The sequence below is a fragment of the Flavobacterium commune genome, from assembly GCF_001857965.1.
Lineage (GTDB): Bacteria > Bacteroidota > Bacteroidia > Flavobacteriales > Flavobacteriaceae > Flavobacterium > Flavobacterium commune.
This window is the reverse complement of record NZ_CP017774.1, coordinates 2,191,517-2,306,859: the sequence shown is the minus strand read 5'-3', so window position 1 is coordinate 2,306,859 and position 115,343 is coordinate 2,191,517. Positions and strand designations below refer to the sequence as shown.

The window sequence follows — 115,343 nt, the reverse complement described above, 5'->3', positions numbered from 1 at the left end:
TAGAATGTTACACTTAAACCTGCCGAAATACTTTTAGATGCAGGATAAATTCCCGTATCTGTTCCCGGAGAAATAGAACTTCCGTTAGTTACTTCCGGATCAAATCCGCTGTAGTTTGTAAATGTGATTAGGTTCTCTCCTACCAATCTTAACTTTACAGCAGTCAATTTAAATTGCTCTATTAGTGTTTTAGGTAAATTATAGCTCAATGTGATGTTTTTGAATCGAACGAACGAACCATCTTCTACAAATCGATTTGAGAATACGGGTGCCGGATCTAACTTAGCACGAGGAGTCGTTGTACTTGGATTAGCTGGTGTCCAGGCATCTAAAGCAGATGTTGACGCATTTTGCTGTCCGTTGAACAATTCTAAGGCTTGTGAATTCCCGTTCAGGATATCATTACCAACAGATCCTTGTATTATAATACCCAATTCAAAACCTTTATAAATAAAGTTATTTGAGAATCCAAATGTGAAATCAGGTTGCGCATTCCCTATAGTAGTTCTATCAGCAGCAGTTGTAAATGCACCATCGCCATTGATGTCTTTGTACAAACGATCCCCAGCTTTAGGTGTAGCATTTCCTGTAAAAATGCCTTTAGTTGCTATATCAGCCGTTTGCAAAATCCCATCAGTTACTGCTCCGTAAAATGAACCTAAAGGGTCTCCCACTTTTAAAATGTAATTTCCAAAAGTGTAGAATTCAGCATCATTACCTAAAGCCAAAACTTTATTTTTATTGAAAGCAATATTAAAATTAGAGGTCCATGATAAATTGCCATTGCTTAAAGAAGTATTAATTCCTAACTCAATTCCTTGATTTTGTACCGAACCAAAATTTTGCAATGAAGATGTAAATCCGCTAGTGTATGGGATTTGAACATCTAACAATAAATTCTTAGTCGTTTTGCGATAAGCATCAAGAGTAAGAAACACTTTATTATTAAAAATCCCTAAATCAATTCCTGCATCAAACTGATTGGTTAATTCCCATCCTAAATCGTCATTTGCAATTCTTGTTGGTGTAAATCCAGTATAAATTTGGTCACCAAAAAGATATTTCACACTGCTCAATGTAGATAACGATTGGTATTCTCCTATTTCCTGATTTCCTGTAGATCCGTAACTTGTTCTAAATTTCAAGCTATTAATTACATTAGAAACCGGACTAAAAAAGTTTTCTCTATCAATTTGCCAAGCTGCCGCTACAGAAGGAAAATAACCCCATTTATTGTTTTTTCCAAATCGGGAAGAACCATCGGCTCTAATACTTGCAGTCAAATAATATTTGGAATCATAATTATAATTTAACCTTGACAAATACGAATTCAATGCCCATCTACTTTCACCGGAAGTAGGAATCAATGCTAAATTTCCACTTTGCAAACTATTAGAGCCCGTTACATCATTTACAAACTGTTGTGATCCTGTAGTAACAAAATCTCTGGTTGAACTTTGCTGTGTATAACCCGCCAAAAGATTAAAACTATGTACATCTGAAAATACTTTAGTATAAGTCAAGGTATTCTCGTTCAACCATGTTTTGTTATTAGCATTTCCTATTTTAGCCTCACCATTAGTAATCAAACCTTCATATATAGTAGAAGGAATATAAGTAGTTTCTTGATTAGCCAGAAGATCAGCTCCAAAAGAAACTTTCAATACTAAATTTTCCAATACATCATATTCGCCAAAAACAGTTCCTAGAACTCTTGTATTTACAGCTTTATTTTTACGTTCGTTTAAAGTAGCAATTGGATTTGAAAAGATGTTTTCAAAAGGATTTCTTAATGTGTAAGTACCATCCCTTTCATAAATGGTAGCCGTAGGCGGCATACTTAATAAAGCCGTTATCAACCCTGATGGCGCCACTTTAGACTTGGTTTCAGCTACCGAAAGATTCACTCCAAATCTTGATTTATCACTTAATTTTGAATTCAAATTAATTCGCCCACTCAAACGTTCAAAACCGGTGTTTTTTATAATTCCTTCCTGATTGTAATAGTTCCCGGAAATAGCATATTTGGTTTGGTTGTTCCCACCAGAAACACTCAACTGATGATTTTGAGTTTGGGCAGTTCTAAAAGCGGCATCCTGCCAATCCACCCCTTTTCCTAATTGAGCTATTTGAACATCTGATAAGTATTGGTTAGTCCCTCCCGCCGGATTAGTATCATATAAAGCTGCATTTCTAAGTCTTGAAAACCCCGCAGCGTCTAATACTGATACTTTTTTACGAACTTCTTGTTGCCCTAAAGAGTAATCGTAATTTACGGCCATGATATTCGATTTTCCTTTCTTAGTAGTAACAATTACTACTCCGTTTGCCCCTCTGGAACCATAAATAGCTGTAGAAGAAGCGTCTTTTAAAACTGTAATCGACTCAATATCTGCAGGATTAATTGCCGAAAGTGGATTAGTCGGACTACCGCTCAAAACACCTGAGGTTACATCTGAGTTGTAAATTGGAAAACCATCAATAACATAAAGCGGCTCGTTTCCTCCTTGTATCGAACTTCCTCCACGAACTCTAATACTCAATCCTGCTCCAGGCTGACCCGATGTTTGAGTCACATTGACCCCCGCAACCGAGCCTTGGAGTGCGCTCTCTAAACTACGCTGAGTAGATCGCAACGCCTGAGTAGAAACGGTTTCGGCTGCTCCTGTATAGTCTTTTTTGGAAGTAGTTCCATAACCAATAACAACCACTTCATTCAGCTCCTTTACATCCTCTTTTAATGCAATTTGTATGAACTTGTCATTAACAACTTGTTCTTTGCTAATGTAACCTATAGAGGTAATAACCAATGTGTAAGGAAAACTTTGTCCTGTTTGAAAACTAAATTTCCCGTCTAAATCAGTAATAACACTATGTGTAATTCCTTTAATTTGAACATTAACCCCTGGGATGGGTTGTTTTGTAATTTGATCTATAACTACACCATCAAGGGTAGAATTTATAGTGGGTTTTGTGCTTTGTGCGCTAATTCCTAGTGAAACTAGAAAAACAGCGAACCATAAAATTATATTTAATTTTTTTTTCATTACTTTGTTTTAGTTTAAATAATAAGGAGCCTGAAAGCTGATTTTATCAACTTTCTTTTTCCTTTTCTGAGATGAACATTTCTTTTTTAAACTTCGCCATTTCTGTTGCCGCAGAAATGGCTTTTTTTTATTTACAACACATTAACTTCATTTCTTTTATTTTTAATTAGTACTATTTTGATTTTTTATCAGATTTAAAAAAATATAATTTCTGTTTTACTATAAGAAATGTACTTTGCTCTCTCAGGAACATTTCTCATCTATTTTTTTCCAATAATTTTTTTGTGTAATTCTTCTTTTAAGAATTGGTATGTTTTTGATTTTGTGAAACAAATAATTCTTAAATTTTACAACAAAGAGTAACTGTACTTTATACAAACTCAACTAAACTCAAACTCATAAAAACTCTAACAGCAACAACACATTCGTCCGGGATTGGCGAATACTTGACTTAATTGCGTGATCAAAAATGAGGTGTTTTTGATAGTTTTCAAAGCGTTGTTTTTTTATTGATAAATAGCTATTTTAAACTCTACTAATTCTATAGACAAAATTAAGTTAAAAATTAAACTGACCAAAAGAAAACTTAATTATTTTAAAACAAATTACAAATTACATCTAAAAAAAGGAACAAAACAAAAATCAAATAACTCATATACAGTAAATTAAATACAAATCTGACTTTACATTAAAAAAATAAATTGTATTACAAAAACCATCAGACCGTCATTATATTTAGTAAAAAACTTACTCTTTCATAATATCTATAAAAAAGAAATAGGAAATAAAAAAGGGATAATCCCTCATAAAGAGATTATCCCAATAATAACACGACAATATTTTAAAAATCTTTGTTCTAATTTCAAACCATCATAAACTTCTTTATTTCCTTATCCGAAATCTTAGGATTAGCTCCTTCCTGCCCTGCAACCAATGCTCCTATGGCACAGGCATAGTTCAACGATTTCTGCGGCGATTTTCCTTTTAGCAATCTTACTATCAAGGTAGCTAAAAAAGAATCTCCTGCCCCAACAGTATCTACCACTTTTACAAAATAACCACTGTTATAATAAAATTTCTCATTATAATACAAAACGGCCCCAAAGGCACCTTTGGTCACACAAATTTGCTTAGTATTTGTTTTTTCGGCAATGAATTTAATATTCTGTTCAAAAGAATTATAGGGAGATTCTAACTTCTGACTTATCTCATACAACTCTTCATCATTAAGCTTTATAAAATCGGCCTTGAACATCAATTCGATAAGTACTTCGGTAGTATAATATGGTGCTCTCAAATTGGCATCCAAAACTTTATACTTTGCCTTTTTTAAAAGAGAAAACAAACTTGCCCTTGAAATTTCGTCCCGACAAATTAAACTACCAAAAACAAAAGCATCGGCTTCACTGACTTGCTTTTCAACTGCTGAATTGACAACAATTTTGTCCCATGCTGAGGGATAGTGAATATCATAAGAAGCATTCCCTTTTTCATTAATCATTACGTGAACTACTCCACTCATATAATCAGAATCTACTTGTATCAAACTGGAACTCATATTGTGATCTTCGATATATTTGATTATATCTTTCCCATTTTCATCATTTCCAATTTTACTAATTATAGTCGAAGCAACTCCTATAGAATTCATTCTCAATGCCACATTCAAAGGTGCTCCGCCAATTTTTTTATGCGTTGGAAAAACATCCCATAAAACTTCTCCAAAGCAAACAACATTTAATGCTTGTTTCTTTTTCATATTTTAAATCTTTAAATTGTAATTATTTCACCTCATTTACTTCCAGCACTACGCTTGTTCTTTTCAACGTAACATTAGGATTAAAGCCTGCTTTCATTAAAAAATCTCCTGTAAATACTTTATCGGAAGAAAATGTCGAACTTACGCCAGGATAAAGGTTGATTTCTTTTACCGTGTAACGTTTATTAGCATCCAGACCGTTAAAAACGACCGGCCGTTTAGTAGCCGTAATGCTGAATCTATTGTTCACCAAATAATTAAATACAATTGCTTTGCTTTTATCCTTACTCACATACATTAATGCTGAAATATCATTTTCATGCGGATTAACCAAACGAAACATATCGCCATGCCATACAATATCTTTGAATGAATTGTAATTATTAATAGCTTCTTTGCAAAATATTTTATCATTAGTATCTAATTCACCTGCTACAATATCAAATCCCAGCTTACCCATACTGGCCACATCTACCCTAAATTTCAGCGGTTGTTTTCCCCAATCGGTAACATGATTATCGGTTGTGATTGATGGAAAGAAATACGAATAATCCCATTGTAAAAATATACGTTCTATAGGCTCGGTATCATCACTAGGCCAAAATTCGGTGAAATATTTTAAAAACTCATAATCAGCACGGCCACCACCACCGGAACACAGCATCATAGGTACTTTTGGATATTTGGCACGAATACGTTGCAGCACTTTATACAATCCTTTGACATAATCGACATACAGATTAGATTGAGGAACTCCTTTTTTATTGAGATAAGCCGAATAGGCATTATAAATAACCGCATTACAATCCCATTTAATGAACGCCAATTCGGGATTTTTCACAAACAAATCATCCACTATTCCAAAGACAAAATCCTGGACCTCGGGATTCGACAAATCCAACACCATCTGATTTCTATAATAAATCTCAGGTCTTTCGGGCTGCCGTATTACCCAATCCAAATGTTTTTCATACAATTCACTCCTTGGATTTACCATTTCAGGTTCAATCCAAATACCAAATTTCACTCCTTCTTTTTTAGCTTCTCTTACTAAATATCCCAATCCGTTTGGCAACTTCTTTTTATTTTCCTGCCAGTCACCCAATCCTGCATCATCATTATTTCGTGGGTATTTATTCCCAAACCAGCCATCGTCCAATAAAAACATATCGACACCCAAATCTTTGGCATCTTCAAACAAAGCTTTGATTTTATTTTCATCAAAATCAAAATAAGTCGCCTCCCAGTTATTCAACAAAGTCAAACGTTCGCCCTGACCGTCCAATACCCGATATTTCCTTGCCCAATCATGTAAATTTCTACTCGCTTCTCCGGTTCCGTTATTCGATAAAGCATAAATTAACGAAGGAGTTTTAAAAGTTTCGTTTGGAACCAACGAATATTCGGAAGCAAATGGATTGATTCCTGCAATGAAACGGAGATTTTTATGCGAATCAATTTCAAAATCCAATTTAAAATTACTGCTCCATGCCAGTTGTCCCAACATAACCGTCCCTTCATTTTCGGAAGCCGATTTACCAAATGACAAGATAAAATTAGGCGTTTGTAACAACATTGCTCTGGTTCCCAGTTTAGAATCCACCGTTCTTATTCCCTGTGAAAGTTTAGTTTCAACAGGCTGCATTTCTTTTAAATATTCTCCCTGAAAACTCGTGAGATAAAAATCTTTATTGGCAAAATATAAATTAGCCGAGGCATATTTTTGCAATACAACCGGCTTTTTCTCCTTGTGTTTTATTTCGGTCCATTGCTCGATTACATTCTCTTTTTCCCAAACTTTATAAAACAAAGTCACTTCAAACGGATAAACAGGATCTTTGAGAAGAATACTGGTAACAGCTACATTAGCATCTATTTGTTCTTTTTTATGACTTATATACTTTAATTCCAACGACGTATTTCCATCGGCATGTTTGACCTGAATAGCAGGTTCAGACAGATTCCAGGTTCCCGCAGGCGTATAAGCCGAATTATAAATTCCGGCATTGGATTCATCATAATTATAATTTGCCGCGACGGCTTTGTACTCGCTTTCGTTGGCAAGTGGCTTTCCAAAATAAATGATTCGCAATCTATTGCTATTGTCTGTTTGCATCAACAACAAATTATTTTTGGTAGCAACAGGAATGACTGTTTGTGCTGTTAAATTGCAAACACAAATAATCAAACTAAAAAGAAATCCTATTTGGTTCCTTTTATAAGTTTGTCTTTTCTCTCTCATAATTCCGGTTTAAAATATTTTAAGACAATGTGAAAAAAGCTAAAGGCAAATAAAGATTTGCCTTTAGCTAAATAAAAAACACTAATTTAAACAACCATTATTAACCTTATTTTTAATACCCTGGATTTTGAGTATATAATCCTCCTGTAAAATCAATTTCTCTTTGAGGTATTGGATAATATTCATCTCTACCCGCTGTAAAATGTGCACTTGAAAGGAAGCCTTTTTTTACTTTCTCAACAGCAAGGTAAGCGTTTAAAACCGGTTCGGCGATTCCCCATCTTACCAAATCGAAGAATCTAGGGCCTTCCATACCAAATTCCAATCTTCTTTCAAACATCAATGCTTTCATAGCATAATCTTTTGAAGGAAAAGAAAGATACGGTTCTACTTTATACACATTTGAAGCTCCTGCGGCTAGAGGCATTGCTGTACTTGCAGCGGCTCTGGCTCTTATTAAATTAATAATAGGTAAAGCTTCATCCTTTCTGTTTAACTGAATTAAAGCTTCTGCTTTAAACAACAACACATCAGCATATCTAATAAAATCCACGTTTTTAGAAGTTCCTACGAAGGGTCCGTTTTTAACGTAACAAGAACAGTCTGGTGATTGTTGTTCTTTCATATTCCCAAAGTAGCCGTAAACCCCCGGATCTCTAGCCCAGCTAAAATTATAAACCATATCCCCAGCCGTTTTCAAAGTATTTTTATACTTGAATGGTCTTCCTGGAACCCCTACCGTATGATCAATTCTTGGATCTAGTGTTACTCCTGCAGTTAGCGATGATTTCCCTGTACCATCAACTGTATTATAAATATCTGCATTGTTAAAAGTATCTAACAATGGTAATCCCGTAACAGCATCGGTTTTGAATGCGTTTACCATGTTCTGACTGGCCATATGGAAACCGCAACATCCGTAAAGAGGGTTACCATGAGGAGAGTTTAATCCTGTTACAAAACTTACTCTACCCACATTTGTTCCGTCATTGATTGAAAACTGAACAGCCCAAATCGATTCCGGACCATTATCACGACCATCTAAGAAATTATAACCAAAATCTGTTTCTAAACTTCCGGTTACTTCATTAGCATAATCAATAACTTCCTGTAATCGGGCTGCATTGATGTTTACTACCTGATGATCATCATTTTGTTCGTATGCCTGATACAATCTTAATTTTGCCAAATAAGCCGATGCTGCGTTTTTATCCGCTCTACCTACCTGTTCCTGTGAAGGAGGTAAATTATCATGAGCAAAAATAAAATCATCTGCAATTTTATTCCATAAGGCATCTGAAGACAAATCATTTGAGGTTGCCAAAATTTGTTCTTTAGTAAGGTCTTCTGTAATGAAAGGCACTTTATTAAACAACAACTTCAACATAAAATAAGAGTGTGCTCTTAGAAAACGCAATTCAGCCTGTCTGATTTTCTTTAACGGATAATCGGCTTCATCAATATTATTAACTACAGACAAAGCAAAGTTAGCTCGGGAAATTGCCTTAAAGTGATTTGTCCATGTTCTAGGCAACATCCAGTCGCCATAATCAGGAATGGTCAAATTATATTGTTCGTATCTGTCCACAACATCTACGTCACCACGACCTCCACCACCTTTGTAGGCATCATCAGATCGAACACTTCCATAAACCCACTGACTGGTAATTGGTCCAATCATTTCGTCATTTCCAATTGCCGCATAAGCAGCAACAACAAGCGCATCCGCATTGGCTATTGTAGCAACCTGATCCGGTTTTAGCGCCCCTTTAGGTTCATAATCTAAAAAATCGGAGCTACATGATGCCAACAATATAGCTGACATGAAGCTGATAACTATTTTATTATATTTTTTCATGAGAATTAATTAAAAGTTTAAGTTTACACCTAATGAGAATGTTGTAGGTACTGGTATTGAATTTATATTAGTACGTTCCGGATCAGAACCGATATATCCTTTTGGAGTAAACCAAAATAAGTTCTCTCCCTGAGCATATATTCTACAACGAGTAATAAAACCGGTTTTTTCAGTTATACTCTCCGGCAATGAATACCCAATTTGGATATTTCTAACTTTGAAATAAGAATTGTTTCTTAATAAATAATCGGACATATTAGCGTAATCCGTATTATTTGTTGTTAGTGAAGGTATCGTACTACTTGTATTTGTTGGGGACCAGGCATTCAAAGTTCCAGGCCCTGCATTTTCTCTACCCTGAACAAAATTATTCCAATAAATATAAGGATCGACCCCTTTTCTTCCGCTAACTCCAGAACCAAAAACAGACATATCGATATTTTTATAAGCCAAACTAATATTGATACCGTATTCTAATTTAGGCTGTGTTGAACCAATAAAAGTTCTATCATTTGAATTGATAACACCATCATTATTAATATCCACAAATTTAATTCCTCCTAATCTGGATGCTACTTGTGTAGCATGAGAATCTATATCAGCTTGTGATTGAAATAATCCATCGGTTTTGTATCCAAAAATTTCAAACTGAGAATGACCAACGATAGAATTAGCTGCTGTTCCAGGATAAGCTGTTCTTACCTCCTCAGGCAAAGCGGTTATTTTGTTTTTAGTAGCACCAAAGTTAGTAGTAACATTAAAATTCAATCCATTCTCTAATGTATCTGAGTATCCTAAAACCAATTCCCAACCTTTGTTAGAAGTAGAAGCTCCATTCACAAAACGCTGTTGCCCTTCTCCTAAAACCGAAGCAACGGGTGGTTTAATTAAAATTCCATCAGTTTTTCTGGCAAAATAATCAAAGGAACCTGATAATTTGTTATCCAAAAAAGCAAAATCCACCCCTAAGTTTATCTCTTTAGTCGATTCCCATTTCAATCCTGAATTAGCCGCTTGGATAGCCACAAAACCAGATGGTAAATTTCCTGTATTCACTCCACCCAAATCATAGGCAGTACCTACATTGTAATAAATATTGAAAAAATCAGGTATAAAAACATTTTGATTAACCCCATATCTGGCTTCAAACAAACCTAAACTGGCAAAATCTCCAATGGATTGATTTCCTACCTCACCATAACCGGCACGAAGTTTTAATGACGAAAGTGCTTTAACATTTTTCAGAAAATCTTCATTACTGATTTTCCAACCTACTGTAGCTGCCGGGAAAACTCCGTATCTGTTGTCTTCACCAAATCGGGAAGAACCATCTCTCCTTATAGTAAATGTTGCCAAATATTTATCAGAAAAGGCATAGTTAACTTTTCCAAACTGAGAAAGCAATCGGCTTCCTGTTGTTAATCCATTTGAGGTTCTGGCTCCTGAAGCAGCTGATAATACAAAATAATCTTCTGATTCTACAGCAAAATTCTCTCCACGAGCTAATAAACTATGAAAATCTGTTTTAACTGATTCTACCCCAACCAAAACACCAATTTTATGATCGGAAAGCTTTACATTATAATTCAAAGTATTCGAAATGGTTAAACTCGAATATTTATTAGTATTATGAGTCAAGCTATTATTGTCTCTGTTAACCGATCCATTACGTACTATAGGTTCAATATCTTTTCTGTTGAAATCATTAAAATCCATACCAATACTATTTCTGTAGGTAAGGTTTTTTACTAAATCTATTTCGGTAAAAACATTTCCATACAACGAAATTCTTCTGGTATTATCCCATCTGTTTAAATATTGCATTAACAAAGGGTTATTTCTATCAGAATAACCAGAGCCTAAAGGTCCTCCGTATCCACCGGAATTAGTATAAACCGGAATTGTTGGTGCTAATGAAATAGCCAAGGCAGGAACCGGAGAATTCCCAACGTCATTAGCCGCTAATCTTTCATTAGATTGGGTAAACTGTGAATTAATACCAAATCGTACCTTGTCGTTAAACAACTTGAAATTAGCATTCAATCTTGCGGTATATCTTTCGAAATTAGTATATTTCAACATTCCTGTATTATCCAAATAGCCTAAATTCAACATGGCATTGGATTTATCAGTACCTCCTGATACGGACAAATCATTATTGATAACAAATCCTGTTTTATACACTACATCCTGCCAATCTGTATTTCCTGCCGGCATATTAGTATCCCCACCTACATAAGGCTGAACGGAAACGCTATTCAATACCGGATTATTCAGGTCATTATTCCAGTCAAAATTATAGATTGCTCCGTAAGCATCTGTCGGATTAGCTCCATCATTAACTGATGCCTGCCACAAAACCTTTCCTCTATCTACTGAATTCAGCATTTTATACCTTTGTTTTTTCTCTGACATTGCTGAAATACTGGTATTGTAAGAGACATTCATTCTTTCTCCTTTAAAAGCATTTTTGGTTGTTACAACAATAACACCATTAGCCGCTCTGGAACCATAAATAGACGAAGCAGAAGCATCTTTCAATACCTGAACCGATTCTATTGCACTTGGATTTAAACTGGCAAAAACCTCTGGTCTTACTGTAGGCACACCATCAATTACATACAATGGATCGGTATTACCCAGAGTGCTCACCCCTCTAATCAAAATCTTACTACTCGTACCACTTGGATCTCCTGATTTTTCAATAGACAAACCTGCAACCCTACCTTGTAGCGCCTGCATGGCATTACCAGAACTCATACTTTGCCCTTCGATGGGTTTCATCTCAACAACAACTACAGCTCCTGTCACATCGACTTTTCGTTCTTTAGAATATCCCGTTACCACAACCTCTGTTAATTGCTGCGATTCTGATTTTAAAATAACATTAATTGTTTCCTGACCGTTTACTTCTAGTGTTTGATTTGTAAATCCCACATAACTAAAAGTCAAAGTTGCTTTTGGATCTACATTTCTAAGTTCATATTTACCGTCCATATCAGTAATAGTCCCCTTATTAGACCCTGATACTACAACAGATACCCCCGGGAGCGACATACCGTCTTCAGAAGAGGTTACAACTCCTTTTATTCCGATGTTTTGGGCCGAAAGTGAAAAAAATGACCCCATTAGAATTAAATAAAAAATGATTTTTCGTTTCATAGTTTAGATAGTTTAGTTAAAATTTAATTGGTTAATAGTTAAGTTTTCGATGGTGAAATCGAATTTTTCTTTCGTTACAGAAAATGTTTCCATTGGTTTTTCCGGAAAAAATATTTCGGTCATTACTGTTTTGCCGTTATCGTAAAACACTTCGATTGAAGTTTTATCGACTATTACTCTTACGTCTATTTTATCAAAATCTTCAGTAAAAGGGGCTTTCGAAATTTGTTTTGCAAAAGCATCCGAGAAAGACAAATCCCCTGATTTTTTTCGGTCGATAAAAAAGTATTTGTCCTTTTTATTAATACCAAAACTGATATTGTTATCAGAACTGTTACACAGTGAAAAAGTATAGATGTCTTTTTTAAGATTTCTTAAGGTAAATTGAATGTCTAACCTTGTTAAGTCAATTGATGATTTATCAATTAAAACCGTTTTTTTATCGGTAATTTTAAGCGCTTCCTTCTTGATTGTATTGGCTACATAATTTTGTAATTCTCTTACCGGAACTGAAGAAAGCCTGTAATGATTATTTTCCTTAATCAATTTTAATTCTCTGGCTACAGTCATGCTGCTTCTCCATTTTTGAGTTGGAACTTTTTGGGCATAGTCCCAATTGGACATCCAACCCATAAACAGTTTTCTGCCATCGGTCTCTGAAATATTAGACCAGGTTACACCTGCATAATTATCTCTTCCGTAATCAATCCATAGCCCTTTTTGCCCATTTATATCTTTAGAAAAAGATTCATCCAGCTTAAATATCTTACCATCAAAATCACCTACAAAATATTGCGTAGCCGAACCGCCGTTAGGTCCTCCAGGATTGATACTCAACAAAAGCACCCATTTATATTCGTCCGAACCTTCTACCATCATCGGAAAAAAATCAGGACATTCCCAAACACCGCCGTGTGCTCCGATATTTTTTCCAAAATCAGAAAGCATTGTCCAGTCTTTTAGGTTTTTAGAACTGTAAAAAATAGTTTTATCACCTGCGGCTAAAACCATTAACCATTGTTTGTGAATGTTATCCCAGGTCATCTTTGGATCTCTGAAATCTTTAATCGAAGGAAATTCTACTACCGGATTTTTTTCATATTTTTTCCAAGTCAATCCTTCGTCTAATGAATAGGCTATCCCTTGTGACTGAATTCCAGGCTCTTTCGTTTTTTCTTTTGTTGGATCATGATAGGTAAACATGGCTACGATAGGAGGATTTTTCAAACTCCCAAATCCGGAAGTGTTTTGTAAATCCACCACAGCACTTCCTGAAAAGATATATCCTTTTTCATCCGGGTAAATGGCAATTGGTTTTTCTGTCCAGGTGACCATATCAGTACTTATTGCATGTCCCCAGTGCATAGGTCCCCAAACAGTTGAATCCGGATAATGCTGAAAATAAAGATGATAATACCCATTATAATAAAACATGCCGTTAGGGTCATTCATCCAGGCTTTTTTAGGCGTGAAATGAAAATTAGGTCGGTACAATTCTTCTTCCGTATATGCTTTTTTATCTGATACTGAAGACTCTTTACAATTAAACAAAGTCAGTAAACCTATGGTACACAACAATAATTTAGCGTGTTTTTTAATAGCAATTTTAGTCATGATTTATTCTTTTATTAATTTTTTACTTAATTCTTCTAAAGAAATTCCTTAAGTTTCCGGCATTAAAAAAGCCACAAACAAAAGTTGAAAAACCATCATTACGGCAAAGAATAAAAACACCACACCCGCTCCGATTGAAGAAAACAAAAATGGTATTAGTGATGGAATTATTGCTGCCAAAACCCAATGCGTAGTACTCCCAAAAGCTTGTCCTGAAGCTCTAAGGTGATTTGGAAAAATCTCTGAAATAAAAACCCAGATAACAGCACCCTGACCAATGGCATGAGCTGCAATAAACAAGAACAGAAAAATCGGAACTGCCATTCCCTGCCATTTTAAAAAGAAAGCGATAGCTACAAGACTCAGCGAAATAATATAACCTACCGAGCCTATGTACATCAGTACTTTTCTACCCAACTTATCAATTAATGAAACCCCTAATAAAGTAAAAACTAAATTGACAACACCGATACCAATACTGCTAAGTAACGCAGTACTCTCTCCCAAACCAGCCTCCTGAAAAATTCGGGGAGAATAATACAGAAAAGCGTTAATCCCTGATAACTGATTAAACAAGGCTATTAAAAAAGCCAGAATTAATGGAGTGCGGTATTTTTTCAAAAAGATAGTATCATTTGTCAAAGCGGCATTGTTATTATCCAGCTCAATCTCCTTTTTCATTTCTTCATACTCTGCTTCCTGTCCCATTAATATCAATATTTTTTTAGCCTCTTCATTTCTGGATTTAGACAACAACCATCTTGGGCTCTTAGGAATACCAAAAACGAACAGCGTATAAATAAAGGAAGGAAAGGCTTGTACTCCCATCATCCATCTCCATGAATTCTCTCCTGTATTTCTCAACAAATAATTAGACAGAAAGGCCATCAAAATCCCTAAGACAATATTAAATTGATAAAAAGCAACTAATTTCCCTCGGTCTTTTGCCGGTGCTATTTCAGAAATATAAGCCGGAGCAGCAATTGTAGATGCTCCTACACCCAAACCTCCAATAAATCTAAAAGCAGCAAAAACATAAGGATCATTTGCTAAAGCTGATCCAATGGCCGAAAAGAAAAATAAAATCCCTATCCATAATAAAGTATTCTTTCTTCCTATTTTATTAGTAGGTATTCCACCAAAAATGGCTCCGAAAACGGTACCCCATAAAGCCATTCCCATAACTACAGTTCCATGAAAAGCATCAGATGAATTCCAAAGCTCTTGCAATTTTTTATCAGCTCCCGAAATGACTACTGTGTCAAAACCAAACAGAAATCCTGCAAGCGAAGCAATAACAGACCAAACGACTATTTTTTTCATTATCAAAAAATTATTAAATTAAATCACTACGATATTCTTTAAAAAAGGCTTGTTTTTTAATCCTATAAAAACCAACCCTCAGAAGCAAAAAGAGATAGAAATGTGAAAACTTTTCTTCCTCTATTATGTGTATTATATTTTTTTCAGTCGAAACATTTTTGTTTCATGGCGCTGTACCATTCCACTCCATTTTTTCCCTTTACCAATTACTTTGTGTGCCCATAAATCCTTGATTTCGTAGGTTTCATTTAATCCCAGTTCAGCAAAATTGATTTTTGATTTTTGAGTGGTTTCAGAACGGTTTACAATTGCAATTGCATAATCCCCATTTGCCAATGGTTTTACAAATACACTCCAAGTATCATTCTTGATTTTACAAACTGCCTGTTTACCCAAAGCATCCTGATTGATAGCAATTACCTCATCATTTAATAAAATGCGTTTGGTTTCGGCATTCATATTACGAACATCATTAGATGCTGCCAATGGAGAATTCATAATAGACCAAAGACTCATCTGACTTTGGTATTCGGCATCAGTACATCCAACTCCACCAAAATCACCCGAAGGTCCTTTTTTACCATAAAGCCCAACCACAAGCATATCCATATCATTCCAATGTCCTGGTCCGGCATAGGATGCGTAATCTTGAGAAAAATCTACAATATCTAATATTCCGGCTCCTTCAGTATCTAAATCTTTAAGTGTTTTAACTGGTTTAATACTTCTCCATTTATCCCTTACATCACCGGTTGTACGCCATAACTGACCACCAACCTGTCCTCCCCAAAGCCAAGGTTTACGTCCACCCCATTCGCAAATACCCAACACAATATCACGCCCGCTATTGCGTAAAGCATCCGCCATTTTTTTGTAGCGTGTTTTGGCTATTTCCATATCATCGGGAGCTCCACAATAATCGTATTTCAAATAGTCAATTCCCCAGGAAGCAAAAGTTTTCGCATCCTGTTCTTCAAAATTCAAACTGGCAGTATAGCCCCCGCAGGTTAACGGAGCCGCATCCGAATAAATTCCTAATTTCAATCCTTTGCTATGCACATAATCGGCAAGTGCTTTTATACCCGATGGAAATTTTTTAGGATCAGGAATAATATTGTTTCTGTTATCTCTTCCGCCCTGCCATCCATCGTCTATAAACAGATAATTATAGCCCGCTTTAACCATACCGCTACTTACCATGGCATCTGCCATTTCACGTATATCTGTCTCATTAAATTTATCTGCAAAATAATTCCAGGTCATCCAACCCATAGGTGGAGTTGGTGCCAATAAAGAACCATCAGCCAATTTGGTTTGCGCTTCTACACTTCCAGAACTCAAGCAAAGCACCATTAGGATAAGACTAAAAATTTGTTTTTTCATTTTATATAAATTTGTTGCGTTTAGTTTTTTATTGATTAGAATGAAGCCGAAATCAGTACCGGAGAAATTCCTATGCTTTACAATTTTTATCAGCTGCTTAAAAAACTATTGCATCAGAATAAAATGGAACACCACTAGCGAAGCAATAACAGAACAAACAACTATTTTTTTTCATTATCAAAAATTATTAAACTGAATTGCTAAGGTATATGCAAAAAAAAGCTTGATATTTTAAATATGTAACAATTACATACAACACTACCAAAACCCCACCACCACACCCTCAAAACACTTGATTTCAGTGAATTAAAACTAAAATCAAACTAAAAACTATTTCGTTATAGTTACAATCATGTTACAGGAAATACAACTATGTTACTTCCAGTTTTAGAAAATGATACCCCGTTTACGTATTTTCAACCTTGATTAATCGCTTTTTATACTTTTTTAAGAAAATGGCAGATTTATTTATGAAAATTTTAAGTGGACTTGATTTTCAAAACAACTAATCAATCAACCGGATTTATTTTTGAATTGGGTAAAAATGAAAATTTAGCAGTCCAATTTTCAAAACAGCTTATAACAAAAAAAAGCCTGTCAAAATACTCTTGACAGGCTTGATGGTAACACTAAAATTTAGCACACTTTTTAAAACGTGCTTATCATAAATGAGTTTTGACTTATTTAAAAATTTTCAAAATCGAAAAATAACTTCACCTTTATCATTTAATCTTATACTCTTTTGGCGAGATACCAAATTTATTTTTGAATGAAGTTGAAAAATAATTCGGTGTAGAAAAACCTACTGCATAAGCAATCTCTGAAATTGTTAGATCTGATTTTTTCAAAAATTCTTTAGACTTTTCTAATCTTATATTATTAATATGATCACTGATGCTAATTCCCAATATTGCTTTGACTTTACGATACAATTGCACACGGGAAATAGCCAGGTTTTTAGCTAAATCTTCCACGGTATAAGCCGAATTATCTAAATTTTTCTCAATCAGTTCGTTAAGCTTTTTAAGAAAATCCTGTTCGGTAACACCAAAAGTTCCTTCTTCGATATTGATTATATTATTGGTATAATAATACCTTAATTTCTCTCTGTTAAAAAGTAAGGCTTTGATGGACTGCGCCAATACTTTTAAATTAAATGGCTTTGTCAGGAAAACATCTGCCCCGCTATCTAAAGCCTGTAAATAAGAATCCTGATCATCTGAAGAGGTTAATATAATCGTTGGAATATGAGAAGTTCTCAAATCTTTTTTGAGTTTTTCACAAATTTGAAATCCATTAAGTTCGGGCAAATTCAAATCGCAAATAATAATATCCGGAATTAACTCTAAAGCATATTCCACAGCATTAGTTCCATCTGAAGTAAAAAAAGTATATTCGGTTGAAAACTTATTCGATACAAAATCCAAAAGATCTTTATTATCCTCTATATAAAGAATCGAATACCTATCCTCATTATGCTGAGGTTCTTTCTTTTGAATAACTTCAGAATCTAAATAATCGGATTGATGTACATAATCTAATGCAGCTTCTTTAACTATCGATTTTTCATCTAAATGCTCTTTTCCAAGCGGTAATGTAATGATAAATTCTGCTCCGTTTTTTGAAACAACTTCAATACTTCCTTTATGTAAATCAATAAAACTCTTTGATAAATGAAGCCCAATTCCTGAACTGTTTCTATAATTATTAGACCCCTGATAAAAAGCGTTAAATACCTGATCAATTTCTTTTTCTGGTATGCCAATTCCCGAATCCTTAAAGTGAATATGAACAACATTATTCTCCCTATCTTCTTTTATCGAAATACTGATTTTACCGTTTTCAGGTGTAAACTTAAAGGCGTTTGACAACAGATTAAAATAGACTTTATCCATTAAATTTCTATCAATATAAACCTCTAAATTTTCATTGTTAGTACTCAATGAAAAATCAATATTCTTTTTCTTTGCTTCGCGGTCAAAATCACTTACAATACCTTTTGAAAAATCCAATAAATTGGTTTGCGATGCTCTCAAAGTAAATTTTTGATCCTCAGTTTTTCTATAATCCAATAATTGATTGATTAAACGCAGTAATCTTCTGGAATTGTTATACATCAAATTAATTTCTTTGTTGATAGCAATTCCTTTATTCTTAAATTCACTTTCCAGGGATTCAACCGAACTCAAAATCAAGGTTAAAGGTGTTTTGAATTCGTGTGACAAGCCCGTAAAAAAGTTCAATCTGGCCTCATTACTTTGTTTTAATTCATTAGAAAACTTTTTAATTTCATTTCTTTGGTGTTTGATTTTTTTATTGGTTTCTTCTAATTCCTGTTTCTTTCGACTAATCATAATTCTCGAGTAAATACTGTAAATAGCCAGACCTAAAACTATTACCAATAAAAAAGTCAACAATTTCAAAAGATTATTCTGGCTTACATATTTTTTCTCCTGACTTTTGATAACCTTTTGCTGTTGCTCAATATCCGATTGCTGAATCGTTATTCTATCAAACTGATTACTCATAATATTTGCATTAAGAGAATCTATCAAAATAGTATTTAGTTTATTGTTTTTAGGAACGATTTCTTTATTCGCTATTTTTAAAGCCAACTTTATTGCTTCGGCAGCTCCTGTAGGATATAAAACAGTGGCTTCTAAAATCCCTTCCTGAACCAACTGAAGTCCACCATTAGGCCCATTAAGACCATCTACTCCTATAATTTTTATGCTTTTCTCTAAGCCTCTCTTTTTAAGAACCATCCAGGTCTGATAAGCAATTTCGTCATTGTAAGCATAGATATAATTAATATTGGGAAAATTATTCAGTATTTTTAAAAAATCATCTAAGACTAATTCATCTCTTTTAGCCTCCATAGTAACCACTTTGACACCTGGATATTTATCTAAAATTTGCCTGAAACCTAAATTTCTTTCAAAACCGGGCGAGGTAGATGAATTGCCTTTTATTTCAACAACATTAGCTTTTCCTTTAGACAATGAAACAATATGCTTAGCTGCAATTCTTCCTACCTCAATATTATCTGCACCTATGTGTGCCGTGTAATTTGAAGTATTTACTTTTCTATCCACAACAATTACAGGAATTCCTTTAAGAACCGCCTTTTCTATTACAGGAACAATCGAATCCGATTCAAAAGGAGAAACTATTATAATATCTTTTTTATCCTGAATCATCTTTTCAATGTCCTGGATTTGCTTTTTTACTTTACGGTTAGCATTATAAATAGTCAGCTTAACTCTTGGATGAAGAGAAGCTTCTACTGTCATTTCATGGTTCATCGACATTCTCCAAATATCCTGATTAATACATTGCGAAAATCCTATTGAAACCGGATCTACTTCGGTTGATGACTTACATGAATTAAAAAAAATGATAACACCAAAAATTATTATGAAAGAGTATTTTCTTAGCATAAATTATATAAATTAAATAACAACTGTGAATTACATTCTCAATATACTTTGGTTAGCATATTGCTTAAAATTTTATTTCAAAATAGATTAAAACTTCTTTTTGATTCAGAAAAAATATCGAATAGAAAATGGGAAAGTGAAGAAATAATTTATTTTATATGATAGTAAATAACATTCTAATTTTAAGATTTTCTTTAGAAAAACTGTAAACAAATATATAAAAACACATCTATATAAGCTTGTAATAGAGCTAAAAGAATCCTATTATTTCTATAATTTTAGCTCTAAGTATTAGTTAATCGATTACTCAAAATAAATAACTTACAAAAAAATCACCAACAACTCTAAAAAGAATCTTCAACTAAATACTCTTTAAAATTAAGCATATTGTTAACAATGACAAACAACTCCGGATGTTCCTTTCTAAATTGCTTCGGAGTTTCAAAAAAATGCTCCAAAATTACTGCTAGAAATTCGAATTGATTTTGATAAGCATACAATCTGAAATAGCCTTTAGAACGCAATTCGGCATTTAATTCCGCATCAGTGTAATACCTTGTCACTTTATTAAATTCATCAAAAAAAACGGCTGCGCTGGAATCATTACTTTTCATACAATGAAAATGCAAGGCATGAGCAAATTCATGAAGACCTAAATTAATATTATCATTGGTAGTCTGATGACCTAAAATATAATCTTCCCAGGAAAAAACAATCGACTTCATTCTGGGATTGAACTCGCCTTTATGGTAAGCATCGTTTGAAGACGAATAATAACTTGACGGATAAATAATAATTCTCGTAAATAAAGTAATTAGGTATTTCCGCAGACCAAAAGTCAGCATCACATAAGTTCCCGCTATGAGTATTTGCATCGTTTCGGTAATCACTATATCCTTACCTATAAACTCATATTTACGCACAAACTCTTTAACACGATGCTCAAAATAGCGCTTTTTTTTTGGAGTAAGCCGATTATAAAAAAGGAAATTCGTTTTTAAAATTTCTTTTTGCTCATTATTCAGCTTTTTAGAAAAAGGGTAAATATGTAAAAACAAAGGTTTCTTAAAGAAGAAAACATAAATAGGTTCAATAATTCGAAACACGATCAAGAGAAGAGCTAATATCCCAAAAACAAGAATGATAAAAAATTGAAATACCATAGTTAGCTCCATCAAAAAGATTTTAAATTCAATACAATTTAAAATAAAAAGCTTCAAAAACAATCAAATTATCCTGATTATTTTTGAAGCTATAAAAAAAGTGACCGCGGCAGGGTTCCCTGCCCGACCGGCAGGCGGGGAACCTGCAACCCTCAGAGCCGAAATCTGATATTCACTGCCTATAGGCAGACAGGTATTCAGTTGACTAACAAAACTAAATCCAACTGGTCATTTCTTTTGTAATTTCTCTTTCAAAAAAGCCCTTCCACTTCCTGTCTTAAAATATTTTTCACGCTCTAATACTTCTTCTCTTGTTTCATAAACCTCAAAATAAACTAATCTCCAAGGTTTATATCCTTTTGTAGATTTTGTTTTTCCTAAATTATGTTCTTTTATACGTTTATCAATATCAGATGTCTGACCTTTATATAACCTCCCATGAATTTCACTTTCCAAAACATATACATAATATTTCATAGTTTACTGAAAATTGATTTTTACTATAGATTGACTTTTTCTATTTTAAAACAAAAAGCTTCAAAAACAATCAAATTATCCTGATTATTTTTGAAGCTACAAAAAAAGTGACCGCGGCAGGGTTCGAACCTGCAACCCTCAGAGCCGAAATCTGATATTCTATCCAGTTGAACTACGCAGCCAAATTTATTTTAGATTTATGATTTTAGACTAATAATTTTTTTACTATAGTAGAAATCGTTTTGCCTTCGGCAGTCCCTCCTAATTGAGCAGAAGCTAATCCCATTACTTTACCCATAGATGCAATTCCAGATGCTCCAGTTTCAGCAATAATTTTAGCAATTACAGCCTCAATTTCAGCTTCACTCAATTGAGCCGGTAAAAACTTTTCGATTACAGCTACCTGAGCTAATTCAGGTTCAGCCAAATCAGCACGATTTTGTTCAGTAAAAATTCTTGCGCTTTCTTTACGGGTTTTCACCAAACGTTGCAATAATTTAATTTCTTCTTCTTCTGAAATTTCTTCTTTAGAACCAGAAGCCGTTTGAGCTAAAAGCAATTCTGATTTTATTGCTCTTAATGATTCTAAAGCTACTGTATCTTTAGCTTTCATGGCGGTTTTCATCTCATCCATGATTTTTACTGATAAACTCATTTGTCTATTTTATTAATAAGCAATACTGCTAGTTTGATATTTAATTGAAATCGAATTTGATAAGATAAAACAGCTTTAAGAAGCATTCTCTTTGACCCAAACTCCGTGCGAAGGTAAAAAAAATAACCCGAAAATTAAATGCAATTTTCGGGTTATTATCTATTAAATTAAGTTCACTAATCTACATTATCATGCAAATAAGAATTATTAGAACGCAATTGTAAATCGTTATTACTATCTGTTCCAACAGAGATTCTTGAGTTAGCATTATTCATTTGATTATTCGAAATATCGATACCTAATCTTTTGTAAGCTGGTTCTTTTTCGTACTCATCAATCTTAGAAACGTTATTATGAAACTTATAATTAAACTCTTTTAATTTCTTTCTTCTTTCGTCAGCTCTTAAACGTAAAGTTTCTTCAATTGTCATTTCGATAGGAGAAATATCTTCTGCATTAGAAAAATCTTCCGGAGCTAATTCTACTTTTTTCATTGTAATATTCAACTCCTCAGGAATTACTTCTTCCACCACTTTTGCAACTGGTTTAGCTAATTCGTTCTCAGCTTCCATGTACTCTTCCAAAGAATATTTGATAACCCCGTTATCAGACAATTCTGTTACAGATACAAATTGAACCGCTTGGTTTACTTTGATTTCTTTAGTTTCATTTGTCAATTCGAATAAGATTTTTTCTTCTTTTTCCTGAACTGGCTCGGCTTTAAAAAGAGGCAAATCAAATGAAATAGAAGTTTGTTCTTGCTTTTCGATTGCTTTTGGTTGTTCAACAATTGGCTGAACTGCTTGTCTTACTTCTTCTACTTTTGGTGCAGAAAATGTAAACTCTTCTTCTTTTATAGGAGAAACAATTTCGAAAGTAACATCTATATTTTTAATAAATTCAGATATCGCCATCAATTCTTCGTTTCCCTCAACCGGAACAACAGGAGCTGGAGCAACAACAGCAACTACTTCTTCTTCCTCTTCGTCAACTAAATCGAAAACTACACGCTCTTCAGCTGTATTAGTTACCGGTTTATCAGTACTTAAATCAAAACTAGCAACAGGAGTACTACTTAAATTGTGAACAATTTTTTGCTCATCCTCTAAACTGTGAATGATTTTTTTAGGCTCTGTATTTACAATTCCGTTTTGTTGTTCAATATCAAATCCAGTAGCAATGATCGTTACAGCAACTGCATCACCTAATGATTCATCTTCACCAACTCCCATGATGATATTAGCATTATAACCCGCTTCACTTTGAATGTGGTCATTGATTTCACCAATTTCATCTAAGGTAATTTCATTAGATCCAGAAACGATGAGCAACAATACGTTTTTGGCTCCTGTAATTTTATTATCATTTAATAATGGAGAATCTAAAGCAGCAATAATAGCTTCTTTAGCTCTGTTTTCTCCTGAAGCAACAGACGAACCCATGATAGCCGTTCCACTATTAGCTAATACGGTTTTAGCATCACGTAAATCGATATTTTGAGTATAGTGATGTGTAATTACTTCGGCAATTCCTCTTGAGGCTGTTGCCAAAACTTCATCGGCTTTTGAGAATCCTGCTTTGAAACCAAGATTTCCATACACTTCTCTTAATTTGTTATTATTGATAACAATTAAAGAATCAACTTGTTTACGTAATTTTTCAATTCCAATAAGTGCTTGTTCCTGACGCACCTTTCCTTCAAAAGTAAACGGCAAGGTTACAATACCCACGGTAAGAATCTCTCTTTCTTTAGCCAGTTGAGCAATTACAGGCGCAGCACCAGTTCCGGTACCTCCACCCATTCCGGCTGTGATAAAAACCATCTTAGTTCCGCGATCCAACATCTTTTCGATATCGGCAATACTTTCTATAGCCGATTGTTGTCCTACGTCTGGATTAGCTCCGGCACCAAGACCTTCAGTCAGGTTCACACCCAATTGAATTTTATTAGGAACACCACTATTTTGCAGTGCTTGTGAATCAGTGTTACACACAATGAAATCAACTCCTTTGATTCCTTGCTTGAACATGTGGTTGATAGCATTACTTCCGCCTCCACCTACACCTATTACTTTGATTACATTTGATTGATTTTTTGGTAAATCAAATGAAATACTTCCAAATTCTGAGTTGCTCGTCATAATATTTGGTTTTTGATATTTATATATTTTTTGTGCTTTATTCTCTTCTATCTTACTACTCTGCGTTATCTAAAAAGTCTTTAATCTTATCAACATAACGATCAAAGAAAGATCGCTTAATCTTTTCTCCTGTTGACTCTTCATTTTTAGAATAAACCGGTACTTGCGTTTGTACCTCTTCTACTTCCGGTTCAAATCGCTCTACCGTTTCCACAACCGGCTCACGATAATAAACAGTTCTTTGAGGAACTACTTCTTCTTTTCTTATCGCACTCTGCGTATTATTACAAATACTATTCATTACTAATCCAACTGCAGTTGCATACAATGGACTAGAAAACTCTTCGTCTGAATTACCTGCTAAATGCTCATTAGGATATCCAATTCTGGTGTCCATTCCTGTAATGTATTCTACTAATTGTTTGATGTGTTTCAATTGAGCACCACCACCAGTAAGTACAATTCCAGCAATTAGTTTTTTTCTTGGATCTTCGTGACCATAAGCTTTTACTTCTGTAAAAACCTGCTCAATTATTTCCACCACACGGGCGTGAATAATCTTGGACAAGTTTTTCAACGAAATCTCTTTTGGCTCTCTTCCTCTTAATCCCGGAATAGAAACAATCTCGTTGTCTTTATTTTCTCCTGGCCAAGCTGAACCAAATTTAACTTTCAACAATTCAGCCTGTTTTTCTATAATAGAACAGCCTTCTTTGATATCATCAGTAATTACATTTCCTCCAAAAGGAATTACTGCGGTATGACGAATAATTCCATCTTTAAAAATGGCCAAATCAGTTGTTCCTCCACCGATGTCAATTAAGGCAACTCCAGCTTCTTTTTCTTCTTGGCTCAAAACCGCATCAGATGAAGCTAATGGCTCTAAAGTCAACCCTGACAATTCGATACCAGAACTTTGAATACAACGCCCTACGTTACGTATAGACGAAGCCTGACCTACTACAACATGGAAACTGGATTCTAGCCTTCCACCATACATCCCAATTGGTTCTTTTATTTCAGATTGTCCATCTATTTTAAATTCCTGAGGTAAAACGTGAATAATTTCTTCCCCTGGCAACATGGCCAATTTATTAACCTGATCAATTAGTAATTGAATGTCATTTCCACCAATTACTTCTTCCGGATTACTTCTGCTGATGTAATCGGTATGCTGAATACTACGGATGTGTTGTCCTGCAATCCCTACAACAACATCTTTAATTTTATAACCTGAATTTGTTTCCGCATCATTTATTGCTTGCTGAATAGATTGAATGGTTTGTGTAATATTATTAACCACTCCTCTAGCCACACCTAGACTTTTGGATTTTCCAACTCCCAAAATTTCTAACTTACCATACTCATTTTTCTTGCCTATCATGGCAACGATTTTGGTTGTCCCTATATCTAGACCTACTGCAATATTCTCTTTTTCCATTTTCTATTATTTAGTGCAAACTACTTGTTTTGTAAACCTGAGGTCAATCTTTTTATATTTATATAACGTACTATCTAAAACTGCTTTTTGAAAAAAGGCTTTATAATTTTTAAATTTCGTTTCAAAATTCATCATACTACCAAAATCAATCTGGTAATCGTAATTCCTATTGAACATTTTTAAGCTAGCATTAGGCATAATCTCTATAGCAATGATGTTTTTTTTCAAAAAATCATCCTCATAAATCACACGAAACAAACGAGCCAATTTTTCGTTACCCCCTCTATTTATATCCCCCGAAACAAGTGGAACTCTAGCTGTGAAATTATCCGATAGCGGCATCTTACCACCTTTATAATCAACATAAAAAGATTCTGAACCATTAATCACTCTAGCCACAGGAGTCTTTTGCTTTACAACCGCTTTCAGAACACCATCAATACTTACAAAAACATCTGATTCGTCAATCATCGCATTTGAATTCAGCTTTCCTTCCAGCTTATTCAAATCTAATTTATCTTTTTCAATAGCTAATGGGTCGCCCATATTTTCTATTAACAATTTATTAACCGTTTCTTCCTTGATAAAAAGATTGTTTTCTCCTACAAAAACAACAGCTATTTTTGCTAATTTTCGCTTTTCATTTCGCTTTGAAGTAAACGAAAAAAGAAAAACAACCAATCCTAACATTAGGATTAATCTGATGTTTGTCCAATTAAATATTTTTTTCATTTAAAGCGTTTTTAATTGCTCCCACCATTTCACCAATATCACCAGCTCCAATTGTAACCATAACCGGAGCATCACTTTTCAACATAGTTGCTATCAAATCTTCTTTTGAAACTAATTTTTTATTCTGATTTTCTATCAGAGACAACAACCAGTCCGAAGTTACTCCCTCCATAGGCAACTCACGTGCCGGATAAATATCCATCAATAACACTTCGTCAAACTGAGAAAGACTTTTTGCAAAATCATCTGCAAAATCTTTGGTTCTGCTAAAAAGATGCGGCTGAAAAACTGCCAATACTTTTTTGTTAGGATACAATTCCCTAACCGCCTGATGTACCGCATTTATCTCAGTAGGATGATGTGCATAATCATCAATATAAACCAGGTTTTCAGTTCTAATTTGATACGAAAAACGTCTTCTTATTCCTTGGAATGAAGCTAAGGCTTTTGCAATGGCATCGGTTGGGGTGCCGAAATTTACTGCCATTGCAAAAGCCATTAAAGCATTCATCAAATTATGTCTTCCTGGTAGTCCAAAACGAAAATCTTTTAAAACTCCAGCAGGTGTTTTAACATCAAAAACATAGTTTCCGTCTTCTATTCTAATATTAAAAGCATTGTAAACCGCTTCTTCCTCATTTACTCCAACAGTAATTCCTGAAAGTGGCAAATCAGTCGTAATAAACAATTTAGATTTATCCTCTACTTTATCTGCAAACTCAGTAAACGATTCTTTTATAGCATCGCTAGTTCCGTAAATATCCAAATGATCGGCATCCATTGAAGTCACACAGGCAATATTGGGATGCAAATGCAAAAACGAACGGTCAAATTCATCAGCTTCAACAACGGTTACGGTTTTCCCGCTTCCTATTAAATTCGAATTGTAATTCTCTACAATTCCGCCAATAAAAGCCGTAACATCTGCACCACTTTCATGTAAAATATGTCCCAAAATACTAGATGTAGTGGTTTTTCCGTGGGTTCCAGCCACTGCAAAACAAAAAGTATCCTTAGTAATAATTCCTAAAACTTCGGCTCTTTTTTTAACCTGATAATCACGCTCTAAAAAATAATTCCACTCGGAGTGGGTTCTTGGAACTGCTGGCGTAATTATCACCAAGGTATTTTCGACAAAATAATCCTTAGGTATTAAATTGATATCATCATCAAAATGAATAGCAATACCACTTTCGATTAGCTCATTAGTTAAAATCGTTGGTGTTTTGTCATAACCGGAAACCTGTTTCCCGATATACTTAAAATAGCGCGCCAAAGCACTCATACCAATACCACCGATACCGATAAAATAAACGTTATGTATTTGATTTAGATTCATTTTCAATGTCAATTTCAATAATGTTTCAATGTTAATTTCAATAACAATATCAATTGTCAAAAAATCAAAACTGAGTTACTATTGTGTTATTATTTTTATTTCTATTTTGCTATTGCCATTATTATTGACAATTATCATTGCTATTGTATCAATTTCACAATTTCGTCGGCAATTTGCTTTGTTGCTTCTGGCAACGCGAGTTCTTTTATATTCTCACTCAACTGCTTTTGTTTTTCCGGATCTTTCAACAAAGCTTCAAAAACCAAACTAAACTCGGTATCTAATTCAGATTCTTTGATTAAAAGCGCTCCTTTTTTATCGACAATGGCTTTTGCATTTTTTGTCTGATGATCTTCAGCTACATTAGGCGATGGAATAAAAATGACTGGTTTCCCCACAATACACAATTCCGATACCGAAGAAGCTCCAGCACGCGAAATAATAATATCGGCGGCAGCATAAACAAAATCCATTTTTTCAATAAAAGCAACCACCTGAACATTCTCCGAATTGTATTTTTTATAATCCTCGAAATACAACTTCCCACATTGCCAGATAATCTGAACGTCTTGAGCCTGTATATTTTTCAGTTCTTTTTCAATTAACTGATTGACTCTTCTGGCACCTAAACTTCCACCAAGAACTAAAAGCGTTTTTTTATTGGTATCCAATCTAAAATATTCAATTGCTGCTGCTCTTTTGCTTTCAATAGCAATCAAATCCTGACGAACAGGATTCCCTGTCAGAATCATTTTCTCTTTTGGAAAAAATCGTTCCAGATTTTCATAAGCCACACAAATAGCATTGGCTTTTTTACTCAACAATTTATTGGTAATTCCCGGAAATGAATTTTGCTCCTGAATCAATGTTGGAATACCAAGCATATTTGCCATTTGCAACAAAGGACCGCTTGCAAAACCACCTGTTCCTATAACCGCATCGGGCTTAAACTGTTTTATTATTTTTCTGGATTTCCACAAACTGCTAATTAATTTCAATGGAAACATAGCATTCTGTAGAGTCAATTTTCTTTGCAATCCGGCAATCCACAAACCTTTGATAGCATATCCTGCTTGCGGTACTTTTTGCATTTCCATCTTATCCTGAGCTCCTACAAATAGAAACTCCGCATCCGGAAATCGCGATTTTAATTCATTGGCAATTGCAATTGCAGGATAAATATGTCCCCCGGTTCCTCCGCCACTTAATATGAATTTATACTGTTTCATTGCTATCAATCTATTTATTTAAAACGGCATTCATTGGATTAGTCATTTTATCTTCTATCGAATAAGACTCTTTCTGTTGTTGCTCTTCGGCAGCTAATTCAGCATCAATCAGTCTTTGAAGCGCTTCTTCTCTTCTGGCAGCATCTTTTTGTTCTTGTTCTATTTCTTCTTCTTTTTTGGTTACACCAATGATGATTCCCAATGCGATACAAGTCATCCAGATAGAAGTTCCTCCACTACTTATTAACGGAAGCGTTTGTCCTGTAACAGGTAATAATTCTACAGCAACTGCCATATTAATCATCGCCTGAAAAATCATTGGAAAACCGAGCCCAATGACGACTAATTTTCCAAAAAGCGTATTGGCCTTATGCGAAGCAATTACAAATCGAAAAAGCAACAACAAATACAAACACAAAACCCCTAAACCACCAATCAATCCATATTCTTCAACGATAATGGCATAAATAAAATCGGAAGAAGATTGTGGTAAAAAGTTTTTCTGAACACTTTTCCCCGGACCTAATCCATATATTTTTCCAGATGCAATGGCAATTTTGGCTTTCTCTATTTGGTAATCATCTTCATCAGGCTTATTGGTACTAAAATTTTCAATTCGGCTTTCCCATGTTCTAACCCTGCTAAACAATTTAGCATCTGGAAAAGCTTTAGACAATACCCAGAAAAAACTAAGAAAAACTATTCCTGAACCTACAATAATTCCGATATATTTTATTGGATACCTCCCTATGAATACTAACATTACAACCATTGAAAAAATCAAAGCTGTGGTTGAAAAATTCGAAGGCAGGATTAACATTAGCGTAATAAAAACAGGCAACCAAAGTTCCTTTAAAGACTCTAAAAAGTCTATCGGCTCTGTTCTTGTTTTTGATAAATAACGTGCTACAAACACAAACAAAACCAAAGCTGCAAAGGCAGAAGGCTGAAATGACAAACCTACAAACGGAATTTGGAGCCATCTACTTGCATTGGCTCCGCCTATCACTGTTCCTTTTATCATTGTAATCCCTAAAACCACCCAAACTACAGGTAGTAACAATTTAGAAATAGACCGGAAATAATGATACGGAACATTGTGTACCGCATAAATAATTGCAAAACCACAACAAATATGTATCAGATGTTTTAATAAATACCCTAAGGTATTTCCTGTTCCATGACCCAAATAAGCCAGGTTACTACTGGCACTAAAAACAGGCATAAAGGAAAACAGGGCCAATAAGGCCACAAATGACCAAATCCCTTTGTCCCCTTTTAAACTGCTAATTAGTTGTTTCATCGTTTTTAAGTTATGGGTTGTGAGTTATAAGTTATGGTGCATGGGTTCTGAATTTTGAAACATATACACTTCCAGCTTCCATCTCCTAACTTCTAGCTTTTTTTACAAATTATGCACCGCATCTTTAAATTGTCTTCCTCTGTCTTCGTAGTTTTCAAACAAGTCAAAACTAGCGCAGGCTGGCGACAATAAAACAGTATCTCCTTTTTCTGAAATGTGTTGTGCCATTCTTACGGCTTCGGTCATCGTGCCTACTTCAACCATTACATCCACCACATTACCAAAAGCATCAATAATTTTTCTATTCTCAACTCCCAAACAAATAATAGCTTTTACTTTCTCGCGAACCAATGCCATCAATTCGTTATAATCATTTCCTTTATCAACACCTCCAACGATCCATACTGTTGGTGTATTCATACTGTCTAAAGCAAAAAAAGTAGCGTTTACGTTAGTTGCTTTCGAATCGTTGATGTATTGCACATTTTGGATTTTCAATACTTTCTCAAGACGGTGTTCTACACCCTGAAAATTTGATAAACTTTCGCGAATTGTTGCTTTTCTAATTTGCATCAATTTAGCTACAGAAGTTGCTGCCATGGCGTTTTTAAAATTATGTTTTCCCTCCAAGGCAATTGCTGCTGTTTCCATTTGAAATTCCTCTTGATTGATTATTGCTTCCATTTTGTTATTTTTTATAAAGACTCCTTCTTCAAATGTTTTTGTCAATGAGAAAGGAATTAATTTTGCTCTTGTTTTGTTCTTTTGTAACCATTCTGAAATTGCTTCGTCATCTGCATCATAAATGAGATAATCCTCTTCGGTCTGGTTCATTGTTATTCTAAATTTCGAATCAATATAATTCTCATATTTATAATCGTATCGGTCTAAATGATCCGGACTAATATTGGTTATAATGGCTATATGCGGCTTATAATTTATGATTCCGTCCAACTGAAAACTACTCAACTCCAGCACGTAACTATCGTACTTATCTTCGGCAACCTGTTCAGCAAAGCTTTTCCCGATATTCCCTGCCAGTCCTACATTCAATCCCGCTGATTTTAGCAAATGATAGGTTAACATCGTAGTAGTTGTCTTCCCGTTACTTCCTGTTATTCCTATCGTAATTGCTTTAGTAAAAGGAGCAGCAAATTCGATTTCAGAAATTACTGGTATTCCTTTTTCGACCAGCTTTTTTACTATGGGTGCTTTCTCAGGAATCCCCGGGCTTTTCATCACCACATCGGCATTCAGAATAAGGGATTCTGTATGTTTTTCATCTTCCCAATCAATACCATTTTTTATAAGAACTTCTTTGTAATTTTCTTTTATCTTTCCAAAATCAGACACAAAAACATCGTATCCTTTTTCTTTTCCAAGGATTGCTGTTCCAACCCCGCTTTCGCCTCCGCCTAATACTACTAATCTCATCTTATCTTAGTTTTAAGGTAACAATGGAAAGTATCGCCAGCATGATGGCCACAATCCAAAATCGGGTAACAATCTTACTTTCGTGATAACCTTTCTTTTGATAATGATGATGCAATGGCGACATCAGAAAAATTCTTCGGCCTTCGCCAAAACGTTTCTTGGTATATTTAAAATAACTCACCTGTAAAACCACTGAGAAATTTTCTACAAGGAATATTCCGCATAATAATGGAATCAATAATTCTTTTCGAACAGCAATTGCTAATACCGCGATAATTCCTCCTATAGTTAAACTTCCTGTATCTCCCATAAAAACCGAAGCCGGATAGGAATTGTACCATAAAAATCCGATGAGTGCCCCAACAAAAGCAGCAATAAAAACCGTCATTTCTCCCGAATTAGGGATATACATAATGTTGAGATAATTAGAGAAAATAATATTTCCCGAAACGAATGTAAAAATGGCGAGTGCCAGTACCGAAATAGCGGAAGTCCCTGCCGCTAGTCCGTCGATACCGTCAGTTAAATTAGCACCGTTAGAAACCGCCGTGATAATAAAAATTACTACCGGAATAAAAACCAACCAAGCCCATTTTTCATAACCTTCGCCTGTCCATGCCAAAACTTCAGCATAATCAAACTCATTATTTTTGAAAAAAGGAATTGTTGTTGCTGTAGATTTTTCCTCAATACCGGCTGGCACTATAACGGCTGCAGTTGTTTGCTTAAAAACATCGGTTTTTCCGGTATCAGTTCGAACGGTTACTTGTGGATTAAAATACAACACACTTCCCACAATCAAACCTAATCCAACCTGACCAAAAACCTTAAAAATTCCTTTTAATCCTTGTTTGTCTTTTTTGAAAATCTTGATATAATCGTCTACAAAACCAATTGTTCCCATCCATAAGGTAGTCACAATCAACAAAACGATATATATATTATGCAATTTGGCAAACAACAAAACAGGAATTAAGGTTGCAAAAATGATAATCAATCCTCCCATAGTAGGAGTTCCTGCTTTCTCATTCTGCCCTTGCAAACCGAGTTCTCTAATAGTCTCGCCTACTTGCTGTTTTTGTAAAAAGCGAATGACTCTTTTTCCATAAATTGTTGACAACAACAACGAAAGAATAAAAGCTAATGCCGATCTAAAAGTGATGTATTGAAAAACTCCTGTTCCAGAAATATTCAATGTTTTGTTGAAATAATCAAATAAATAATACAGCATAATTTCACTATTTATGTAGTTCTTCTAAAATTCCCTTAACAATCTCCATATCATCAAAATGAGTACGAATACCCTTGATTTCCTGATAGGTTTCATGTCCTTTTCCTGCAATTAAAATAATATCATTGGGCTGAGCCAATTGGCAAGCAATTTTTATAGCTTGTTTTCGATCGGTTACAGCAAAAACTTTTTTATGATTTTGTGGTGGGACTCCCGCTTCCATTTCTCCAATAATCACTTCCGGGTCTTCGTCCCTTGGATTATCAGATGTTAAAATGGTTTTGTTACTCAATTCAGATGCAATTTCAGCCATAATTGGTCGCTTCGCCTTGTCTCTGTTTCCTCCACAACCTACAATAGTTATCAGTTGTTCGTTCTTAGTACGCACTTCATTGATGGTTTTCAACACGTTTTCTAAAGCATCAGGAGTATGTGCATAATCCACAATAGCAGTAACATTAGAATCAGAAACAATGTATTGGAATCTTCCGGAAACACTTTCCAATTCGGACAACAAACGAAGTGTTTCCAAGTTATCCAAACCTAATTCGATAGCAGTTGCATAAATTGCCAACAAATTATAAGCATTAAAAACACCTATCAGTTTTACCCAAACTTCGTTGCCATCAATTTTAAGCAACAAACCTGACAATAAATTCTCTAAAATTTGAGCCTTATAATCAGCATAGGATTTCAGTGCATAAGTACGTTTTTTAGCTAGCGTATTTTGCATCATCACCGCTCCATTCTTATCGTCAATGTTCGAAATAGCAAAAGCAGTTTTTGGTAAATTGTCAAAAAACGATTTTTTAACATCTCTATATTCTGCAAAAGTCGGATGATAATCTAAATGGTCATGTGATAAATTAGTAAAAACACCTCCTGTAAAATGTAATGCCTCGGTGCGTTTTTGGTGAATTCCATGGGAGCTCACTTCCATAAAACAATACTCAATACCGGCGTTGACCATTTCATTCAAAAAATGATTGATCGTAATAGAATCAGGTGTGGTGTGCGTAGCTTTAAATTCCACATCATCGACCAATATTTTTACTGTAGAAAGCAAGCCCACTTTGAATCCTGCTTTTTTAAATAATTGATATAATAAAGAAGCAATAGTTGTCTTGCCATTAGTTCCCGTAATTCCAACTAATTTTAATTTTTCGGATGGATTTCCAAAATAATTAGCAGCCATAAAAGCTAATGCCTTATTGGTATCGTTTACCTGAACATAAGTAACCTCACTAGCAAATTGCTCCGGAAAAGCATCACATATAATTGCTTTAGCTCCTAAATCGATTGCTTTTTGAATATAATCATGACCATCGGAAATAGAACCACGAATAGCAACAAACACATCATTGGCTCCGATTTTTCTGGAATCAAAATCCAATTTCCCGATAACAACATCTGTCGATCCGTGAACCGCTTCGATTGCTACTTTATATAATATGTCTTTTAATAATTTACTCATATCTTTCATTTTTCACTCTCTTTGATGAAGAGCTTAGTTGAGGCTACAATAATTCTAAAGTTATGGTAGTGTTTTTTATAATATTTTGTCCTGCCTGTAACGATTGCTTTTTAACCTTTCCCATTCCACTGGTTCTCACTTTCATTCCTAAATTTTCCAGCAAAGCAATGGCATCCATTCCCGGCATCCCTTTAACATTAGGAATTAATTGCTGATTCTTTTGGAGTTTAGCATAATATTCGTTGTAATTTTTCTCCTGTTTTGGAATCTTTCTATCCAGTTTTTTGATTTCATTTGTCGAAGGTACTTCGGTGAAAATCTTTTGGGCTATTCGTTTAAAAACAGGACCTGCCACATCGGCACCATAATAATTATTATTGGATGTATTAGGCTTATGAACCACTACAATACAAGAATATTTAGGATGATCCGCTGGAAAATACCCCACAAAAGAAGAGGCATAATACAAGCCTGAACCGTCACGTTTTCCGTAATTTACCTGAGCTGTTCCGGTTTTTCCTGCCATAGAAAAATCCTTAGAATATAATTTTGAACCTGTTCCTCGTTTAACTACATTTTTCAAAACAGCTCTTACTTTTAAAAGTGTTTCTCGCGAACAAATTTTAGGATTAATAACCTCCGGCTCCATTTTTTTGATGGTTCTGTTCCATTCTTTAATTTCAGAAACAAATTGTGGTTTTACCATCACTCCATTATTAGCCACCGCATTATAATAAGCTAAGGTTTGCATTGGCGTAACCGAAACCCCGTATCCAAAAGCCATCCAAGGCAATGAAATATTAGACCAATTTTTATCCGTAGGTTGTGGGATAAACGGACGTCCTTCTCCTTTAAAATCCATATTCAATCGTTTATTCAATCCATAAGAATTCACTCGATTGACAAACTTGGACGGATTGTTTTTATAATTATCATATACTGCCTGAACCAAAACGGTGTTTGAAGATAATTCGAAACCTCTTCCTAAAGAAATTTTCCCATAACCTCCTTTATGAGAATCCCTCACTGCCTTACCCGAGTACCTTATTTCTCCTCCTTTGGTATCATAAACCGTACTGGTATCGGCAACTTTATCTTCCAGAATAGTCATTAAATCAACTAATTTAAAAGTAGAACCCGGTTCATGCGATTCGGCTACTGCGTAATTAGTTGTTTCATAATAGGTTCCATCGCTAGCTCTTCCTAAATTAGAAATAGCTTTTACCTGCCCCGTATGCGATTCCATCACCACCACGCAACCATGATCGGCCTGATAATCTTCTAATTGTTTCAATAAAGCGTGGTGTGCAATATCCTGAATGTAAACATCTATTGTAGAAATCACATCGTAGCCATCCTGAGGGTCAACCTCATTCAAATCTCTGATAGGTTTCCATTGTCCTTTAGCAATTTTTTGCTTCAGAATTTTTCCATCTTTACCATTCAAATAATCTCTGTAAGCCCATTCAATTCCTTTTCCATCCGAATGTCCTACCTGGTATTTTCTTTCGTACCCAATGGTTCTTTCGGCAATTTTACCAATAGGATGCTCGCGTACTGTTTTTTGTTCGATTATAATTCCGCCTTTATAAGCCCCTAATTCAAATAAAGGAAAACTCTTTATTTTCATATAATCGGTATAACTTAGATCCCTGGCAACTAAATAATAACGATTATTATTAGCTCTTGCTTTTCTGAGTTCATTTTGATAAAAACCTGCTGATTTCCCTAAAACAGTAGCTAATGAATCGGCCAAAGCATTCACATTTTGCTCGAAAGCTTCTTTTTTTGGAGCCAAAGCATCAAAGCGGATAATGTATTTTGGGATTGAAGTAGCCAACAAACTTCCATCGGCAGAATAAATATTTCCTTTATTAGCAGGAATAACAAAATTTCGAACCGTTCTTTCCTTTGCTAATTCTCTATAATACTCTCCTTCGACCCATTGAATATTAGTCAACTTAACAGCAATTCCTATTGCCATCAAAAAGATAGCACAAGCAACCAGATAGATTCGGTACGATATGTGTTTATCATCTACTGCCATAATTTCTTAAGGAAACTTTTTTCTTCTTCTTTCTTCACTTTTATCTTTACCGGAGGTACTGTAGATGGGAAAATTTCTTTTTCTACCATCTTTTCAGAAACGGTTGACTCCATTCGTAACTTCATTAATTCCGAACGTCTGTCAACAAATTCTGAGCGCAATTCTTTTACTTCTGAAGTTAATTCAGCTATTTTAAATACTTTTTGTTCGTATCGCTGTGTATTTGCAATCATAATTATTGCCAGAACAATCAAAAAAACAATAAAACGCCAATTTTTTATCGCATCATCATCGATTAAAAACCTTGCTTTTAACAGATTATAAATACTCGTTTTCATATTTTCCTCTCCCCAACCCTCTCCAAAGAAGAGGGAGACTGGGTGTTAATTTGTTATCTTTATTTTTTTTCGGCAATTCTTAACTTGGCACTTCTTGCTCTGTTATTCACTTTAATCTCTTCGTTTTCAGGAACAATTAATTTTCCAATAGTTTTAAACGGAACCGAAAAATTGCCAAAAAAATCACGTTCAGGTTCTCCTTCAAACATGCCGTTTTTTATAAATCTTTTCACCAAACGGTCTTCTAAAGAATGATACGAAATCACACTTAATCGTCCTCCCGGATTCAAAATTTCTAATGATTGTTCTAAAAATTCTTTTAAAACATCCATCTCCTGATTCACCTCAATTCGAATCGCCTGATAAATTTGAGCCAATACTTTATTTCGAACTCTTTCAGGTAAATATTTCGCCAAAACTTCTTTTAATTCATCAGTAGTTTTTATTGGTCTGTGCACTCTGGCTTCAATAATGGTTCTTGATAAAGCAGGTGCATTTTTCAATTCACCATAATCATAAAAAACCCTTCTTAAATTAGCATCATCATACTCATTAACTACTTTATAAGCATTAAGATCGTTTTTTTGACTCATTCTCATATCCAAACCTGCATCAAATCGGGTTGAAAATCCTCTTTCCGGCACATCAAACTGATGAGAAGAAACTCCTAAATCACCTAAAATCCCATCAACATTTCTCACACCATGAAAACGAAGGAATCGTTTTATATGTCTAAAATTTTCATTAATCAATACAAATCGCTCATCAGGTAGTGCATTAGCAAGTGCATCTTCATCCTGATCGAAGGCAAATAATTTCCCGTTAGGCCCTAATCGTCTTAATATCTCTTTCGAATGACCACCTCCACCAAAAGTCACATCTACATACACTCCGTCTGGCTTAATATTTAAACCATCTACTGTTTCTTTTAGCAAAACCGGATTATGATATTCCATCGTTGTTGTCATTTATATTACCCATTACCTCTTCAGCCAAATCTGCAAAATCAACTCCATCATCTATTGACTGCTCATACAAATCCTTATCCCAAATTTCCACAATATTCACCGCAGACGAAAAAACAACATCCTTAGTTATACTGGCAAAATTCACCAAATCCTTAGGCACTAATAAACGCCCCAAAGCATCAATCTCAACTACCTTGACACCAGCAGTAAACTTGCGGATAAAGTCGTTGTTCTTCTTAACAAATCGATTAAGCTTATTGATTTTTTGCATCATCAAATTCCATTCTTCCATTGGATACAACTCCAGACAAGGCTGAAACAAAGAACGCTTCAAAACAAAACCGTCCTGAAGAGAGGTCGCCAATTGCTTTTTCAAAGGAGCAGGTAACAAAACCCTCCCTTTAGCATCAACTTTACACTCATATGTTCCAACAATTGTATTCAAAAGAATAGCTTTAAATGATATAGAGCAAAAATATAAAAAATTTTACCACCTTTTACCACTTTCTACCACTTTGTTGATAAGTTTACCCACTTCAAACCAAAACCCTTTAATTTTTAGACAATCAGAACATTAGCCAAAAGAGCATTTCTTAACAAGAGCATAATTCAATTCGAAAAACCACTCTTAAAAACAATTTATTTCTTAAAGCATAAAAGCATTATAATCCCATAAAAAAACCATAGACATTCAACAACATAAACACAAAAACACACCTTCAACACTATAAAGACTTATAGATTATACTCAAAAAATGTTTTCAAAAATTCTTTTTAACTGATTATATCCTATATTTGTCGAAATTGAAATTCGCATCCAAAAGCATGGAAAAAAACTATAAAAAAGAAGGCAGATACAGCTATTATGAAGCAGGAGAAGGAACCCCAATTGTCATTTTACATGGCTTAATGGGAGGCCTAAGCAACTTTGATGGCGTAGCTCGTTACTTCTCTGACAAAGGATACAAAATTGTTATTCCGGACTTACCCATATACACTCAAAGCTTACTAAAAACTAACGTAAAAGCTTTTGCAAAATACGTAAAAGACTTTATTACCTTCAAAGGCTTTGACCGTGTAATACTTTTAGGAAATTCATTAGGAGGACACATCGCTTTGTACCACACTAAAATGTATCCTGAAAAAGTAGCCGGACTAGTAATAACAGGAAGCTCAGGACTTTATGAAAGCGCAATGGGCGATAGCTACCCAAAACGCGGTGACTATGAATACATCAAGAAAAAAGCGGAAGACGTATTTTATGACCCAAAAATTGCCACTCCGGAGTTAATTGACGAGGTTTACGCAACAGTAAACGACAGAATAAAATTAATCAAAACCTTAACCATTGCTAAAAGTGCCATTCGTCACAATATGGCTAAGGATTTACCTAAAATGCACGTTCAGACTTGTATCATTTGGGGAAAAAATGACAAAGTTACCCCTCCTGATGTAGCCCAAGAATTCAACAAATTATTACCTAATTCAACCTTGTACTGGATTGACCAATGCGGTCACGCAGCCATGATGGAACATCCTGATGAATTCAATAAATTACTTGAAGAATGGCTGACAAAAACTAATTTAAAAGCAGCTTCGGCATAAAACAGCTTTTTTTATATTAAAAAAACATGAAAATCAATACCGCCGAATTCGTAATTAGCAACTCAGACGTAAGCAAATGCCCTAAGGACTTTTTGCCCGAATATGCTTTTATAGGCAGGTCTAATGTAGGCAAGTCTTCATTAATAAATATGTTGACCAACCGACAAAAATTAGCCAAAACATCAGGAAGACCAGGAAAAACACAATTAATTAATCACTTTTTAATTAACAACAATTGGTTTCTGGTTGATTTACCCGGCTATGGTTATGCTAAGGTTTCAAAGAAAACCAAATCTGTTTTTCAACAATTCATTACTGATTATTTTGAAAAAAGACAGCAATTAGCCTGCGCATTTGTATTGATTGATATTCGCCATGAAGCACAAGCTATCGACATTGAATTTATGAATTATATGGGCGAAAGCGAAATTCCTTTCTGCATCATTTTCACCAAAGCCGATAAAATCAGTAAGGTAAAAATTGACTCTCATGTTGCAGCCTACAAAAAACAAATGTTTGCTAACCATTGGGCTGAAATGCCTCCTTATTTTGTAACCTCATCAACTGAAGGCACCGGCAAAGAAGAAGTCCTAAATTACATAGACGAAGTCAATCAGGAAATTTTCAAAAACAACAGTGGTGGATTTTAAATTCCAATCCCGATAGGTATCAGGATACAAATCCAAATTCCAAACGTTTAAAATAAAAAACCCCAAACTCCAAGATATTAAAATTGGAATTTGGGATTTTTCTATTAGAGTTTTTCAAAAATTATTTGGTAGTGTCTCACTAACTGTGTAAGTTGAAAAGTTATTCTGAAAAATATTTGAGCTCCTTTAAAAAGCTCAAAAATATTTTTCGGAAATAACTTTTTGTTATTTTTAACCTTACATAATTATGATTGACAAAGACGACTTATTAAACAACAAGGATTTCTATAAATCCTTCAAGAATGCAGAAGATTTAACCTCATTCTTTCAAACGATGCACAAACGAGCTGTTGAACATATGCTCGAAGCCGAACTTGATGCTCATTTAGACAATGAAAAACACGATAAAACCACTAAGGGTAATTATCGCAACGGACACGGAACTAAAAAAATAAAGACCTCTTTTGGTCAACAAGAAATCAAAGTTCCTCGTGACAGAGATTCTTCCTTTAATCCCCTGCTTGTTCCTAAAAGAGAAAATATAGCCCAAGGTATTGAAAATGTCATCATCTCACTTTATGCTAAAGGCATGAGTGTTAGTGATATTGAAGAACAGATCAAGGAGGTATATGATTTTGAAGTGTCTTCTTCGACTATATCACGTATTACCAACACAATTACAAATGAAGTAGTTACTTGGCAAAACAGGCCACTAGAAGAGCTTTATTTAATTGTTTGGATGGATGGTATTGTTTTTAAGGTTAGAGAAGGTTCGAAAGTTATCAATAAAACTATTTATTTAGCTGTAGGGCTTAACAGAGATGGTAAAAAAGATGTTTTAGGAATGTGGCTTGGTAAGAATGAAAGCAGTAGCTTTTGGATGAGTGTTTTGACTGATTTAAAAGCCCGTGGCGTTGAAGATATACTTATTACAGCTACCGATAATTTAAATGGATTTACTCAAACAATCCGAAGTGTTTTCCCTGAATCTCAAACACAAATCTGCGTGGTTCATCAAATTAGAAATGCTTGTAAATATGTCGTTTGGAAGGATCGAAAACAATTTACTGCCGATATGAAACATATTTATAACGCTCCAACAAAACAAGCAGCAGAGTTGGCTTTAAACGATTTTGCAGACAAATGGGAATCCAAATATTCTTATGCAATTAAATCCTGGCGAGATAACTGGGATGAATTGACCGTATTTTTTGATTTTCCAATTGAAATTAGAAAAATCATTTATACAACAAATTTAATCGAGAACTTAAACGGAAAAATTAGAAAATACACTAAAAATAAAATGTCGTTCCCAACAGATGATGCTGTATTAAAATCGGTATTTTTGGCTTTAAGAGAAGCGACCAAAAAATGGTCAATGCCTATTCAAAATTGGGGAATTGTTTTAAACCAATTTACCCTTATATTTGAAAAAAGGCTCCGATTATAAAAACGAAGCCTTAACTTTTCAACTTACACACTTTTTGGGATAGTGTCAATTATTTTGTCAACTCTAATTTCTCTGCAAAATACTCGCAGAAATCTTTCATCGTTGCTGACATTTTTTCATCACCGGTTGCACGGTGAAAAGTATCCGACATTGCCACTAAAGTCTGGTGAAAGAAAATTTTCATCTCATCTACAGGCATATCTTTAGTCCATAAATCAATACGCATACTTTCTTTAGCCTTACTATCCCAAACTGACAACATAATTGCTTTCGACTCTTCTAATTCAATTCCACCATCTTTTGCCGTCCAATATAATTTTTCCGGAACACGGTTTTCATCTAATTCTACCAGGAAATTTATTTCTGATTTATTTGTATTTGACATTATTTCTTAGGTTTATAATTTGATTTTTCAAAAATTTCTTTTGCACTCATCTGCATTAATTGCGGCAAAGATACTTCATTATTTTTCATATACGAACGCACAATTTGCCAACCAATCCAGGCTCCTACCTTACCCGGAGACTCATTATCAATTTCTAAATAAAATTTAGAAAAAGGCGCTGGACTAATAAACCTAGGAATCAACTTAGGATCATCATTATACAGCAATTGATCTTCAATAAAATAACGCCACATATAACTCTCGTTTTCCTGACACCACAACAATTGCTCAGCTGTGTAACCTATTTTATCCGCATCAGTATAATCTTCTGACAACAATTTATCTTTTAAATACAATTGCTTTCCGGAATAAATCATAGCCGCCAAAAAGTTTTTTTCTATGCTTGGCGGGATTTGTCTTCTTGCAAAACTTTCTACAACATCAGGCATCATTTGTCTGGGTTCGAAATTTTGTTTTAAATAATTCGGAAACTGATAAAATTTATGTTCCTTCCCCAGATACATTTCAAGCGAAATAATCAATAAGCTATCAGCATAAATCACCTTATTATTATAATCCATTTCAGCTACAATAGTATATACTTTAGGCGTAACTGTTTTAGGAAAATTGTATTTTATATGCTTAAAAACCCCTTCTAATTCTGCTTTATACAAATCAAAATTGGAAAACTTTTTTTGAACTTCACTATACAATTCACGCCAAAGAGGATTTTGCATTTTTTCTAACCAAACAGCAGCATCATTTCCGGTCGGAAAGAAAAAAGGAAATTCTTTTTTAATCTTTGGCAGATCCTCAGGAGCGGTTTCGAAAAATATTTTATCAAATCGTACCACTTTTAAATCAACCGAAATAGCCTCTACTGCTTTTTCTGTCTTATTTTTAGTCTCACATGACAAAAAAAAGAACAATAGAACTAAGGAAAATACACAAGTTTTCATTTTATTTTAATTAAATTTGCAGCATTATAACAGGAACAACCAGTATGTTAACGAAAATTTGATGCAAAGATACGTTCCTGATGCTTAAAATTTGAACTATTTATGACTAAAAAAAGCACTCTAAAAGTTGATCAGGTAAACACTCAGATTGTCAATTGGTTAAAATCTTATGCAACAACCACAAAAGTTAATGGTTTTGTAGTAGGAATTTCAGGCGGTGTAGATTCGGCTGTAACCTCTACTTTATGCGCTCAAACCGGACTTCAGGTTTTATGTGTTGAAATGCCAATCCACCAACATGTCAGTCATGTAAGCCGCGCTAAAGAGCATATTGAACAACTTAAGAAGCGTTTTTCTAATGTGAGTAGTGTACACACTGACTTAACAGCTGTATTTGAAACTTTTAAAAAAGAAGTTCCTGCCAACTTTGAAGAAAACAAACTTAATCTAACCTTAGCCAACACCCGCGCACGATTAAGAATGACTACCTTATATTATTATGCAGGAGTTCATGGACTATTAGTTGCAGGAACCGGTAATAAAGTAGAAGACTTTGGCGTAGGTTTCTACACTAAATACGGTGATGGCGGTGTCGATTTAAGTCCGATTGCCGATTTAATGAAATCAGATGTTTTTGCTTTAGCCGAATATTTACAAGTCCCTAATTCTATCTTAACAGCTCAACCTTCAGATGGTTTATTTGGAGATGAAAAAACCGATGAGCAACAATTAGGTGCCACTTATGACGAATTAGAATGGGCAATGCTCGAAGATGAGAATAAAAACCCCCAAAACAATTACTCTGAAAGAGAAAAAAAGGTGTTTGAAATCTACAAAAAACTCAACACAATCAACCAACACAAGATGAATCCAATACCAGTTTGTGTAATTAATCGGATTTAATACTATTTTATCTATAAAAAATAGTATTATTGCTTTTTTTTACTTAAATTTATATATATAATTCACACAAAAAAACAACCCTAAAAAAAAAAAAATCATGATTAAAGTTTGTCTAGCCGATAATTTTCCGGTAGTGCATTTTGGAGTAAAGTCGTACTTCAAAGACCATTCAGACATATCAATTACTGCCAATGTTGGTAGTTTTTTGATGATAAGAGATATACTCTTAACAAAAGAAATTGACGTTCTTGTCTTAGACTTAGAACTTGAAGGTCTTTCGAGTATTTTTGAAGTAAAAGCGCTTTTAAAGAATTTCCCTAAAACTAAAATTATTATTTTTAGTGGACTTTCTGAACAAATTTATGCTCCTAATGCCATCAAAGCTGGAGTTTCCGGATATGTTCATAAAAAAGAGAAATTAGAGACTCTGGGACAATCTATAATCAAAGTTCATCAAGGTAAAATTATCATGAATGAAACGGTTAAGAAAAACCTGGCTTTAATTGCCAAACAAAGTAAAAGCGAGCGTTTGTACCGTAAACTTTCTAACCGTGAAGTAGAAGTTTTACGTTATTTAAGTGGTGGAAAGAAAAACCACGAGATTGCAGAAATCTTAGGTTTGAACGAAAAAACCATTAGTACTTATAAATTACGTTTATTAACGAAACTAAATGTTACTAACTTAGTTGATTTAGTAAACAAAGCTAAAAGTTTAGAGATCGTTTAATCTAAAAACGAGACATAACCCTACCCAGTTTTTTTGAAAAAGCTCGAGTGAGTTCATTATAATCTCTAATCATCATTAAAGACTCCATATTATCCTGATCAGGAGATATGGAGTTTTTTAATTCATCAATAATTCTACCGACTAAATACCATCTTAAGGTTAAAATAGTCTCAGAAACATTTTGGCTTATAGTATCCTGTTTTGTTTTAGGAAAAATATTTTGACCTTCCCAATCATGCAAAACTAATCGCTCATCTTCCATCAAAATATCAGTCACTTCCTGGGCATATTCTGCTGGCAAATGCATCAAATACTGTTCTAAACTAAAAGAATCATTTTGAAGATAATGGTTAATCAAATCAGTAAATATTCCACGAAACAAAGGGTTAGCTAATTCAACTTCATCTTCTTGTAAACTTAAATAGATACGTTGAAAAACTTTATAGGACTTCATTTCAGAGACATTCACGATTTCGCCATCTTCATTTGACTTCATCAAAACATCTTCAAATTGTTCTGTTTTATTTCCATAAAGCAATAAAATTTCAATAACTTTTCGTTCTAAACGATAAAGAACATCTACTTTTTCTGTAGGCTCGCTTTGATATCCCGGTTCTCCAGGATAATTCTCTGGCGGCCCAAATCTGGGATCTTCCGGATCTCCTCCTGAATACCCTGTATTTTTCGGGTTTTGGTTTCTATGAACTTCAAAAGGTTTTTGCTCCTGCTTTTGCTTTTTAGCAACTTCAGCAACATCTTTTTGAATCAACTGAGCTAAAGTACTAATAAGGACTTGCTCCGAAATATCCATAATTCGAGAACATTCCTGGATGTAAACTTCGCGCTGAATACGATCTGGAATTTTAGAAATACTTTGCACCATATCCCGAATCAAATCGGCTTTCTTGATAGGATCATTCTTGGCTTCATCCATTAACAACGAAGCTTTGAACTGAATAAAATCCTTAGCATTATTTTCTAAATAAGCAACCAAATCGTCATGCGATGTTTTTTTAGCAAAACTATCCGGATCTTCTCCATCAGGAAAAGTACAAACTTTCACATTCATTCCTTCCTCTAGAATCAAATCGATTCCACGAACAGAAGCCCGAAGTCCGGCAGCATCACCATCAAAAAGAACGGTAATATTTTTGGTCAATCGGTTGATTAATCTGATTTGATCCGGAGTCAAAGCAGTTCCCGAAGAAGCCACCACATTCTCAATTCCCGCTTGATTAAACTGAATTACATCAGTATAACCCTCAACTAAAAAACAATTGTTTAATTTAGCTATAGATTGCTTAGCCTGAAAAATACCATATAAAACTTTACTCTTATGGTAGATTTCACTTTCAGGTGAATTCAGGTATTTAGCCGCTTTTTTATCATTGGTCAGAATCCTTCCTCCGAACCCTAAAACACGTCCTGACATACTTTGTATCGGGAACATCACACGACCCTTGAATCGGTCAAAAGGACGATCTTCCCTGGGGATAGTCAAACCTGTGCTTTCCAGAAATTCTAATTTATAACCTTTCCCCAAGGCTTCTTTAGTAAAAGCATCCCAGGTTTCAGGCGAATATCCTAAACTAAACTTTTTTATAGTTTCAGCAGTAAACCCTCTTTCTTTAAAATACGAAAGTCCGATTGCTTTACCTTCTTCTGTATTTAAAAGTGTATTATGAAAATAATCTTTTGCAAATTCCGAAACCAGATACATACTTTCCCGGGCATCCATATTTGCCTTTTCAGCATCAGTCTGTTCGGTTTCCTCAATTTCGATATTGTATTTTTTAGCCAGATAACGAATGGCTTCCGGATAGGTAAAATGGGAGTGCTCCATCAGGAAAGCCACAGAGTTCCCTCCTTTTCCGGAGCTAAAATCTTTCCAAATTCCTTTAGCCGGCGATACCATAAACGATGGAGAACGTTCGTCAGAAAACGGACTCAATCCTTTAAAATTACTTCCTGCTCGTTTTAATTGTACAAAATCGCCAATAACCTCCTCAACTCGAGCAGTTTCGAAAACAGTATCTATGGTGGCTTTTGAAATCAATTTTTAAGGTATAAAGTTGGAAAGCATCAAAGATACAAAGTAACAATATCAATGACAATGACAATATCAAAAATCAATACAGCTTTTGAATTTCTTTACTGTCATTGCCATTGTATTCACAAATTAGTTAAAATCAAATCGCAATCCTAAAGAAACATTGTTTTGCTTGACTGCATTATCTTTAAACAAAGGATTTAAATCATATTTTAAATACAAGCTAGTTGCCTTGTAACCTACATAAGTACTCAAACCATAGATAAAATCATTCATATTAAAATTCCCTTTAGTCACTTCTCTTGAAGCATATTCATCAATATCATATTTAAGAATTTGTTTAGATTTTAGATTAACTCCAAAATAACCACCTAAACCTAATCTAAAACCGTCATGAGATTTAAAATAAGTCTTATCGTTTATAACGGTCGGTTTTGTAAAATCAAATTCCAAATGCAAAGGCACTACCAAATTAACATTTCGAAAACGAGAATCTTTTAAAACAACTGGATTAATTACAAGATCAGTCTGATTGCCATTCACTTGAAAATTACGATTATCTGTTGGTCGCAAATTATTATACATTAATGACAAACCGTATTTAGCATGCAATAAATTATCGTTTTTTAATATTCTGGTATTATAGGTCAATCCCCATTCATAAAAATGCGATCTCGCGTATTTAAAGTCAGAATTTCCAACCGCCCCATCAGTAATTAAATTATTGGCTCCTATAGCAAAAACAATCTGACTTGTTGTTCGTTTTATATGACGATTCAACTTGTCATCATGACCATTATAAACCTTCATTGAAGCAAGATTAATCTCTCTACCGTTATCAAAAGAATCATTATTACTTCCTAAAATTAACGTACCACCTTTCTTTTTCGGATTAGCTTCTTCACCTATCTTTCCATCAACTTTATCCTGAACCAATTGATTTAGTTTTTCTTGCTCAACAGCAACTCTTTTTTCAATATTAGCGGCGTGTTCTTGTGCTTTTTTCAATTTAAGTTCTGCTACTTTTTCTTTAGAAATTATTCCTTCTCCAATTTCTTTATCTATTGAACTTACTTCAGCTTTTAGAGCATTTTTCTCCTCATCTGTTATTCTTTTAATTTCATTACCAATTGCTTTGGCTTTGGCTTCAAATGACAATACTTTATTTTCTCTTCCTTTATTTATCCCTGTTTCAGGAACAGTATCATCAACAATTTCGAACTTTACATCCTTAAACCAAACTTGACCAGTTCCAGCTAATAAAACGCCATAAGAAATAGATGTTGCTTCAACAGGAACAAATAAAACAATTTCATATTTTCCCCAATCAGATGTTCCTTTTATAGGTCTTTTCTCCATATTATCAAAAGCAAGAACATTACTATCATAATAATCAACACGCATCCAAAGCCCAGCCCAAGATTTTACATCTTCATTTTTAACATAAGCAGTCATTTTAACTGTTTTTCCTAGATACAAATCAGGTTTAGTCGTTTTCATAAGCGTTCCAAAACCATTAATTTTACTTTTAACTGATTTAATAGTTAAGATGTTTTCATTATTGAATTCAACGTTTTTTTCAAGACTCATCTCGTATTCTGGCTGTTCAGCTTGCCAATATCCCCAATCTAAAACTTTTTTATAACTTCCCTTTTTTTGGGCATTCAGATTCGTTGCAAAAGCAAACGATATTATTAGTATAAATAAAATATATTTTTGCATGATTTCTTTTTTGATTGTTTATTAATTCTTACTCGTCTTTGTAATTTCTATTCACCAAAACTGTTCTTATAGTCTTAAAATTTTTATTCAATCTGTCTAATGCAGATTCTTTAAAAGACTGATTCAATTCTGCTTCAACATTTGATAGTAAAATGTTTGGGTTTACAGAAATAACTTTAGTTGTATTTCTCATTGTTTTATCAGCCGATTCAAATTTAGTATTACTGATTTCTGCTAATAATTTTTCTGCTGAAACGTATTTATTTTTACTTATTGATTTGAAATTCTTTTCTTCAGAAGAAACAACTATAATATCATCTTTATGTTGATTGAGACCAGAAACCTCAGCTTCTTGATTTTTAACAACTCTTGATTCTTGTTTTAACTCAGAAGATTGGTTGCTTTTTGAAGTCGATTTTTGAATTATTTGAACTATCGATTCTTTTTTCTCCATTTTTAAATTAACAGAATCTGACGTTAGTGCTTTAATTTTAGTATCAACTGTTTTTTGAATTACCACTTCATTTTTCTGGGTTTTAATTGTCTTTTCTTGAAAAGTAAAATACACTGTTCCAATCAATAACAAAGCTGTAAAACTTGCCGCCACATACAACCAGGGAAATTTAGCTTTTGGTTTTTCTGTTGCTGAAAGCATGGTATCGAGTTTTGTCCAAGCCATTTCAGAGGGTTTGATTTCACGAGAATTCAATTGTTCCCTAAATTGCGTTTCTAATTTATTCGGTTCCATTGCTATACTTTTTCAACTTATTAATTTGTCCCTTCAATACTTTTCTGGCATGCGATAACTGCGATTTAGACGTCCCTTCGCTAATTCCTAACATACCTGCAATTTCCTGATGTTTATATCCTTCAATAGCATACAAATTGAAAACTATTTTATACCCATCTGGTAAACTGTCTATCAAAAACTGAATATCAGCTACCGAAAATTGACTTTCAATAGAATCAAAACTTTCCTCATCGCGTCCAATGACGAAATCGTCTTCGATATACTTCAGTTTTTTGTGAACCCTGATAAACGAAATACATTCGTTTACCATGATTCGTCTTATCCAACCTTCGAAACTTCCTTTGAATTGAAAATTCTTCAAATTGGTAAACACTTTCATAAAAGCAGTTATCATGATATCTTCGGCCTGATGAATGTCTTTTACATATTGACGGCAAACACTTAGCATTTTGGGTGAAAACTGACTATAAATCTTTTGTTGAGCTTGTCGATTGTTTTCGACCGCTAACCGGATTAGTTCGTTTTCCTGCTGATGTAAGTTGATTACTTTCAAAATTTTTAAAGTGTTTCTATTAGCAAGACGATTATCGATGCAAAAAGGTTGCATGAGGAGTAGATTTATTTTTGATTTTATAATATAAAAATCAAAAAGTCCAATAAAATCAATAGTTGGCAAAGGAAATTATTTTTTCCTTTCGATAACATAATTCACCATCAAAGTCAAAGCATCTTTGAATTCGGAATCGGGATAATTTTGAAGTAAAGAAAGAGCTTCCTGTTGGAATTCAATCATTTTATTTTCGGCATAAGTCAAACCGTTATTGTTTTTCACAAAAGCAATCACTTCTTTAACGCGTTTCTTGTCTTTATTGTGATTTTTTATCGAATTGATTAACCATGTTTTTTCTTTTTTCGAACAAATATTCAAAACATGAATTAAAGGCAAAGTCATTTTTTGTTCTTTAATATCGATTCCTGTTGGTTTTCCAATAGCATCTTCAGTATAATCAAACAAATCATCCTTTATCTGAAAAGCCATTCCAATTAATTCGCCAAACTTTCGCATATTTTCTACCTGAACTACATCTTCAGAAACTGATTTGGCTCCCAATGCACAACAAGCTGCAATAAGTGTTGCCGTTTTTTTTCGAATAATTTCGTAATAAACATCTTCAGTAATATCGAGTCTTCGGGCTTTTTCTATTTGAAGTAATTCGCCTTCACTCATTTCACGCACAGCGACAGAAATAATTTGAAGTAAATCAAAATCACCGTTATCTATAGAAAGCAACAATCCTTTGGATAATAAATAATCACCTACAAGTACAGCAATTTTATTTTTCCAAAGAGCATTAATTGAGAAAAATCCGCGACGACGGTTACTGTCATCCACCACATCATCATGTACTAAGGTTGCCGTATGAATCAACTCGATAACCGAAGCACCCCGATAGGTTCTTTCGTTCACAATTCCTCCGGAAATCATCTTAGCGGTTAGAAAAACAAACATCGGACGCATTTGTTTTCCTTTTCTGTTAACGATGTAATACGTAATTCTGTTTAACAACGCCACTTGAGAAGACATCGACTCGTAGAACTTTTTTTCAAAAAGTTCCATTTCATTAAATATGGGCTGTTTTATTTGAGAGGTAACATTCATTCGTTTCCAAAGATACTATTTTATATAAAACAGGACTGTTTAAACAAAATAATTTATCATTTTCAGACTTCTTTATTAGCTAATTGCCCACAGGCCGCATCTATATCTTTTCCACGACTTCTCCTTACTTTAACTACCACTCCAATAGCTTCTAAAGCCTTAATATAAGCATTTATGGATTCCTCAGAAGCTTGTTGAAATTCGCCATCATCAATAGGATTATATTCAATCAAGTTAACTTTACAAGGAACATATTTGCAAAATTTAACCAAAGCATCTACCGAAGCCTTATTGTCGTTGATTCCTTTCCAAACCACATATTCATAAGAAATTTTACTTTTAGTTTTTCGGTACCAATATTCCAAAGCTTCACGCAAATCAGCTAAAGGAAAGTTTTTACTAAAAGGCATAATTCGGGCTCTGATTTCATCAATGGCTGAATGCAGGGAAACTGCCAATTTGAATTTGACCTCATCATCGGCCATTTTCTTTATCATCTTAGGAATTCCAGAAGTTGAAACCATAATTCGTTTCGGGGACATTCCCAATCCTTCTTCCGAAGTAATCATCGAAATAGCCTTAATGACATTATTATAATTCATCAATGGCTCACCCATTCCCATGAAAACAATATTTGACAACGGATGATTGTAATACAAACGGCTTTCGCGATCGATAGCCAAAACCTGATCGTAAATTTCCCCTGGCTCCAGATTCCGCATTCTTTTCAAACGCGCAGTAGCACAAAAATTACAATCCAAACTACACCCTACCTGACTGGAAACACAGGCAGTAGTACGTGTTTCAGTAGGAATCAACACGGATTCAACCACCAAACCATCATGCAAACGAACAGCATTTTTCACCGTTCCGTCTTCTGAACGCTGCATGGTATCGACTTTGATATGATTAATCACAAAGTTATCCTCCAGCATGGCACGCGTCCCTTTAGAAATATTAGTCATATCTTCAAAAGTATGCGCTCCCTTACTCCACAACCATTCATAAACCTGATTTCCACGAAATGCTTTATCACGATTAGCAACAAAAAAATTGCGTAATTCTTCTTTAGATAAGGCTCTTATGTCTTTTTTCTCCATTTGCATGCTGCAAATTTAATGACTATTTGTTGATTTGTTGTTTTGATAATTTGATAACTTTGGCACAAATTGAAAAAAACACAGCAAAATGCATTTCATTTCTCAAGAATTAGAAGATTACATCGAGCAACATTCTGAAAAAGAGCCCGAATTATTAGCAGCTTTAAACAAGGAAACCTACCAAAAAATTTTATTGCCACGAATGTTAAGCGGGCATTTCCAAGGCAGGGTTTTAAGCATGTTGTCTAAATTAATTCGTCCGTTGAATATTCTTGAAATTGGAACTTATACCGGTTATTCGGCTTTATGTTTATGCGAAGGTATGCAGGAAAACGGACAATTGCATACCATAGACATCAAAGAAGAATTAGTCGATTTTCAGAGAAAACATTTTGACAAATCACCTTGGGGCAATCAAATTGTTCAACATTTAGGCGAAGCAGTCGATATCATCCCTACGCTTGACATCAAATTTGATTTGGTTTTTATTGATGCCGATAAAGAAAATTACCTGAATTATTTTGAGTTGATTGTTCCCAGAATGAATAAAGGAGGCATTATTTTATCAGACAATGTACTTTGGAGCGGTAAAGTTTTAGAACCTTTAAACCCAAAAGACAAAAGCACAAAAATATTACTTGATTACAATAAATTATTAAAAGAAGACCCAAGAGTAGAAACCGTTTTACTTCCTATTCGAGACGGGCTAACAGTAAGCAGAGTACTTTAAAACATTCCCTAAAACAAAAACGCATATTCACAAACTATACAAACTGTGAATATGCGTTTTTTATTTTCACAAACTTTCTTCTTAAAGCGGAAAATATTTTATTTTTGTAAATTGATATATTCTAAAAACTAACCACCCTGTTAACATTCCAAATAAATAACCACTCAAAATATCTAACGGATAATGCAATCCTAAATAAATTCGGCTATAAGCAAAAATTAAAGGCCAAAGAAATAATAAAAAAGTATATTTAAAATACGGTTTAATAAGATGATAAATAAACACAGCTGCCGCCATACTATTTGCTGCATGTCCCGAGAAAAAACTAAACGATTTTGTTTTTTTCACCACCCGGATCATCGAATAAACATCCGGATTATTACAAGGACGTAATCGCTGTACTCCATGCTTAAACAAATTAGTACACTGATCAGTAATAAAAATAAGTAATGCTACAAACAACAGCACATACAATATTTGCTTACCACCTATTTTTTTATAAATAACATAAAGTAGTATTAAAAAAAGTGGAATCCAATTGGTTTGTTTGGTTATAAAAAGCCACAAACTATCGTAAGACTCTGACCCAAGTCCATTTAAATACACTAACAATTGAACATCTAACGAGAGGAGCTTATCTAACATTATCGACTACGTTTTACCGGACCGGCAATATCTTCAATATCTTCTTTGATTTTGGTTGCCTGAACAACACTATCTCCTAAAATATCTTCTTTTACCTGATTAATTTGCGAATTGATACCACCTGTCATTTCTGACAATGATTTTGCATCTAAACCATTTTCCTCTGCACCTTTCTGAATTTCATGTTTTATATCATTTGTAGCATTTTTTAATTGCGCCATTGCTTTTCCCATTGTACGGGCAATTTCCGGAATCTTATCCGATCCAAACAACAATAAAACTACAAACATTATAAAGACTAACTCTCCTCCTCCAATACCAAACATATTCTATATTTTTTTTAAAATGCAAATATACCAAAATTAAAAAAGTCTATTTTTAAATTTTCTCTTAAAATAAAGACCTTTATTTTTTGTAAACCAAACGCTTGACGATTATTGTTTTTCTAGTGTTTCGTTATTTTTTTATACTCCGTGTTCTTAGTAATAAGAAAATCCATTAATCGAAACTCCTCACTTGGTTGCATTAATTGTCGTGACTTAGAATCATTTTCACAATAAATTAAAAACAATTTAATCTCATCATCTTTTAAGTGCAAGGTGTTAGAAAAAAAACCATAATTCACCTTATCCATTACCACTTCAGAAAAACTGGTTTCTTTATAAAAATCCGTTTTTTGAGGATTGTTTTTTCTTAAAACTCCCAAGACATCTTTATAAATCCTTACAAAGTCCACTCCGTTTTCTATACCGCCAACCGGAGGTAAAGTCCTGTTTTTAGGAGAAGATTTAGCATCATCAAAGTATTTCAAGTCAACATATTTTTGCGTATTTCCTTCAACAGGATTTAATTCTTTCTTAGCCAGAATTAAAACCTCAGCCAATTCATTAGTAAAAACTTCTAAATTGACAATCAACTTAGACGCAACAAAATCAGCCTCGGAAAGAACAATTTTTTTAGATTTAAAAGACAAACTGGAAAAAACTAAGGTATCATGAACCTTTGCCTTAACTTCAAACAAGCCATATTGATCCACTACATCTCCCACATTTGAATTCACATTAAAAACAATTACGTTTTCAACCGGAACCAAATTATTTCGCACTTGACCTTTAAGTGTTTTTTGCCCACCTACTTGACCAAAAGAAAATTGAGTTAAAAGAAGAAAAATTAAAATACTTACTTTAGTTTTCATAGACCGTTATTTTATTATAATTTTTAGCCAGAGTTAAGATATAAAACTTGGACAGAGTTTTGTTTTTTGATTTTAACGAAGACACAAAATCATCATTTTCTATGCAATACAACTGAAAATCCCTGATATAATCTTTCCTGATTTTTAATGTTTCAATATAAAAATTTTCTTCAAAAAGATATTCTAATTTAGCCATCAATTGTTCTTTTTCAGCAACAATTAACTCCTTCTTTAGCATCGCTGTTCTTCCTGACATCCAGTTCAACGGCCTGTCTAAAAAACCTGATCTTGCAGTGTACAATCTCCTTTCAGCAACCGTATATTTTTTTTGCCCACTTGGAATAATCCCTAAACTTTCAGCATTAATTTTGGAATCTTCTTTAATGATTACTTCTTTGAGCGGGATGCTTTCAATTTGTAACTGAACTATTAAAACAGCTTTTTCTAAATCAGCCTGAACTATCTTTTTACGTAAAGTTACAAGATTTACCGCAGAAAACAGCAGTTCGTCACCTTCTTTTAAAAAAAGTGTAAAACTTCCATTCTTGTCGGTCGAAGTTGTTTTTTGAGTAGTTTGATTAACAATATTCACCCCTTCTACCGAAGTAGAATCAACGCGAATAAGTCCACGGATTTGCTTTCGAATATCCTGACCAAAAATAATTTGGCCAAACAAAAACAGCAATAGTAAAAGAAAATTATTTGTTTTCAAGGGCAATTATCGCTTTGTATTTCACTGCCAATTCTCCTAACAAAAATTCAATTGTAGTTTTATTTTTCATCTCTAATATTTTAGTGAATTTTTGATTATCCACTACATAATACTCAAAACCTTTTACATATTCCAAAGGCAACTGCAATGTATTAATAAAATGTTCTTTATCAAACATTTTTTCCAACATAGCCATATATGATTCTTTTTTCTCGACCTCTATTTCTTTTTTCAACATCTTACTACGACCGGAAATAAGATTAACTACAGGATCCAAACCCATAGGATTTAAACGAGCCGAACTTGCAGTGGCATATTTTCTCTCGGCTGGGGTATATTTTTTTTGGCCTGAAGAAACAATTCCAAGTGACACCGCATTAATCGAATTATAATTTCTAACTACCACTTCATTCAATTCATGAATCATGGTAATTAAATGCACTTTCAAAACAACTTTCTTAAAATCTTCGGCATTCAACACTACTTCTTTGCGTTTAGTTTGCAAACCCGAAAAAACCAAAGTATCACCTACATTAGCCTCAATAACAAATTCTCCGTTTAAATCCGTAAAAACCGTTTGCTCAGATTTTAGATTAATAACATAAATGCCGTCCAAATTAGACACATAAGCACTCACCTGCCCTCTTATTTCAGAAGCTTTCTTTAGCTGCCCCAAAACAACAGTTGTAAACAAAATAAAAAAAGCAGCTACAAATACCCTCATCTTACACAAAATCAAAGAGTAAAAATAAATCAAGCTCATCCCAATTTGATACTAAGAAGCTGATAAAAATTTGTTAATAAATCAAACTGATTAGCAAACCGATTTTATATCTTTAAATCAAAAAATATCATGAAAAATCTATTACTAGCCAGCACCTCTACCCTTTTCGGAAGCAGCTATTTAGAATACTTACTCCCTAAATTGAAATCACATTTCAAAAACTGTAAAACTGTGCTATTCATTCCTTACGCCAGGCCCAGCGGGATTTCGTATGATGAATACACTCAAAAAACAGCTTCGGTTTTCGCCAAAATCAATATCGTCATAAAAGGAATTCATCAATATGAAAACCCTGCTCAGGCCATTCAAAATGCCGAAGGAATTTTTACAGGCGGAGGCAATACCTTTTTATTAGTAAAACAATTGTACCATGAAAAAATCATGACTACGCTAAAAGAAACACTCGAAAAAGGCACCCCCTACTTAGGAACCAGCGCAGGCAGCAACATTGCCGGACTGAGCATGCAAACCACTAACGACATGCCTATTGTTTATCCACCAAGCTTTAAAACCTTAGGACTAATTCCTTTTAATTTAAACGTACATTTTATAGATGCCGATTCCCAATCGACTCACATGGGAGAAAGCCGGGAAACCAGGATTAACGAATTTCATCACTTTAATAATTTCCCGGTTTTAGGACTAAAAGAAGGAAGTTGGCTCGAAATAAAAGACGGAAAAATAATTTTGAAAGGAAAGTTATCAGCCAAATTATTCCAAAAAAACCGCATTCCCGTTGAAATAAAACCAAACTCGGAATTGAGTTTTATCCAATAAAAAAAACCGAAACTATTAAGTTTCGGTTTCTAAGAGCGGAAGACGAGGCTCGAACTCGCGACAACCAGCTTGGAAGGCTGGAGCTCTACCAACTGAGCTACTTCCGCATAACGGGTGCAAATATACAAATTATTCAAACACCTCCAAATTTTATTTTAAAAAAACCGAAACTATTAAATTTCGGTTTCTATGAGCGGAAGACGAGGCTCGAACTCGCGACAACCAGCTTGGAAGGCTGGAGCTCTACCAACTGAGCTACTTCCGCATTAGCGTGGTGCAAATATAAAGAATAAGTTAAGTTGAAAACAAATTTTTAGAGCATATTTTTTTAGTCAAAAAACAAATTCAAGCTTAACTTTTTTAAAACTAAATTGTTACCTCCTGATTTTTTTTTTCATCAAACCGAACTAAGAAACCAACTTTGACAAATTTTGATAGGAATCCGAAGGATAATAAATAAACAAACAAGATTTATCCTTGATAGTACTAATTAATTCTTCTGTTATTCCCAATGGAATCGCCGGACAACCAAGACTTCTGCCTAATCTTTTGTTATTATGAATAAAAGAATCCGAAACATAATCAGCTCCATGGACAACAACCGCTCTTTCTCTGGCATTATCATTAATTCCTTTCTCTAAACCGTCCAGTTTCAATGACTTTCCATGTTTTCCATTATACACTTCTCCCGTAACATAAAAACCCAAACTACTCTTATAGGATTCCGGAGTATTAGAAAAACTATTAGCAAACTCACCTCCGGTATTTCTTCCGTGAGCCACCAGCGAATGATACAAGATAACATCAGTATCCAAATCAATCACCCAAAGTCTTTTAACATTAGCTGATAAACTAAAATCAATAAGTGTAATTATGTTTTTAGAAATAACTCCCTGAGCTTTTAACTTATAAAAACCTTCCAAAGCCTTCTTAAAACTTTCCAGTTTAGGCAAATCATAATTTGCCGAATGCAATTTATTATAAACTTCCTCAACACTTGGCTCTACAAAATCACTTCCCTGATGATGTTTCAAAACCACCTCAGTTTTACTTTCTTTTGAAAAAAAGACATTAGTTGTTCCTAAAAAAAACACGAGCAACACACAACTCAAAAAACCCTTACAAACCATTGAATACTAATTACTTAAAAACCTAATTACACAGCCAAAAATATAAAAAAAGCACCCTTAAAAAAAACAAAGCCGCATTAATAAGATAGTTTTAACCTATTAGTAGTTTTTTTATTACGCCAGAGGTTGTTAAAAAGTTGTTAATTTCACTTATTTTATTATTTTTGCCTAAGATATCATTCCTTCATGAAGTTATTTCGTTTATCAATATATTGCTTCTTAGCGTTATTAAACCTGAGTCTTTTTGCACAAAAAAAAAGTATTTTGGCAAAATCAAAGACAAAGGAACTGGCTATTGACGGAAAAATTGAAGAAGACGAATGGCTGGAAAACACCGAAACAGCTTCTAATTTCATTATGTTTGAACCCGATAACGGTAAAGCCATAAGCGAAAATAAAAAAACCGAAGTCAAAGTTCTATACGACAATGAAGCCATCTACATTTCGGCACTACTTTACGACGACGAACCTGATAAAATCCAACGGGAATTAACCGAAAGAGACGTTTTTGGCGTAGCCGATCATTTTGCTGTTTTCATAAACGGTTTTAATGACGGACAACAGGATTATCGTTTCTATGTAAGTTCTACCGGAGTGCAAATGGACTGTTTAGCTACTGAAGAAATTGAGGATTTTACATGGGATGCTATATGGCAAAGCAGTGTCAAAATAACTCATTTTGGCTGGTCAGTAGAAATGAAAATCCCTTATGCTGCAATCCGTTTTCCTAAGAGCCAAAAACAAAGCTGGGGCATTAATTTTATGCGTGAAATTAAAAGAAATGCGCAAAAATTCACCTGGAATCATATCGACACCCGAATAGGCGCTGTCTTAACACAATCAGGAACATTGGAAGGAATAGAAAACATAAATCCTCCTACCCGATTGTTCCTAATTCCTTATACTTCGGCTTATTACCAAAAAGACAACTTTTCTGCTGACAAAACGCTCAAAGCAGGATTAGATATAAAATACGGAATCAACGATGCATTTACTTTAGATGCCATTTTAATTCCTGATTTTGGACAAACTAAATTTGATAATGCAATCCTAAATCTGGAACCTTTTGAACAGAAATTAGACGAAAACAGACCTTTTTTTACCGAAGGAACTAACTTATTCAACATTGGAAATATATTTTATTCCAGACGAATTGGTGGAACTCCAATTATTAGCAAATCAACTTTAGAAGAAAGCTTAGTTAACAACGAACAAATCACTAACTATCCCAGTACTGTAGATTTAATCAACGCGATAAAAATTTCAGGACGAACTAAAAAAGGATTGGGAATTGGTTTTCTAAACGCCATTACCGAAAAAACCTTTGCTACAATAAAAAACACCAATGACAACAGCAGCCGAACTGAAGTAATTGAACCTTTAACAAATTACAACATCCTTGTACTAGATCAACGATTCAGACAAAATTCTTCGGTTTCTTTTATCAATACCAACACTAGCCGTAACGGTAATTTTAGAGATGCCAATGTTAGTGGATTAGTATTCGATTTAAACACTAAAGGCAATACTTATAATTTATCCGGTGATTTCAAATACAGCAGCATCAATGACACTGAAAGCTATGACGGTTTCAAAAGCTTCATCACTTTTGCCAAAACAAGTGGAAAATACCGTTACCTTTTTAACGGAAAATACACTTCAAAAAACTTTGATTCTAATGATTTAGGCATTTTATTCTACACTAACTATTATAGTGGTTTTGTGAATGCCAGTTATCGAATTTTAAATCCAACAAAATTGTTCAACACCTTAAAAATTGAACAGGAAGTAAATTTAGATGTTGACAACAGTACTAATAGAATTCAAAACACCAGTTGGATACAAACCATTATAACAGCCACTACTTTAAAATTATTCTATTTTCAACTTGGGATTAATGTACTTCCTTTTGAAACATACGATTTTTATGAACCACGCCAAACAGGTCGTTTTCTCTATATTCCCAGAAGATTTTCTGTTTATCTGGAAATGGAATCCAACAAAAACAACAACCTAACTTTTGACATAACTCCTTCTATTGAAAAGTTTGACGAAAACAAACGATTTTCATACCGAATTTATGCCGGTCCCAAATATCGATTTAGTGACAAATTCTCTCTGGGTTTTTATACTGATTATTCAAAAAACAGCAACAATATTGGCTGGGTTGACTCTGACAATTCCGGAATTATTTTTGCCAAAAGAAACATCGAAACCCTACAAAACAATCTCACGGGTAAATATTCCATCAACAACAAGATGACAATAAACCTTAATGCCCGATATTACTGGTCGTATTCGTCCAACAAAAATTTCTATAACCTGGAAGACAATGGCCGTTTAACAGCTAATAACAGCTACAATACTAATAAAAACAGGAATTTTAACTCCTGGAATTTTGACTTTTCTTATTCCTGGTGGTTTGCCCCCGGAAGCCAATTATCCTTATTATATCGAAATTATTCTCAGGAAGAAACTAATAGTATTCAAAGAAACTTAAAACAGAACATCAACTCCGTTTTTAACGCTAATATGACTAATATTTTATCCATTAGTCTGCGTTATTTTATTGACTATAATTCGGTGAAAACCAAATTTTAAACTGCATTTATTTTAACAAAACACCATTTCAGCAACAAAATTGTCATTTTTACCATAGCTAAATTCTTGAATACATAATTGTGATTTTATTCGCAACGAAGATTTTAGAAATAATTTATCTTTGCCAAAAACTAAAAACTAATGAGCAAAAAAGTAATCCTTATGATTTTGGATGGTTGGGGAAAATCACCTGACCCGAAAGTATCTGCAATTGACAATGCAAATGTTCCCTTTATAGACAGTCTTTATAAAAAATATCCTAGCGCTCAACTTAGAACCGATGGTTTACACGTAGGTTTACCGGAAGGTCAAATGGGAAACAGCGAAGTAGGACACATGAATCTTGGTGCCGGAAGAATTGTTTATCAGGATTTAGCTAAAATTAATTTGGCTGTAGCCAATAAAACTTTGGCACAGGAACAAGTATTAAAAGATGCTTTTCAGTACGCAAAAGACAATAACAAAAAAGTACATTTCTTAGGATTAGTTTCTGACGGAGGTGTACACTCTCATACTTCTCACTTGCGTGGATTAATTGATGCCACTCAGGATTACGGTTTAGATCAGGTTTTCATCCACGCCTTCACTGATGGTAGAGATGTTGATCCTAAATCTGGAAAAAAATACATTCAGGATCTAACTGATTATATTGCCAATACTCCGGTAAAAATTGCCTCTGTAATTGGTCGTTACTATGCGATGGATCGTGATAAACGTTGGGAAAGAGTAAAACTTGCTTATGACTTAGTGGTTCATGGAAAAGGAACTCCAACACATAATGTTGTTACTTCAATTGCTACCAGCTATGGAAATGACATCACTGATGAATTCATTGAACCGCTTGTAGCTGTTGACGCTGACGAAAGACCATTAGCAACTATTCAGGATGACGACGTTGTTATTTTCTTCAACTTCAGAACGGATCGTGGTAGAGAATTGACTGAAGCACTTTCGCAACAGGATTTCCACGAGCAAAATATGCATAAATTAGATTTGTACTATGTTACATTGACTAATTATGATGAGACTTATCAAAATGTAAAAGTAGTTTACAACAAAGACAACATTACTGAAACATTAGGCGAAGTTTTAGAAAAAGCAGGCAAAAAACAAATCCGTATTGCCGAAACAGAGAAATACCCACACGTAACTTTCTTCTTTTCAGGTGGTAGAGAAGTGCCGTTTGAAGGCGAATCACGTATCTTAAGAAACTCTCCAAAAGTCGCCACTTATGATTTGCAACCTGAAATGAGTGCTTATGAATTAGCTGACGCACTTTGCCCTGAACTTGAAAAAGGAGAAGTGGATTTTGTATGTCTAAACTTTGCCAATGGAGACATGGTAGGACATACCGGAATTATGGAAGCTGCTATCCAAGCTTGCGAAGCTGTAGATAAATGTGCCGAAAAAGTAATTACTACTGCACTTGCAAACGGCTATTCGACTATTGTAATTGCTGACCACGGTAACTGTGAAACGATGATTAATCCTGATGGAAGTCCAAATACAGCCCACACAACTAATCCTGTTCCTTTTATATTAGTTGACAATGACCAAATAGCTATTCAGGATGGTGTTTTAGGAGATATTGCTCCAACAATTTTAGACTTGATGGGAGTAGTTCAACCTGCTGCTATGTCCAGTCATTCATTATTGGTGAAATAACACTTTTTTACTAACACATATATGGAATGCCCTAAATCGTTTTCACGATATAGGGCATTTTTACATCAAATTCGAAAATTAGTAACCTTCGTACCAACTAAATTTTTCCTGAATTATTTTATCTTTCTCCTGTCTTAAAAAATTCAAATAGGCCACAGCAATCGGCGAAAGTTTTTTCCCTTTTAACCAAATTAAACTCCAAACTGTTTTAATAGGAAGTCCTTTTACTGGAATAATCTGCAACTCATTATTTTGCAGTTCATTTTTAATTCCAATTAGTGGCATTATAGAATAACCAAAACCAGCCAATAAAGCTTGTTTAACAGCCTCGTTAGAGGTAAGTGTCAATTTCTTCAATACTGAAACTGAATTTTGTTTTATAAACCCTTCCATTGTTTGTCTTGTGCCAGAACCTTTCTCTCTGTAAATTAAAGGTAATTCACTAAAATTTTTATTGGTGTAAGCGATCGCATGCTCTTTGCTATTTCCAACAAGGAATAATTTATTTTGTAATAAATCCAACTTTTCAACTTGAATGGTCTCAGGTAATATGGATACTAACGCAAAATCAACTTCATTATTCTCCAAACTTTTTATCACTCTATTTTTATTAGTCACATCCATTAACAATTCTATTTCTGGATTCAATTTTATAAAATCTGAAAGATAAAAAGGCATAACATACTTACCTGTTGACACCACAGAAATTTTCAACCTACCAGACAAAAGTCCTTTATAAGAGAGACTTTTATAATTAATAGCATAAACCTGATTAATTATATTTTCGACCGATTCGGCTATTTCCAATCCAAAATCTGTAATAAAAATTTTTCTCCCAATAACTTCCGTCAATGGAATATCAAATTGATTTTGAAAATTCCTCAGCTGAATTGAAACAGCAGGCTGGGTTAAATTCAAGTCTTCAGAAGCTTTAGTGATACTCCTAGTTTCAACAATTTTAAGAAATATCTTAAGTTGATTTAAAGTATAATTCATAAAATATTTTTATGCAATTCATTACAAATATAAATAAAAATATATAAAATTTAATATCCATTTTTGCATCATCTTTAAAACAAATCATATGCAAAAATTAAAATTAATCGAGGGAGAATTTACTCCTTTTGAATTTAGAGAAGTTTTAAGCAATCTCCTTTTGAGCAAAATTAGCTTTTATGAAAAAAAGGATTTTAGTTCATTAATCAGATATGGCAAACATGACTTACAAGCCATCCAAAAAACCGAAGAATTGAAATTAGTTTTAAAATCGTTTTTGGAAACATCTTTAAAAGCAGAAAAGGAGAAAAAAAAATTAATGATTTGGTCAGAAATACAAATTAGTTTGAAAAATCCCGAAAGCTCAAATAATAATACAAACATAAACCAGAACAGAAATGAATTTTAATCTACTAATTGAAAACCTCACCAACCCTGCTTTACTTTTTTTTGTATTGGGTATTATTGCAGTATATTTAAAAAGTGACTTAGAAATACCCCAAAACTCCTCTAAATTTATTTCACTTTACTTATTATTTGCCATAGGCTTTAAAGGAGGGCAAGAACTATCACACGAAACCTTTACTAGCGAAATAGCTTGGTCTATGGTATTCGGAATTTGCATTTCGATATTTATCCCTTTATATACATTCTTTATCTTGAAGAAAAAATTAAACATATTTGATTCGGGAGCAATCGCAGCAGCCTATGGATCGGTTAGTGCAGTAACATTTGTGACTGCTGTTTCATTTCTCGAAGCACAACAATTAAAACTCCATGGACACATGGTTGCGATAATGGCATTAATGGAGTCACCCGCAATAATAATAGGATTAGTTTTAATATCTATCTTTAACAAAAAAGAATCCAAAACTATTAAAAAGAATTCAATACTAAAACATTCGTTAACTAATGGAAGCGTGCTACTAATTCTAGGAAGTTTAACTATAGGTTTTATGGCTAGTGACAAACAAGCAGAGGGTATTGCTCCTTTTACTAATGATCTTTTCAAAGGATTCCTTGCTATATTTCTTTTAGACATGGGAATAACAAGCGGTAGAAAACTACAATCATTCTTCTCTTTTGGGCTATTCCCTTCCCTATTTGCCATATTAATACCATTGTTTAACGGTTGTCTGTTTGCAATAATAAGCTCATTAATTACCGATGACATTAGTAATAGATTTATGTTTGCAATATTAGCAGCTAGTGCTTCATACATTGCTGTACCAGCAGCTATGAAAATAACTGTACCGAAAGCAAATCCGGGGCTTTTTTTACCAATGGCACTTGCAGTAACCTTTCCCATAAACATAACAATAGGAATGCCAATCTATTTCTTAATTATAAATGCATCCTAGATTCAAAATGAAATTCAAATCACCAATACCCTATAAAATATTTTCTAAAAAATCTAATTATAAATTAAACTAACCTTGCACTAAAAATAACACCAAAAGCAACTCCAACATTAAAACAACATTAGAAAACGCTTTGTTTTAGCATAATTATATGTTAAAAACACGAAATTAAAAGTATTGCTATTAAATTTGCACAAAAATGAATAGCAATGGATTTGTTAGGAAATTTAAAAATAAAAGTAAATGAGAAGCTCTACCTGAAAGATCCTGAAACATCTGAATTAGGTAAAAAAATCATTCTGCAAAGCATTTTATTAATAGACGAAATTGGTTTAGAAAGTTTTACATTTAAAAAATTGGGTGAACAAATTCAGTCTAACGAAAGCTCCATTTACAGGTATTTTGAAAACAAGCATAAATTAGTTGTATATCTATCCTCCTGGTATTGGAGTTGGATGGAATACAGACTTGTTCTTGCCACTAATAACATTAACAATCCGGTAGAAAAACTAACCAAAGCAATAATAGTTGTTACCGAAAAAATTAAAGACGATGACAACACCAAACATATTAATGAAGCCATTTTAAATAAAATTATCATCGCTGAATTCAACAAAGCTCTTTACACTAAAGAAGTAGATGAAGACAACAAGGAAGGATATTTTTTAGTCTATAAAAGAATAATCAATCAATTAGCCACTATGATTTATGACGTTAATCCTGATTATCCTTATTCTAAAAGTCTGGCTTCAACAATAGTAGAAGGAAGTTTGCACCAGCATTTTCTTAACGAACACCTAAAAACAATAACCGACTGTAGTGATCTGATTTCGCCAACTGATTTCTACCTTGACCTTATAACCAAAGCCTTAAAAAAATAAATATCTATGAAGCCTTTACAACGATTTTATAACTTATTAAAACTGGATAAAAAAGACGTTTATCAGCTGTTTTTTTATTCCATTTTTTCAGGAATTATTAGTTTATCATTGCCTTTAGGGATTCAGGCGATAACTAATTTTATTCAATCAGGAAGAGCTAGTGTTTCCTGGATCATGTTAATTATTCTGGTTGTTTTTGGTGTGGCCTTAGTGGGTATTTTATCTCTAATGCAGTTGCGAATAACTGAAAATTTGCAACAAAAAATATTTATCCGTTCTTCTTATGAATTTGCTGTACGTCTTCCAAAAATTAAATTTGAAGAATTCTATAACAATTATCCGCCTGAACTGGCTAACCGCTTTTTTGACACCTTAGTAATTCAAAAAGGAACTTCAAAACTATTGTTAGATTTTTCGGCCGCCTTACTCCAAATTGTTTTCGGACTCATCTTACTCTCATTATACCATTCCTATTTTATCTTTTTTGGTATTCTACTATTTGCTTTACTGTATTTCATTTTTAGATTTTCTTATGTTTCAGGTCTAAATACCAGTTTAACAGAATCTAAATTCAAATACAAAATAGCGGGTTGGCTTCAGGAAATAGCCAGAAACAACTTTAGTTTCCGAAACCAGTTACACCATGATTACGCCTTAGAAAAAAACGACAAAATACTGACTAATTACCTCAACTCAAGAGAAAATCATTTTGCCGTAATCAAATCACAGTTTAGCCAATTAATTGTGTTTAAAGTAATCATTACTGCCAGCTTACTTTCAATAGGAGGTTATCTGGTGTTAGCACAGGAAATGAATATTGGTCAATTTGTGGCTGCCGAAATTATTATTTTATTGGTAATTAATTCGGTCGAAAAAATAATCCTGGGACTGGAAACTTTCTACGATGTATTGACTTCAATAGAAAAAATAGGAACCATAACCGACATGGATTTAGAAGAAGAATTCCCTATTGACTATGACAATTGTTATACTTCAATAGCATTAGAAGTAGATGATGTTAGTTTTAGATTTCCTGATTCAAAAAACAAAATTTTAGACAATATCTCTCTGAAAATTCAACAATCGGAACATATTTTTATTGACGGAGAAAATGGTTCCGGAAAAACAACCCTGATCCGAATTTTATCAGGACTTATTCAACCATCATCCGGAGTGATGTACATCAATGATGACAGTTTTACTAAAATAAATATCAATCAGTACCGCGCACAAGTTTCGAGCATCATTCATGGTGAAACTCCTTTTGAAGGCACTGTCATTGACAACATTACATTTAAAAACAAAAATATTACTGATGAAACTTTAAAATGGGCATTTGATGGTGTACAACTCAGCAGTTTCATTAAATCTTTGCCTAAAGGTTTAATGACTCCTATTTTCCCTGAAGGAAGACAGCTATCATCCTCTAATGCTCAAAAAATATTATTAGCCAGAAGCATTGTAAACAAACCTAAAATTTTATTTCTTGAAGATCCTACGGACACTATGGACGAAAAAGTAGCCAATGAAATCATTGACTTTTTAACCTCCGAAGAACACAAATGGACAATTGTTGTTTCTTCAAAAAATCCATATTGGAAAACAAAATGCAATAGAAAAATTACTATGCAAAAAGGAAAAATTATTTTAGATACTAAAAATCAAAATTATGCTTAATATTTCTAATAATAACGAACACGGTTCAACATTCCTGGATCGCTACAACACCGTTAAATCGCTGGCTAAGAGACCGCATTATAAAATACTGAACCGAATAATAACTATAGTTTCCATTCTGGCTTTAATTGGGCTATTCCTTCCGTGGACTCAAAATATTTCCGGAAAAGGAGCTGTAACCACATTAAAACCCAATCAAAGACCCCAGTCAATTCAAAGTGTAATCTCAGGAAGAATTGAAAAATGGTACGTTCAGGAAGGCGATTTTGTTCACAAAGGAGACACCATCCTTTATATTTCTGAAATCAAAGAAGATTACATGGATCCTAACTTAGTTGCAAATACTAAGAATCAGCTTGACGCTAAAAAACAAGCTTTGGAATCTTATGACTCTAAGGTAAGTGCATTGTCTATTCAAATTCAGGCTATTCAAAATGAAAAACTACTTAAACTGGAACAGGCAAAAAACAAAATTAGACAATCCCTTTTCAAGATAGAAAGCGACTCTATGGATTTAATTGCGGTAAAAACACAACTCAAAATTGCCAACACTCAATTTAATCGTACTGTACAATTGAACAAAGAAGGTCTAAAACCCCTGACCGATGTAGAAGAAAAAAGATTAAAACTTCAGGAAGTTGAAGCCAAAATTATTACTCAGGAAAATAAATTATTAACCAGCAAAAACGAATTAATCAACGCTAAAGTTGAACTCAATCGAATTGATGCTGAATACAGTGAAAAAACAGCTAAAGCCAAAAGTGATCAATTCACCGCATTAAGCAGCCAGTACGATACCGATGCTCAGGTAAACAAATTAAAAAACCAATATGCTAATTACAGCATCCGTAACGGAATGTACTACATCAAAGCTGCTCAAAACGGCTATATTAACAGAGCCTTACAAGCAGGTATTGGAGAAACTATTAAAGAAGGAACACCCATAGCAACCATAATGCCTTCTGAATATGATATTGCCGTAGAAACCTATGTCAATCCATTAGACTTACCTTTAATTTCCAAGGGAGCAAAGGTTAGAATATGGTTTGACGGCTGGCCTACTATTGTATTCTCGGGCTGGCCTGACATCTCCTACGGAACTTTTGGAGGAAAAATTGTAGCTGTCGAAAATTTTATCAGTGACAATGGAAAATTCAGAGTACTAATAGCTCCGGATAAAGATGAAGCTTCATGGCCTAAACAAATCAGTATAGGTTCCGGAGCTCAAACGATAGCTTTATTAAATACTGTTCCTGTTTGGTTTGAAATTTGGAGAATCTTAAACGGTTTCCCTCCTGACTATTATCAAGTACAAGAAAAAACAAGTAAATCTAAAGAAAAAAAATAATGAAATACCTCATTTTATTTTTACTGCATTTTACTTTTATTCTTCAGGCACAGCAAACTAATGGAGAAACAGAAGCGCCTAAACAATCTGAATTTACTTTCAATGAATATTTAGGCTATGTCAAAAAATTTCATCCGTTAGTCAAAACCGCTAATTTAGAAATCAGTAAAGCACAGGCTAATTTAATGACGGCCCGTGGTGCATTTGACCCGAAAATTGGAGTAGATTTTGATAAAAAACAATTCAAAGGCACCGACTATTATTCTATTTTGAATAGCAGTTTTAAAATTCCTACCTGGTATGGAATCGAAATTAAAGCGGGTTTTGATCAAAACGAAGGTTATTACCTCAATCCCGAAAACACGGTTCCTAATCCGGGCTTAACCTCCTTTGGAATTTCGGTACCTGTAGGTCAGGGACTTTTTATCAACCAAAGAATGGCCGATTTGCGAAAAGCTAAAATGCAAATTCAATTGAGCCAAGCCGAACGAAAACTACAAGCAGTAGCCATATTATATGATGCTTCGGTAGCTTATTTTAATTGGAAAAAAAATTACGACGAATTCCAAATGTACAGTCAGTACACCACTAATGCGCAAACACGTTATAATGCTATTTTAACTTCTATTGAACAAGGAGACAAACGAGCAATTGATAGTGTCGAAGCAGGAATTAGTTTAAAAAGTCGCCAATTGAGTCTGGAAAATTCAAAATTAAAACTCTATAAGGCTAAACTCGAACTTTCTAATTTCTTATGGTTAGAGAATTTGATACCAATGGAACTTTCTGAAACACTTTTTCCTGAACAACAAATTGAAAATACCATTCAGGAAACTTTAAAAACAAATGATTTATTAACACAGGATTTCACCATTGACAATCATCCTAAGATAAATGCAATAGAAACTAAAATTGATATGCTTGAGGTAGAACAAAAATTAAAAGCCAATATGCTTTTACCTAAAATAGACCTCAGCTATTCCTATCTTTCCGAACCTCAATATATTGACAACTATAAATTTGAAAATTATAAGATAGGAGTCAATTTTAGCTATCCTATTTTTTTGAGAAAAGAAAGAGGCGGACTCAAATTAGCCAAATATAAAATTCAGGAGACAACAAACAGCCTTAATCTAGAGCGTTTACAGCTTTCGAACAAAATCAAAGCTCAAAAAGAAGTTATTAGTTCGTTAAACAAACAATATATTTTAGCCAATGATTTAGTTGCTAATTACAAAACCATGTTACAATCTGAAGAACGGTTATTTTCCTTTGGGGAAAGCTCTTTGTTTTTAATCAATAGCCGGGAAAGCAGCTTGATTACAGCACAGTTGAATGCAATTGCTTTGAGAAATGAATTTTGCAATTCCAACTCCGAATTGTATAAAATTATAGCAAATCCTGATTAAATCAATTAAAATCGTAATTTTGCAAACTCAAAATTCAAAACTATGATTGTAGTAAAATCACGTGAAGAAATAGAATTAATGCGCGAAAGTGCCTTAATTGTATCGAAAACATTAGGAATGCTTGCTTCTGAAGTTAAAGAAGGAGTTACCACTTTACATCTTGATAAATTAGCCGAAGAGTTCATTCGTGATCACGGTGCCGTACCTAGTTTTTTAGGTTTATATGGTTTCCCAAATTCACTTTGCATGAGTCCAAACGCCCAAGTAGTACACGGAATTCCAAATAACACTCCTCTTGTAAACGGTGATATTATCTCTATTGATTGTGGTGCTTACAAGAATGGTTTTCACGGCGATCACGCCTATACTTTTGAAGTAGGCGAAGTAGCTCCGGAAACTAAAAAACTGTTACAGGTTACCAAGGAATCGTTATACGTGGGAATGCGCGAATTCAAAGCCGGAAATCGTGTAGAAGATGTAGGGAATGCTATTCAAAAATATACTGAAGGTCATGGTTACGGAGTAGTTCGTGAATTAGTAGGACACGGATTAGGACAAAAAATGCACGAAGATCCCGAAATGCCTAACTATGGAAAAAAAGGTCGTGGAAAACTTTTTGTTGAAGGAATGGTTATCGCATTGGAACCCATGATCAACCAGGGTACCCGCAACATAAAACAATTAAAAGACGGTTGGACAATTCTTACTGCCGATGGAAAACCATCTGCACATTTTGAACACGATGTCGCATTAGTAGATGGAAAACCCGAATTGCTGTCTACCTACGCTTACATCTACAAAGCTTTAGGAATTGAAAGCAACGAAGAAGATGAGTTTAGAAAAGTTCCTTTGATTATCTAATATATCAGATACAAATTTCATAAGCTATTTCGCAGAGACAATCAGAGAAAGCACAGAAATTCGCAAAGATTTAATAAAAGATACGGATAAATGGAAGAAAATGCCAATTTAGAGTTAAGCGAAGAATTAAATGCACTTTCTTATAAGGTTATTGGATTAGCAATTGAAGTTCATCGAGAATTAGGATCAGGACTTTTAGAATCAGCTTATCAAGCATGTTTATTTTATGAATTACAAAAAGCAGGACTAAAAGTAGAAAAGGAATTATCATTACCTATTACATATAAAGAAATTGAACTCAACCAAGGTTACAAAATTGATTTACTAGTTGAAGATAAATTAGTAATTGAATTAAAAACAGTCGAAAATTACACATCAGTACATTTTGCCCAAATACTTACCTATCTAAAATTAGGAAATTATCCATACGGACTATTAATCAATTACAATTCAAAAATTTTAAGAAATAGTATAAAACGTTTTATTAATTCGAACACAAATATTTAAAAGAACTCTGCGAATCTCTGTGATAGCTTTGCGAGTCTCCGTGTAATAGCCATGAAAAAACTCTTCAAATTAGTCTTAAATACTATTCCTCGACCATTATTAATTCGTTTGAGTTATTTGGCGCGTCCAATTATTGCACTTTCATTAAAAGGAAATAAATATACCGATCCTATTGACGGGAAAAGCTTCAAATCGATGTTGCCTTACGGATACGAAAAACAAAGAAACAATGTGCTTTCACCAAGTACACTTTCGTTAGAAAGACATCGTTTACTTTGGTTGTATTTAAATGAAGAAACTGATTTTTTTACAGCTCCCAAAAAAGTGTTACACTTTGCACCGGAACAGGCTTTTTACAAATTGTTCAGAAAACAAAAAAATCTGGATTACACCACAACCGATTTGTTTTCGCCTTTAGCAGACGTAAAAGCTGATATTTGTAATCTTCCGTTTGAAGACAATCAATACGATGTTATCCTTTGCAACCACGTTTTGGAACACATTCCTGACGATACTAAAGCCATGCAGGAATTGTATCGTGTATTAAAACCGGGTGGAATGGCAATTTTACAAATTCCACAGGATTTAAATCGAGACGTTACTTTTGCAGACGACAGTATTACCGACCAAAAAGAACGCGCTAAAATTTTCGGGCAGTACGACCATGTACGTATTTATGGTCGCGATTATTTCGACAAACTGAGAAGCATCGGTTTTAAAGTAATTGAAGAAGATTATACTAATAAAATTGCTCCCGAATTAGTTACTAAATATTGTTTAGCAAAAGGAGAAATTATCCCTGTTTGTTTTAAATAATTCACATCATAAAAAAACCTGTTTGCCGCGGCAAACAGGTTTTTACTTTTAAATGAAAATCTATTTTTTTTCTGGCATCAAAATCCCAATTACTTTATCCTTTGTCAGGTATTTTTGAGCCACATTCTGAATATCTTTAGCAGTAATTGCATTTACATATTCTTCAAATTTCAATACCTCTTCTGCACTATTCCCTTTGGTATAGGAACTCGTGAAATTAGACAACCAAAATCTATTTTCTTTACTGTCCTTCTTGTATTCAAGCAATTCCCCTTCTTTAAATTTAGCTACATCTTTTTCTTCTGGTCCGTTATTTATAATTTTCTGAAGTTCTTCTAAGGCTGATGCTGTTAATTTCTCAGCGTTTTCTGGTCCACATGGAAATCCGATAGAAAAATTATAAGATCCATAAGGCACTTTACTCATGCCTCCTCTTGCAGAAACTCCATAAACGCCACTTTCATTTTCACGCAATTGTTCGATTAGTTTTATAGTCAAAATTTCGCCTAAAGCCTGCATACTCATAGCTTCTTTATTCGAATATTTCGCATCTCCATAATACAATATCATGACATTACTTTTAGGATCAGCACCTTTATTTACTACTTTTTTCAAATCACCTTTTAGCATTCTATATCCTAAATCAGTTGCTTTTTCTTTTTTATTAGAAGAAGGCAAAGAAGCCAAATATTTAACCGCATATTCTTCTATTACTTTATCATCAATATTCCCAACAAAATAAAATTCGAAATCAGCTGCATTAGCAAAACGTTCTTTGTATTTATTGTATGCCAAAGTATAATCAGTTTCTTTCCAGATTTTATCATTTGGAATTAAACCATTAAATCTAGGATTTCCTTCATAAAGAGCGGTAAAAAGCTCTTGCTGAAAATAAAAATTAGGTTGAGAAGCCAGATTATTATAATAAGTGGATTGCTTTTGTTTGTATGCTTCAAAAACCTCTGGATCTAAATTCAAATCAGTAAAATAAGCATAAGTCATTTGGAACAAATATTCCAAATCTTTAGGCGTTGCATTTCCGCTCAAGCCTTCAGTTACACCACTAATATAAGGTCTCACACTTGCTTTTTTTCCTGTCATAAATTTATTGATATCATTTAGTTTCAAACCTGAAAAACCAGCATCTTTCAATGCACCGTTAGCAAATTCCACTTTTTTCATATCAGCATCAGAATACAAATTAGTCCCTCCAAAACTAACCGCTTCAAAAAGAATCTCGTCATTTTTAAAATCAGTATTCTTGTAAATCACTTTTGCACCGTTGGACAAAATCAATATCTTGGTTCCAATTTTTGGATTACTTTCTCGCTTAACAATTTTACCCGGCTTAATTTCATTTCGAATCAAACTAGTTGCTACAGCTGCATCCTGATAAGGCTCAATAGCATCTGTATTGATTTTTAAAGCGTCCAAAACTTCTTGTTCAGCCACTTTTTTAAGACCTTCTTTTTCTGGACCTGTTAAGATAACCACACGATTGTCTTCTTTCAAATAACTTTTAATTAAAGCATTTACATCATTCAAATTAATAACTGGCAATACTTCTTTTACGGTTTGATACGTCCATTCTAAACCGGGTGCAGGATTATTATTCAAGAAATTAGACTGATATTCGCTCACAAAATTTGCTGAATTGGTTTTATCCCTATCGTTATACATTTTCTCAATAGAAGCAAGAATTTCAGACTTAGATCGATCTAATTCTCCTTGGGTAAAACCAAATTTCTTAACTCTTTCGTTTTCGGTAACCAATACTTTCAAAGCACTCAATTGTTTGTCTTCCTGAGACATCGCTACCGATTGAAACGCTTTTTTATTTCGAGCAAAAGTACCTCCATAATAAGAATAGCCATAAGTAAACGGCGGCGCTGGAGAGTTAACCAATTCGCCTAATCTAGTATTCAAAATAGTTGTAAATAGACCTTCAACCAAATCATCTTTAAAATCTCCAACATTTATAACTGTTTTTGGAGCTTCATAATCTTTGTACAATAATTGAATTTGAGCCGATGGAGCCTCTTTATCTGTTTCAACAGCTACAAAAGTTTCTTTGTGATTCGGAATCTCGAAAGTTTTTCTGACCTTCTCGTTCGTTGGATTTTTATATGTCGAAAAATGAGAGATGATTTTTTGCTCCATTTCGTTAACATCAATATCTCCCACAACAATTACGCTCATCAAATTTGGTCGATACCAATCCGTATAAAAACGATTTAAAGTTTCGTATTTGAATTTTTCCAAAATTTCTTTTTTCCCAATAGGCAAACGTTCTGCATAATGCGAATTGTGCATTAATTTAGAAATATAACGACTCAACATTCGTTTTTGGGCACCTAAACCCAAACGGTATTCTTCTAAAACAACACCTCTTTCTTTGTCTATTTCTTCAGGACTCAAAACAGTATTAAACGCCCAGTCTTCCAGAATTTGAAAACCTTTCTCTAATTTCTCGGGACTATCTGATGGAATAGGCAGGAAATAAACCGTTTCATCAAAACTGGTATAAGCATTTAAATGTTGTCCAAACTTTACTCCTATACTTTGCAAATAATCAACTAACTGATTTTTAGGAAAACGTTTTGTGCCATTAAAACACATGTGTTCCATAAAATGAGCCAATCCTTGTTGGTCATCATCCTCAAGAATAGAACCTACATTTACCACCAACCTAAGGTCAACTTTTTTCTCTGGTTTGGTATTTTTCTTGATATAATAGGTCAAACCATTTTCAAGTTTTCCTGTTTTTACAGTTGGATCAAAAGGAATTTTTTTTGAAAAATCGATTTGCTGTGCAAAAACAGCCAATGGAAACACCATCATTCCGAATACTAAATTGTTGATTTTTTTCATATAGCCAAATAAAGTTACAATAAGATAATTCTTAACAGCTAACGAAGATACATTTTATTTAACAGAAAATACACACGAAAAATATTTTTGAAAATTATTTAATAAATAAAAACAAGGAGTATTCGTTATATTTACAAAATCTTAAGTAGTACAAAATGGCAAAGTCTTTTTTCAAAATAATCTTATTTTTTCTTTTAGTACTTTCAATAAATCCTTCTTTAGCTCAAACCGAAAAAGAAATAGCTCCCCCATACAACATAAAAACAGTTTCCTTTGTTCAAAACGACCAAAATATGGTTCCAATTTTTGAATTAGGAAGTAGTTTTCAGTTTCAGTTTGACGACCTTTTTGGTAATGAAGCCAATTATTACTACGAAATTGTTCATTGCGATTATAACTGGATCCCAACTAATATCCCAAAAAACGAATACCTACAAGGATTTGACAATCAAAGAATTCAGAACTACACTAATTCTTTCAACACCCTGCAAATTTATTCTCATTACAAGCTGAGCCTCCCAAACCAATTCACCCAGCAATTGCGTCTAAGCGGTAATTATATTCTTAAAATTCTCAATGAGGACAAGGAAGTTGTGCTGTCGAGAAAATTCATGCTTTACGAAAACATCGCTACAATTCCTTTACAAATAAAAAGAGCCCGAAACGTAAGCAATATCGAATACATGCACAATTTAGATTTTGCAATAAAATCCAATACTATTACTTTTCAAAATCCATTAAAAAACATCAATGTCCGTCTTATTCAAAACGGTAATTTTAATTCTGAAATAAAAAATATCAAACCACAATACACCATTGGGAACGACTTAATTTACAAGTATGACACAGAAACCCAATTTTGGGCAGGAAATGAATTTCTTTATTTCGAAAACAAAGACATTCGGGTTGCAAGCAATTTTATAGCCCGTGTTGATTTTAGCACAGACATTTACAATTGCCTACTGCACACCAGCAATGCTCGAGCCAATTCTCCTTACACACTATTTGAAGACATCAACGGTAATTTTGTTGTAAAAAACACTAACGCAAGCAATAACGAAGTGGAAGCCGATTACGCCTGGGTCTATTTTAGCCTTTCAGCACCTACGTTCCGACTCAACAAAAACATCTATATCAGCGGAATGTTCAACAATTACAGTCTTTCCCCGGAATACATGATGGATTATAATGAAAAAAAAGGTATCTATGAAAAAGCTGTCTTAATCAAACAAGGTTTTACCAATTTCCAATATGTTGTTGCAGACAGCAAAGGAATCATTGATAACGCCAATGCAATCGACGGAAATTTCTATCAAACTGAAAACGAATATACCATTTTAGTTTACTATAAAGAAAACACCGGACGCTACGACAGAATCATCGGAAAAGGAACTGCTAATTCCCTGAACATCATTAATTAAAAAAACATTTAAAAATAAACAAAAGCAAATGAAAATTTTGTAATTTTGAACCAGTTAAGCACAACTATTTACCACATTAGTATGGTTTCTCAGATAACAAGAGGCATAAAAATTACCGTTTTGACTAGTTTTGAAGGCACTTACTTCAAGAACTACAAAATTCACTTTGCCTTTAGTTACCATATCACCATCGAAAACCACAGTAAAGATTCAGTGCAACTTACTTCTCGTCACTGGGAAATTTTTGATTCTCTAAACAATATAGAAATTGTTGATGGCGAAGGTATCATTGGCAAAAAACCGGTTTTAAAACCAGGAGAAAATCACACTTACAGCTCTGGTTGCCTCCTTTCTTCTCCTTACGGAGCCATGAAAGGCCATTTCAATATGATTAACTTTACCAATACCAAAAATTTTAAAGTAATCATTCCTACTTTCAGGCTTTGTGCTCCTTTTGCTTTAAATTAATTCCCCGTTTAACATTTTTTAAAACTTATTTATAAATCTTTATAAAAGTTTTAAATTCTCCTTTTGTATTTTTGTTAGTATATCATTTAGATTTTATATTGATCCAATGTCAGTTCGAGCGAAGTCGAAAACATTGTCTATATAGAACCTTGTCCCTCGACTCCGCTCGGGATGACATCTCGATTATCTAAACAATATAAAATTCTCTAACCTCAGATAAACAAAATGCAATGCTAAAAGGATTTTTTAAAGTACCCAAAGCTATCAACGAACCTGTAAAAAGTTACGCTCCAAATTCACCCGAAAAAGAAGCTCTTCTTGCGGCTTACAAAAAAATGTGGGACGAAACCATTGATGTCCCCCTATACATTGGCAGCGAAGAAATCAGAACCGGAAACACCCGAAACATCACTCCTCCGCACGACCATAAACACATTGTAGGTAGCTATCATCTTGCCGAAAAAAAACATGTAGAAAACGCTATTGCAAATGCATTAGAATCAAAAACAGCATGGGCAAATATGGCCTGGGAACAACGCGCAGCCATTTTCCTGAAAGCCGCCGAACTGATTGCCGGTCCTTACAGAGCCAGAATCAATGCCGCAACTATGATTGGCCAATCTAAAAATATTCATCAGGCTGAGATTGATGCATCCTGTGAGTTAATTGATTTTTTGCGTTTCAACGTAGAATTCATGACGCAGATTTATGCTGACCAGCCTACCTCCGACTCCGCTATCTGGAACCGATTAGAATACCGACCTTTGGAAGGTTTTATATATGCCATCACTCCGTTTAACTTTACCGCTATTGCTGCCAATCTTCCTGCAAGTGCTGCTATGATGGGAAATGTGGTGATTTGGAAACCCAGCGACAGTCAAGTATTTTCGGCAAAAATTATTATCGATATTTTCAAAGAGGCAGGACTTCCTGATGGTGTTATCAATGTTGTTTTTGGCGATGCAGCCATGATTACCAATACCATTTTAGCAAGCCGTGATTTTGCCGGATTGCATTACACAGGTTCCACCTTTGTATTCAAAGACCTTTGGGAAAAAATTGGAAGCAACATTCACCATTACAAAACCTATCCACGAATTGTAGGCGAAACTGGCGGAAAAGATTTTGTTATAGTTCATCCAAGTGCCAATGTAAAACAAGCCGTTACCGGAATTGTGCGTGGCGCTTTCGAATTCCAAGGTCAGAAATGTTCGGCCGCATCAAGAGTATATATTCCGAAAAGTTTATGGCCAGCTATTAAAGAGCAACTAACCACTGATATAAAATCGATGAAAATGGGATCGCCGGAAGATTTCGGTAACTTTATTACAGCTGTTATTCACGAAGGCTCTTTTGATAAGTTAGCAGCTTATATTGAAAGAGCCAAAAAAGATGCTGATGCCGAAATCATCATTGGAGGAAATTATGATAAATCCGTTGGTTATTTTATTGAACCGACAGTAATCCTGACTACAAATCCAAAATACGTTACGATGGAAACCGAATTATTCGGACCTGTTCTAACTATTTATGTCTACGAGGATTCCAAATGGATTGAAACTTTAGAACTTATCGACCAAACTTCAGAATATGCTCTTACGGGAGCTATCTTTAGCCAGGATCGTTATGCCATTGAAGAAGCTACCGTGAAATTGCAAAACGCAGCAGGAAACCTTTATATCAATGATAAATGTACCGGAGCTGTTGTAGGCCAACAGCCTTTTGGCGGTGCCAGAGCTTCTGGAACTAATGATAAAGCAGGTTCGGCAATGAACTTGTTGCGTTGGGTTTCACCAAGAACCATTAAGGAGGTTTTTGTATCTCCGGAAAATTACAGATACCCATTTTTAGGAGAATAGAGTCATTGCGAGGAACGAAGCAATCACACTTGTTGCTCTCGTTATGAGATTGCTTCGTTCCTCGCAATGACTTAAACCACAAATTTCAGTGGCAAATGCACCACTTTCTTAGTTTCAAAAAATTCATCTTTAAAATGATCGGCTAAGTCGTATTGTGTTGCTTTTGGAAAATCCTTTAACTCTTCTGTCAGATCTCCTCCTTTTAGGTAGAGAATTCCGTTTTTAAGTTCGTGTTTCTGTTGTTTCTTGATTTTAGTTTTTACCCAGGAAACAAAATCAGGCATATTTGTTACTGCGCGGCTTACAATAAAATCAAAATCGCCTTTTACATTTTCGGCTCTGATTTGTTCTGCTTTTACATTTTTTAAACCTAAAGCATCAGCAACACCTTGTACTACTTTTATTTTTTTGGCTATAACATCTATCAGATAAAAACGGGTTTCAGGAAACAGAATAGCCAATGGGATCCCAGGAAATCCTCCGCCAGTTCCCACATCCAGCACATAACTTCCGGGTTCAAACTTCATGATTTTAGCAATTCCTAAAGAATGCAAAACATGTTTAGTGTATAAAGAATCAATATCTTTTCGGGAAATCACATTTATTTTTTCGTTCCAATCGTGGTATAAAAAATCCAGTTTCTGGAATTGTTCTTTTTGAATATCGGTTAAATCCGGAAAATAGCTCAATATTTCGTCCATCGTTTATTTTTTTAACAAAAGTACTATTTTTAAGTTTGAAATATTTAACTCAATTTTGCAGAGTTAAAATTTATAAATAATTATCTTTGAACGCTATTTTTGAATTATATGAATACTACCGCACCTACATTTGCTAAGCAAGACAAACTAAAGTTCTTTAGAACGCTTAACTCGCGGGTAAACAACTACTTCAAAGAAAATAACATTTCGAAAGCAGGTAATTGGAAACTGCATTTAAAAGCGGTCATCCTTTTTACTGTTTTTCTGGTTCCCTATTTTTTAATCCTTACTTTGGATATGCCTTTTTGGGCTCACTTACTTTTAACCATCGTTATGGGAATTGGTATGGCTGGATTAGGAATGAATGTGATGCATGATGGCAATCACGGTTCGTATTCGAATAAAAACTGGGTCAATAAAATAATGGGCGGAACTATTTATGTCCTGGCAGGTAATGTCTATAACTGGCAGGTACAACATAATGTTTTACATCATACTTACACTAATATCCCCGGTCACGACGAGGATCTCGATGCCGGAAGGATTATTCGTTTTACTAAAAGTGCCCCATGGCATAGTTTCCACCGTTTTCAACATTATTATTCTGTTTTCCTTTACGGATTATTGACTTTCAACTGGGCGCTTACGACTGATTTCAAACAGATGAGAAACTACATCAAAAGAAAACTATCTTATGGCGAGCCAAAAAGTCCTAAAATCCTATGGACTACTTTAATTATTACCAAAATCATTTATGTTTCCATCTGGATTGTAATGCCTATCCTAATTGGAATCGTTTGGTGGAAAGTATTAATTGGATTCTTCGTAATGCATTACACCGCCGGATTGATTTTAAGTATTGTGTTCCAATTAGCACACGTAGTAGACGAAACAGAAAATCCTTCTCCAAATGAATTAGGAGAAATGGAAAACACCTGGGCAGTTCACCAATTGTTCACCACAACTAATTTTGCTCCAAAAAACTGGTTGGTTAACTGGTACACCGGAGGATTAAATCACCAAATAGAACATCATATTTTCCCAAATATCAGTCATATTCATTATGGCAAAATTGCAAAGATTGTTCGCGAAACCGCACAAGAATGCAACCTGCCTTATTATGAATACAAAACTATGAGAAGTGCCGTAATTGCACATTTCAAGCATTTAAAAGAATTAGGAACAAACCCAGAAATGGCTTAAAATAAAGAAACACTTTGGTGTTTTTAAACAATAATTAATTAAAATAAATAATTAACCTCCCTTAATTCACTAATAGGAATTCGGGGCTTTCAACACTTTATTAATGAGTAATCCACTTTCAGACAGAATTAACAATCTTGCTACATCACAAACATTAGCAATGGCAGCTTTGGCTAGAGAATTAAAAGCGCAAGGTAAAGACATTATCAGTTTAAGTTTAGGTGAACCTGACTTCAACACGCCTGATTTCATCAAAGAAGCCGCTAAAAAAGCGATTGACGAAAACTACAGCACTTATTCTCCAGTTGACGGATATGCTGAATTGAAAGATGCTATCTGCAGAAAATTCAAAAGAGACAACGGTTTAGATTACAAACCATCTCAAATTGTAGTATCTACAGGGGCAAAACAATCTTTATATAACATTGCACAGGTAATGTTAAACGACGGTGACGAAGTAATCTTACCAGCTCCTTACTGGGTTTCTTACTTTGAAATCGTAAAATTATCAGGTGGTGTTCCTGTAGAAGTTCCAACTTCTGTAGAAACTGATTTCAAAATCACACCAGAACAATTAGAGGCTGCTATCACACCAAAAACAAAAATGATGTGGTTCTCTTCTCCTTGCAACCCTTCAGGATCTGTTTACAGCCGTGAAGAATTAACTGCACTTGGTAAAGTTTTAGAAAAATATCCAAACATATACATCGTTGCTGACGAAATCTATGAGCACATTAATTTCTCAGGAACATTCTGTAGTATCGCTTCTGTACCAGGATTATTCGACAGAACTATCACTGTAAACGGGGTTGCTAAAGCTTTCGCAATGACAGGATATAGAATTGGATACATTGGAGCACCAGAATTTATTGCAAAAGCATGTACTAAAATTCAAGGACAGGTAACTTCAGGAGCTAACTCTATCGCACAACGCGCTACTATTACTGCTGTTGATGCTGATCCGTCTGTGTTAAACCACATGGTTCAGGCTTTCCATTCTCGTAGAGATTTAGTTGTTGGATTATTAAAAGAAATTCCAGGAGTAAAAATTAACGTTCCGGAAGGAGCTTTCTACGTATTCCCAGACGTTTCTTCTTTCTTCGGAAAAACATTAAAAGGAACTGAAATTAAAGATGCTAACGATGTTTCGATGTATCTTTTGGCTGAAGCCAATGTTGCTACTGTAACTGGTGATGCTTTTGGTAACCCTAACTGTATCCGTTTTTCTTATGCTACCAGCGACGAATTGTTGAAAGAAGCATTAAAAAGAATTAAAGACGCTTTGGCAGGATAGTCTAAAGTTAGAAGTCAGAAATTAGAAGTTAGAACGCTAACTTAAATTTTATATCAAAGCCTCAAGGAAACTTGAGGCTTTTTTCATATAACGAAACCAATTTTATAGTTATTTATTTACATATTTATCTGAATTAATTCTATTTTTGCAATCGAATTTTTAAAATTAATCTTTTACATGTCAACACCTTTTCGCTCCATAATAATCTTAATACTAGTTTCCGTATTAGCCTCAAATTCATTAAAAGCTCAACCCAAAAAAGGAGAATACATCAATGCTTCTATTGGTCTAGGACTTAGCACCTCCTATTATGAAGAAGACGGTGGAGGAAGCGGTTTTTATGCACAGGCTGAATACGCAAAAGGAATAACAAAATGGATTGGCGTAAGATCCTACGCGGGAATTTTACTCACCTCAGGGGACAAAACTAATGAGAATGGAGATCCAACCGAATACAGAATAAGTGCTAAAGCTTTTTCTTTTGGCGGAAAAATTCGTGTTGCAGCACCTATCCCTTATATTGCTCCGTTTATCGAGTCAGGAATTGGGGCTTCTATTGGTTCTTTTCAAACTTATACGCCATCCACTAATCTCAAAAAAAATGGTATTTTGATGCATATTCCCGTTTCTTTAGGGTTAGCAGTCGGCCGCAAACATAGTGTAGATATCGCAGTTAGCTATTATTTCTATCCTTCGATGAAACAAATTTCAGGTGCTCTTGCTGCAGGAATTTCAATTCCTATAAACAACTAATTTCATGTCTCATATCAAAGCCTCAAGGAAACTTGGGGCTTTTTTTTATTAAATATCCCGATACATTTTCCGGTATTTAGAAGGCGACATTTTTACAAACTTATTGAACTGCCGGTTAAAAAAACTCAAGTTATTATACCCCACCTGGTATCCAATTTCAGAAGCCGTTAAATCAGTATTGATAAGCATTTTGGTCGCCATACTGATTTTGTATTCGTTGATAAATTCAAAAAAAGACTTGCGGAAAGTTTTCTTAAAAAAACGGCAAAAGGATTCCTTGTTCATCGCTATTTTTTTAGAAACATCGTCCAGACTAATTTGTTGGTTGTAATATTCCTTCACATAATTGTAAATCAAATTCACACGCTCACTTTCTTTAATAGTCAAATTGGTAGTAAAACCTTCGCCAGCCAAAAAGTGATGACTCCCATTAACAGCCAATTCCTGTAATATTTGCAAAAAAGACAAAAGCCGTTCAAAAGGCGGCAAATCAACCAAGGCTAGCAATTGATTCTCGACCTTCAGAGCCGTTTCAAAATCAAACCGAATTCCTCTGGAAGCCAAAGCAAGGAGTTGTTTAATGTGCTGAAATTCTTTTTTCTCTAACCAATCTTCGAGCATTTCTTTATCCCATTGTACAATAATGCAGCGTACTTCTTCTTTTTGTTCGCCAATGGTTTTCCAGCAATGCGGCAAATTCGAACCAACCAAAACCAAGTCGCCGTATTCAAAATTCCCCATATTGTCACCCACATATCGGATACCGCTACTTCCCAGAATATAAGTGAGTTCATATTGAGGATGAAAGTGCCAGGAAGCAATAAATTCTTTGCCTTCAAAAAGAGTCGTATTAAAAGAACTACCCAGCGACGGACTTATACTTCGGTATTCTGCTTTCATTTCTACACTACAATGGTTTAAGAGGCTTTAAAAATACACTATTCTTTATCAATATAGTGTTTAAAAATCCATTTATTGTGTAAATAGTGTTGCTTTTAGAGTTGTAATATTGTAATTCTAAAAACTACATAGCATGAATACAGATACCGCCATCAGAGACGTCAAATTATACAAGGCTTCCACTACACTAAAAAAACCAATATCGGATGCCACGCACACGCTAACCGAAATTGCTTTTATCGTAATGCGAATCCAATTGGAAAATGGAGTCATTGGCGAATCCTATTTATTGTCTTTTCAATATTCTCCCAATGCGATTGTGGGCGCATTAAAAGATATTATTCCGGTTATCAAAGGTTATAAAGCCAACGAAACTGCAGCAGTTTACCAAAAACTGGACGAATTAGCCGAATATTTTGGAAACCAGGGCGTATTGCGTTGGGCACAAGCCGCCATCAATATTGCCATGTGGGATGCCTGGGGAAAAACTTTGGGACAACCCATCCATAAAATCTTAGGTACCCACAAAGAAAAAGTATCCATTTATGGAAGCGGTGGTTGGATTTCCTATTCGATTGACGAATTGATTGAAGAAGTGACCAACTATGCCGATAGAGGTTTCAAAGCCGTAAAAATAAAAGTAGGTTCGCCAAAAGTCAGCACCGATGTGGAGCGTTTGCGCTTAGTGCGTGAAGCCGTGGGTGACAAAGTCGATATCATGATGGATGCTAATCAGGGAATGGATTTGCCATCGGCAATGAAATTAGCTAGAGAAGCAAGAGATTTAAACATCAACTGGTTTGAAGAACCCATCCACCACCAAAATTTCCAAGGTTACGAAATCCTAAAAAACCAAACCGGAATTTCCTTAGCCATGGGAGAAAGAGAATTTGATACTTTGCCGCTTAGAGAATTAGCTACCCGAAATGCTTTGGACATTTGGCAACCCGATATTTTGAGAATTGGTGGTGTGGAAGCATGGCGTGAAAGTGCTGCTTTGGCTAAAAGTTTCCACTTACCGGTATTACCACATTATTACAAAGATTACGATGTGCCTTTGGTATGCTCCATTTCCAACGGTGTGGGTGTAGAATCTTTTGACTGGGTCGATCCATTAATTGACAACCCGATGGTGGTTCAGAATGGTTTTGCAAAACCACACGATTTACCAGGCTGGGGATTCAGTTTTATCGATGATCGAATGACTGAAATTAAGTTGTAAAACAACTCCTTTTCCTATAAATAGTTTAAAATTTGAAGTCGCAATACTCCAAATTTTAAACTATTTTTGTTTTTTAATTATTCATTAGTAACTCTCGTAGTGAGATTGCTTTGCTTCGTTCCTCGCAACTCCTCGCAATAAAAATCATAAAAATGGCAAAAATCCTTCTTCTCGGCTCAGGCGAACTTGGTAAAGAATTTGTAATAGCTGCGCAACGCATCGGGCAAACTATAATTGCGGTGGACAGTTATGCAAATGCTCCTGCTATGCAAGTCGCTCATGATTTTGAAGTGATTAATATGTTAGACGGCGACGCTTTAGATAAAATTGTAGCCAAACACCAACCTGATTTTATCGTTCCCGAAATAGAAGCCATTAGAACCGAACGTTTTTATGATTACGAAAAGCAAGGAATTACCGTAGTTCCATCGGCAAAGGCGGCCAACTTTACGATGAATCGCAAAGCCATTCGCGACTTAGCTGATAAAGAATTAGGATTAAAAACGGCCGAATACCGTTATGCCACAACAGCCGAAGAGTTACGAAAAGGCGTTCTTGAAGTAGGCATTCCTTGTGTGGTAAAACCATTAATGTCTTCGTCAGGAAAAGGACAATCTACAATAAAAACCGAAGCTGATATCGAAAAAGCCTGGGAATATGCTGTAGCGGGTTCGCGTGGTGATGTGATAGAAGTAATTGTGGAAGCTTTTGTGAAATTCAATTCGGAGATTACTTTATTGACCGTAACACAAAACAACAATCGTACTTTATTCTGTGCGCCAATCGGGCACCGTCAGGAACGTGGCGATTATCAGGAAAGCTGGCAACCTGCCCGAATTTCTGACAAGGATTTATACGAAGCACAGGACATGGCCGAAAAAGTGACCGAAGCCTTAGGTGGCGCAGGACTTTTTGGTGTGGAATTTTTCATAGCTGATGATGGCGTTTATTTCTCTGAACTCTCGCCTCGCCCTCACGATACCGGAATGGTAACATTGGCCGGAACGCAAAATTTCAATGAATTCGAATTACACCTCAGAGCGATTTTGAGTTTACCTATTGCCGAAATTACCTTAGAAAAAACGGGAGCAAGTGCTGTAATTTTAGCTTCTGAAAATAATTCAAATCCAACTTATACCGGAATTGAAAAAATTGCTGCATTACCCAAAACCGATTTCAGAATCTTTGGCAAACCATCCTCAAGACCTTACCGAAGAATGGGCGTGGCTTTGACAAACGATACTTTAGAAACTCCAATAGAAGAAGTTGTGAAACGTGCTATACAAGCTGCAAGTTTAGTAATTGTAGACTAATTTTCTTTTTTGCTTGATCAAAAAAGAAACAAAAAAATCAAGTCTTACACTTCCTCGTCGGTCAAATTAGTTTTCGAATACTAAAAGAAAAGAACTCTCCGCCGCGGCGGATCAAACAGCTTTTCTTTTTACGTATTCTTCAAACATTTGACACTCGACTGCGGAAGCTAAGGACAATGAATTCGTTAAATAAAATAGTCTGCGGAAATTTGCGCAATTTGCGGTTGAAAATCTATATTAAAAAAAAAATAACTCCTAATCTTTTTTCAATAATCGGAAAGCGGTGGGTGTTACACTCGTATGTTTTTTAAACAAACGCGTAAAATAAGAGTAATCTTCGTAACCTAACTCGATTGCAATTTCATTGACTGTCCAGTTTTTGTCGAGCAACATTCGTTTGGCTTCCAGCATCACTCGATCTACAATTACTTCGGTGGTTGTTTTTTTTAGAATTTCATTGCAAATGCGGTTCAAATGCTTCAAACTGACATTCAATGCCGAAGCATAAAACGCCGCCGATTTTTCTTCTTTAAATTTCGTCTCTAAAAGCTGCTCCAGACTTTTAATTTTTACATTATAAGAATGCGCTTCGTGAATGTAAATTTCGTTGTACTTACGAGCGAGTTCAATGTGAATAATATCCAATAGATTCATTATTTTATCGCGTTTCAATACCTTATTGGTTTGCATTTCGGCAATCAAATTTTCGAAATAAGGCAAAACAGCGTTTATTTCGGCTGTATCCAATACAATTTCCGGACTATTTTTTACCGAAAAATAAAACGGATAATCTTCGATAGTCTTATTCCCAAAATACAAATTATACATTTCGGCTGTATAAAAAACGATAAATCCTTCAATATCTTCGGATAAAACCCAATGATGCATTTGGCCTGGCTGTAACACAAAAACACTTCCCGGTCGAATATCAAATCGGTCAAAATCGACCTCATGAATTCCCGCACCATTGGTAAAAAAAACCAACAGATAAAAATTATGACGATGCGGTTTTTCTACAAAACTATGATTGATCAGGTGATTTTTAAACGTATTAATATACAAATCACTCGTTACCGAATTGCAGTTAAACTGTTCAATACTATATACGGGATATTTTTTCATCCTGAAAATGTCTTTTTTGTCCTAGAATAAGCGAATATAGAAAAATAGTCAGTACGTTGATAATAAATACCTTTGATAAAAATTAGAAATCATGTCAAATACAATCCTTCACATCCTGAACAACGATTGTCCCCATTGTCAACAAGGAAAAGTTTTTAATGAAAAAAGTATCTTCTTTAAATTCAGTTTTCCAAAAATGAACGAATACTGTTCGCATTGTCATTATAAATTCAAAAAAGAACCGGGGTATTTTTTTGGAGCTATGTATGTCAATTATGGATTAACAGTAGCTCAAGGAATTACAACTTACGTTATATGTAGTTTCTTTTTTCAAGAAACTTTCGACTTAAGAATCATCCCCATTATTATGGCTGTAATAGTCGCATTGTCTCCATTGAACATTCGGTTATCAAGGTTATTATGGATTTATATGTTTAAAAATTATTCGAATTAATAAAGAACTCCAAAACAATGTAGTCTCATCTACTTTTTTTTCACATCGAGCGCAGTCGAGATGTAATAGTTGTTCTCGACTGCGCTCGAACTGACAGATGGAATAACAGACTTTGGAATAAAGAAAGACCGCTCACCAGTCTATTCAACAAGCAAGCGGTCTTTCCAACTAACCAAACTAACACACTAACTAACCACTAATTTTTATTTATAAGCCTCATTTTGAGTAATCACATCCGGATTTTGGTTAATTACTAAAAATGGAATAGGCAATAATAATTCTTCTTCTGTAATAGTTATATTTTTATCACTATTTTTAATCACAGTAATTGCTCTTCCGGTTCTTATTAAATCAAACCAACGGTGAAATTCACAGGCAAATTCTACCTGCCTTTCATGTTCTAAAGCTAACTCAATCGTATTGTACTGAGCCGGATAACCCACACTTCCATAAAGCGGTAAGTTAACACGGGCACGAACTTCGTTTAGGTATTTTGGATCCGAAGTTGCTTCGGTCAGCATTAAAAGAACATCTGCATAACGAAGAACAATAAAGTTATTGTTTGATGCTTCTCTTAAACCGGCAACAGGTGCAGCTGCATCTTTCCATTTAATTGGGAATTTTACGTCAACAAAAGAATTATTAGCTGTTGTGTAACCGTTTTGAATAGAAATATCTCTCCTTGGGTCACCCGTTTCATAGGCATTCCATAAGTCATCGGTAATTTGATTAAATCCTCCTCCCCAGGCTGTAACCACGCGATTATCAACCGGTGAAAACATAGCCCAATACAAACTGTACGGACTGGATACACCACCTTTGTATTGAATTTCAAAAATAGACGAAGCTCCATTTTTCTTAGTTAAATTCCATAAATCAGCATAAGGCACCAGAGTAAACTTGCCATACACTTTCAACAAAGTTTCAGCAGCTTTGGGTTTATTCCCCATAGTTAAATACACCTTGCCCAATAAAGTATTAGCAGCTTCCTGACTGGCAGCACCTACAAAACGCTGACTTGTTTTTACCGGTAATTTGGCTGCTGCGAAGTCTAAATCGGCAACAATTTGAGCATAAACCTGCTCCTTTGGTGTACGTCCTTGTGCATAAGCATTAGCAATACTTAGCGGAGTTGTAACCAATGGCACATCGCCCCAGGCACGAACCATATCAAAATAATACAAAGCACGTAAAAACTTAGCTTCGCCAATTAAAGCATCCCTACTGGCAAAATCCAGTTTTTCAGCACTGGCAATAATATTATTTACAACATAGATTGCCTTATAATAATTATTCCAAAAATTGAAAACCAACTCATTATCGATGGTCATGGTATGCAACTCAAAGCTTTCATAGTCCTGTATTCTTCCGGCAGCATTATCACTATAGGCATTATCAGACATTAACTCACCATAGAACGACGGCAAACTTTCAGGTCCGTACAAGGTATAAAGCGAATTATAAGCAGACCACATCGCTGTTTCAATATCTTTTTGAGATTTATAGAACTCTGCTTCGTTAGCATTTGAGATAGGCGCTTTATCTAAAAAATCGGAACTACATCCCAATAGGAATAAGTTGCAAAAAAGGATGATATATATTTTTTTCATTTTCTTAAGTTTTAAATGATTGAATCCCGATGTTAAAAACTAATATTTAATCCGGCAGTCGCTGTAAAAGGATTTGGATAAGCACCATAATCAAAGCCTACCAATACACCTGATTGATATGTACTTCCTTCCGGATCATAACCTAAGTAATCAGAGAATACATGTACATTTTCTAAATTCACATATAACTTTATGTTACTTAATTTCATCTTATCTACTAATCTTTTTGGTAAATTATAGCCCATACGAATGTTTTGGATACGAACAAACGAACCGTCTTCAACCCAATAACTGGATCCAAAATCACGAACAGTAGTTGGCAACATACGAGGCTTAGGAATCATTCCGTTTCCAGGCTCAGCATCCGATTTCCAGTAATTATTTACCACAGCATACATATTACGGTTACCTCCACCAACACCTGATTTTAGGTATCTGGCATTATGGTTCAGAATTTCTCCACCTTGAGAACCGCGCAACAAAACTGAAAGTTCAAATCCTGCGTAAGAGAAATTGTTGGTCATCCCCCATTGAAAATTAGGTTGGTAATTTCCTAAATAGGTACGGTCATTAGAATCAATCTTACCGTCTTTATTAACATCTCTTACCTTTGGATCTCCCGCTTCACTGCCTGTCCATACCGGATAAGCATTACTATCCAATTCTGCTTGCGACATAATCACACCATCAATAACATAACCATAATACATTCCTATTGGTTGTCCTACCGCTGTGCGCGATGTCATACTACTAATATTAATATCTATCGGAGCATCGTTAGCACCCAGTTTCAACACTTTATTTCTATTGGCAGAAATATTAAAATCAGTACTCCACTTGAATTCGCTGTCGATATTTTGTGTGCTCAGATTAAGTTCAATCCCTCTGTTTTCAAGCTCTCCAATATTAGTCAAAGTAGAAGAGAAACCGGAAAGAATTGGAATAGGTACATTCAATAATAAATCTTTTGTTTTAGAATAATAAATATCTCCTGTAAATTTCACACGTCCATTAAAAACACTGAAATCAACACCAAAGTTAGTTTGACCTGTTTTTTCCCATTTCAAATTTTTATCAGCAAAATTTGAGGTATAAATCCCCTGGTTCACAGTACCTGAACTTACATAAGGACTATACCCTAATGTTCCAATCGATCCATAATTTGGAATCGAATTGTTACCTGTTGCCCCATAACTCAATCTCACTTTCAGGTTACTTATCCAGGAAATATCTTTTAAGAAAGCTTCTTCAGAAATACGCCAGGCAAGTGATCCTGAAGGGAAATAACCCCATTTATTATTGGCTCCAAAACGAGAAGAACCATCGGCTCTAATTGCCGCAGATGCCAAATATTTACCTTTATAAGAATAATTGGCACGAGCCAAATAAGAAACTAACGACCACTCTTCTGAAAAAGTGTTTCCGGCATTCACCACACCCGCATTTAAAGTATGTACTAAATCATTTGGAAAATTACCGGCTGTCATACTACTCAAATCTGTAGCTTGTTCCTGAGCAGAATAACCCGCCAATAAATTTAAAGTATGAGCCTCATTAAATGTCTTATTATAAGTCAGTGTATTTTCTAAAATCCAGTTATTGGATTGTAACGTTTTGAAATCAGCCTGAGCCGGCACCCATCCGGAGTAACCCCAGTTTTGACCTGCATTCCAATAAAAATTATGAACTGTATTTTCAATATTAGAACTTCCGGAAGTTTTAAAAGTTAAATCTTTAACAATATCCCATTCTAAGAAAGAAGTGATTGTAGCTACATTTGTTACTTTTTTAGCAGTTGCTTCTCTTGTTAATGAATAAGGATGCCAAAGTTGGAAACCATATTTTGCAAATGTATTCCAAATTGAAGCAGGGTCTTTAAAACCTAAACTTCCGGTTTCAACATAAAGCGGAAAAAATGGATCACTTTGTAAAGCCAAACTCACCACGTCACTTTTTCCACCTGTACCGTAAGGCGCTTCATTGGCACGGCTAAGACCAATATTCATTCCCATGCGAACTTTATCATTAAACTTATGCTTAATATTAGATCTTAAATTAATTCGCTCGTAAGTATTTCTGTCAACAACACCTTCTGAATCCAAATACCCCATTGACACCATAAATTGTGTTTTCTCATTACCACCGGAAGCCGATAATTGGAAATTATTATTTCTTGCAGTTCTAAATACCACATCCTGCCAGTCCGTTCCGTTACCAATTCGGTCAAGCCAAGCCGGATCAGAGAACTCCACTGGAACAGTTACGTTAATTCCTCTTGTAGCCGATGGATTGGCAGCAACAATTGTTGCCCATGAATTATTTCTTGCAGCCGAATTGAAAGCAATGAATTCTGAGGCATTCATCAAATCAGTTTTACGGTTAACACGCGAAAAACCAGTTTCCAGAGTTGCATCAATTTTAGTTTTACCCGCTTTTCCTTGCTTGGTAGTAATAATAACAACACCATTTGCCCCTCTGGAACCATAAATAGCTGCTGAAGATGCGTCTTTCAAAATATCAATCGACTCAATATCGTTAGGGTTGATAAAATTCAATGGATTTCGGTTAAAACTTAAGTTACTGGCTGTAGTAATTCCTGTATCCGTTGAATTTGTTGAACTGTCTTCCAACGGAATACCATCAATAACATAAAGCGGAGTAGTTCCTGCGTTTATCGAAGAAGCACCACGTACTTTTACAGTTGGGGCAAGACCAGGAGCACCTTGGGATTGTGTAATTTGTACACCGGTAGCCTGACCTGCCAGCGATTGAAGCACGTTAGAATTCGACCTGCCTTCCAATTTTTCTGCACCAACAGAAACGATTGCTCCTGTCAAATCTTTTTTCTTAACAGAACCGTAACCCACAACTACTACTTCTTCCAGTTTAGCTGAATCTTCTTCTAATTTAATAGTAAGATTAGTTTGTCCGCCTACTGAAATTTCTTTTGTTGTAAAGCCAATAAAAGAAACTACTAATATCGCTTTGTCGCTTTTTAGTTTTAATGAAAACTTACCATCAAAATCCGTTTGAACTCCATTTGTAGTTCCTTTTTCAACAATATTTACTCCCGGAATAGGTTGTCCTGAAGCGTCAGTAATTTTCCCGTTTATTGTTTTTTGCTGTACTTCATTAATTACAACTACAGCTTTTTCTTTAATTAAGATGGTATTATCATCTGTTAACTCAAAATTGAGATTATTTTTAGAAAGGCATTGTCCTAGTAATTTAGTTACTGCAATTGTCCCTTTTTTTAATTCAATATCCGGGATGTCTTTAAAAACCTTTCTGGGATAAACAAAATTCAAATCAGTCTGTTGCTTGATGATTTTAAATACCTGATAAATGGTTACCGATTGATCTTTTTCAATAGTTACATTCGCTTGTGCAAATGTCTTACTTACATTGAGGCAAAAAACATTGGTACACCATAAAAAGATAAACGCTCTCATAGCAGTTTTAATTAGCCTTTCTCTAACGAGAACAAAGACATTACGTACTTTAATTTCCATAATTTTTGGTTGGTTTTGGTTGGTTATACAATAGCTAAATCAATTTAAATAGTCGGGATGAAGTAAAAGAGGGTTATAACTCCTCCCGTTTTTTTATTCCAGGGTTACTTGTTTATTTTTTATTTCATAGTTTTTTATAATTTTAAAATTCTTAATACTCTTCAAAATCTCGTCCAGGCTTTGGGTTTTCCTTATAACACCATCAAAAATCTCATTTTCGATGGCTTTATTTTTAAATACAACATCAAAATCATACCAGCGTGATAAAACTTTCATCATATCCTTAAGTGTTATATTTTCGAAACTAAAAACCCCTTCTTTCCATGCTATTTCGTTATAAACATCTATATTTTTTATAAGCGAATTACTGGTTGCGATATTTAAACTTAATTGCTGGTTAGGCATTAATCTTTGTTTTCTGTTTCCAATATTTACATCTACCTTACCCTCAACCAGAGTTGTATAAATACTGGTTTCATCTTTATATGCTTTGATATTAAATTCGGTTCCTATAACATCTATTTCCTGTTTATTGTTAAGCACTTTGAAATGGGCCCCTTTATGTTTTGTACTAGGTGAAACATCAAAATAGGCTTCTCCGTAAACCAATTCTACTTTTCTGGTTTGTCCTTCAATAAAAGCTACCGGGAATTTTAATTTAGTTTCAGAATTCAACCACACCTCAGTGCCGTCAGACAATTTAATAACGAATTTACCTCCTCTGGGAATTGTTAAATAATTATAGACCAACTTGGCGGCATCGCCTTTTTTAGCTTCATAAATAATTTCCTCTCCGTTACTTTTGGCATTTTGGGTTTTCACCGAAGCCCCGTTGGCTAAAACCACTTGCGAACCGTTGGCTAACGTTAACACCGCCTTATCTGTACCCGGTTCAAGGTCTTTTACAGCCTGTTTCACAATTGCCGGAGTAGTTTGAACTTGTTGGTTCAAAAGAACATCCTTGAAAAAATAAGCCGTAGCTAAAACACCTATAAAAACAGCGGCAGCCGCGTATTTCATAAAATGGTATTTTCTTTTTGATAGCAAATCTTGTTCTTTTTGAGGAGTAGCTAATATTTTATCCCGAATGCGCATAGCATCAAGTTCAGTCAACATTGGCTTTTCATCTAAAATTGCCAATACTTCTTCTACAGTTGGTAGTCCGCTAGATTCGGTTAAATTCTGAATGTAGCGCACCACTTCATCAACTTCTTGCTGGGAACATTGATTCAGAATGAACTTTTTTAATAAATTTTGAATATGGCTATCGTGTTGCATAATATACTTTCTTATATATAATACAGATGAGAAAATGAAAAGTACTACTCAGTATTATTATTTTTTTCGAAAAATAGAAAAATAATAATAAAACAAAGCGAAATAAAAAGAAATAGAAAATGCAAAAGAAAGAAAAGATAATAATCAACGAATCATTATTCCAGCCAACGAGATGAAAGAAGTGTTATTAGAAGTGTAACATCGCCATGTGTTTCTAAAAAATTTCTAATATCGGCTAAAGCCTTACTCATTTGACCTTTTACAGTACTAACCGAAATATTTAATTTCTGGCTTATTTCCTCGTAACTCATTTCTTCATTACGGGACATTTCAAAAATAGCTCTGCGTTTAGGAGGCAGTTGTTCAATAGCCTTTTGCTTTAAGGCATCATAATCCGATTCATCAATAATATCTTCAATTGGACTATAGGATTTTTGGCTTACATAAAACACTTCTTCCTTAAGCTTGTGACTATTGGCTACTTTACTAATAAGGTTAAAGGTGAGGTTACGCGTAATAGTAAACACATAGGATTTGAAAGATAAATCAGCATTAAGTCGCTCTCTATGTAACCAGATATTTAAGAATACATCCTGGACAATTTCTTCAGCTAAAGCCTGATTTTTAAGCATACTTAAACTATAAGCATACACATCATTACAATAGGTATTAAAAAGCGTACTAAATGCTTTTTCATTACCCATCATAAGCTCTGTAACCAATATTTTATTATTAATTGCTTTTGTTTCAGACATTACGAAAAAACTCTATACACATTAAATTATTACAAATCCTTGCTGTTTTATACGAGAATTCTATTTTAGAACCCTGCTCAATACGAATATAACAATTTGAATCAAACAATTGTAAAAAAAGCAAAATTTAGCAAATTTAACTTTACAACAAATGGATGCTTAAACCAACTTTGATTTTCGATTTATTTCGAAAAGTTTACTAATAACTTTTCTGTTTTGATGAATTATTCGAATTAACAAAAGAACAAACAAAGCAAAATGGCTATATTGCAGAGTCAATTTTTTAAAAAACAACAATGTCTCTGATTTTAACCAATATAGAAAAACACGTCCAGCTAACAGCTGAAGAAAAAGAGCTTTTCTTAAGCAAAACTGAAATTCATCATTACAAAGCCAAAAGTATTTTGCTTAGTTCAGGACAAGTATGCAAACATTCTTATTTTGTAAACTCAGGAATTTTAAGAAGTTTCAATATCAATGATAACATTGTTGAATATGTTTTAAGTTTTGCCTGCGAAGGCTGGTGGATGGGCGATATGTACAGTTTAATTTCGCAAAAACCGGGAAATCTTTTTATCGAAGTCTTAGAAGATGCTGAATTGGTTTTACTTTCGAAAGAAAATCAAGAGCAACTTTATACCGAAATTCCTAAACTGGAGCGCTTTTTTAGAATTCTTACCGAAAACTCATTAGTTGCTAATCAGGAAAGATTAATGGATAATTTGAGTTTATCGGCCGAAGAACGCTATGATAAATTTCTGAAACGATACTTAAATCTCAATCACAAAATACCACAAAAACAAATTGCGTCATATATAGGTGTAACACCGGAGTTTTTTAGTAAAATGAAAGCCAAGTTACTCCGTAAATAGTTAGCAGTGGTCAGTTAATTAGTGATCAGTCTTTACTACTATTTTTTTTCTCTGATTACTAAAAAATCTGAATACTAAACACTTCTTAATCTAGGTTAAGTGCAAAACGCTAACGACGGATGTACCTTTGTAATGTAATAATCAAAAAACATAAAATATCATGGCAAATACAGTTTTTCACAAAGCAGACACAAGAGGACACGCAGATCACGGATGGTTAAACGCTTACCACAGTTTTAGTTTCGCTAGCTGGTACAATCCGGACAGAGTACAGTTTGGAGCACTTCGTGTATTGAATGATGACACCGTTGCTCCGGGAATGGGTTTTGGAACACATCCTCACGATAATATGGAAATTATTACTATTCCACTTGAAGGTGATTTAGCACACAAAGACAGCATGGGAAATGCAGCAACCATCAAAACAGGTGATGTACAGGTAATGAGTGCCGGAACCGGAATTCAACACAGTGAATTTAACCCAAATGCAGATTTAAGAACTAAATTATTCCAAATTTGGTTGTTTCCTAAAACCAGAAATGTAACTCCTCGCTACCAACAAATAACTCTGGACAAATCATTAGAAAAAAATGATTTTGCTCAAATATTATCTCCAAATCCGGACGATGCCGGTGTATGGATTCATCAGGATGCCTGGTTTTATTTAAGCGATTTTGATAAAGATTTCTCAAAAAAATTAGCTCAAAAAAAAGAAGGAAACGGTTTCTACATCATGAATATCGAAGGAGAAATCGAAGTTAACGGACATCAATTAGACACCAGAGACGCTTTAGGAATTTGGGAGACTGCCGAAATTGAAATCAAAGCAACTACTGCTGCTAAATTTTTAGTAATGGAAATTCCAATGAAATACTAATACTAAAGTTATGAATGAAATTATAGGACTGGAATACAACGAAAAGAAAGGTTATTTTTATGTAAAAATCGATGACAAAACAGAGGCAAAAATGACCTTTGTTTTTGCAGGACCTCATAAAATCATTATAGACCACACCGAAGTAAATCCGGGACACAACGGTAAAAACTTTGGAAAGAAAATGGTTGAAAAAGCCGTTTTATTTGCCCGAGAAAAAGAGTTAAAAATTCTTCCTCTGTGTCCTTTTGCAAAAAAGGTTTTCGATAAAACACCCGAATTTAGTGATGTTTTGTAAATTGACTTTAAAAAAATAATTTAAAAATGGGAAACTTACTAGAAAAAGACATTGTTGGAACAATAGGTTCTCAAAAATATTTGTGCACTATTTCGTGGCGCAACGGTCAACTAATTATGGATGAACCCGAAAGCAACGGAGGAAAAGATTTAGGACCGGATCCTTTTTCAGCTCTTTTAGCATCTTTAGCGGGCTGTACCTTGGCTACTTTGCGAATGTACATTGACCGAAAAGGCTGGGATATTCCCGAAATTAATATCTCAGTCAATGCTACTCAGGAATTAGATGGCGAATTTGAAACTATTTTTTCAAGACAAATTTCTTTTTCTACTAATATAACCACAGAACAAAAAGAACGATTACTACTAATTGCTGACAAATGCCCCGTTTCTAAAATCTTAAAAGGAAAAATAACTATTAACACAATGCTGTAATTATGAATCCAAAAGAGCTAACAAAAGAATATACCAATGGTGAAGTTACCATTGTATGGCAATCGGCTAAGTGTATCCATTCGGCTAATTGCGTTCGGAATAATCCGGATGTATTTCAGCCTAAAGAAAAGCCCTGGATAAAACCGGAGGCTTCAACAACAGAAAAAATTATCGATACCGTAAATAAATGTCCTTCGGGAGCTTTAACCTACTTTTTAAACAAGAAATAATGACTAAAAAAATTATTGCCTTTGGCGCATCTTCAAGTACAAATTCTATCAATAAACAATTAGCCACTTATGCTGCATCACAATTTGAAAATACTGATGTAGAAGTTTTAGACTTAAACGATTATGAAATGCCTATTTTTTCTTTAGATAAAGAATCTAAAAATGGCATTCCCGAATTAGCAAAAGACTTTTTCAATAAAATAGGAACTGCTGATTTGGTAATTGTATCACTTGCCGAACATAACGGAGCTTATTCAACCGCTTTTAAAAATATTTTTGACTGGACTTCCAGGGTGAATCCTAAGTTTTTTCAGGAAAAACAAACCCTAATTCTGGCTACTTCTCCTGGACCAAGAGGCGGACTTACAGTTTTAGAAATTGCAAAAAACCGTTTCCCTTTTCAGGGAGCTAATGTAAAAGGAAGTTTTTCTCTACCAAGTTTCAATGATAATTTCAATGCAAATGAAGGAATTACAAATGAAAAACTAAAAGGCGATTTACTTGAAATTATTCAATCTATCGAACTTTAAAAAAATAATTCAAACCCTATTAGAGAGCGTTGCAGTTTGCAGCGCTTTCTTTTTTTTTAACAAAAGCTACAATTTAATAAAACAGAAGATTCGTCATTATTTTGCAAAATTTTAAGAAGACAATCTCTATTTTTGAAAAAAGAATTAAAAAATCATTTATGAAACTACTTATTGTTGAAGACGAACCCCATCTTTTATCGATTATTCGAAAAGGACTTTCTGAAAAAAACAACGAAGTAAGCGTAGCACTTGATGGTACAACAGGACTTGAAATGATTTTGAATCACAATTTTGATGTGGTTATTCTCGACATCATGCTCCCGGATATTAACGGAATTGAAATTTGCAGACGACTAAGAGCCGCTAAAAACTTTGTCCCCATCTTACTCTTAACCGCTCTGGGAACTACCGAAAACATTGTTACCGGACTGAATTCCGGAGCTGATGATTATCTGGCAAAACCTTTTAAATTTTCGGAATTAGAAGCCCGAATTGCAGCCCTGGCACGAAGATCAAATCAGGAACACAGACCCAATGACCTGATTCAGATTGATGATTTGGAAATTGACAGAAGAGCCAAATCAGTCAAACGAAATGGAGAACTTATTCAGCTAACCGCTAAAGAATTCAAACTATTATACTATCTGGCCAGCAACTCTCAAACCATCTTGTCCAGAGAAAAAATATTAGACAATGTTTGGGATATTAATTTTGACATGAATACTAATGTAGTTGATGTTTATATCAATTATCTTCGAAACAAAATTGACAAACCTTATCAAAACAAATTAATCCACACTATCAAAGGATTGGGTTACATTATAAAACCATAATTTATGCAAATTAGAAAAAAAATAACCATCACTTACATTGCGCTATCTTGTTTTAGCACCTCGCTTTTGTGCATTGTCATTTTTTCTCTATTCAAACAAAACAATGAATATTATTTTATAAAAAGACTTCAGGACCGCGCTAAAATTGCTTCATCAGCTCATTCTCAAAAAAATCTGGAGAAGAAAAATTATTTTAAAGAATTCAAAAAAAGCGGACTGGAAGAACTTATCGAAGAAAAAGAATACATTCTGTCTGTAAAAGGGAAAAACACCTTTGAATACAACACCGATTTACATCTTCCTCCGGAATTCTACAAAGAGATCATGAAAAAAGGATCAAGCTGGTTTGAAGAAGATTACCGCTATTATTATGGGCAAATTTTTGGCGAAGAAGGACAAAAACACATTGTAATTGTCACTGCCAAAGACCGTCGGGGAAATACCAGTACCATTTATATTTTGCAAATTCTAATCTTTGGAGGAATTGGCTTTATTATTCTGGCCTACTTTTTTGGTCAGTTTTTAGCCCGAAGAGTAATCAACCCTATCGCATTAATTACCAAAGAAGTACACCGAATCAGTGCATCAAATCTTCATAATAGATTAGCCGATACTGACGGAAAAGATGAGATTAGCGATCTTACCAAAACCTTCAACGACATGCTGGATCGATTAGAAACTTCATTTGAAATTCAGGCTAATTTTATCAACAATGCTTCACATGAATTAAAAACGCCAATAACCACCATTATTGCCGAAACCGAAATTATGCTCCTGAAAGAAAGAGCTACCGAAGAATACATTTATTCGTTAGAAAACATCAATAAACAGGCTTCAAAATTAGGCAATCTTACCGAAAGCCTTTTAAAACTAACCCAAACAGGCTATGATGGTACCAAACAAGTACTGGATATGGCCCGAATTGATGAAATTCTGCTGGAAGTAAAAGCATCGATAGATACTCTTTTCCCTAACAATCGTGTCAATATTAAAATTAAAGCAATTCCGGAAGACGAATCGCTGTTAACCATCCCCTGCAACAGACCTTTGCTGGAATTAGCCTTGAATAATATTATTTCAAATGCTGTAAAATATTCTGACAACGACGAGGTCTTTGTGAATCTTTCTGTTGACGATGCTAAAATCAAAATTGCCATTACTGATATAGGAATTGGAATACCACCTGAAGATATTCCTTATTTGTACGAACCTTTTTTTAGGGGTAAAATTGCTTCTAAATACAACGGTTACGGACTTGGTTTACCATTGGCCATGAAAATCATCCGAATGCACAACGGAGAACTTCAAATTCAATCGGAAACCGGAAAAGGAACTGTTGTAAACATCACCTTTGAAAAAAACGAACATTAGGAATTCTAATCCGGAATCTTAGGGAATTCTAATTTTAATCCAAGCTGTTTTTAATTTTCGATAACTTCTTTTGTATGTATCATCTAAACAATACATACATGAAAAACGTATTAATACCTTCAACATTAGAACCGGACACCATAAATGCTGTTAAAATAGCCATTCAACAATCTAAGGGTAAAAAATGCACCCTGTTTCTGGTCCTAGTCGAAGAAATCCCGGATAGCTATTCTTCGACAACATTTTTAAGAAGCATGAAAAGCGAAATGACGGCATCACAAAAAAAAGTATTGGAATACTGTAGAGAATTAATTACTATTTCTCAAAACTGCAATCTTAAAATCCACTATCAATACGGAATTTCAGCCCCATTGATGCGAAATTTAATCCAACACCTTGAAATCGAATTAACTATCCTTAGCCCTTCGTACAGAAAAGACGAAAGAAAAATTCACAATCAGTTTGTTCAGATACTGAGTAATTGCAAATGCCCTATTTTACATCTAAATTCAAATTGCGAAGAGTACAATTTAACTACAGCGATGTATCTTGTAAAAACAAAACCCAAACTTCAAATTGAAGATTTGCATGAATTAATTCCGGACCGTTTTGATATTAAAATCATAAATAAAACCACAATTATTAACAACCAAAACCCTGAAGATTTAGAATCCTTAATAAATGAAGCCATCGTAAAAAACAACATCAATCTTTTAATCGAAACCAGAAAACCTAAAAAAATTAAACTCAAAAATGAAAACGCCACTGCTAACGAAAATTTTGGCTTACCAATTCTGTCTTTATACGAAGAAACAGCCTGATTTTTGGTACTAAAATCAGGTTTTTATTTCTTAATCTAGGTTAAGTGACACGCTGGTATTGATGCTGTAAATTTGCCTTATCAAAATGAAATAACAATTTAAAAAAATAAAATTATGGCAACTACAAAATGGGCAATTGACTCGACACACTCAGAAATTGGATTTAAAGTAAAACACATGATGTTTACAAATGTTTCAGGAAATTTTAGCGACTATGAAGCAAATATTTCCACCGAAGACGACAACTTTGAAAATGCCAATATCGAATTCTCTGCAAATATCGATTCGATTAATACCAATAATACTGACAGGGACAATCATCTAAAAAGTGGCGACTTTTTTGACGCTGAAAACTTTCCTAAACTCACTTTCAAAGCTACTTCCTTCACTAAAAATGGTGATGATTATGAATTAACTGGAGATTTAAGTCTGAGAGGGGTAACAAAAACGGTTACACTTCCTACCGAATTCAGCGGATTAATGAAAGATCCTTGGGGAAATACAAAAGCAGGATTGAATATTTCCGGTAAAATAAACCGTAAAGAATGGGGATTGAACTGGAACTCTGCTCTTGAAACCGGTGGTGTTTTAGTAGGCGAAGATGTAAAATTGAACATCGAATTACAATTAATAAAGCTATAAAGAATCTCACAAAACTGATTTTTCCCACATACAAACCTCCCTACTTCATTAGCAAGCAGGGAGGTTTTCTTTTATGCACTTTTATCTTTTCATATAAATCCTAAAAAAATACTACTTTTGCATCCCGATTGAATATAATTTTTCAATCTTTAAATTATAAAAATAAAACAAATACAGATGAAAGCATACGTATTTCCAGGTCAAGGCGCACAGTTTACAGGAATGGGTAAAGACTTATATGAAAACTCTCCATTAGCAAAAGAATTGTTTGAAAAAGCAAACGAAATATTAGGTTTCCGCATCACAGATATTATGTTTGAAGGAACTGCCGAAGAATTAAAAGAAACTAAAGTAACGCAACCGGCCGTATTTTTACACTCGGTAATTTTAGCTAAAACTTTAGAAGATTTCAAACCGGAAATGGTAGCGGGACATTCTTTAGGAGAATTTTCAGCTTTGGTTGCCAATGGTGCTTTGTCTTTTGAAGACGGATTAAAATTAGTTTCCCAAAGAGCTTTGGCTATGCAAAAAGCCTGCGAAATCACTCCTTCAACAATGGCTGCTGTTTTAGGATTAGCGGATAATATTGTAGAAGAAGTATGTGCTTCTATCGACGGAGTTGTAGTTGCTGCTAATTACAACTGCCCTGGACAATTAGTGATTTCAGGAGAATTTAAAGCGGTTGAATTAGCTTGTGAAAAAATGAAAGAAGCAGGTGCAAAACGTGCTTTATTATTACCTGTTGGTGGTGCATTTCACTCACCTATGATGGAACCTGCAAGAGAAGAACTGGCTGCTGCAATCGAAGCAACTACTTTCTCTGCTCCTATTTGCCCTGTATATCAAAACGTAACAGCAAGCGCAGTTTCGGATGCAGATGAAATTAAGAAAAACCTAATCATTCAGTTGACTGCTCCTGTAAAATGGACACAATCAGTTCAACAAATGATTGCTGACGGTGCTACTTTATTTACCGAAGTAGGTCCTGGAAAAGTATTAGCGGGACTAATTGGAAAAATCAATAAAGAAGCTGCTACTGCAAATGCTTAAATAGTATTCAGTGATCAGTTTTAAGTGATCAGTCATTATAGAATCCTCATAAACTTCGGTTTTTGAGGATTTTTATTTTTATAAAAAAGGAAATTAAGCACAACAATACAGAAAAGAATGCATCCTTTAATTTTAGTTATCTTTGTTAAAAGAATTCCAAATTTATGAATTTAGATTTACGAACAGTAAACGTTATACGATACATTACGCCACTTCGGGAAGGTGGCTCCTTACCTGCCTTAGCAGAAGCTGATGATGATTTTAAATATGTATTAAAATTTAGAGGAGCCGGTCATGGAGTAAAAGCATTAATTGCTGAATTTTTAGGCGGTCAAATAGCAAAACAATTAGGTTTACCCGTTCCTGAATTAGTTTTTGCACACCTGGACGAAGCCTTTGGAAGGACAGAAGCTGACGAAGAAATTCAGGATTTATTAAAGTTTAGTCAGGGTTTAAATTTAGGCCTGCACTATTTATCAGGAGCAATTACCTTTGATGCCGCTGCAAATGATTGCGAAGCTTTATTGGCATCAAAAATTGTTTGGTTAGATGCTTTTATTACTAATGTTGACCGAACCTTTAAAAACACTAATCTTTTAATTTGGAAAAAAGAACTTTGGCTTATTGATCACGGGGCATCTTTTTATTTTCATCATTCCTGGATTAATTGGGAGAAAACAGCCCTTACTCCATTTACATTAATTAAAGATCATGTTTTATTACCAAAAGCATCAAAACTAGAAGAAGCTCATTCACAATACTCCAACCTATTAAACGATGCTATTTTAAAAGAAATTGTAAACCAAATTCCGGAAGACTGGCTACAATGGGAAGATCAATCCATAAGCCCGGAAGAAATTAAAAACATCTATTTCCAGTTTTTAAGCTTACGCTTGAAAAATGCTGAAATATTTTTAAAACAAGCTCAAGATGCAAGAACAACACTTATATGATTATGCTGTCATTCGTGTTGTACCAAGAGTAGAACGCGAAGAATTTATAAATGTAGGTTTGATGCTTTATTCCAAGCGTCAGAAATATTTACGAATTCAATATCAAATTCCTGTTGCTAAAATCAGCTTGTTTTGCAGTGAATTTGATTTAGACCAACTCAAAATCAATTTAGATTCTTTTGTAGCCATTTGCGAAGGCAAAAAAGAAGCGGGACCTATTGCTCAATTTGAAAAAGACGAACGATTTAGATGGCTCACTGCTGTTAAAAGTTCGAGTATTCAAACTTCAAGACCCCATTCGGGATTTAGCAGCGATTTAGACCAGACTTTCGAAAAACTATATTCTGAATTAGTCTTGTAAGAAGAATTGTTTTTATAAATACATCTCCGTAAGCGAAAGTTTACGGAGATTTTTTTTATATTTGAAAGACAATGCTTTAAATTCAAATCTTAAATATCCTACACATGAGAAAAACAATTTTAGCAGCAGCTTTTATGCTGGTTGCGATGGTTTCCTGCCAAGACAAAACAAAAGACAAACTGGAAGATGCTAAAGAAGCCGTTGGAGCCGAAGTAGAACAAAAAATGGATACTGTGGCTGAAAAAGTTGAAAAAGCCATTGATTCAACCCAATCAAAAACAGGAAAAATCCTTGAAAAAGGAGCAGAAAAAATGGATGAAGCCGCAAATAAGTTAAAAGAAGCCGCTAAAAAATAATCCAACAAAAAATCCCAAACTATCTATTTTGATAATTTGGGATTTTTACTTTTTATCATTTTTTTTATTGGGGCAATTTAAAAGCCTGTCTGGCTATCAGCAACCACTTGTCTTTTTGTTTTTGCCAAACGAGTACGTTTCCAATTTTTATGTCTTTTTCAACACCGCTATCCTTAGTATGTGCTACAAGATTATGTCTCACTATGGCAACATCTCCGGTAACTTGAATACTTTGATTTTGAAATTCTATCGTCACAAAATCAGATTCTCCGTTAAGCAATTTTTCAATAAAAACTTTTTGATCCTGAAGGACACCACTGGAATGCCCGTAGCTTAAATCTTTTGAAGTCAAGGCTTTCAAATTGCTTTCTGTTGGATCAATTAATGCTTTGCGAAAAGCTTCAACTCTAGCAGCAACAGCTGCTGCTTCTTTAGAAACTGCTTTTGTTTGTGCCCAATTGGAAACCGAAATCAAAACTAACAATAGAAAATATTTTCTCATTTTTATTTATTTAAAAATTCTAAAACACTATCAGTAATAAATTTTATTTGCTCATCGTCCAACTCGGTGTGCATTGGCAACGAAATCACTTCTTTCACCAATTGATTGGTCACCGGAAAATCTTCTTCTTTGTAACGCACATCAACATAAGCTTTTTGCGAATGCAACGGAATTGGATAATAAATAGCACATGGAATTCCTTTATCTAACAAATGTTGCATCAATCCGTTTCTGTCAGCATCAATAATTCGTAAGGTATATTGGTGAAAAACATGATCATTTTCATTTTCATCAAATGAAGGGGTAATAATATTAGCGTGACCAGCCAAAGCAGTATTATACTTAGCGGCAGCTCCACGACGCGCTGTATTATAATCGTTCAATAAAGGTAATTTAGCATTCAAAACAGCAGCCTGAATACTGTCTAATCTCGAGTTCACCCCTACCACATCATGATGGTAACGTTCGTACATTCCGTGATTGACAATTCCGCGAATGGTATGCGCCAACGCATCATCATTAGTAAAAATAGCGCCACCATCACCATAACAACCTAAGTTTTTAGAAGGAAAAAATGAAGTTGCTCCTACATGACCAATAGTTCCTACCTTAGTTTTTGCCCCTGAAGCTGAAATAAAATCGGCACCAATGGCTTGTGCATTATCTTCAATAACATACAAGTTATGTTCATTGGCCAAAGCCATAATTGCATCCATATTAGCTGCGCGACCGAACAAATGTACCGGAACTATTGCTTTAGTTTTTGGAGTAATAGCCGCTTTGATTCTTTCCAATGAAATATTCATATTGTCCAAATCAACATCAACTAACACCGGAGTCAACTGCAACAAAGCAATTACCTCAACTGTAGCTGCAAAAGTAAAATCGGCAGTAATTACCTCATCCCCTGGCTTTAAATCCAATCCCATCATTGCAATTTGCAAAGCATCGGTCCCATTTGCACAAGGAATTACGTGTTTTACACCTAAATAATCTTCCAAAGATTTTTGGAATTGATGCACCTGAGGTCCGTTGATATAAGTATTGGTATCTAAAACTTCCTGAATAGAAGTATTTACCGTAGTGGCAATTTTATCATATTGACTTTTTAAGTCAACCATTTGAATTTTCTTCATTTCAACTTTATTAATAGTTAGAAAGTTGTTGTTTTTACACTTCTCAATTTCAACAAAACTTTCACAAAACGGAAACAAAAATAGGTATTATTGATTTCAAACCAATGATTTTAAGCCAAAGAAAATGTATTTTAGCCCAAAAAAAATCCCAATGCTTTTTCTATACAATACCATCATTACGATTGCTGATTTTTTCCTAAAAATTATCTCGCTATTCAACCCAAAAATCAAACTGTTTGTTGCTGGAAGAAAAAACGTTTTTGAAACACTTTCGCAAAAAATAAATACTAACGATAAAACCATTTGGTTTCATGCCGCTTCCCTAGGCGAATACGAACAAGGCCTGCCTGTGATTGAAAAAATAAAAGAAAAATACCCTTCGTATAAAATTATTTTGACTTTCTTTTCTCCTTCAGGTTACGAAGTTAGAAAAAACAATATTGTAGCTGATGCAACGGCATATCTACCGATGGACACTAAAGAGAATGCTCAAAAATTCCTAAAACTCGTTCATCCAGAAATGGCTTTCTTTATCAAATATGAATATTGGCCAAACTACCTAAACGAACTAAAAAAAGAAAATACACCGACTTATTTGATTTCAGGCATTTTTAGAGAAAACCAATTATTTTTTAAATGGTATGGTCAGTTTTACAGAAACGCGTTAAATACTTTCACTTATTTTTTTGTACAAAATGAAGCTTCAAAAAAACTATTACTGCAATTAGGAAAAACAAATGTTGCTGTTTCCGGAGACACCCGCTTTGATCGTGTTGCCACAATTTTAGAAAAAGACAATACTTTGGATTTTATTTCCGAATTTAAAAACGACACATTGACTATCGTTATTGGAAGTTCCTGGCCAAAAGACGAAAATTTATTGATAGATTACATCAACTCAACTACCCAAAACACAAAATTCATCATAGCGCCTCACAACATAAAATCCGAGCAAATAGAACAATTAAAAAATAGCATCTCTAAGAAAACGGTTCTTTTTTCAGAAAAAGAAAATAAAAACCTTGCCGACTTTGATGTATTTATCATTGACACTATTGGGATTTTAACCAAAATATACAGTTATGCCGATATCGCATACGTAGGTGGCGGATTTGGAAATCCTGGTGTACACAATATACTGGAACCGGCTACTTTTGGCGTACCAATTGTTATAGGACCAAACTTTTCACATTTTGCAGAAGCTACAGCCTTAGTAAATTTAGGAGGCTGTATCAGTATTATGAATGCAAATGAATTACAAAACACTTTTGATTCATTAATTTCTGACAAAATTACAAGAAACAAAAAAGGAACCATTTGCAGGGATTTTGTAAAAACAAATACAGGTGCCACAAATATGATATTGGAAAGCATCTAAAGATTTGATCAAAATTAAATCGATTTTCGGCTTATTTTAGCGCAAGAATGAAAGACCAAAATCTTTAAACAAATCTTAAAAATCAAGCATTAAAACACCTTAATTCTCAAAAAAGAAAGCTTCAAATTTCATAATCTACAAAAACCCAACTCTACAACAACACAAAAACCTAACAATCAACACATTACCAACTAACAAAGCATCCATTCCTTAAAGTCACATATTCATTTAAGCTATTACATTCCCTATAAAATCCATATTTTGCCAGGTGAGAAAAATAATCGAAGAATATTTTAAAAAAAAAATGAAAAAATATTTTACATATTAAAAATTTTATATCTTTGCCTCGAATTAATAATTAACCTTTTATAATAAAGTAAGATGAAAAAAGTATTTTTAAGTTTAGCTGTAGTTGCTGTATTATCTGTTGTATCTTGTAAAAAAGCTGAAGAGGCTCCTGCTGAAGAAGCTGTAGATACTACTGCTGTAGCTGTTGATTCTGCTGCTGTTGTAGCTGATACTGCTGCTGTTGCTGTTGATTCTGCTGCTGCTGCTACTGAAGCTCCTGCTGCTGAAGCTGCTGCTGAGTAATTTTAAATTACAGTAAAAAAAATAAGCCGTTCACATTGTGACGGCTTTTTTTATACCCAAAAACGAGATTATAAAAAATCAGAACTCAAATTAATCAATAAACTCAAAATCATTATTAGCAAAATCCAATATCTCCGCTTTTGAGCCATATTTCACAATCTCATCAATCCCCTTCTGAACCATCAACTCAGTACTGTATTTTCTGCTTACTGCAATCACCTTACCATCAACCACCACCCTAAAGAAAAACTTCCCCTTAGATGTTTTAAATTTCACGTAAGAACAACTTTCGAACACAGATCGCAAATACTCCGCATCTGCCTCACAATCCATCCGCAATTCATACGCATTGCTCGTAAAAATGGTTTTTCCTTTTCTAGAAGTAAATTCAAACTTATAATCTCCGCTAAATCTTTTACTAATAACAAAAGTTCCCATTTCTATTTCTCCCTTAATAAAAAAAGGTCGTTCACAGAACAACCTTTCCACTTAAACAAATCTATTTTTTTTATTTCGTAACAGTCGTTGTTGTTGGCGAATAAATACCAAATGTCAAGCCACCTACAAGCATATTCACAAATGAATGTCTAGTAAATACAGTATAATCATTTGCTCCTGCCGCCATAGCTTTAGAATCCGAAACACCTACTGGCGCAAGACCCCCAATTACATAATGGTTCCATTTAGTAACTTTTGAGTTACCCGTACCACCATTACCCACTACACTAGTGTATGAATAACAAGAAGTCAACATAATTGCAGCTCCACAAGCTACCGCCAAACGTGTAAACATTTTTTTCATTTTTTTATAATTTTTTATGATTTGTAATTAACACGAAAATACATAAAAAACAAATAAAACACAATTCAAATTTATTTTTTTTCACAGAAAATACTACAAAAAAAACCTCAAACCATCTCAGACCCACGAAAAACTAATCTAAAACAAAAAACCCCTTAAAAATAAGGGGTTTCTTTGTACTCAGAGCGGGACTTGAACCCGCACGAACATTGCTGTTCACTGGATTTTAAGTTTTGCCGACTCCTGTTTTGTACAATTTGAAAAACACAAACAATTGTTTTTCAACCCTTTACATTTATCAAAATTTCAAGAAAACCAAACCAACAGGCTCGTTTGTGGGTTCGGCAAATTATTAATTTTTTATTATATTTTATCAACTATTTGCTGATCTATTTTTGCATAACGAATTGAAAGTGCTTTAGCGTAAGCCTTTGCCAAATCAATTGTAAATGAATCAATTACTTTTTCATAAACATAATTATATGCTGATTTGTTTACAGGAATACAAACGTAATAAGTGTTACCACTAATTTGCGAACTTATTACAACTGAAACACCTTTTAAATTACCAGTAGATTTTTCAATAAAATCAGAAAATGTAAAAGCAAATCCTTTATCAATAAATAACATTTCTTCATTCTTAAACTCATATCCAGCAATAACATCTAAACCGCTTTCTTTTTGAATCTTCAAACCTTTGGTTAAGTAATTATACTCTTTTTCAGTTGTTTCATTTTGCGCAAAACAACCAAAACCAACTAATAATAAACCTAATAAAATTATTTTTTTCATATCTTATAAATCTTAAAAAAAGCTTGTCCGGAAACAAGCTTTTAAATTTATTACTTTGTAACCGTTGTCGTTGATGGAGCATAAAGCCCAAAAGTGATCCACGAAACCAAACCGTTTACAAATGTTTGTCTTGTGTGTACAGTATAGTCCTCTGCTCCTGATGCCATAGCTTTAGAATCTGAAACGCCAACCGGTGCAAGACCACCAATTAAATAATGATTCCATTTTGTAGTTTGACTGTTTCCTTTTGCTCCTGTACCTACAACACTAGTGTAAGAATAGCAAGAAGTCAACATAACAGCAGCACCAAAAGCAACTGCAAAACGTGTAAACATTTTTTTCATTTTATAAGATTTATTAATTGTTTATAATTAGTACGAAAATACACTTTTGCCGTTATTTTCAAAAAACCATTAGGCAATATTTTCGTTCAAATTTAAAAATCCTGTTTTTTTTTGTAGGCTATCTGCATCAATCCGGGGCGATTATGCAGTTTTGCTTTTATCGATTCCTAATTTTTCTTCAAGAGACTTAATGATTTTATCTTTATCCTCAACTGCTTTTTCAAGCAATTCTACATATTTAGGACTTATTACATAAGGTTCTGGATTTTTTTCATTCGAAGTTAACAATTTACCTCCTTGAATACCATAAGGTTTTGCTTCCGATAAATCAGTATTTATGAAATCATCAATTAAAATTTCAAAATGTAAACAGATTTTTTGAATAGCTTCAATTTTAGGCAAAGCCTTTCCATTAATATAATTGCTTATTAATCCTCTTCCAATTTCAAAAGTCGCTCCAAAATCATCTTGGGAAAGATTCATTTTTTTTACGAGAAACAAAATATTTTCAGGAATATAGTTTTTAATCATAAAATTATTGTTTTGCAAACCATTGAAAACCAAGCGATTGAAAATTAATTCATTTTATTTCATTGAAAATTCATTTTTTTTCATTGAAATTCATTTTTTTGTAGTAAGTTTGTTCAAGAAAATTACACAAAACGAATTTAAAAAACAACAAAATGGAACGTCAAGACTTTTATGCAAAAAGAAAAGAAACCATGCAAGCACGTTATAAGCAATTGCGTTCTCAAAAAGAACCCAAAAAACTAACCCGTGATGAATGTTTAAAAATTCTGCAAAACGAACACGAGGGATTGTCCCCGGGAACAATAAAACAGATTTTATCAAATTCAAATTATCAAAAAGCAATTAACAAGAAAAACAACACTTAAAACCGTGCCAATTATGGATTTTTTTATAAAGAATTTTGATACAATTATGGTAACTGTTTTAGTATCAGCGTTTTTAATAGCAGTATTTTTTATAGTCGAAATGAAGTGGAAAGAGTGGAAAGATAAAACCCTAGAAAAAAAGAAAAGGGGCAACCACGCCCCTTTTCACACCATTAAACCAAACCGAAGTTTGGCATAATTTGCCAGGTACCACCCCAGCTAATACAAAGATACAGATATGTCTTCAATAATTGCAAATTCAGTCTTAAATATCGTAGCAACGTTCTCTCCGGAGGATATGGCTGCCTTTATGGACGGACTGGAAAAACTACAAAAACCTGTAGTTGCAAAAACGAAGCCAAAAAAAATAAAACCAAAGTCTTATATACCATCACTCGAAGAGTGCATGAACATTATTAGAGCTAAAAACAGCATCCCTGCGCAAAATAAACGTGCATAATTCCCTCGATGTTCCGCTGCTAGCGTGATAGCTTAGTGGCGGTACTGAAAGGTTACAAAAACCAATGCAAAGGCAACTACGTTCTTACCCCGATTAGTAAATGATTATCTACCGAATCAACGCATACCAAGTCCTTTGCATTTTTTTCACACCATTAAACCAAACCACCATGGATATAGCCAACATCCTTAAAAAAATAGACCTATACAAAACCGCCACGGAGTGCCTGAACGAAATTCAAAAACTTGACGAACTGGAGGCTAAACCAGTAAACAATTACAAAGAACCCACACCGTTTGAAGTTGAGATTTACCTAAACAAACTCAAACGAAAAGAAATTGAAAAACTATCAAAACAAGAATATGTATTAGAAAGTAAATCGATTAAATAACACCATTAAACCACCGAATTATGCAAAATTCAAAAATCACCGTACAGGAGTTTGACAAAACACCTATACAAAACTTCTTCAATAAGCTTAGAGTAGCTTATAACCTTATCAAAGCCGAAAAATCTATCGTGATTATTGGCGACAAAATCGAATCTTTTAATCTTGATCCCGAAAAAGTAATGGGTATTTGCGGAAAAATCAGCATCAATCTGAAAGTAGCTCAGGAACTTAAAGAAATGGAGCTACAAGACCAGCTTGTGTCCGAATCCATTCACCGTCTAGTTTACAACTAATGAATTACAGTTTAGTGCGTAACAAATCGCGTGGAATCCGATTATTAATTGACGAAAAACACGTCAAAACCATTCCCGCAAATTTGTCTAAAGCAATCAACACGCATACTGTTGAAAGGCTTATGTACGAAAACAAACGACTTTCATACGGCGAACGCAGGCTATTAAGTGATTTTGTAGCTTATGAAAACTGGAAAACCAAATTGTACACTAAAGAAAAACACCTTTTCGAACTCATTAAAGATGCAGTTCCGGTGGAAAAACATTTGGTTAAAATGCACCACAACAAAGAACGCTTAGAACTGCTTTTGGACAATAAACTAAAAATTACTGTCCCTGAAAAGGTATTTTATTCGCTTCCGCTACAAGAAAAAACAACCTACTCTAATTTTTAAAAACATGGATTTCAATAAAGAAACACAAATAGCTATTGCAAAAGTAGTATCCGAAAAAATGCCTGAAATGATTGAGGCACAAGCTACCGAAATGGTAGAAAATATCGTAAGTAATATTTTTAGATGGGGCGATACAAAAGACAAAATAAAGAAAAAAATTGAAGAATCAATAAATGTAAATCTTCAAGAATTTGATTTAATAGACTACAACGCTCTGATTGCTAAAGTTATAAATGACAATCTTCTCGAACAAGTCAACTTGCAGCCAATTTTAGACATGACTCAGGACATAATTGGATTTGTAAAACAAAAAGAAATCACACTTCAGGGAATTGCAAATATGTTCATTGAAGCTTCGCAAGAAGAAAATAGCAGTGACTATTCAGGAGAAATAACATTCATCGTAAAAGAAAGAACAGAACACAATTGGTGTGAAATCTATGCAGACATTGAACCTGATAAAGAAGAAAATAAATGCAGCATCAAATTCATTATTTCTACTAGAGACAGTAGAGACGGTCAAATTTTTTCTTTAAAAACAAAAGAAAAATATTTTGGAGAAAAGCAAGAAGAAATTACCCCGTCAAAACTAGTTGCAATGAGAGGTATTGAGGCTAAAATATTCAGGCTTTATTCTGCACAGGTCAAAATCACCAATTACGACCAAGAAATAAACAATTATTGGGATAGAGATTAGCAAACCCACACCCACCACCATTAAACCACCGACCACCATGCAAAAACGCACCCACCAAGCCCAGTCTTTAGGCTCGCTGTTTTCAGGCAATATATTTGGCAATCACGCTAACACTCCCGTTAGCGTGAAACCAACAGCAAAACCAAAAAACAAGCCCGCTACACGTTTGGAAAAACTCACTTTTCCCGAACTGATAGAAAACTGTACACCAGTTACAGCCGTGCATCCGTTTATTGATACCACAGCGTTTGCAGCCACAATGGATAATTACCGATTATACATTGCGCACTATAACACTATGATTAAAGCATTAAACGAAGAAACCGAAAAGTACAATGCAGCCGTTCGCACTTTCACCAGCCAAAACACACTTAATGAGGTTCAAAAAACATTCTCCGGATTGTTTTTAAAACAACATCGCAACGCCAAAACCAAAGAATACAATTTACTGGTAGAAGAATTTAATACTGATCGTGGAATGATTATCGAAAAAAAGAAATTCCATACCGTAAAATACGCCAGCGAAATTGTATTTCAACAAATCGTTTATCTGTATTCGTTACAACTTCAAAAAACTACTACCGAATACATCAAGTTAGGCATTTCGGAAGCTTCGCCAGTACGTCAATTGGAGATTAACGCCCACCACGTTACCAATTTAAAGCGTAACGGTGCATTTTCAATCAATGTAACCAACACCACTGTAAGAGCACACAGAGAACGATTAGAAGAAGCTGGGGTATTTGTTGACTATCTTTTTAGAGGTCATAAAACAGGGCTTAAAATGAATATTTCAAGCCAAATTTTAGTGGTTTTTGATGCCAAAACCCAAAAATTAACCGATACTGAAAATCAGGCGTTTACCTCCCGAACGAATAAGAAACTTACAGATAATAATGAGGTTACAAGAGCTTTTAAAAGTAATATTAAGAAAATAGAAAACGGTCAAGCCGATTTTCTTGAGAAAGGAACGCCTACGGCTGGTTTTTCATTTGTTTTTTACAAGAACATCCCTGAGCAAGATGAGAAATCCAAACAAGGGGGGGGCGGCGAAAATGTTAAAGTTTCAAAAACTTTATCCGAAAAGATGGAAGCTGCCATCCTGAACGATCAGGATTTTGCCGAAAAGCTGGCAAGCGGCGCATTTCATAATCATAAAAGAGTAGATAAGAGATATTTGTATCAGGAATCCATGTACGGAACTATGAGCCGTGCCGATTTTAAAACATTTATTCTACAGGAATTTTTCAAAAATGCTTCTAAACTCTATCGCGGTAAACGTGTGTACATAGGTTGCTGGAAAAAAGCGATTAATGCCTATGCCGAAAAGCAATTTATTGTCAATAACGGTGGCGAACCTTTCTTATTCAACAAACAATTAATGGTTGACAAACTGGACGAAATGATTTGGCGTGTGAATAATGCGCACAAATGGTTCTTAAAAACTAAAATTAATCCTTTGTTTCCGTCTGATTACTTTGACTTTAGCCGTACCGAAAAACAGGAAATTGGCTTCGAATACACTAAAAAAGCGTGGAAAAACCACCTAAAATACATCGAAAACAAGCCAAAATTAGCCCAATCAGTCACTAAAAAATCTACAATTAGAAAACAAAACATCAATCATTCGAAAAAATTCGACATAAAAATTAACCAGTTTTTCAAAAACCGAATCGAATTAAACGAATTAATCGACTACGTAAACACCAATTTACCATCTAATTATTTACAAAAATTGTCTGATACGCTATTGAAAGTTTCAGTCACTAAACACGAATGTTAACTATGAAAAAAATCTTAGAATTAGCCAAAACACTTTTGTTTTTATATCTCATTTTATCTTTTTATGAATGGAATTTTAATCCCGGAGAATGGGAATCATCATCAAGAACAGCATTAGTAATTATTTTTGGAATAATAATATTCTAGCTTAAAAAAAAACAACCTTAAACACCATTAAACCATGTACTTAGACCTATTATTTTTTATCTCAGGATTTTTCACAATCACCACTGTTTTGTTTATCATTTGGTGCTTAAAATGGAACGTACTCGTTCGCTATTGGCATATTGCTAAAATAAAAGTGCAAAACGAAATCGACAAAAAAGCCTTTATCAAAAAGCAGGAATCCGAAGGCAAAAAACCCTACTCTTTTGAACTGGGAAACATTGTAATCTATGCTGAAAACTCTCATCGTGCAGCACTGGATTACAAGAAATTAAAGCAGGAAACTAAAACAGCGATTAAGAACCTTAAAAACCCGAATTATGCCAGTATTTCAAAGAGAAAAAAGCAAAATTAAAATGGTCGCTTTAATGCCTCCAAAAGAAAAGAATATAACCTGGTACTCTCCTATTACTCAAAACGCTAAACCCAGTCAAAATATAGTAAACGGAATGCTTAGGCGGTTTCAAAATCAGGATGCTGCAAAACGTGTGCAAGTCATTC

At 34.3% G+C, this 115,343-nt stretch carries 108 protein-coding genes and 3 tRNA genes (2 of these 111 running past the window's edge); 53 read left to right on the top strand and 58 right to left on the bottom strand.

The genetic code is table 11. The features are described 5' to 3' along the window. The 26 genes from BIW12_RS09790 to mraZ form a co-directional block, all read right to left on the bottom strand. On the bottom strand, positions 1 to 3,047 hold the 5' portion of the coding sequence (locus tag BIW12_RS09790; protein WP_071184952.1) for a SusC/RagA family TonB-linked outer membrane protein. It extends 1 nt beyond the left edge of the window; only the first 3,047 of its 3,048 coding nucleotides appear in the window; its start codon is at positions 3,045 to 3,047; the stop codon is cut by the window's left edge — 2 of its three bases fall inside, at positions 1 to 2. Positions 3,048 to 3,909: 862 nt separating this feature from the next. Next, a complete protein-coding gene (locus BIW12_RS09785) occupies positions 3,910 to 4,806 on the bottom strand; it encodes a carbohydrate kinase family protein (RefSeq protein WP_071184951.1) in 897 nt (298 codons plus the stop codon). Between the two features lie 22 nt (positions 4,807 to 4,828). Further along, positions 4,829 to 7,048, bottom strand: coding sequence for an alpha-galactosidase (locus BIW12_RS09780; protein WP_071184950.1), 2,220 nt, complete (start codon positions 7,046 to 7,048; stop codon positions 4,829 to 4,831). A gap of 112 nt (positions 7,049 to 7,160) precedes the next feature. Beyond that, positions 7,161 to 8,906: a RagB/SusD family nutrient uptake outer membrane protein gene (locus BIW12_RS09775; protein ID WP_071184949.1), complete on the bottom strand. Its 1,746-nt coding sequence runs from the start codon at positions 8,904 to 8,906 to the stop codon at positions 7,161 to 7,163. A gap of 9 nt (positions 8,907 to 8,915) precedes the next feature. Beyond that, positions 8,916 to 12,068: a SusC/RagA family TonB-linked outer membrane protein gene (locus BIW12_RS09770; protein ID WP_071184948.1), complete on the bottom strand. Its 3,153-nt coding sequence runs from the start codon at positions 12,066 to 12,068 to the stop codon at positions 8,916 to 8,918. A gap of 12 nt (positions 12,069 to 12,080) precedes the next feature. Then, entirely contained in the window at positions 12,081 to 13,682 is a 1,602-nt protein-coding gene (locus BIW12_RS09765) for a glycoside hydrolase family 32 protein (RefSeq protein ID WP_071184947.1), read from the bottom strand. A gap of 48 nt (positions 13,683 to 13,730) precedes the next feature. After that, positions 13,731 to 15,005, bottom strand: a complete 1,275-nt coding sequence (locus BIW12_RS09760) for a sugar porter family MFS transporter (RefSeq protein ID WP_071184946.1) — start codon at positions 15,003 to 15,005, stop codon at positions 13,731 to 13,733. A 132-nt stretch (positions 15,006 to 15,137) separates the two neighbouring features. Next, entirely contained in the window at positions 15,138 to 16,388 is a 1,251-nt protein-coding gene (locus tag BIW12_RS09755) for a glycoside hydrolase family 27 protein (RefSeq protein WP_071184945.1), read from the bottom strand. Between the two features lie 722 nt (positions 16,389 to 17,110). Beyond that, positions 17,111 to 19,828, bottom strand: coding sequence for a substrate-binding domain-containing protein (locus BIW12_RS09750; RefSeq protein ID WP_071184944.1), 2,718 nt, complete (start codon positions 19,826 to 19,828; stop codon positions 17,111 to 17,113). Between the two features lie 344 nt (positions 19,829 to 20,172). Further along, on the bottom strand, positions 20,173 to 20,991 hold the full coding sequence (locus tag BIW12_RS09745; RefSeq protein ID WP_071186292.1) for a zinc-dependent peptidase: 819 nt from the start codon (positions 20,989 to 20,991) through the stop codon (positions 20,173 to 20,175). A 228-nt stretch (positions 20,992 to 21,219) separates the two neighbouring features. Then, the gene (locus BIW12_RS09740; RefSeq protein WP_071184943.1) at positions 21,220 to 21,468 is read right to left on the bottom strand and encodes a GIY-YIG nuclease family protein; all 249 of its coding nucleotides are present in this window, start codon (positions 21,466 to 21,468) and stop codon (positions 21,220 to 21,222) included. Positions 21,469 to 21,576: 108 nt separating this feature from the next. Then, a tRNA-Arg gene (locus BIW12_RS09735) sits at positions 21,577 to 21,650 on the bottom strand. Positions 21,651 to 21,673: 23 nt separating this feature from the next. Beyond that, a complete protein-coding gene (locus tag BIW12_RS09730) occupies positions 21,674 to 22,123 on the bottom strand; it encodes a GatB/YqeY domain-containing protein (RefSeq protein ID WP_071184942.1) in 450 nt (149 codons plus the stop codon). 176 nt (positions 22,124 to 22,299) lie between these two features. Beyond that, positions 22,300 to 24,264 (bottom strand): cell division protein FtsZ, encoded by a 1,965-nt coding sequence (ftsZ, locus tag BIW12_RS09725; RefSeq protein WP_071184941.1) that lies wholly within the window; start codon positions 24,262 to 24,264, stop codon positions 22,300 to 22,302. A gap of 55 nt (positions 24,265 to 24,319) precedes the next feature. Beyond that, a complete protein-coding gene (ftsA, locus tag BIW12_RS09720; RefSeq protein ID WP_071184940.1) occupies positions 24,320 to 25,705 on the bottom strand; it encodes a cell division protein FtsA in 1,386 nt (461 codons plus the stop codon). A 6-nt stretch (positions 25,706 to 25,711) separates the two neighbouring features. Then, the gene (locus BIW12_RS09715; protein WP_071184939.1) at positions 25,712 to 26,437 is read right to left on the bottom strand and encodes a cell division protein FtsQ/DivIB; all 726 of its coding nucleotides are present in this window, start codon (positions 26,435 to 26,437) and stop codon (positions 25,712 to 25,714) included. After that, positions 26,421 to 27,776: a UDP-N-acetylmuramate--L-alanine ligase gene (gene murC / locus BIW12_RS09710; protein ID WP_071186290.1), complete on the bottom strand. Its 1,356-nt coding sequence runs from the start codon at positions 27,774 to 27,776 to the stop codon at positions 26,421 to 26,423. The genes BIW12_RS09715 and murC overlap by 17 nt, the downstream gene beginning before the upstream one ends. A gap of 140 nt (positions 27,777 to 27,916) precedes the next feature. Next, complete coding sequence (gene murG / locus BIW12_RS09705) at positions 27,917 to 29,005, bottom strand: undecaprenyldiphospho-muramoylpentapeptide beta-N-acetylglucosaminyltransferase (protein WP_071184938.1); 1,089 nt, start codon at positions 29,003 to 29,005, stop codon at positions 27,917 to 27,919. Between the two features lie 10 nt (positions 29,006 to 29,015). Further along, positions 29,016 to 30,308 carry an FtsW/RodA/SpoVE family cell cycle protein gene (locus BIW12_RS09700; RefSeq protein WP_071184937.1) on the bottom strand — a complete coding sequence of 431 codons (1,293 nt, stop codon included), beginning with the start codon at positions 30,306 to 30,308 and terminating at the stop codon, positions 29,016 to 29,018. A gap of 102 nt (positions 30,309 to 30,410) precedes the next feature. Continuing rightward, positions 30,411 to 31,742 (bottom strand): UDP-N-acetylmuramoyl-L-alanine--D-glutamate ligase, encoded by a 1,332-nt coding sequence (gene murD, locus BIW12_RS09695; RefSeq protein ID WP_071184936.1) that lies wholly within the window; start codon positions 31,740 to 31,742, stop codon positions 30,411 to 30,413. Between the two features lies 1 nt (position 31,743). Beyond that, a complete protein-coding gene (gene mraY / locus BIW12_RS09690; protein WP_071184935.1) occupies positions 31,744 to 32,973 on the bottom strand; it encodes a phospho-N-acetylmuramoyl-pentapeptide-transferase in 1,230 nt (409 codons plus the stop codon). A gap of 7 nt (positions 32,974 to 32,980) precedes the next feature. Beyond that, positions 32,981 to 34,447 (bottom strand): UDP-N-acetylmuramoyl-L-alanyl-D-glutamate--2,6-diaminopimelate ligase, encoded by a 1,467-nt coding sequence (locus BIW12_RS09685; protein ID WP_071186288.1) that lies wholly within the window; start codon positions 34,445 to 34,447, stop codon positions 32,981 to 32,983. 43 nt (positions 34,448 to 34,490) lie between these two features. After that, positions 34,491 to 36,494: a penicillin-binding protein gene (locus tag BIW12_RS09680; protein ID WP_071184934.1), complete on the bottom strand. Its 2,004-nt coding sequence runs from the start codon at positions 36,492 to 36,494 to the stop codon at positions 34,491 to 34,493. After that, positions 36,485 to 36,832 carry an FtsL-like putative cell division protein gene (locus BIW12_RS09675; RefSeq protein ID WP_071184933.1) on the bottom strand — a complete coding sequence of 116 codons (348 nt, stop codon included), beginning with the start codon at positions 36,830 to 36,832 and terminating at the stop codon, positions 36,485 to 36,487. Before BIW12_RS09675 ends, BIW12_RS09680 begins: the two co-directional genes overlap by 10 nt. Before the next feature lie 59 nt (positions 36,833 to 36,891). Continuing rightward, positions 36,892 to 37,800, bottom strand: a complete 909-nt coding sequence (gene rsmH, locus BIW12_RS09670; protein ID WP_198033412.1) for a 16S rRNA (cytosine(1402)-N(4))-methyltransferase RsmH — start codon at positions 37,798 to 37,800, stop codon at positions 36,892 to 36,894. Continuing rightward, positions 37,775 to 38,245, bottom strand: coding sequence for a division/cell wall cluster transcriptional repressor MraZ (mraZ, locus tag BIW12_RS09665; RefSeq protein ID WP_071184932.1), 471 nt, complete (start codon positions 38,243 to 38,245; stop codon positions 37,775 to 37,777). The genes rsmH and mraZ overlap by 26 nt, the downstream gene beginning before the upstream one ends. 380 nt (positions 38,246 to 38,625) lie before the next feature. On the opposite strand from mraZ, the gene BIW12_RS09660 reads away from it, so the two are divergent. From BIW12_RS09660 to BIW12_RS09650, 3 genes are all read left to right on the top strand, one after another. Beyond that, entirely contained in the window at positions 38,626 to 39,405 is a 780-nt protein-coding gene (locus BIW12_RS09660; RefSeq protein ID WP_071184931.1) for an alpha/beta fold hydrolase, read from the top strand. A 26-nt stretch (positions 39,406 to 39,431) separates the two neighbouring features. After that, positions 39,432 to 40,055 carry a ribosome biogenesis GTP-binding protein YihA/YsxC gene (gene yihA, locus BIW12_RS09655; RefSeq protein ID WP_071184930.1) on the top strand — a complete coding sequence of 208 codons (624 nt, stop codon included), beginning with the start codon at positions 39,432 to 39,434 and terminating at the stop codon, positions 40,053 to 40,055. A gap of 247 nt (positions 40,056 to 40,302) precedes the next feature. Continuing rightward, positions 40,303 to 41,505, top strand: coding sequence for an IS256 family transposase (locus BIW12_RS09650; protein WP_071183980.1), 1,203 nt, complete (start codon positions 40,303 to 40,305; stop codon positions 41,503 to 41,505). A gap of 49 nt (positions 41,506 to 41,554) precedes the next feature. On the opposite strand, the gene gldC is transcribed toward BIW12_RS09650, so the two are convergent. Both gldC and gldB read right to left on the bottom strand, forming a co-directional pair. After that, the gene (gene gldC / locus BIW12_RS09645; protein WP_071184929.1) at positions 41,555 to 41,890 is read right to left on the bottom strand and encodes a gliding motility protein GldC; all 336 of its coding nucleotides are present in this window, start codon (positions 41,888 to 41,890) and stop codon (positions 41,555 to 41,557) included. Next, positions 41,890 to 42,849 (bottom strand): gliding motility lipoprotein GldB, encoded by a 960-nt coding sequence (gldB, locus tag BIW12_RS09640; protein ID WP_071184928.1) that lies wholly within the window; start codon positions 42,847 to 42,849, stop codon positions 41,890 to 41,892. Before gldB ends, gldC begins: the two co-directional genes overlap by 1 nt. 102 nt (positions 42,850 to 42,951) lie before the next feature. On the opposite strand from gldB, the gene nadE reads away from it, so the two are divergent. Beyond that, on the top strand, positions 42,952 to 43,752 hold the full coding sequence (gene nadE, locus BIW12_RS09635; protein ID WP_071184927.1) for an NAD(+) synthase: 801 nt from the start codon (positions 42,952 to 42,954) through the stop codon (positions 43,750 to 43,752). A 97-nt stretch (positions 43,753 to 43,849) separates the two neighbouring features. Beyond that, complete coding sequence (locus tag BIW12_RS09630) at positions 43,850 to 44,479, top strand: response regulator transcription factor (RefSeq protein ID WP_071184926.1); 630 nt, start codon at positions 43,850 to 43,852, stop codon at positions 44,477 to 44,479. 1 nt (position 44,480) lies between these two features. Here the strand turns inward: BIW12_RS09630 and dnaG are convergent, their stop codons facing one another. The 6 genes from dnaG to rlmN all read right to left on the bottom strand — a co-directional run bounded on the left by dnaG (position 44,481) and on the right by rlmN (position 51,768). Next, the gene (dnaG, locus tag BIW12_RS09625) at positions 44,481 to 46,535 is read right to left on the bottom strand and encodes a DNA primase (RefSeq protein ID WP_071184925.1); all 2,055 of its coding nucleotides are present in this window, start codon (positions 46,533 to 46,535) and stop codon (positions 44,481 to 44,483) included. Positions 46,536 to 46,658: 123 nt separating this feature from the next. Continuing rightward, positions 46,659 to 48,251: an OmpH family outer membrane protein gene (locus BIW12_RS09620; RefSeq protein ID WP_157499538.1), complete on the bottom strand. Its 1,593-nt coding sequence runs from the start codon at positions 48,249 to 48,251 to the stop codon at positions 46,659 to 46,661. Positions 48,252 to 48,279: 28 nt separating this feature from the next. Then, positions 48,280 to 48,999 carry a hypothetical protein gene (locus BIW12_RS09615; protein WP_071184924.1) on the bottom strand — a complete coding sequence of 240 codons (720 nt, stop codon included), beginning with the start codon at positions 48,997 to 48,999 and terminating at the stop codon, positions 48,280 to 48,282. Beyond that, positions 48,986 to 49,555 (bottom strand): RNA polymerase sigma factor, encoded by a 570-nt coding sequence (locus BIW12_RS09610; protein ID WP_071186283.1) that lies wholly within the window; start codon positions 49,553 to 49,555, stop codon positions 48,986 to 48,988. Before BIW12_RS09610 ends, BIW12_RS09615 begins: the two co-directional genes overlap by 14 nt. Positions 49,556 to 49,684: 129 nt before the next feature. Then, positions 49,685 to 50,662 (bottom strand): polyprenyl synthetase family protein, encoded by a 978-nt coding sequence (locus BIW12_RS09605; protein WP_071184923.1) that lies wholly within the window; start codon positions 50,660 to 50,662, stop codon positions 49,685 to 49,687. 62 nt (positions 50,663 to 50,724) lie between these two features. Next, on the bottom strand, positions 50,725 to 51,768 hold the full coding sequence (rlmN, locus tag BIW12_RS09600; RefSeq protein WP_071184922.1) for a 23S rRNA (adenine(2503)-C(2))-methyltransferase RlmN: 1,044 nt from the start codon (positions 51,766 to 51,768) through the stop codon (positions 50,725 to 50,727). A gap of 82 nt (positions 51,769 to 51,850) precedes the next feature. Between rlmN and BIW12_RS09595 the strand changes: the two genes are divergently transcribed. Continuing rightward, the gene (locus tag BIW12_RS09595; protein ID WP_071184921.1) at positions 51,851 to 52,492 is read left to right on the top strand and encodes an O-methyltransferase; all 642 of its coding nucleotides are present in this window, start codon (positions 51,851 to 51,853) and stop codon (positions 52,490 to 52,492) included. A gap of 81 nt (positions 52,493 to 52,573) precedes the next feature. On the opposite strand, the gene BIW12_RS09590 is transcribed toward BIW12_RS09595, so the two are convergent. The 5 genes from BIW12_RS09590 to BIW12_RS09570 form a co-directional block, all read right to left on the bottom strand. Then, positions 52,574 to 53,137 carry a phosphatase PAP2 family protein gene (locus tag BIW12_RS09590; RefSeq protein WP_071184920.1) on the bottom strand — a complete coding sequence of 188 codons (564 nt, stop codon included), beginning with the start codon at positions 53,135 to 53,137 and terminating at the stop codon, positions 52,574 to 52,576. Beyond that, positions 53,137 to 53,463: a Sec-independent protein translocase subunit TatA/TatB gene (locus BIW12_RS09585; protein WP_071184919.1), complete on the bottom strand. Its 327-nt coding sequence runs from the start codon at positions 53,461 to 53,463 to the stop codon at positions 53,137 to 53,139. Before BIW12_RS09585 ends, BIW12_RS09590 begins: the two co-directional genes overlap by 1 nt. 119 nt (positions 53,464 to 53,582) lie before the next feature. Then, the gene (locus tag BIW12_RS09580) at positions 53,583 to 54,332 is read right to left on the bottom strand and encodes a hypothetical protein (protein WP_071184918.1); all 750 of its coding nucleotides are present in this window, start codon (positions 54,330 to 54,332) and stop codon (positions 53,583 to 53,585) included. Next, complete coding sequence (locus tag BIW12_RS09575; protein ID WP_071186281.1) at positions 54,322 to 55,044, bottom strand: carboxypeptidase-like regulatory domain-containing protein; 723 nt, start codon at positions 55,042 to 55,044, stop codon at positions 54,322 to 54,324. Before BIW12_RS09575 ends, BIW12_RS09580 begins: the two co-directional genes overlap by 11 nt. After that, on the bottom strand, positions 55,031 to 55,768 hold the full coding sequence (locus BIW12_RS09570) for a hypothetical protein (protein ID WP_071184917.1): 738 nt from the start codon (positions 55,766 to 55,768) through the stop codon (positions 55,031 to 55,033). The genes BIW12_RS09575 and BIW12_RS09570 overlap by 14 nt, the downstream gene beginning before the upstream one ends. Positions 55,769 to 55,897: 129 nt before the next feature. Between BIW12_RS09570 and pepE the strand changes: the two genes are divergently transcribed. Further along, positions 55,898 to 56,605, top strand: coding sequence for a dipeptidase PepE (gene pepE, locus BIW12_RS09565; RefSeq protein ID WP_071184916.1), 708 nt, complete (start codon positions 55,898 to 55,900; stop codon positions 56,603 to 56,605). 34 nt (positions 56,606 to 56,639) lie between these two features. Here the strand turns inward: pepE and BIW12_RS09560 are convergent. From BIW12_RS09560 to BIW12_RS09550, 3 genes are all read right to left on the bottom strand, one after another. Continuing rightward, positions 56,640 to 56,712 (bottom strand) — tRNA-Gly (locus BIW12_RS09560). 85 nt (positions 56,713 to 56,797) lie between these two features. Then, positions 56,798 to 56,870 (bottom strand) — tRNA-Gly (locus BIW12_RS09555). 142 nt (positions 56,871 to 57,012) lie between these two features. After that, the gene (locus tag BIW12_RS09550) at positions 57,013 to 57,735 is read right to left on the bottom strand and encodes a murein L,D-transpeptidase catalytic domain family protein (RefSeq protein WP_071184915.1); all 723 of its coding nucleotides are present in this window, start codon (positions 57,733 to 57,735) and stop codon (positions 57,013 to 57,015) included. Between the two features lie 264 nt (positions 57,736 to 57,999). Between BIW12_RS09550 and BIW12_RS09545 the strand changes: the two genes are divergently transcribed. Further along, positions 58,000 to 60,336, top strand: a complete 2,337-nt coding sequence (locus BIW12_RS09545) for a DUF5916 domain-containing protein (protein ID WP_317040818.1) — start codon at positions 58,000 to 58,002, stop codon at positions 60,334 to 60,336. A 141-nt stretch (positions 60,337 to 60,477) separates the two neighbouring features. Then, positions 60,478 to 62,001, top strand: coding sequence for a 2,3-bisphosphoglycerate-independent phosphoglycerate mutase (gene gpmI / locus BIW12_RS09540; protein WP_071184913.1), 1,524 nt, complete (start codon positions 60,478 to 60,480; stop codon positions 61,999 to 62,001). Positions 62,002 to 62,079: 78 nt separating this feature from the next. Here gpmI and BIW12_RS09535 read toward each other — a convergent pair whose 3' ends face one another. Then, positions 62,080 to 62,997, bottom strand: coding sequence for a LysR family transcriptional regulator (locus BIW12_RS09535; RefSeq protein WP_071184912.1), 918 nt, complete (start codon positions 62,995 to 62,997; stop codon positions 62,080 to 62,082). A gap of 88 nt (positions 62,998 to 63,085) precedes the next feature. On the opposite strand from BIW12_RS09535, the gene BIW12_RS09530 reads away from it, so the two are divergent. The 9 genes from BIW12_RS09530 (at position 63,086) to BIW12_RS09490 (ending at position 71,857) form a co-directional block, all read left to right on the top strand. Next, on the top strand, positions 63,086 to 63,406 hold the full coding sequence (locus BIW12_RS09530; RefSeq protein WP_071184911.1) for a hypothetical protein: 321 nt from the start codon (positions 63,086 to 63,088) through the stop codon (positions 63,404 to 63,406). Further along, positions 63,396 to 64,358 carry a sodium-dependent bicarbonate transport family permease gene (locus BIW12_RS09525; RefSeq protein WP_071184910.1) on the top strand — a complete coding sequence of 321 codons (963 nt, stop codon included), beginning with the start codon at positions 63,396 to 63,398 and terminating at the stop codon, positions 64,356 to 64,358. Before BIW12_RS09530 ends, BIW12_RS09525 begins: the two co-directional genes overlap by 11 nt. 209 nt (positions 64,359 to 64,567) lie before the next feature. Then, positions 64,568 to 65,239: a TetR/AcrR family transcriptional regulator gene (locus BIW12_RS09520; RefSeq protein ID WP_071184909.1), complete on the top strand. Its 672-nt coding sequence runs from the start codon at positions 64,568 to 64,570 to the stop codon at positions 65,237 to 65,239. Positions 65,240 to 65,245: 6 nt separating this feature from the next. Next, positions 65,246 to 66,916, top strand: coding sequence for a peptidase domain-containing ABC transporter (locus tag BIW12_RS09515; protein ID WP_071184908.1), 1,671 nt, complete (start codon positions 65,246 to 65,248; stop codon positions 66,914 to 66,916). Next, a complete protein-coding gene (locus BIW12_RS09510; RefSeq protein ID WP_071184907.1) occupies positions 66,909 to 68,264 on the top strand; it encodes an HlyD family secretion protein in 1,356 nt (451 codons plus the stop codon). Before BIW12_RS09515 ends, BIW12_RS09510 begins: the two co-directional genes overlap by 8 nt. Continuing rightward, the gene (locus BIW12_RS09505) at positions 68,264 to 69,673 is read left to right on the top strand and encodes a TolC family protein (protein WP_071184906.1); all 1,410 of its coding nucleotides are present in this window, start codon (positions 68,264 to 68,266) and stop codon (positions 69,671 to 69,673) included. The genes BIW12_RS09510 and BIW12_RS09505 overlap by 1 nt, the downstream gene beginning before the upstream one ends. Positions 69,674 to 69,715: 42 nt before the next feature. Then, positions 69,716 to 70,534, top strand: a complete 819-nt coding sequence (gene map / locus BIW12_RS09500) for a type I methionyl aminopeptidase (protein WP_071184905.1) — start codon at positions 69,716 to 69,718, stop codon at positions 70,532 to 70,534. A gap of 90 nt (positions 70,535 to 70,624) precedes the next feature. Beyond that, complete coding sequence (locus tag BIW12_RS09495) at positions 70,625 to 71,041, top strand: GxxExxY protein (RefSeq protein ID WP_071184904.1); 417 nt, start codon at positions 70,625 to 70,627, stop codon at positions 71,039 to 71,041. 51 nt (positions 71,042 to 71,092) lie between these two features. Then, positions 71,093 to 71,857 carry a class I SAM-dependent methyltransferase gene (locus BIW12_RS09490; protein WP_071184903.1) on the top strand — a complete coding sequence of 255 codons (765 nt, stop codon included), beginning with the start codon at positions 71,093 to 71,095 and terminating at the stop codon, positions 71,855 to 71,857. Between the two features lie 60 nt (positions 71,858 to 71,917). On the opposite strand, the gene BIW12_RS09485 is transcribed toward BIW12_RS09490, so the two are convergent. Next, positions 71,918 to 74,728, bottom strand: coding sequence for a M16 family metallopeptidase (locus BIW12_RS09485; RefSeq protein WP_071184902.1), 2,811 nt, complete (start codon positions 74,726 to 74,728; stop codon positions 71,918 to 71,920). Between the two features lie 155 nt (positions 74,729 to 74,883). On the opposite strand from BIW12_RS09485, the gene BIW12_RS09480 reads away from it, so the two are divergent. From BIW12_RS09480 to pruA, 3 genes are all read left to right on the top strand, one after another. Next, positions 74,884 to 76,149: a type IX secretion system plug protein gene (locus BIW12_RS09480; RefSeq protein WP_071184901.1), complete on the top strand. Its 1,266-nt coding sequence runs from the start codon at positions 74,884 to 74,886 to the stop codon at positions 76,147 to 76,149. Between the two features lie 81 nt (positions 76,150 to 76,230). Further along, positions 76,231 to 76,617, top strand: a complete 387-nt coding sequence (gene apaG / locus BIW12_RS09475; protein WP_066326834.1) for a Co2+/Mg2+ efflux protein ApaG — start codon at positions 76,231 to 76,233, stop codon at positions 76,615 to 76,617. 230 nt (positions 76,618 to 76,847) lie between these two features. Beyond that, complete coding sequence (gene pruA / locus BIW12_RS09470; RefSeq protein WP_071184900.1) at positions 76,848 to 78,476, top strand: L-glutamate gamma-semialdehyde dehydrogenase; 1,629 nt, start codon at positions 76,848 to 76,850, stop codon at positions 78,474 to 78,476. Positions 78,477 to 78,547: 71 nt separating this feature from the next. Here the strand turns inward: pruA and rsmG are convergent, their stop codons facing one another. Further along, positions 78,548 to 79,177 (bottom strand): 16S rRNA (guanine(527)-N(7))-methyltransferase RsmG, encoded by a 630-nt coding sequence (gene rsmG, locus BIW12_RS09465; RefSeq protein ID WP_071184899.1) that lies wholly within the window; start codon positions 79,175 to 79,177, stop codon positions 78,548 to 78,550. A gap of 108 nt (positions 79,178 to 79,285) precedes the next feature. Here rsmG and BIW12_RS09460 point away from each other — a divergent pair, with 108 nt between their 5' ends. The 3 genes from BIW12_RS09460 to BIW12_RS09450 all read left to right on the top strand — a co-directional run bounded on the left by BIW12_RS09460 (position 79,286) and on the right by BIW12_RS09450 (position 82,427). Then, entirely contained in the window at positions 79,286 to 80,380 is a 1,095-nt protein-coding gene (locus BIW12_RS09460) for a fatty acid desaturase family protein (RefSeq protein WP_071184898.1), read from the top strand. A gap of 103 nt (positions 80,381 to 80,483) precedes the next feature. Beyond that, positions 80,484 to 81,674, top strand: coding sequence for a pyridoxal phosphate-dependent aminotransferase (locus BIW12_RS09455; RefSeq protein WP_071184897.1), 1,191 nt, complete (start codon positions 80,484 to 80,486; stop codon positions 81,672 to 81,674). Between the two features lie 177 nt (positions 81,675 to 81,851). After that, entirely contained in the window at positions 81,852 to 82,427 is a 576-nt protein-coding gene (locus tag BIW12_RS09450) for a hypothetical protein (RefSeq protein WP_071184896.1), read from the top strand. 48 nt (positions 82,428 to 82,475) lie between these two features. On the opposite strand, the gene BIW12_RS09445 is transcribed toward BIW12_RS09450, so the two are convergent. Then, on the bottom strand, positions 82,476 to 83,327 hold the full coding sequence (locus tag BIW12_RS09445; protein ID WP_071184895.1) for an AraC family transcriptional regulator: 852 nt from the start codon (positions 83,325 to 83,327) through the stop codon (positions 82,476 to 82,478). Between the two features lie 133 nt (positions 83,328 to 83,460). Here BIW12_RS09445 and BIW12_RS09440 point away from each other — a divergent pair, with 133 nt between their 5' ends. Next, on the top strand, positions 83,461 to 84,549 hold the full coding sequence (locus BIW12_RS09440) for a mandelate racemase/muconate lactonizing enzyme family protein (RefSeq protein WP_071184894.1): 1,089 nt from the start codon (positions 83,461 to 83,463) through the stop codon (positions 84,547 to 84,549). A gap of 152 nt (positions 84,550 to 84,701) precedes the next feature. Continuing rightward, positions 84,702 to 85,862 (top strand): formate-dependent phosphoribosylglycinamide formyltransferase, encoded by a 1,161-nt coding sequence (gene purT, locus BIW12_RS09435; RefSeq protein WP_071184893.1) that lies wholly within the window; start codon positions 84,702 to 84,704, stop codon positions 85,860 to 85,862. Positions 85,863 to 86,117: 255 nt separating this feature from the next. Here purT and BIW12_RS09430 read toward each other — a convergent pair whose 3' ends face one another. Further along, entirely contained in the window at positions 86,118 to 86,984 is an 867-nt protein-coding gene (locus BIW12_RS09430) for a helix-turn-helix domain-containing protein (protein WP_071184892.1), read from the bottom strand. A 91-nt stretch (positions 86,985 to 87,075) separates the two neighbouring features. Between BIW12_RS09430 and BIW12_RS16170 the strand changes: the two genes are divergently transcribed. Beyond that, entirely contained in the window at positions 87,076 to 87,438 is a 363-nt protein-coding gene (locus BIW12_RS16170) for a DUF983 domain-containing protein (protein ID WP_083382091.1), read from the top strand. Positions 87,439 to 87,641: 203 nt separating this feature from the next. On the opposite strand, the gene BIW12_RS09425 is transcribed toward BIW12_RS16170, so the two are convergent. From BIW12_RS09425 to BIW12_RS09410, 4 genes are all read right to left on the bottom strand, one after another. Next, on the bottom strand, positions 87,642 to 89,048 hold the full coding sequence (locus tag BIW12_RS09425) for a RagB/SusD family nutrient uptake outer membrane protein (RefSeq protein ID WP_071184891.1): 1,407 nt from the start codon (positions 89,046 to 89,048) through the stop codon (positions 87,642 to 87,644). Positions 89,049 to 89,080: 32 nt separating this feature from the next. Then, complete coding sequence (locus tag BIW12_RS09420; protein ID WP_083382090.1) at positions 89,081 to 92,560, bottom strand: SusC/RagA family TonB-linked outer membrane protein; 3,480 nt, start codon at positions 92,558 to 92,560, stop codon at positions 89,081 to 89,083. Between the two features lie 93 nt (positions 92,561 to 92,653). Further along, positions 92,654 to 93,838: a FecR family protein gene (locus BIW12_RS09415; RefSeq protein WP_071184890.1), complete on the bottom strand. Its 1,185-nt coding sequence runs from the start codon at positions 93,836 to 93,838 to the stop codon at positions 92,654 to 92,656. Positions 93,839 to 93,993: 155 nt separating this feature from the next. Next, complete coding sequence (locus tag BIW12_RS09410) at positions 93,994 to 94,593, bottom strand: RNA polymerase sigma factor (RefSeq protein ID WP_071184889.1); 600 nt, start codon at positions 94,591 to 94,593, stop codon at positions 93,994 to 93,996. Between the two features lie 296 nt (positions 94,594 to 94,889). Between BIW12_RS09410 and BIW12_RS09405 the strand changes: the two genes are divergently transcribed. The 14 genes from BIW12_RS09405 to BIW12_RS09340 all read left to right on the top strand — a co-directional run bounded on the left by BIW12_RS09405 (position 94,890) and on the right by BIW12_RS09340 (position 104,218). Beyond that, positions 94,890 to 95,465, top strand: a complete 576-nt coding sequence (locus tag BIW12_RS09405) for a Crp/Fnr family transcriptional regulator (protein WP_071184888.1) — start codon at positions 94,890 to 94,892, stop codon at positions 95,463 to 95,465. 160 nt (positions 95,466 to 95,625) lie between these two features. After that, positions 95,626 to 96,342 (top strand): pirin family protein, encoded by a 717-nt coding sequence (locus BIW12_RS09400; RefSeq protein WP_071184887.1) that lies wholly within the window; start codon positions 95,626 to 95,628, stop codon positions 96,340 to 96,342. A 10-nt stretch (positions 96,343 to 96,352) separates the two neighbouring features. Beyond that, positions 96,353 to 96,637 carry a GNAT family N-acetyltransferase gene (locus BIW12_RS09395; RefSeq protein WP_071184886.1) on the top strand — a complete coding sequence of 95 codons (285 nt, stop codon included), beginning with the start codon at positions 96,353 to 96,355 and terminating at the stop codon, positions 96,635 to 96,637. Positions 96,638 to 96,663: 26 nt separating this feature from the next. Next, positions 96,664 to 97,071 (top strand): OsmC family protein, encoded by a 408-nt coding sequence (locus tag BIW12_RS09390; protein WP_071184885.1) that lies wholly within the window; start codon positions 96,664 to 96,666, stop codon positions 97,069 to 97,071. Positions 97,072 to 97,073: 2 nt separating this feature from the next. Then, complete coding sequence (locus tag BIW12_RS09385; RefSeq protein WP_071184884.1) at positions 97,074 to 97,301, top strand: (4Fe-4S)-binding protein; 228 nt, start codon at positions 97,074 to 97,076, stop codon at positions 97,299 to 97,301. Beyond that, on the top strand, positions 97,301 to 97,831 hold the full coding sequence (locus BIW12_RS09380; protein WP_071184883.1) for an NADPH-dependent FMN reductase: 531 nt from the start codon (positions 97,301 to 97,303) through the stop codon (positions 97,829 to 97,831). The genes BIW12_RS09385 and BIW12_RS09380 overlap by 1 nt, the downstream gene beginning before the upstream one ends. Before the next feature lie 158 nt (positions 97,832 to 97,989). Then, positions 97,990 to 98,664, top strand: coding sequence for a response regulator transcription factor (locus tag BIW12_RS09375; RefSeq protein ID WP_071184882.1), 675 nt, complete (start codon positions 97,990 to 97,992; stop codon positions 98,662 to 98,664). A gap of 3 nt (positions 98,665 to 98,667) precedes the next feature. Beyond that, complete coding sequence (locus tag BIW12_RS09370; protein ID WP_140484818.1) at positions 98,668 to 100,035, top strand: sensor histidine kinase; 1,368 nt, start codon at positions 98,668 to 98,670, stop codon at positions 100,033 to 100,035. 98 nt (positions 100,036 to 100,133) lie between these two features. Next, entirely contained in the window at positions 100,134 to 100,856 is a 723-nt protein-coding gene (locus BIW12_RS16445; protein ID WP_071184881.1) for a hypothetical protein, read from the top strand. Between the two features lie 114 nt (positions 100,857 to 100,970). Then, positions 100,971 to 101,498: a YceI family protein gene (locus BIW12_RS09360; protein ID WP_071184880.1), complete on the top strand. Its 528-nt coding sequence runs from the start codon at positions 100,971 to 100,973 to the stop codon at positions 101,496 to 101,498. A 177-nt stretch (positions 101,499 to 101,675) separates the two neighbouring features. Then, positions 101,676 to 102,548: an ACP S-malonyltransferase gene (gene fabD, locus BIW12_RS09355; RefSeq protein ID WP_071184879.1), complete on the top strand. Its 873-nt coding sequence runs from the start codon at positions 101,676 to 101,678 to the stop codon at positions 102,546 to 102,548. A 164-nt stretch (positions 102,549 to 102,712) separates the two neighbouring features. Further along, positions 102,713 to 103,501: a HipA family kinase gene (locus BIW12_RS09350; protein ID WP_071184878.1), complete on the top strand. Its 789-nt coding sequence runs from the start codon at positions 102,713 to 102,715 to the stop codon at positions 103,499 to 103,501. Then, on the top strand, positions 103,479 to 103,862 hold the full coding sequence (locus BIW12_RS09345; RefSeq protein WP_071184877.1) for a DUF3037 domain-containing protein: 384 nt from the start codon (positions 103,479 to 103,481) through the stop codon (positions 103,860 to 103,862). Before BIW12_RS09350 ends, BIW12_RS09345 begins: the two co-directional genes overlap by 23 nt. 104 nt (positions 103,863 to 103,966) lie before the next feature. Beyond that, a complete protein-coding gene (locus tag BIW12_RS09340) occupies positions 103,967 to 104,218 on the top strand; it encodes a hypothetical protein (RefSeq protein WP_071184876.1) in 252 nt (83 codons plus the stop codon). Between the two features lie 64 nt (positions 104,219 to 104,282). Here the strand turns inward: BIW12_RS09340 and BIW12_RS09335 are convergent, their stop codons facing one another. Together BIW12_RS09335 and BIW12_RS09330 are read right to left on the bottom strand one after the other, a co-directional pair. Next, positions 104,283 to 104,720 (bottom strand): nuclear transport factor 2 family protein, encoded by a 438-nt coding sequence (locus tag BIW12_RS09335; protein WP_071184875.1) that lies wholly within the window; start codon positions 104,718 to 104,720, stop codon positions 104,283 to 104,285. A gap of 2 nt (positions 104,721 to 104,722) precedes the next feature. After that, positions 104,723 to 105,856 (bottom strand): DegT/DnrJ/EryC1/StrS family aminotransferase, encoded by a 1,134-nt coding sequence (locus BIW12_RS09330; protein WP_071186277.1) that lies wholly within the window; start codon positions 105,854 to 105,856, stop codon positions 104,723 to 104,725. Positions 105,857 to 106,007: 151 nt separating this feature from the next. On the opposite strand from BIW12_RS09330, the gene BIW12_RS09325 reads away from it, so the two are divergent. Together BIW12_RS09325 and BIW12_RS09320 are read left to right on the top strand one after the other, a co-directional pair. Beyond that, a complete protein-coding gene (locus BIW12_RS09325) occupies positions 106,008 to 107,234 on the top strand; it encodes a 3-deoxy-D-manno-octulosonic acid transferase (RefSeq protein ID WP_071186275.1) in 1,227 nt (408 codons plus the stop codon). 381 nt (positions 107,235 to 107,615) lie between these two features. Continuing rightward, positions 107,616 to 107,825, top strand: coding sequence for a PG1828 family lipoprotein (locus tag BIW12_RS09320; RefSeq protein ID WP_071184874.1), 210 nt, complete (start codon positions 107,616 to 107,618; stop codon positions 107,823 to 107,825). A 90-nt stretch (positions 107,826 to 107,915) separates the two neighbouring features. Here BIW12_RS09320 and BIW12_RS09315 read toward each other — a convergent pair whose 3' ends face one another. The 5 genes from BIW12_RS09315 to BIW12_RS09295 all read right to left on the bottom strand — a co-directional run bounded on the left by BIW12_RS09315 (position 107,916) and on the right by BIW12_RS09295 (position 110,246). Then, positions 107,916 to 108,263 (bottom strand): DUF1508 domain-containing protein, encoded by a 348-nt coding sequence (locus BIW12_RS09315; RefSeq protein WP_071186273.1) that lies wholly within the window; start codon positions 108,261 to 108,263, stop codon positions 107,916 to 107,918. A gap of 70 nt (positions 108,264 to 108,333) precedes the next feature. Beyond that, positions 108,334 to 108,627 (bottom strand): Bor family protein, encoded by a 294-nt coding sequence (locus tag BIW12_RS09310; protein ID WP_071184873.1) that lies wholly within the window; start codon positions 108,625 to 108,627, stop codon positions 108,334 to 108,336. A 363-nt stretch (positions 108,628 to 108,990) separates the two neighbouring features. After that, positions 108,991 to 109,419 (bottom strand): hypothetical protein, encoded by a 429-nt coding sequence (locus BIW12_RS09305; RefSeq protein WP_071184872.1) that lies wholly within the window; start codon positions 109,417 to 109,419, stop codon positions 108,991 to 108,993. A gap of 50 nt (positions 109,420 to 109,469) precedes the next feature. Further along, entirely contained in the window at positions 109,470 to 109,763 is a 294-nt protein-coding gene (locus BIW12_RS09300; protein WP_071184871.1) for a Bor family protein, read from the bottom strand. Positions 109,764 to 109,904: 141 nt separating this feature from the next. Then, positions 109,905 to 110,246 (bottom strand): helix-turn-helix domain-containing protein, encoded by a 342-nt coding sequence (locus BIW12_RS09295; protein ID WP_198033411.1) that lies wholly within the window; start codon positions 110,244 to 110,246, stop codon positions 109,905 to 109,907. A gap of 200 nt (positions 110,247 to 110,446) precedes the next feature. Between BIW12_RS09295 and BIW12_RS09290 the strand changes: the two genes are divergently transcribed. From BIW12_RS09290 to BIW12_RS09250, 10 genes are all read left to right on the top strand, one after another. Continuing rightward, a complete protein-coding gene (locus BIW12_RS09290) occupies positions 110,447 to 110,659 on the top strand; it encodes a hypothetical protein (RefSeq protein WP_071184869.1) in 213 nt (70 codons plus the stop codon). Positions 110,660 to 110,897: 238 nt separating this feature from the next. After that, positions 110,898 to 111,119 carry a hypothetical protein gene (locus BIW12_RS09285; protein WP_071184868.1) on the top strand — a complete coding sequence of 74 codons (222 nt, stop codon included), beginning with the start codon at positions 110,898 to 110,900 and terminating at the stop codon, positions 111,117 to 111,119. Positions 111,120 to 111,288: 169 nt separating this feature from the next. Beyond that, entirely contained in the window at positions 111,289 to 111,510 is a 222-nt protein-coding gene (locus BIW12_RS09280) for a hypothetical protein (protein ID WP_071184867.1), read from the top strand. A 20-nt stretch (positions 111,511 to 111,530) separates the two neighbouring features. After that, entirely contained in the window at positions 111,531 to 111,803 is a 273-nt protein-coding gene (locus BIW12_RS09275) for a hypothetical protein (protein WP_071184866.1), read from the top strand. Beyond that, positions 111,803 to 112,198: a hypothetical protein gene (locus tag BIW12_RS09270; protein ID WP_071184865.1), complete on the top strand. Its 396-nt coding sequence runs from the start codon at positions 111,803 to 111,805 to the stop codon at positions 112,196 to 112,198. Before BIW12_RS09275 ends, BIW12_RS09270 begins: the two co-directional genes overlap by 1 nt. A gap of 4 nt (positions 112,199 to 112,202) precedes the next feature. After that, complete coding sequence (locus tag BIW12_RS09265; RefSeq protein ID WP_071184864.1) at positions 112,203 to 112,895, top strand: hypothetical protein; 693 nt, start codon at positions 112,203 to 112,205, stop codon at positions 112,893 to 112,895. A 37-nt stretch (positions 112,896 to 112,932) separates the two neighbouring features. Further along, positions 112,933 to 114,678 carry a hypothetical protein gene (locus BIW12_RS09260; RefSeq protein WP_157499536.1) on the top strand — a complete coding sequence of 582 codons (1,746 nt, stop codon included), beginning with the start codon at positions 112,933 to 112,935 and terminating at the stop codon, positions 114,676 to 114,678. A 2-nt stretch (positions 114,679 to 114,680) separates the two neighbouring features. Then, positions 114,681 to 114,824, top strand: a complete 144-nt coding sequence (locus BIW12_RS16330; protein WP_157499535.1) for a hypothetical protein — start codon at positions 114,681 to 114,683, stop codon at positions 114,822 to 114,824. A 34-nt stretch (positions 114,825 to 114,858) separates the two neighbouring features. Further along, the gene (locus tag BIW12_RS09255; RefSeq protein WP_157499534.1) at positions 114,859 to 115,197 is read left to right on the top strand and encodes a hypothetical protein; all 339 of its coding nucleotides are present in this window, start codon (positions 114,859 to 114,861) and stop codon (positions 115,195 to 115,197) included. Next, on the top strand, positions 115,163 to 115,343 hold the 5' portion of the coding sequence (locus BIW12_RS09250; protein ID WP_157499533.1) for a hypothetical protein. The gene runs 44 nt beyond the window's last position; only the first 181 of its 225 coding nucleotides appear in the window; it begins with the start codon at positions 115,163 to 115,165; its stop codon lies beyond the right edge, outside the window. The genes BIW12_RS09255 and BIW12_RS09250 overlap by 35 nt, the downstream gene beginning before the upstream one ends.

Excerpts from the sequence above, each read along its gene's own strand:
- BIW12_RS09785 (WP_071184951.1), bottom strand. The coding sequence starts at position 4,806 with ATGAAAAAGAAACAAGCATTAAATGTTGTTTGCTTTGGAGAAGTTTTA.
- BIW12_RS09780 (WP_071184950.1), bottom strand. The coding sequence starts at position 7,048 with ATGAGAGAGAAAAGACAAACTTATAAAAGGAACCAAATAGGATTTCTT.
- BIW12_RS09775 (WP_071184949.1), bottom strand. The coding sequence starts at position 8,906 with ATGAAAAAATATAATAAAATAGTTATCAGCTTCATGTCAGCTATATTG.
- BIW12_RS09770 (WP_071184948.1), bottom strand. The coding sequence starts at position 12,068 with ATGAAACGAAAAATCATTTTTTATTTAATTCTAATGGGGTCATTTTTT.
- BIW12_RS09765 (WP_071184947.1), bottom strand. The coding sequence starts at position 13,682 with ATGACTAAAATTGCTATTAAAAAACACGCTAAATTATTGTTGTGTACC.
- BIW12_RS09760 (WP_071184946.1), bottom strand. The coding sequence starts at position 15,005 with ATGAAAAAAATAGTCGTTTGGTCTGTTATTGCTTCGCTTGCAGGATTT.
- BIW12_RS09755 (WP_071184945.1), bottom strand. The coding sequence starts at position 16,388 with ATGAAAAAACAAATTTTTAGTCTTATCCTAATGGTGCTTTGCTTGAGT.
- BIW12_RS09750 (WP_071184944.1), bottom strand. The coding sequence starts at position 19,828 with ATGCTAAGAAAATACTCTTTCATAATAATTTTTGGTGTTATCATTTTT.
- BIW12_RS09745 (WP_071186292.1), bottom strand. The coding sequence starts at position 20,991 with ATGGTATTTCAATTTTTTATCATTCTTGTTTTTGGGATATTAGCTCTT.
- BIW12_RS09740 (WP_071184943.1), bottom strand. The coding sequence starts at position 21,468 with ATGAAATATTATGTATATGTTTTGGAAAGTGAAATTCATGGGAGGTTA.
- BIW12_RS09730 (WP_071184942.1), bottom strand. The coding sequence starts at position 22,123 with ATGAGTTTATCAGTAAAAATCATGGATGAGATGAAAACCGCCATGAAA.
- ftsZ (WP_071184941.1), bottom strand. The coding sequence starts at position 24,264 with ATGACGAGCAACTCAGAATTTGGAAGTATTTCATTTGATTTACCAAAA.
- ftsA (WP_071184940.1), bottom strand. The coding sequence starts at position 25,705 with ATGGAAAAAGAGAATATTGCAGTAGGTCTAGATATAGGGACAACCAAA.
- BIW12_RS09715 (WP_071184939.1), bottom strand. The coding sequence starts at position 26,437 with ATGAAAAAAATATTTAATTGGACAAACATCAGATTAATCCTAATGTTA.
- murC (WP_071186290.1), bottom strand. The coding sequence starts at position 27,776 with ATGAATCTAAATCAAATACATAACGTTTATTTTATCGGTATCGGTGGT.
- murG (WP_071184938.1), bottom strand. The coding sequence starts at position 29,005 with ATGAAACAGTATAAATTCATATTAAGTGGCGGAGGAACCGGGGGACAT.
- BIW12_RS09700 (WP_071184937.1), bottom strand. The coding sequence starts at position 30,308 with ATGAAACAACTAATTAGCAGTTTAAAAGGGGACAAAGGGATTTGGTCA.
- murD (WP_071184936.1), bottom strand. The coding sequence starts at position 31,742 with ATGAGATTAGTAGTATTAGGCGGAGGCGAAAGCGGGGTTGGAACAGCA.
- mraY (WP_071184935.1), bottom strand. The coding sequence starts at position 32,973 with ATGCTGTATTATTTATTTGATTATTTCAACAAAACATTGAATATTTCT.
- BIW12_RS09685 (WP_071186288.1), bottom strand. The coding sequence starts at position 34,447 with ATGAGTAAATTATTAAAAGACATATTATATAAAGTAGCAATCGAAGCG.
- BIW12_RS09680 (WP_071184934.1), bottom strand. The coding sequence starts at position 36,494 with ATGGCAGTAGATGATAAACACATATCGTACCGAATCTATCTGGTTGCT.
- BIW12_RS09675 (WP_071184933.1), bottom strand. The coding sequence starts at position 36,832 with ATGAAAACGAGTATTTATAATCTGTTAAAAGCAAGGTTTTTAATCGAT.
- rsmH (WP_198033412.1), bottom strand. The coding sequence starts at position 37,800 with ATGACAACAACGATGGAATATCATAATCCGGTTTTGCTAAAAGAAACA.
- BIW12_RS09660 (WP_071184931.1), top strand. The coding sequence starts at position 38,626 with ATGGAAAAAAACTATAAAAAAGAAGGCAGATACAGCTATTATGAAGCA.
- yihA (WP_071184930.1), top strand. The coding sequence starts at position 39,432 with ATGAAAATCAATACCGCCGAATTCGTAATTAGCAACTCAGACGTAAGC.
- BIW12_RS09650 (WP_071183980.1), top strand. The coding sequence starts at position 40,303 with ATGATTGACAAAGACGACTTATTAAACAACAAGGATTTCTATAAATCC.
- gldC (WP_071184929.1), bottom strand. The coding sequence starts at position 41,890 with ATGTCAAATACAAATAAATCAGAAATAAATTTCCTGGTAGAATTAGAT.
- gldB (WP_071184928.1), bottom strand. The coding sequence starts at position 42,849 with ATGAAAACTTGTGTATTTTCCTTAGTTCTATTGTTCTTTTTTTTGTCA.
- nadE (WP_071184927.1), top strand. The coding sequence starts at position 42,952 with ATGACTAAAAAAAGCACTCTAAAAGTTGATCAGGTAAACACTCAGATT.
- BIW12_RS09630 (WP_071184926.1), top strand. The coding sequence starts at position 43,850 with ATGATTAAAGTTTGTCTAGCCGATAATTTTCCGGTAGTGCATTTTGGA.
- BIW12_RS09620 (WP_157499538.1), bottom strand. The coding sequence starts at position 48,251 with ATGCAAAAATATATTTTATTTATACTAATAATATCGTTTGCTTTTGCA.
- BIW12_RS09615 (WP_071184924.1), bottom strand. The coding sequence starts at position 48,999 with ATGGAACCGAATAAATTAGAAACGCAATTTAGGGAACAATTGAATTCT.
- BIW12_RS09605 (WP_071184923.1), bottom strand. The coding sequence starts at position 50,662 with ATGAATGTTACCTCTCAAATAAAACAGCCCATATTTAATGAAATGGAA.
- rlmN (WP_071184922.1), bottom strand. The coding sequence starts at position 51,768 with ATGCAAATGGAGAAAAAAGACATAAGAGCCTTATCTAAAGAAGAATTA.
- BIW12_RS09595 (WP_071184921.1), top strand. The coding sequence starts at position 51,851 with ATGCATTTCATTTCTCAAGAATTAGAAGATTACATCGAGCAACATTCT.
- BIW12_RS09590 (WP_071184920.1), bottom strand. The coding sequence starts at position 53,137 with ATGTTAGATAAGCTCCTCTCGTTAGATGTTCAATTGTTAGTGTATTTA.
- BIW12_RS09585 (WP_071184919.1), bottom strand. The coding sequence starts at position 53,463 with ATGTTTGGTATTGGAGGAGGAGAGTTAGTCTTTATAATGTTTGTAGTT.
- BIW12_RS09580 (WP_071184918.1), bottom strand. The coding sequence starts at position 54,332 with ATGAAAACTAAAGTAAGTATTTTAATTTTTCTTCTTTTAACTCAATTT.
- BIW12_RS09570 (WP_071184917.1), bottom strand. The coding sequence starts at position 55,768 with ATGAGGGTATTTGTAGCTGCTTTTTTTATTTTGTTTACAACTGTTGTT.
- pepE (WP_071184916.1), top strand. The coding sequence starts at position 55,898 with ATGAAAAATCTATTACTAGCCAGCACCTCTACCCTTTTCGGAAGCAGC.
- BIW12_RS09550 (WP_071184915.1), bottom strand. The coding sequence starts at position 57,735 with ATGGTTTGTAAGGGTTTTTTGAGTTGTGTGTTGCTCGTGTTTTTTTTA.
- gpmI (WP_071184913.1), top strand. The coding sequence starts at position 60,478 with ATGAGCAAAAAAGTAATCCTTATGATTTTGGATGGTTGGGGAAAATCA.
- BIW12_RS09535 (WP_071184912.1), bottom strand. The coding sequence starts at position 62,997 with ATGAATTATACTTTAAATCAACTTAAGATATTTCTTAAAATTGTTGAA.
- BIW12_RS09530 (WP_071184911.1), top strand. The coding sequence starts at position 63,086 with ATGCAAAAATTAAAATTAATCGAGGGAGAATTTACTCCTTTTGAATTT.
- BIW12_RS09525 (WP_071184910.1), top strand. The coding sequence starts at position 63,396 with ATGAATTTTAATCTACTAATTGAAAACCTCACCAACCCTGCTTTACTT.
- BIW12_RS09520 (WP_071184909.1), top strand. The coding sequence starts at position 64,568 with ATGGATTTGTTAGGAAATTTAAAAATAAAAGTAAATGAGAAGCTCTAC.
- BIW12_RS09515 (WP_071184908.1), top strand. The coding sequence starts at position 65,246 with ATGAAGCCTTTACAACGATTTTATAACTTATTAAAACTGGATAAAAAA.
- BIW12_RS09510 (WP_071184907.1), top strand. The coding sequence starts at position 66,909 with ATGCTTAATATTTCTAATAATAACGAACACGGTTCAACATTCCTGGAT.
- BIW12_RS09505 (WP_071184906.1), top strand. The coding sequence starts at position 68,264 with ATGAAATACCTCATTTTATTTTTACTGCATTTTACTTTTATTCTTCAG.
- map (WP_071184905.1), top strand. The coding sequence starts at position 69,716 with ATGATTGTAGTAAAATCACGTGAAGAAATAGAATTAATGCGCGAAAGT.
- BIW12_RS09495 (WP_071184904.1), top strand. The coding sequence starts at position 70,625 with ATGGAAGAAAATGCCAATTTAGAGTTAAGCGAAGAATTAAATGCACTT.
- BIW12_RS09490 (WP_071184903.1), top strand. The coding sequence starts at position 71,093 with ATGAAAAAACTCTTCAAATTAGTCTTAAATACTATTCCTCGACCATTA.
- BIW12_RS09485 (WP_071184902.1), bottom strand. The coding sequence starts at position 74,728 with ATGAAAAAAATCAACAATTTAGTATTCGGAATGATGGTGTTTCCATTG.
- BIW12_RS09480 (WP_071184901.1), top strand. The coding sequence starts at position 74,884 with ATGGCAAAGTCTTTTTTCAAAATAATCTTATTTTTTCTTTTAGTACTT.
- apaG (WP_066326834.1), top strand. The coding sequence starts at position 76,231 with ATGGTTTCTCAGATAACAAGAGGCATAAAAATTACCGTTTTGACTAGT.
- pruA (WP_071184900.1), top strand. The coding sequence starts at position 76,848 with ATGCTAAAAGGATTTTTTAAAGTACCCAAAGCTATCAACGAACCTGTA.
- rsmG (WP_071184899.1), bottom strand. The coding sequence starts at position 79,177 with ATGGACGAAATATTGAGCTATTTTCCGGATTTAACCGATATTCAAAAA.
- BIW12_RS09460 (WP_071184898.1), top strand. The coding sequence starts at position 79,286 with ATGAATACTACCGCACCTACATTTGCTAAGCAAGACAAACTAAAGTTC.
- BIW12_RS09455 (WP_071184897.1), top strand. The coding sequence starts at position 80,484 with ATGAGTAATCCACTTTCAGACAGAATTAACAATCTTGCTACATCACAA.
- BIW12_RS09450 (WP_071184896.1), top strand. The coding sequence starts at position 81,852 with ATGTCAACACCTTTTCGCTCCATAATAATCTTAATACTAGTTTCCGTA.
- BIW12_RS09445 (WP_071184895.1), bottom strand. The coding sequence starts at position 83,327 with ATGAAAGCAGAATACCGAAGTATAAGTCCGTCGCTGGGTAGTTCTTTT.
- BIW12_RS09440 (WP_071184894.1), top strand. The coding sequence starts at position 83,461 with ATGAATACAGATACCGCCATCAGAGACGTCAAATTATACAAGGCTTCC.
- purT (WP_071184893.1), top strand. The coding sequence starts at position 84,702 with ATGGCAAAAATCCTTCTTCTCGGCTCAGGCGAACTTGGTAAAGAATTT.
- BIW12_RS09430 (WP_071184892.1), bottom strand. The coding sequence starts at position 86,984 with ATGAAAAAATATCCCGTATATAGTATTGAACAGTTTAACTGCAATTCG.
- BIW12_RS16170 (WP_083382091.1), top strand. The coding sequence starts at position 87,076 with ATGTCAAATACAATCCTTCACATCCTGAACAACGATTGTCCCCATTGT.
- BIW12_RS09425 (WP_071184891.1), bottom strand. The coding sequence starts at position 89,048 with ATGAAAAAAATATATATCATCCTTTTTTGCAACTTATTCCTATTGGGA.
- BIW12_RS09420 (WP_083382090.1), bottom strand. The coding sequence starts at position 92,560 with ATGGAAATTAAAGTACGTAATGTCTTTGTTCTCGTTAGAGAAAGGCTA.
- BIW12_RS09415 (WP_071184890.1), bottom strand. The coding sequence starts at position 93,838 with ATGCAACACGATAGCCATATTCAAAATTTATTAAAAAAGTTCATTCTG.
- BIW12_RS09410 (WP_071184889.1), bottom strand. The coding sequence starts at position 94,593 with ATGTCTGAAACAAAAGCAATTAATAATAAAATATTGGTTACAGAGCTT.
- BIW12_RS09405 (WP_071184888.1), top strand. The coding sequence starts at position 94,890 with ATGTCTCTGATTTTAACCAATATAGAAAAACACGTCCAGCTAACAGCT.
- BIW12_RS09400 (WP_071184887.1), top strand. The coding sequence starts at position 95,626 with ATGGCAAATACAGTTTTTCACAAAGCAGACACAAGAGGACACGCAGAT.
- BIW12_RS09395 (WP_071184886.1), top strand. The coding sequence starts at position 96,353 with ATGAATGAAATTATAGGACTGGAATACAACGAAAAGAAAGGTTATTTT.
- BIW12_RS09390 (WP_071184885.1), top strand. The coding sequence starts at position 96,664 with ATGGGAAACTTACTAGAAAAAGACATTGTTGGAACAATAGGTTCTCAA.
- BIW12_RS09385 (WP_071184884.1), top strand. The coding sequence starts at position 97,074 with ATGAATCCAAAAGAGCTAACAAAAGAATATACCAATGGTGAAGTTACC.
- BIW12_RS09380 (WP_071184883.1), top strand. The coding sequence starts at position 97,301 with ATGACTAAAAAAATTATTGCCTTTGGCGCATCTTCAAGTACAAATTCT.
- BIW12_RS09375 (WP_071184882.1), top strand. The coding sequence starts at position 97,990 with ATGAAACTACTTATTGTTGAAGACGAACCCCATCTTTTATCGATTATT.
- BIW12_RS09370 (WP_140484818.1), top strand. The coding sequence starts at position 98,668 with ATGCAAATTAGAAAAAAAATAACCATCACTTACATTGCGCTATCTTGT.
- BIW12_RS16445 (WP_071184881.1), top strand. The coding sequence starts at position 100,134 with ATGAAAAACGTATTAATACCTTCAACATTAGAACCGGACACCATAAAT.
- BIW12_RS09360 (WP_071184880.1), top strand. The coding sequence starts at position 100,971 with ATGGCAACTACAAAATGGGCAATTGACTCGACACACTCAGAAATTGGA.
- fabD (WP_071184879.1), top strand. The coding sequence starts at position 101,676 with ATGAAAGCATACGTATTTCCAGGTCAAGGCGCACAGTTTACAGGAATG.
- BIW12_RS09350 (WP_071184878.1), top strand. The coding sequence starts at position 102,713 with ATGAATTTAGATTTACGAACAGTAAACGTTATACGATACATTACGCCA.
- BIW12_RS09345 (WP_071184877.1), top strand. The coding sequence starts at position 103,479 with ATGCAAGAACAACACTTATATGATTATGCTGTCATTCGTGTTGTACCA.
- BIW12_RS09340 (WP_071184876.1), top strand. The coding sequence starts at position 103,967 with ATGAGAAAAACAATTTTAGCAGCAGCTTTTATGCTGGTTGCGATGGTT.
- BIW12_RS09335 (WP_071184875.1), bottom strand. The coding sequence starts at position 104,720 with ATGAGAAAATATTTTCTATTGTTAGTTTTGATTTCGGTTTCCAATTGG.
- BIW12_RS09330 (WP_071186277.1), bottom strand. The coding sequence starts at position 105,856 with ATGAAGAAAATTCAAATGGTTGACTTAAAAAGTCAATATGATAAAATT.
- BIW12_RS09325 (WP_071186275.1), top strand. The coding sequence starts at position 106,008 with ATGCTTTTTCTATACAATACCATCATTACGATTGCTGATTTTTTCCTA.
- BIW12_RS09320 (WP_071184874.1), top strand. The coding sequence starts at position 107,616 with ATGAAAAAAGTATTTTTAAGTTTAGCTGTAGTTGCTGTATTATCTGTT.
- BIW12_RS09315 (WP_071186273.1), bottom strand. The coding sequence starts at position 108,263 with ATGGGAACTTTTGTTATTAGTAAAAGATTTAGCGGAGATTATAAGTTT.
- BIW12_RS09310 (WP_071184873.1), bottom strand. The coding sequence starts at position 108,627 with ATGAAAAAAATGTTTACACGTTTGGCGGTAGCTTGTGGAGCTGCAATT.
- BIW12_RS09305 (WP_071184872.1), bottom strand. The coding sequence starts at position 109,419 with ATGAAAAAAATAATTTTATTAGGTTTATTATTAGTTGGTTTTGGTTGT.
- BIW12_RS09300 (WP_071184871.1), bottom strand. The coding sequence starts at position 109,763 with ATGAAAAAAATGTTTACACGTTTTGCAGTTGCTTTTGGTGCTGCTGTT.
- BIW12_RS09295 (WP_198033411.1), bottom strand. The coding sequence starts at position 110,246 with ATGAATCTTTCCCAAGATGATTTTGGAGCGACTTTTGAAATTGGAAGA.
- BIW12_RS09290 (WP_071184869.1), top strand. The coding sequence starts at position 110,447 with ATGGAACGTCAAGACTTTTATGCAAAAAGAAAAGAAACCATGCAAGCA.
- BIW12_RS09285 (WP_071184868.1), top strand. The coding sequence starts at position 110,898 with ATGTCTTCAATAATTGCAAATTCAGTCTTAAATATCGTAGCAACGTTC.
- BIW12_RS09280 (WP_071184867.1), top strand. The coding sequence starts at position 111,289 with ATGGATATAGCCAACATCCTTAAAAAAATAGACCTATACAAAACCGCC.
- BIW12_RS09275 (WP_071184866.1), top strand. The coding sequence starts at position 111,531 with ATGCAAAATTCAAAAATCACCGTACAGGAGTTTGACAAAACACCTATA.
- BIW12_RS09270 (WP_071184865.1), top strand. The coding sequence starts at position 111,803 with ATGAATTACAGTTTAGTGCGTAACAAATCGCGTGGAATCCGATTATTA.
- BIW12_RS09265 (WP_071184864.1), top strand. The coding sequence starts at position 112,203 with ATGGATTTCAATAAAGAAACACAAATAGCTATTGCAAAAGTAGTATCC.
- BIW12_RS09260 (WP_157499536.1), top strand. The coding sequence starts at position 112,933 with ATGCAAAAACGCACCCACCAAGCCCAGTCTTTAGGCTCGCTGTTTTCA.
- BIW12_RS16330 (WP_157499535.1), top strand. The coding sequence starts at position 114,681 with ATGAAAAAAATCTTAGAATTAGCCAAAACACTTTTGTTTTTATATCTC.
- BIW12_RS09255 (WP_157499534.1), top strand. The coding sequence starts at position 114,859 with ATGTACTTAGACCTATTATTTTTTATCTCAGGATTTTTCACAATCACC.